The 115,343-nt window shown below is 33.6% G+C and carries 114 protein-coding genes and 1 tRNA gene (2 of these 115 cut by a window edge); 36 read left to right on the top strand and 79 right to left on the bottom strand.

The features are described 5' to 3' along the window. On the top strand, positions 1–157 hold the final stretch of the coding sequence (locus ACHRWY_RS02990; protein WP_395352351.1) for an o-succinylbenzoate synthase. 878 nt of this gene lie to the left of the window's left edge; only the last 157 of its 1,035 coding nucleotides appear in the window; its start codon lies off the left edge, out of view; its stop codon occupies positions 155–157. A gap of 170 nt (positions 158–327) precedes the next feature. Here ACHRWY_RS02990 and ACHRWY_RS02985 read toward each other — a convergent pair whose 3' ends face one another. Next, the gene (locus ACHRWY_RS02985; RefSeq protein ID WP_395352349.1) at positions 328–882 is read right to left on the bottom strand and encodes a hypothetical protein; all 555 of its coding nucleotides are present in this window, start codon (positions 880–882) and stop codon (positions 328–330) included. A gap of 20 nt (positions 883–902) precedes the next feature. After that, the gene (locus ACHRWY_RS02980; RefSeq protein WP_395352347.1) at positions 903–1,814 is read right to left on the bottom strand and encodes an OmpA family protein; all 912 of its coding nucleotides are present in this window, start codon (positions 1,812–1,814) and stop codon (positions 903–905) included. 198 nt (positions 1,815–2,012) lie between these two features. Here ACHRWY_RS02980 and ACHRWY_RS02975 point away from each other — a divergent pair, with 198 nt between their 5' ends. After that, positions 2,013–2,486, top strand: a complete 474-nt coding sequence (locus ACHRWY_RS02975; RefSeq protein WP_395352345.1) for a CYTH domain-containing protein — start codon at positions 2,013–2,015, stop codon at positions 2,484–2,486. A gap of 5 nt (positions 2,487–2,491) precedes the next feature. Beyond that, positions 2,492–3,457 carry a YpdA family putative bacillithiol disulfide reductase gene (locus ACHRWY_RS02970; RefSeq protein ID WP_395352501.1) on the top strand — a complete coding sequence of 322 codons (966 nt, stop codon included), beginning with the start codon at positions 2,492–2,494 and terminating at the stop codon, positions 3,455–3,457. Positions 3,458–3,533: 76 nt separating this feature from the next. Here the strand turns inward: ACHRWY_RS02970 and ACHRWY_RS02965 are convergent, their stop codons facing one another. Both ACHRWY_RS02965 and msrA read right to left on the bottom strand, forming a co-directional pair. Beyond that, complete coding sequence (locus tag ACHRWY_RS02965; RefSeq protein ID WP_395352344.1) at positions 3,534–5,102, bottom strand: YdiU family protein; 1,569 nt, start codon at positions 5,100–5,102, stop codon at positions 3,534–3,536. Positions 5,103–5,225: 123 nt separating this feature from the next. Then, positions 5,226–5,759, bottom strand: coding sequence for a peptide-methionine (S)-S-oxide reductase MsrA (gene msrA / locus ACHRWY_RS02960; RefSeq protein WP_395352343.1), 534 nt, complete (start codon positions 5,757–5,759; stop codon positions 5,226–5,228). A gap of 180 nt (positions 5,760–5,939) precedes the next feature. Here msrA and ACHRWY_RS02955 point away from each other — a divergent pair, with 180 nt between their 5' ends. Then, complete coding sequence (locus ACHRWY_RS02955; RefSeq protein WP_395352341.1) at positions 5,940–7,427, top strand: aminotransferase class V-fold PLP-dependent enzyme; 1,488 nt, start codon at positions 5,940–5,942, stop codon at positions 7,425–7,427. Between the two features lie 248 nt (positions 7,428–7,675). On the opposite strand, the gene ACHRWY_RS02950 is transcribed toward ACHRWY_RS02955, so the two are convergent. The 6 genes from ACHRWY_RS02950 to ACHRWY_RS02925 form a co-directional block, all read right to left on the bottom strand. Continuing rightward, complete coding sequence (locus ACHRWY_RS02950) at positions 7,676–9,418, bottom strand: APC family permease (protein WP_395352339.1); 1,743 nt, start codon at positions 9,416–9,418, stop codon at positions 7,676–7,678. Between the two features lie 142 nt (positions 9,419–9,560). Beyond that, positions 9,561–10,031 carry a nuclear transport factor 2 family protein gene (locus ACHRWY_RS02945; protein ID WP_395352337.1) on the bottom strand — a complete coding sequence of 157 codons (471 nt, stop codon included), beginning with the start codon at positions 10,029–10,031 and terminating at the stop codon, positions 9,561–9,563. A 52-nt stretch (positions 10,032–10,083) separates the two neighbouring features. Next, positions 10,084–10,608, bottom strand: a complete 525-nt coding sequence (locus tag ACHRWY_RS02940) for a hypothetical protein (protein ID WP_395352335.1) — start codon at positions 10,606–10,608, stop codon at positions 10,084–10,086. 10 nt (positions 10,609–10,618) lie between these two features. Beyond that, positions 10,619–11,095 carry a hypothetical protein gene (locus ACHRWY_RS02935; RefSeq protein WP_395352333.1) on the bottom strand — a complete coding sequence of 159 codons (477 nt, stop codon included), beginning with the start codon at positions 11,093–11,095 and terminating at the stop codon, positions 10,619–10,621. A 6-nt stretch (positions 11,096–11,101) separates the two neighbouring features. Then, positions 11,102–11,779 carry a peptidoglycan DD-metalloendopeptidase family protein gene (locus tag ACHRWY_RS02930; protein ID WP_395352332.1) on the bottom strand — a complete coding sequence of 226 codons (678 nt, stop codon included), beginning with the start codon at positions 11,777–11,779 and terminating at the stop codon, positions 11,102–11,104. 2 nt (positions 11,780–11,781) lie between these two features. Next, a complete protein-coding gene (locus ACHRWY_RS02925; RefSeq protein ID WP_395352330.1) occupies positions 11,782–12,447 on the bottom strand; it encodes a spermidine synthase in 666 nt (221 codons plus the stop codon). Between the two features lie 66 nt (positions 12,448–12,513). On the opposite strand from ACHRWY_RS02925, the gene ACHRWY_RS02920 reads away from it, so the two are divergent. Next, positions 12,514–13,065 (top strand): 1-acyl-sn-glycerol-3-phosphate acyltransferase, encoded by a 552-nt coding sequence (locus tag ACHRWY_RS02920; protein WP_395352328.1) that lies wholly within the window; start codon positions 12,514–12,516, stop codon positions 13,063–13,065. Between the two features lie 83 nt (positions 13,066–13,148). Here ACHRWY_RS02920 and ACHRWY_RS02915 read toward each other — a convergent pair whose 3' ends face one another. Beyond that, positions 13,149–13,625: a helix-turn-helix domain-containing protein gene (locus ACHRWY_RS02915; RefSeq protein WP_395352326.1), complete on the bottom strand. Its 477-nt coding sequence runs from the start codon at positions 13,623–13,625 to the stop codon at positions 13,149–13,151. A 312-nt stretch (positions 13,626–13,937) separates the two neighbouring features. On the opposite strand from ACHRWY_RS02915, the gene ACHRWY_RS02910 reads away from it, so the two are divergent. From ACHRWY_RS02910 to ACHRWY_RS02895, 4 genes are all read left to right on the top strand, one after another. Further along, positions 13,938–15,092, top strand: coding sequence for a M14 metallopeptidase family protein (locus tag ACHRWY_RS02910; RefSeq protein ID WP_395352324.1), 1,155 nt, complete (start codon positions 13,938–13,940; stop codon positions 15,090–15,092). Between the two features lie 77 nt (positions 15,093–15,169). Further along, on the top strand, positions 15,170–15,649 hold the full coding sequence (locus ACHRWY_RS02905) for an Lrp/AsnC family transcriptional regulator (protein WP_008468989.1): 480 nt from the start codon (positions 15,170–15,172) through the stop codon (positions 15,647–15,649). Between the two features lie 91 nt (positions 15,650–15,740). Next, positions 15,741–18,326 carry a phosphoenolpyruvate carboxylase gene (locus tag ACHRWY_RS02900; RefSeq protein WP_395352321.1) on the top strand — a complete coding sequence of 862 codons (2,586 nt, stop codon included), beginning with the start codon at positions 15,741–15,743 and terminating at the stop codon, positions 18,324–18,326. A gap of 44 nt (positions 18,327–18,370) precedes the next feature. Beyond that, a complete protein-coding gene (locus ACHRWY_RS02895) occupies positions 18,371–18,886 on the top strand; it encodes a DinB family protein (protein ID WP_395352319.1) in 516 nt (171 codons plus the stop codon). Between the two features lie 145 nt (positions 18,887–19,031). On the opposite strand, the gene recQ is transcribed toward ACHRWY_RS02895, so the two are convergent. The 5 genes from recQ to aroB all read right to left on the bottom strand — a co-directional run bounded on the left by recQ (position 19,032) and on the right by aroB (position 25,535). Beyond that, positions 19,032–21,140: a DNA helicase RecQ gene (gene recQ / locus ACHRWY_RS02890; protein WP_395352317.1), complete on the bottom strand. Its 2,109-nt coding sequence runs from the start codon at positions 21,138–21,140 to the stop codon at positions 19,032–19,034. 139 nt (positions 21,141–21,279) lie between these two features. Then, complete coding sequence (locus ACHRWY_RS02885; RefSeq protein ID WP_395352316.1) at positions 21,280–21,687, bottom strand: DNA primase; 408 nt, start codon at positions 21,685–21,687, stop codon at positions 21,280–21,282. 7 nt (positions 21,688–21,694) lie between these two features. Continuing rightward, a complete protein-coding gene (locus ACHRWY_RS02880) occupies positions 21,695–22,663 on the bottom strand; it encodes a deoxyhypusine synthase family protein (RefSeq protein WP_007811609.1) in 969 nt (322 codons plus the stop codon). A 105-nt stretch (positions 22,664–22,768) separates the two neighbouring features. Then, positions 22,769–24,172, bottom strand: coding sequence for an arginine decarboxylase (locus tag ACHRWY_RS02875; protein WP_395352314.1), 1,404 nt, complete (start codon positions 24,170–24,172; stop codon positions 22,769–22,771). A 295-nt stretch (positions 24,173–24,467) separates the two neighbouring features. Then, complete coding sequence (gene aroB / locus ACHRWY_RS02870) at positions 24,468–25,535, bottom strand: 3-dehydroquinate synthase (RefSeq protein ID WP_395352312.1); 1,068 nt, start codon at positions 25,533–25,535, stop codon at positions 24,468–24,470. Between the two features lie 269 nt (positions 25,536–25,804). On the opposite strand from aroB, the gene ACHRWY_RS02865 reads away from it, so the two are divergent. After that, the gene (locus ACHRWY_RS02865) at positions 25,805–26,974 is read left to right on the top strand and encodes a proline dehydrogenase family protein (RefSeq protein WP_395352311.1); all 1,170 of its coding nucleotides are present in this window, start codon (positions 25,805–25,807) and stop codon (positions 26,972–26,974) included. A gap of 74 nt (positions 26,975–27,048) precedes the next feature. Here the strand turns inward: ACHRWY_RS02865 and ACHRWY_RS02860 are convergent, their stop codons facing one another. Together ACHRWY_RS02860 and ACHRWY_RS02855 are read right to left on the bottom strand one after the other, a co-directional pair. Then, positions 27,049–28,365 carry a hypothetical protein gene (locus ACHRWY_RS02860; protein ID WP_395352309.1) on the bottom strand — a complete coding sequence of 439 codons (1,317 nt, stop codon included), beginning with the start codon at positions 28,363–28,365 and terminating at the stop codon, positions 27,049–27,051. A gap of 39 nt (positions 28,366–28,404) precedes the next feature. Beyond that, a complete protein-coding gene (locus ACHRWY_RS02855; protein ID WP_395352307.1) occupies positions 28,405–30,192 on the bottom strand; it encodes an ABC transporter ATP-binding protein in 1,788 nt (595 codons plus the stop codon). A gap of 264 nt (positions 30,193–30,456) precedes the next feature. On the opposite strand from ACHRWY_RS02855, the gene ACHRWY_RS02850 reads away from it, so the two are divergent. Next, a tRNA-Val gene (locus tag ACHRWY_RS02850) sits at positions 30,457–30,531 on the top strand. Positions 30,532–30,900: 369 nt separating this feature from the next. Here the strand turns inward: ACHRWY_RS02850 and ACHRWY_RS02845 are convergent. Then, the gene (locus tag ACHRWY_RS02845) at positions 30,901–31,308 is read right to left on the bottom strand and encodes a helix-turn-helix domain-containing protein (RefSeq protein ID WP_395352305.1); all 408 of its coding nucleotides are present in this window, start codon (positions 31,306–31,308) and stop codon (positions 30,901–30,903) included. 429 nt (positions 31,309–31,737) lie between these two features. Between ACHRWY_RS02845 and ACHRWY_RS02840 the strand changes: the two genes are divergently transcribed. Together ACHRWY_RS02840 and ACHRWY_RS02835 are read left to right on the top strand one after the other, a co-directional pair. Then, complete coding sequence (locus ACHRWY_RS02840) at positions 31,738–32,058, top strand: ArsR/SmtB family transcription factor (protein ID WP_395352499.1); 321 nt, start codon at positions 31,738–31,740, stop codon at positions 32,056–32,058. After that, complete coding sequence (locus tag ACHRWY_RS02835) at positions 32,055–32,558, top strand: SRPBCC domain-containing protein (RefSeq protein ID WP_395352303.1); 504 nt, start codon at positions 32,055–32,057, stop codon at positions 32,556–32,558. Before ACHRWY_RS02840 ends, ACHRWY_RS02835 begins: the two co-directional genes overlap by 4 nt. Positions 32,559–32,797: 239 nt before the next feature. On the opposite strand, the gene ACHRWY_RS02830 is transcribed toward ACHRWY_RS02835, so the two are convergent. Next, complete coding sequence (locus ACHRWY_RS02830; RefSeq protein ID WP_395352301.1) at positions 32,798–33,262, bottom strand: nuclear transport factor 2 family protein; 465 nt, start codon at positions 33,260–33,262, stop codon at positions 32,798–32,800. 401 nt (positions 33,263–33,663) lie between these two features. Here ACHRWY_RS02830 and ACHRWY_RS02825 point away from each other — a divergent pair, with 401 nt between their 5' ends. The 6 genes from ACHRWY_RS02825 to ACHRWY_RS02800 all read left to right on the top strand — a co-directional run bounded on the left by ACHRWY_RS02825 (position 33,664) and on the right by ACHRWY_RS02800 (position 40,742). Continuing rightward, the gene (locus ACHRWY_RS02825; RefSeq protein WP_395352299.1) at positions 33,664–35,130 is read left to right on the top strand and encodes a 2OG-Fe(II) oxygenase; all 1,467 of its coding nucleotides are present in this window, start codon (positions 33,664–33,666) and stop codon (positions 35,128–35,130) included. A 697-nt stretch (positions 35,131–35,827) separates the two neighbouring features. Beyond that, positions 35,828–36,220, top strand: coding sequence for a type VI secretion system tube protein TssD (gene tssD, locus ACHRWY_RS02820; RefSeq protein ID WP_395352297.1), 393 nt, complete (start codon positions 35,828–35,830; stop codon positions 36,218–36,220). Positions 36,221–36,260: 40 nt separating this feature from the next. After that, positions 36,261–38,096, top strand: coding sequence for a type VI secretion system Vgr family protein (locus ACHRWY_RS02815; protein WP_395352295.1), 1,836 nt, complete (start codon positions 36,261–36,263; stop codon positions 38,094–38,096). After that, entirely contained in the window at positions 38,097–38,618 is a 522-nt protein-coding gene (locus ACHRWY_RS02810; RefSeq protein ID WP_395352293.1) for a hypothetical protein, read from the top strand. A 51-nt stretch (positions 38,619–38,669) separates the two neighbouring features. Beyond that, a complete protein-coding gene (locus ACHRWY_RS02805; RefSeq protein WP_395352291.1) occupies positions 38,670–38,939 on the top strand; it encodes a hypothetical protein in 270 nt (89 codons plus the stop codon). 642 nt (positions 38,940–39,581) lie between these two features. Continuing rightward, positions 39,582–40,742: a PQQ-binding-like beta-propeller repeat protein gene (locus tag ACHRWY_RS02800; protein WP_395352289.1), complete on the top strand. Its 1,161-nt coding sequence runs from the start codon at positions 39,582–39,584 to the stop codon at positions 40,740–40,742. 127 nt (positions 40,743–40,869) lie between these two features. Here the strand turns inward: ACHRWY_RS02800 and ACHRWY_RS02795 are convergent, their stop codons facing one another. The 3 genes from ACHRWY_RS02795 to ACHRWY_RS02785 all read right to left on the bottom strand — a co-directional run bounded on the left by ACHRWY_RS02795 (position 40,870) and on the right by ACHRWY_RS02785 (position 42,735). Further along, a complete protein-coding gene (locus ACHRWY_RS02795; protein ID WP_395352288.1) occupies positions 40,870–41,127 on the bottom strand; it encodes a hypothetical protein in 258 nt (85 codons plus the stop codon). A 308-nt stretch (positions 41,128–41,435) separates the two neighbouring features. After that, entirely contained in the window at positions 41,436–42,050 is a 615-nt protein-coding gene (locus ACHRWY_RS02790) for a hypothetical protein (protein WP_395352286.1), read from the bottom strand. 118 nt (positions 42,051–42,168) lie between these two features. Then, on the bottom strand, positions 42,169–42,735 hold the full coding sequence (locus ACHRWY_RS02785; RefSeq protein ID WP_395352284.1) for an adenylate kinase family protein: 567 nt from the start codon (positions 42,733–42,735) through the stop codon (positions 42,169–42,171). Positions 42,736–43,079: 344 nt separating this feature from the next. Here ACHRWY_RS02785 and lepB point away from each other — a divergent pair, with 344 nt between their 5' ends. Beyond that, positions 43,080–44,687: a signal peptidase I gene (lepB, locus tag ACHRWY_RS02780; RefSeq protein WP_395352282.1), complete on the top strand. Its 1,608-nt coding sequence runs from the start codon at positions 43,080–43,082 to the stop codon at positions 44,685–44,687. A gap of 159 nt (positions 44,688–44,846) precedes the next feature. Here lepB and ACHRWY_RS02775 read toward each other — a convergent pair whose 3' ends face one another. The 28 genes from ACHRWY_RS02775 to ACHRWY_RS02640 form a co-directional block, all read right to left on the bottom strand. Further along, positions 44,847–46,310, bottom strand: a complete 1,464-nt coding sequence (locus ACHRWY_RS02775) for an FAD-dependent oxidoreductase (RefSeq protein WP_395352280.1) — start codon at positions 46,308–46,310, stop codon at positions 44,847–44,849. A 29-nt stretch (positions 46,311–46,339) separates the two neighbouring features. Further along, complete coding sequence (locus tag ACHRWY_RS02770; RefSeq protein ID WP_395352278.1) at positions 46,340–46,744, bottom strand: hypothetical protein; 405 nt, start codon at positions 46,742–46,744, stop codon at positions 46,340–46,342. A gap of 115 nt (positions 46,745–46,859) precedes the next feature. Next, a complete protein-coding gene (locus tag ACHRWY_RS02765) occupies positions 46,860–47,435 on the bottom strand; it encodes a hypothetical protein (protein WP_395352276.1) in 576 nt (191 codons plus the stop codon). 78 nt (positions 47,436–47,513) lie between these two features. Further along, complete coding sequence (locus ACHRWY_RS02760; protein WP_395352274.1) at positions 47,514–48,884, bottom strand: hypothetical protein; 1,371 nt, start codon at positions 48,882–48,884, stop codon at positions 47,514–47,516. A 44-nt stretch (positions 48,885–48,928) separates the two neighbouring features. After that, complete coding sequence (locus tag ACHRWY_RS02755; protein ID WP_395352272.1) at positions 48,929–49,198, bottom strand: hypothetical protein; 270 nt, start codon at positions 49,196–49,198, stop codon at positions 48,929–48,931. Between the two features lie 239 nt (positions 49,199–49,437). Then, positions 49,438–49,731 (bottom strand): hypothetical protein, encoded by a 294-nt coding sequence (locus ACHRWY_RS02750; RefSeq protein ID WP_395352271.1) that lies wholly within the window; start codon positions 49,729–49,731, stop codon positions 49,438–49,440. A 91-nt stretch (positions 49,732–49,822) separates the two neighbouring features. Then, on the bottom strand, positions 49,823–50,020 hold the full coding sequence (locus tag ACHRWY_RS02745) for a hypothetical protein (RefSeq protein ID WP_395352269.1): 198 nt from the start codon (positions 50,018–50,020) through the stop codon (positions 49,823–49,825). 109 nt (positions 50,021–50,129) lie between these two features. Beyond that, on the bottom strand, positions 50,130–51,206 hold the full coding sequence (locus ACHRWY_RS02740; protein WP_395352268.1) for a calcium:proton antiporter: 1,077 nt from the start codon (positions 51,204–51,206) through the stop codon (positions 50,130–50,132). Between the two features lie 168 nt (positions 51,207–51,374). Next, positions 51,375–52,748 (bottom strand): hypothetical protein, encoded by a 1,374-nt coding sequence (locus ACHRWY_RS02735; RefSeq protein ID WP_395352266.1) that lies wholly within the window; start codon positions 52,746–52,748, stop codon positions 51,375–51,377. A gap of 95 nt (positions 52,749–52,843) precedes the next feature. Then, positions 52,844–53,392 (bottom strand): hypothetical protein, encoded by a 549-nt coding sequence (locus ACHRWY_RS02730; protein WP_395352265.1) that lies wholly within the window; start codon positions 53,390–53,392, stop codon positions 52,844–52,846. Positions 53,393–53,456: 64 nt separating this feature from the next. Next, positions 53,457–53,861, bottom strand: coding sequence for a VOC family protein (locus ACHRWY_RS02725; RefSeq protein WP_395352263.1), 405 nt, complete (start codon positions 53,859–53,861; stop codon positions 53,457–53,459). 114 nt (positions 53,862–53,975) lie between these two features. Next, positions 53,976–54,329 carry a hypothetical protein gene (locus ACHRWY_RS02720; RefSeq protein ID WP_395352262.1) on the bottom strand — a complete coding sequence of 118 codons (354 nt, stop codon included), beginning with the start codon at positions 54,327–54,329 and terminating at the stop codon, positions 53,976–53,978. 42 nt (positions 54,330–54,371) lie between these two features. Then, on the bottom strand, positions 54,372–55,043 hold the full coding sequence (locus ACHRWY_RS02715; protein ID WP_395352260.1) for a hypothetical protein: 672 nt from the start codon (positions 55,041–55,043) through the stop codon (positions 54,372–54,374). 316 nt (positions 55,044–55,359) lie between these two features. Beyond that, positions 55,360–55,938 (bottom strand): YdeI family protein, encoded by a 579-nt coding sequence (locus tag ACHRWY_RS02710; RefSeq protein WP_395352258.1) that lies wholly within the window; start codon positions 55,936–55,938, stop codon positions 55,360–55,362. A gap of 16 nt (positions 55,939–55,954) precedes the next feature. Further along, entirely contained in the window at positions 55,955–56,521 is a 567-nt protein-coding gene (locus tag ACHRWY_RS02705; protein WP_395352256.1) for a DUF4256 domain-containing protein, read from the bottom strand. Between the two features lie 48 nt (positions 56,522–56,569). Continuing rightward, entirely contained in the window at positions 56,570–56,953 is a 384-nt protein-coding gene (locus tag ACHRWY_RS02700) for a DoxX family protein (protein ID WP_395352255.1), read from the bottom strand. 6 nt (positions 56,954–56,959) lie between these two features. After that, positions 56,960–57,427, bottom strand: a complete 468-nt coding sequence (locus ACHRWY_RS02695; RefSeq protein ID WP_395352254.1) for an SRPBCC domain-containing protein — start codon at positions 57,425–57,427, stop codon at positions 56,960–56,962. Between the two features lie 7 nt (positions 57,428–57,434). Further along, positions 57,435–57,758, bottom strand: a complete 324-nt coding sequence (locus ACHRWY_RS02690; protein ID WP_395352252.1) for an ArsR/SmtB family transcription factor — start codon at positions 57,756–57,758, stop codon at positions 57,435–57,437. A 284-nt stretch (positions 57,759–58,042) separates the two neighbouring features. Beyond that, positions 58,043–59,629: an ABC-F family ATP-binding cassette domain-containing protein gene (locus ACHRWY_RS02685; protein ID WP_395352250.1), complete on the bottom strand. Its 1,587-nt coding sequence runs from the start codon at positions 59,627–59,629 to the stop codon at positions 58,043–58,045. A gap of 204 nt (positions 59,630–59,833) precedes the next feature. Continuing rightward, on the bottom strand, positions 59,834–60,202 hold the full coding sequence (locus tag ACHRWY_RS02680; protein ID WP_395352248.1) for a hypothetical protein: 369 nt from the start codon (positions 60,200–60,202) through the stop codon (positions 59,834–59,836). A gap of 373 nt (positions 60,203–60,575) precedes the next feature. Further along, on the bottom strand, positions 60,576–61,508 hold the full coding sequence (locus ACHRWY_RS02675) for a transglutaminase (RefSeq protein WP_395352246.1): 933 nt from the start codon (positions 61,506–61,508) through the stop codon (positions 60,576–60,578). Positions 61,509–61,526: 18 nt separating this feature from the next. Next, the gene (locus tag ACHRWY_RS02670; protein WP_395352244.1) at positions 61,527–62,378 is read right to left on the bottom strand and encodes a substrate-binding domain-containing protein; all 852 of its coding nucleotides are present in this window, start codon (positions 62,376–62,378) and stop codon (positions 61,527–61,529) included. Between the two features lie 41 nt (positions 62,379–62,419). Beyond that, positions 62,420–62,893 (bottom strand): DUF4265 domain-containing protein, encoded by a 474-nt coding sequence (locus ACHRWY_RS02665; protein ID WP_395352243.1) that lies wholly within the window; start codon positions 62,891–62,893, stop codon positions 62,420–62,422. Positions 62,894–62,907: 14 nt separating this feature from the next. Further along, positions 62,908–63,300: a VOC family protein gene (locus ACHRWY_RS02660; RefSeq protein WP_395352241.1), complete on the bottom strand. Its 393-nt coding sequence runs from the start codon at positions 63,298–63,300 to the stop codon at positions 62,908–62,910. Positions 63,301–63,303: 3 nt separating this feature from the next. Next, on the bottom strand, positions 63,304–63,744 hold the full coding sequence (locus tag ACHRWY_RS02655) for a DinB family protein (RefSeq protein ID WP_395352239.1): 441 nt from the start codon (positions 63,742–63,744) through the stop codon (positions 63,304–63,306). Positions 63,745–63,779: 35 nt separating this feature from the next. Continuing rightward, the gene (locus ACHRWY_RS02650) at positions 63,780–64,649 is read right to left on the bottom strand and encodes a nucleoside phosphorylase (protein WP_395352237.1); all 870 of its coding nucleotides are present in this window, start codon (positions 64,647–64,649) and stop codon (positions 63,780–63,782) included. A gap of 82 nt (positions 64,650–64,731) precedes the next feature. Beyond that, positions 64,732–65,064, bottom strand: a complete 333-nt coding sequence (locus tag ACHRWY_RS02645) for a translation initiation factor (protein ID WP_199000842.1) — start codon at positions 65,062–65,064, stop codon at positions 64,732–64,734. A 104-nt stretch (positions 65,065–65,168) separates the two neighbouring features. After that, positions 65,169–66,119 (bottom strand): isopenicillin N synthase family dioxygenase, encoded by a 951-nt coding sequence (locus ACHRWY_RS02640; protein ID WP_395352235.1) that lies wholly within the window; start codon positions 66,117–66,119, stop codon positions 65,169–65,171. Positions 66,120–66,290: 171 nt separating this feature from the next. Here ACHRWY_RS02640 and ACHRWY_RS02635 point away from each other — a divergent pair, with 171 nt between their 5' ends. Together ACHRWY_RS02635 and ACHRWY_RS02630 are read left to right on the top strand one after the other, a co-directional pair. Then, positions 66,291–68,267, top strand: a complete 1,977-nt coding sequence (locus tag ACHRWY_RS02635; protein WP_395352233.1) for a thiamine pyrophosphate-dependent enzyme — start codon at positions 66,291–66,293, stop codon at positions 68,265–68,267. Positions 68,268–68,335: 68 nt separating this feature from the next. Continuing rightward, entirely contained in the window at positions 68,336–70,078 is a 1,743-nt protein-coding gene (locus tag ACHRWY_RS02630; protein WP_395352231.1) for a DUF885 domain-containing protein, read from the top strand. 187 nt (positions 70,079–70,265) lie between these two features. Here the strand turns inward: ACHRWY_RS02630 and ACHRWY_RS02625 are convergent, their stop codons facing one another. From ACHRWY_RS02625 to ACHRWY_RS02610, 4 genes are all read right to left on the bottom strand, one after another. Continuing rightward, positions 70,266–71,237, bottom strand: coding sequence for a zinc-binding alcohol dehydrogenase family protein (locus tag ACHRWY_RS02625; RefSeq protein ID WP_395352230.1), 972 nt, complete (start codon positions 71,235–71,237; stop codon positions 70,266–70,268). A gap of 78 nt (positions 71,238–71,315) precedes the next feature. Beyond that, positions 71,316–71,891 carry a Crp/Fnr family transcriptional regulator gene (locus ACHRWY_RS02620; protein ID WP_395352228.1) on the bottom strand — a complete coding sequence of 192 codons (576 nt, stop codon included), beginning with the start codon at positions 71,889–71,891 and terminating at the stop codon, positions 71,316–71,318. Positions 71,892–72,010: 119 nt separating this feature from the next. Then, positions 72,011–72,337: a hypothetical protein gene (locus ACHRWY_RS02615; RefSeq protein ID WP_395352227.1), complete on the bottom strand. Its 327-nt coding sequence runs from the start codon at positions 72,335–72,337 to the stop codon at positions 72,011–72,013. Between the two features lie 81 nt (positions 72,338–72,418). Continuing rightward, positions 72,419–72,826, bottom strand: coding sequence for a glyoxalase (locus ACHRWY_RS02610; RefSeq protein WP_395352225.1), 408 nt, complete (start codon positions 72,824–72,826; stop codon positions 72,419–72,421). Positions 72,827–73,032: 206 nt separating this feature from the next. Here ACHRWY_RS02610 and ACHRWY_RS02605 point away from each other — a divergent pair, with 206 nt between their 5' ends. Continuing rightward, a complete protein-coding gene (locus ACHRWY_RS02605; protein WP_395352223.1) occupies positions 73,033–73,464 on the top strand; it encodes a hypothetical protein in 432 nt (143 codons plus the stop codon). 204 nt (positions 73,465–73,668) lie between these two features. On the opposite strand, the gene ACHRWY_RS02600 is transcribed toward ACHRWY_RS02605, so the two are convergent. Both ACHRWY_RS02600 and ACHRWY_RS02595 read right to left on the bottom strand, forming a co-directional pair. After that, entirely contained in the window at positions 73,669–74,925 is a 1,257-nt protein-coding gene (locus tag ACHRWY_RS02600) for a mechanosensitive ion channel family protein (protein ID WP_395352222.1), read from the bottom strand. Beyond that, positions 74,918–75,205 carry a DUF3817 domain-containing protein gene (locus tag ACHRWY_RS02595; protein WP_395352221.1) on the bottom strand — a complete coding sequence of 96 codons (288 nt, stop codon included), beginning with the start codon at positions 75,203–75,205 and terminating at the stop codon, positions 74,918–74,920. The genes ACHRWY_RS02600 and ACHRWY_RS02595 overlap by 8 nt, the downstream gene beginning before the upstream one ends. 103 nt (positions 75,206–75,308) lie before the next feature. Here ACHRWY_RS02595 and ACHRWY_RS02590 point away from each other — a divergent pair, with 103 nt between their 5' ends. The 6 genes from ACHRWY_RS02590 (at position 75,309) to ACHRWY_RS02565 (ending at position 81,839) form a co-directional block, all read left to right on the top strand. Continuing rightward, positions 75,309–75,842: a DUF6155 family protein gene (locus ACHRWY_RS02590; RefSeq protein ID WP_395352219.1), complete on the top strand. Its 534-nt coding sequence runs from the start codon at positions 75,309–75,311 to the stop codon at positions 75,840–75,842. Positions 75,843–75,950: 108 nt separating this feature from the next. Next, positions 75,951–77,489 (top strand): DEAD/DEAH box helicase, encoded by a 1,539-nt coding sequence (locus ACHRWY_RS02585; RefSeq protein ID WP_395352218.1) that lies wholly within the window; start codon positions 75,951–75,953, stop codon positions 77,487–77,489. A gap of 219 nt (positions 77,490–77,708) precedes the next feature. Continuing rightward, positions 77,709–79,043, top strand: a complete 1,335-nt coding sequence (locus ACHRWY_RS02580; protein ID WP_395352216.1) for a DEAD/DEAH box helicase — start codon at positions 77,709–77,711, stop codon at positions 79,041–79,043. 70 nt (positions 79,044–79,113) lie between these two features. Further along, positions 79,114–79,806 carry an SMI1/KNR4 family protein gene (locus ACHRWY_RS02575; RefSeq protein WP_395352214.1) on the top strand — a complete coding sequence of 231 codons (693 nt, stop codon included), beginning with the start codon at positions 79,114–79,116 and terminating at the stop codon, positions 79,804–79,806. A 125-nt stretch (positions 79,807–79,931) separates the two neighbouring features. Next, complete coding sequence (locus tag ACHRWY_RS02570; protein ID WP_395352212.1) at positions 79,932–80,456, top strand: GNAT family N-acetyltransferase; 525 nt, start codon at positions 79,932–79,934, stop codon at positions 80,454–80,456. 123 nt (positions 80,457–80,579) lie between these two features. Continuing rightward, complete coding sequence (locus ACHRWY_RS02565) at positions 80,580–81,839, top strand: NAD(P)/FAD-dependent oxidoreductase (RefSeq protein WP_395352210.1); 1,260 nt, start codon at positions 80,580–80,582, stop codon at positions 81,837–81,839. Between the two features lie 144 nt (positions 81,840–81,983). Here ACHRWY_RS02565 and ACHRWY_RS02560 read toward each other — a convergent pair whose 3' ends face one another. After that, positions 81,984–83,213 (bottom strand): multidrug effflux MFS transporter, encoded by a 1,230-nt coding sequence (locus ACHRWY_RS02560; protein WP_395352208.1) that lies wholly within the window; start codon positions 83,211–83,213, stop codon positions 81,984–81,986. Positions 83,214–83,355: 142 nt separating this feature from the next. Between ACHRWY_RS02560 and ACHRWY_RS02555 the strand changes: the two genes are divergently transcribed. From ACHRWY_RS02555 to ACHRWY_RS02540, 4 genes are all read left to right on the top strand, one after another. Next, the gene (locus ACHRWY_RS02555) at positions 83,356–83,775 is read left to right on the top strand and encodes a hypothetical protein (protein WP_395352206.1); all 420 of its coding nucleotides are present in this window, start codon (positions 83,356–83,358) and stop codon (positions 83,773–83,775) included. 99 nt (positions 83,776–83,874) lie between these two features. Next, positions 83,875–84,258, top strand: coding sequence for a hypothetical protein (locus ACHRWY_RS02550; protein ID WP_395352205.1), 384 nt, complete (start codon positions 83,875–83,877; stop codon positions 84,256–84,258). Between the two features lie 384 nt (positions 84,259–84,642). Beyond that, positions 84,643–86,559, top strand: coding sequence for a DUF294 nucleotidyltransferase-like domain-containing protein (locus ACHRWY_RS02545; RefSeq protein ID WP_395352203.1), 1,917 nt, complete (start codon positions 84,643–84,645; stop codon positions 86,557–86,559). Position 86,560: 1 nt separating this feature from the next. Then, entirely contained in the window at positions 86,561–87,157 is a 597-nt protein-coding gene (locus ACHRWY_RS02540; protein WP_395352201.1) for a PolC-type DNA polymerase III, read from the top strand. A gap of 122 nt (positions 87,158–87,279) precedes the next feature. On the opposite strand, the gene acs is transcribed toward ACHRWY_RS02540, so the two are convergent. The 7 genes from acs to ACHRWY_RS02505 all read right to left on the bottom strand — a co-directional run bounded on the left by acs (position 87,280) and on the right by ACHRWY_RS02505 (position 98,045). Continuing rightward, positions 87,280–89,190: an acetate--CoA ligase gene (gene acs / locus ACHRWY_RS02535; protein ID WP_395352200.1), complete on the bottom strand. Its 1,911-nt coding sequence runs from the start codon at positions 89,188–89,190 to the stop codon at positions 87,280–87,282. A 492-nt stretch (positions 89,191–89,682) separates the two neighbouring features. Continuing rightward, positions 89,683–91,152, bottom strand: a complete 1,470-nt coding sequence (gene ilvC / locus ACHRWY_RS02530; RefSeq protein ID WP_395352198.1) for a ketol-acid reductoisomerase — start codon at positions 91,150–91,152, stop codon at positions 89,683–89,685. Positions 91,153–91,235: 83 nt separating this feature from the next. Next, positions 91,236–91,757 carry an acetolactate synthase small subunit gene (gene ilvN, locus ACHRWY_RS02525; RefSeq protein ID WP_395352196.1) on the bottom strand — a complete coding sequence of 174 codons (522 nt, stop codon included), beginning with the start codon at positions 91,755–91,757 and terminating at the stop codon, positions 91,236–91,238. Positions 91,758–91,843: 86 nt separating this feature from the next. Next, positions 91,844–93,532 carry a biosynthetic-type acetolactate synthase large subunit gene (gene ilvB, locus ACHRWY_RS02520; protein WP_395352194.1) on the bottom strand — a complete coding sequence of 563 codons (1,689 nt, stop codon included), beginning with the start codon at positions 93,530–93,532 and terminating at the stop codon, positions 91,844–91,846. A gap of 167 nt (positions 93,533–93,699) precedes the next feature. Next, the gene (gene ilvD / locus ACHRWY_RS02515; protein WP_395352192.1) at positions 93,700–95,373 is read right to left on the bottom strand and encodes a dihydroxy-acid dehydratase; all 1,674 of its coding nucleotides are present in this window, start codon (positions 95,371–95,373) and stop codon (positions 93,700–93,702) included. A 268-nt stretch (positions 95,374–95,641) separates the two neighbouring features. Continuing rightward, positions 95,642–96,760, bottom strand: a complete 1,119-nt coding sequence (gene leuB, locus ACHRWY_RS02510; RefSeq protein ID WP_395352190.1) for a 3-isopropylmalate dehydrogenase — start codon at positions 96,758–96,760, stop codon at positions 95,642–95,644. Between the two features lie 109 nt (positions 96,761–96,869). Then, complete coding sequence (locus ACHRWY_RS02505) at positions 96,870–98,045, bottom strand: 2-isopropylmalate synthase (protein ID WP_395352188.1); 1,176 nt, start codon at positions 98,043–98,045, stop codon at positions 96,870–96,872. 155 nt (positions 98,046–98,200) lie between these two features. On the opposite strand from ACHRWY_RS02505, the gene ACHRWY_RS02500 reads away from it, so the two are divergent. Beyond that, complete coding sequence (locus ACHRWY_RS02500) at positions 98,201–99,745, top strand: hypothetical protein (RefSeq protein ID WP_395352186.1); 1,545 nt, start codon at positions 98,201–98,203, stop codon at positions 99,743–99,745. Positions 99,746–99,821: 76 nt separating this feature from the next. On the opposite strand, the gene ACHRWY_RS02495 is transcribed toward ACHRWY_RS02500, so the two are convergent. After that, positions 99,822–101,477, bottom strand: coding sequence for a M1 family metallopeptidase (locus ACHRWY_RS02495; protein WP_395352184.1), 1,656 nt, complete (start codon positions 101,475–101,477; stop codon positions 99,822–99,824). Between the two features lie 162 nt (positions 101,478–101,639). Between ACHRWY_RS02495 and ACHRWY_RS02490 the strand changes: the two genes are divergently transcribed. Next, positions 101,640–102,038, top strand: a complete 399-nt coding sequence (locus tag ACHRWY_RS02490; RefSeq protein WP_395352182.1) for a carbohydrate-binding family 9-like protein — start codon at positions 101,640–101,642, stop codon at positions 102,036–102,038. A gap of 69 nt (positions 102,039–102,107) precedes the next feature. Here ACHRWY_RS02490 and ACHRWY_RS02485 read toward each other — a convergent pair whose 3' ends face one another. The 13 genes from ACHRWY_RS02485 to ACHRWY_RS02425 form a co-directional block, all read right to left on the bottom strand. Next, a complete protein-coding gene (locus ACHRWY_RS02485) occupies positions 102,108–102,716 on the bottom strand; it encodes a hypothetical protein (protein ID WP_395352181.1) in 609 nt (202 codons plus the stop codon). 327 nt (positions 102,717–103,043) lie between these two features. After that, positions 103,044–103,649, bottom strand: coding sequence for a bifunctional phosphoribosyl-AMP cyclohydrolase/phosphoribosyl-ATP diphosphatase HisIE (gene hisIE, locus ACHRWY_RS02480; protein ID WP_395352497.1), 606 nt, complete (start codon positions 103,647–103,649; stop codon positions 103,044–103,046). A gap of 96 nt (positions 103,650–103,745) precedes the next feature. Further along, positions 103,746–104,501 carry an imidazole glycerol phosphate synthase subunit HisF gene (hisF, locus tag ACHRWY_RS02475; protein WP_395352179.1) on the bottom strand — a complete coding sequence of 252 codons (756 nt, stop codon included), beginning with the start codon at positions 104,499–104,501 and terminating at the stop codon, positions 103,746–103,748. A gap of 109 nt (positions 104,502–104,610) precedes the next feature. Further along, entirely contained in the window at positions 104,611–104,922 is a 312-nt protein-coding gene (locus tag ACHRWY_RS02470) for an NIPSNAP family protein (protein WP_395352177.1), read from the bottom strand. A 72-nt stretch (positions 104,923–104,994) separates the two neighbouring features. After that, the gene (gene hisA, locus ACHRWY_RS02465) at positions 104,995–105,723 is read right to left on the bottom strand and encodes a 1-(5-phosphoribosyl)-5-[(5-phosphoribosylamino)methylideneamino]imidazole-4-carboxamide isomerase (RefSeq protein WP_395352175.1); all 729 of its coding nucleotides are present in this window, start codon (positions 105,721–105,723) and stop codon (positions 104,995–104,997) included. Between the two features lie 88 nt (positions 105,724–105,811). After that, positions 105,812–106,393, bottom strand: coding sequence for an imidazole glycerol phosphate synthase subunit HisH (hisH, locus tag ACHRWY_RS02460; protein WP_395352173.1), 582 nt, complete (start codon positions 106,391–106,393; stop codon positions 105,812–105,814). A gap of 73 nt (positions 106,394–106,466) precedes the next feature. Beyond that, the gene (locus tag ACHRWY_RS02455) at positions 106,467–106,817 is read right to left on the bottom strand and encodes a nuclear transport factor 2 family protein (protein WP_395352171.1); all 351 of its coding nucleotides are present in this window, start codon (positions 106,815–106,817) and stop codon (positions 106,467–106,469) included. Positions 106,818–106,922: 105 nt separating this feature from the next. After that, positions 106,923–108,059 carry a bifunctional histidinol-phosphatase/imidazoleglycerol-phosphate dehydratase HisB gene (gene hisB / locus ACHRWY_RS02450; protein WP_395352169.1) on the bottom strand — a complete coding sequence of 379 codons (1,137 nt, stop codon included), beginning with the start codon at positions 108,057–108,059 and terminating at the stop codon, positions 106,923–106,925. A 124-nt stretch (positions 108,060–108,183) separates the two neighbouring features. Further along, positions 108,184–109,230: a histidinol-phosphate transaminase gene (gene hisC / locus ACHRWY_RS02445; RefSeq protein ID WP_395352167.1), complete on the bottom strand. Its 1,047-nt coding sequence runs from the start codon at positions 109,228–109,230 to the stop codon at positions 108,184–108,186. A gap of 113 nt (positions 109,231–109,343) precedes the next feature. After that, positions 109,344–110,627 (bottom strand): histidinol dehydrogenase, encoded by a 1,284-nt coding sequence (gene hisD / locus ACHRWY_RS02440; RefSeq protein ID WP_395352165.1) that lies wholly within the window; start codon positions 110,625–110,627, stop codon positions 109,344–109,346. A gap of 90 nt (positions 110,628–110,717) precedes the next feature. Further along, positions 110,718–111,575, bottom strand: a complete 858-nt coding sequence (gene hisG, locus ACHRWY_RS02435) for an ATP phosphoribosyltransferase (protein WP_115845717.1) — start codon at positions 111,573–111,575, stop codon at positions 110,718–110,720. A 312-nt stretch (positions 111,576–111,887) separates the two neighbouring features. Next, a complete protein-coding gene (locus ACHRWY_RS02430) occupies positions 111,888–113,285 on the bottom strand; it encodes a sensor histidine kinase (protein WP_395352162.1) in 1,398 nt (465 codons plus the stop codon). Beyond that, complete coding sequence (locus tag ACHRWY_RS02425) at positions 113,286–113,951, bottom strand: response regulator transcription factor (RefSeq protein WP_395352160.1); 666 nt, start codon at positions 113,949–113,951, stop codon at positions 113,286–113,288. It lies immediately after the preceding gene. Positions 113,952–114,146: 195 nt separating this feature from the next. Here ACHRWY_RS02425 and ACHRWY_RS02420 point away from each other — a divergent pair, with 195 nt between their 5' ends. After that, positions 114,147–115,343, top strand: the 5' portion of a protein-coding gene (locus tag ACHRWY_RS02420) for an LTA synthase family protein (protein WP_395352159.1). 921 nt of this gene lie beyond the right edge of the window; only the first 1,197 of its 2,118 coding nucleotides appear in the window; the start codon lies at positions 114,147–114,149; the stop codon falls past the right edge of the window.

The raw sequence follows: 115,343 nt of genomic DNA, 5'->3' as shown, positions 1-115,343 counted from the left end.
TAACGCTATTGCACAATGGACTTTTCTGCAAGACTCAAAAATGCCTCAGGGTTTAGGAACCGGAGCACTTTACACCAATAACATCGATTGCCCACTTGAAGTTTCACAAGGACAATTATGGTACAATAAAGCTGTAAAATGGAATTCAATTTTTTAAAGGCTCAAAGTTGCAAAGGTTCAAAGTAACAAAGGTTCAAAGTTGGAAAGGTTCAAAGTTGCAAAGATTCAAAGTTGCAAAGATTGAAAATTTAAAGTGAAAAGGTACAAAGCTGCAAAGACTTTATACCTTTGCAAATTTGTACCTTCTAAAACCTTTGAATCTATTCTTTACTCTTTTCCTCCAAGTAATCCTTGTTGCCAGTCTTTCAATTCCTGCCATTTCCCCTCATAAGCCAGCAATGCTTGTTTTGCCCAGGTACTCGGATTGTGAATGGCATAATTTTCTCCTCCCGAATCCAGAATAGATTGTAATTTTTCTGTTGGAGTTTCAGATAGTGTTTTCCAGGTAGTAATTCCGGCATCATGGAACAAAGCCTCTATTTTAGGGCCGATACCTTCCACAATTTTTAAGTCATCTTCTTTTATTTTTTTACCAAAAACAGTTGCAGCCAATGCACTATCAAATAGTAAAGCGGGTGTTACATTTGATGTAAAAGATTGCGGGGCAGTTGCCTGTATTTTAGCTTTAGCAGCCAACTCAGCTTCTAATGAGGCAATCTTAGTATTTAAATTCCTCGTATTAGCTTTACAGGCATCTAAATCAGCTTGTAAAGACAAGGCAAGGGAATCGTCTCCTTTTGAATTCATTTTTCCCAGTAAGTAACCCAAAATTCCACAGATTAATCCCACTAACGCAGGTATTAAGATACAAGGTATATTCATAATAGTATATTTTTGATTAATTATTTAATTGTTATAACGGTTCTTCTATTGCTGGCCTTCCCTTCGGCAGTAGTATTTTCCCCAATTGGTTCGTCAGGACCTTTGGATTCGGTTGTAATGCGGCTGTTTTCAATACCGTTTTTAGACAAATACTTTTTAGAAAATTCTGCACGTTTTTGTCCAAGAACAAGATTAGCATCCCGGTTTCCAACATTATCACTATGCCCGACAGCCAAAATAACGGCATCTTTAACATGGTTCATATATTTAACCAAATCGGTGACTTTTTGCTTCTCGGCATCACTCAGCTGATCACTTGATTTATTGGTATTAAAATGAAGAATTAAAGGATCGCCATTGATTTTATCTTTCAAAATAACCCATTCATCTTTTACAGCCGGAGCAGCCTCTAATGCTTCAAATTTATAATCAGCCGGCCCTAAAATAGTATCGGCTTCTTTTTTCCATTTGTCGGTAACTTCGCCTTTTGTATTAAACTGAGAAGCAGATAAACCTTTAGATACTAAATATTTTTTGATCTCATCTGCCCTCGCAAGTCCCAGATTTTCAAAAGTAGAGGAATTGGTTTCATCAGAAGTCGCATAACCTGTTATGGTTACTTTTTGCTTGGGATTTGCAATTAAAAATGTTTTAAGATTTTCAACACCAATTGACACAGAATCACTAACAGGCAAAAGTACCGTAAAACTGTTTTTAAGGAACTTGATATTATCATGGGTATGATAATCAATTCCCGAACCATTAAGAATAAAAGGGACAAAAAGAGCGTCCTCAGCCACAACTACCGATACTTTTTCAGTATCAGTCACAGGCGTTTTTATAGTACAATTGCAACAAAATTTCACATACAAAAACGTACCTAAAATAATTGTTATTGCAATGCCTAAGAGATAAAGTGCTTTTTTAGACATAAGTAATGGAGTTAAGATTCTATCAAATTTAACAAAAAAATAAATACATAATGCATTAATTAGTCGTTATTTTAAAGTTATATCGTTAATTATGAGTGTGTTATAAAAGCAAGGATCCCTGTTAATGATTATCAAATTTCGATTCTCTGGCCAAATTAAATTGAGTAACTTGCATAAAAATTAAATTTAAACTTCAAAATGCTCGAAATAGAAAGAAAGTTTCTGGTAAAATCAGACGATTTTAAGAAACAAGCTTTTACCCAAAATAATATAGCTCAGGGATATCTAAGTGCTGTTCCTGAAAGAACCGTTCGGGTTAGGATCAAAGGAAAAAAAGGCTTTATAACCATAAAAGGAATAGGGCAGCAGGGCGGAATGTCGCGTTTTGAGTGGGAAAATGAAATACCGCTGGACGAAGCACAGGAACTGCTCAAATTGTGCGAAAAAGGCAAAATAGAAAAAACACGTTTTGAAATAAAATCAGGAAAGCACATTTTTGAAGTTGATGAGTTTTATGGAGAAAATGAAGGCTTAGTTATGGCTGAAATAGAATTGGAATCTGAAACAGAACCCTTTGAAAAACCCGAATGGTTAGGAGAAGAAGTAACAAATGACCCCAGATATTACAATGCCTATTTGAGCAAAAATCCTTTTAAAGAGTGGGAGAAATAAAAGATATGAAGGACTACGATTTAATAATTGTCGGGGGCGGGCCAATAGGTCTGGCTTGTGCAATTGAAGCTCAAAAGAAAAATTTAAAGTATCTTATTATAGAAAAAGGCGCTATCGTAAATAGCATTTTCAACTATCCATTGTACATGACTTTTTTCTCAACGGCCGAAAGACTTGAAATTGGGGATATTCCATTTAATTGTCTAGCTCCAAAACCGGGACGTCAGGAAGCATTAGAATACTACAGAAACATTCACCGTTATTTTAATTTCTCCATTCACCTGTTTGAAAAAGTAACACAGGTCCAGAAATTAGAAAATGCTGTTTTTAAGATTACCACTGATAAAACTGTTTATGAGTCAAAAAAGGTCATTATTGCCACAGGCTTTTATGATATTCCGATTAAGATGCATGTAAAAGGAGAAGAATTAACTAAAGTGCGCCATTATTACAAGGAAGCACACGAATATGCCTTTAGAAATGTTTTGGTGGTAGGGGCTAATAATTCATCTGTTGATGCTGCTTTGGAATGTTGGAGAAAAGGGGCAAACGTGACTATGGTTATTCGAAAAAACGAAATCAATAGCCGCGTAAAATATTGGGTAAAACCGGATATAGAAAACAGAATTGCCGAAGGAAGCATTACAGCCTATTTTGAATCGAATATTACTGAAATTCAGGAAAATGAGGTGGTTATAGAAACGCCAAATGGTAAAATAACCATCGAAAATGATTTTGTTCTCGCCTTAACAGGCTACAAACCGGACTTAACTTTTCTGGAGAAAATGGGAATTCAATTGTCTGAAGATGAGCTAAAAACGCCAACTTATAATCCGGAAACTATGGAAACAAATGTTGAAGGCTTATTTTTGGCAGGCGTTGTTTGTGGCGGAATGCAAACCCATAAATGGTTTATAGAAAATTCCCGCATTCATGCTCATATGATTGTCGATTATATTACTTCTAAGTAAAAGGGTGCCACGAATTTCATGGATTCATTATCTAAAATAACAATAACGAATTCGTGAAATTCATGGCAAAACTATATTAAGAACTACAAGAAAGCATAGAACATCCTACTTTAGATCTAGCCCAGTCAGGTCGTTTTGCAAACCATTTCTCATACTCAGGCTGTTCATCATACGGCTTTTGCAACAGGGTATGTAATTCATCGATTAAAGAATAATCTTCCTGATCTGCGGCATCTATGGCTAATTGCGCCATATAATTTCGCAACACATATTTAGGATTTACGGCGTTCATTTTCTCAGAACGATTTTCATCGGATAAACTTTCAGTATTCAGCCTTTCGAGATAGACTACAAACCATTTTTTCCAGGAATCCAGAATATCTCCTGAAATTTCTTCAGGAATATAAAATGAATCTTTTATTCTTTCTATTGCTTTTTCAACTGTATCTGACTTTTGAATTTGAGCCAAATTTCTAAAAAAGATTGTCATATCAGTTTCTGATAATGGTAAAACTGCTTCTAAAGCAGTACTTATTTTATCATCAGTTTCAGTTGAAGTAAACAAACCTAATTTACTTAAAAACATTATTTTATAATCTGCATTGAAATCTGAGATAAAAGATTCCAGTATATCTTCCAGAGGCTTAGCTTCATTAATTAAAGGATAGATTGCATTTGCCAGTTGATACAAATTCCATTGTGCAATTTGAGGCTGATTGCCAAAACGATATCGTCTGTTTTGACTGTCTGTAGTATTTGGCGTCCAGTCTGGGTCATAATTTTCCAACCATCCGTAAGGACCGTAGTCAATTGTGATTCCGTGGATCGACATATTATCAGTATTCATAACGCCATGCACAAAACCTACCCGTTGCCAATGCAAAATCATTTCGCGGGTTTTATCTGCAACGGTTTTAAAGAACGCTAAGTATTGTGCTTTTGGTTCGCCTTTAATTTCCGGAAAATAGTGTTTGATGGTATATTCTACAAATTGCTTTAAGTTTTTAAGTTCATTTCTGGCAGTCAGCATTTCAAAACTTCCAAAACGAATAAACGATGGCGCAACACGGCAAACAATCGCCCCTTTTTCGTAAGCAGGATTTCCGTTATACAAAATATCGCGTAAAACCTGATCACCGGACAACATTAAAGAAAGCGATCGGGTAGTAGGAACTCCCAAAGCATACATGGCCTCAGCGCAAAGATATTCTCTGACAGAAGAACGCAAAACAGCCAGACCATCAGCGGTTCTCGAATAAGGTGTTTTTCCCGCACCTTTTAACTGAAGTGTAAAAAAGGCATTATTGTGCTCAACTTCTGTTAGATTAATGGCGCGGCCATCACCTAATTGCCCGGCCCAATTTCCAAATTGATGTCCGGCATAACACATCGCATAAGGGCGTGTTTCCGGAAGCACTTCTTTTCCTGAAAAAGTATTCAAAAATGCTTCAGATCGAATTTCTTCTTTCGAAATTCCAACCTGTTCCGCTACTTTTTCAGAAGCATGGATCAGTTTAGGATTTGAAGGCTTTGTTGGATTTACATAAGAGAAAAGCGCATTCGAAACAGGACGAACTTCATTTAGTTCGCTGGGATCTGCAGGTAATTCAGCGGTAAATCGATTATTTATTTTTAGATTTTTCATTTGAGTTTTATTTTTTTGCCACAGATTACACAGATTGAAATGATTTTTTATAAATCCCTGCCAGATAAGAAGTAAAAGAGAAAAAATCTTTTTTAACCCTTTTAACCTGTGACAAAACTTTATTTAACCAACTAACTTATCCGCGTACATCTTTTTTAGTTTTTGCACTTTCGGATCAATTACAATCTGGCAGTAACGTGCTTCCTGATTGTTGTTGTAGTAATTTTGATGATCTTCTTCGGCTTCGTAGAACACTTCAAAAGAAGTCAGTTCAGTAACAATGGGATCATCGTAAAACGCTTTCACTTCATCAAAAACCTGTCCGGCAATTTTCTTTTGTTCTTCATCATGGTATAAAACAACAGAACGATATTGCGTGCCGCTATCGGCTCCCTGACGATTTAAAGTAGTTGGATCATGACTTGTCATGAAAATAAAGATTAGATCGTGATATGAAATTATGTCAGGATTAAAGGTAACCTGTATCACTTCAGCATGACCAGTCCTGCCGGTGCAAACCTCACGATAAGGCGGATTTTTTATAAAACCTCCGGAATATCCTGATTTTACAGATTCAATTCCTTTTAAACGCTGAATAACAGCTTCTACACACCAAAAACATCCACCACCAAAAGTGGCTACTGATAAATTTCCCATAAATGTCATCGTTAAAGTTTACATGCCCTATTAATCCTATAGAATATTATGATAATTTGCTAAAAAAAAGTCTTTTTAGTTAAATATAATAATCGGTTGTTTAAAGTTTGAAGTTTACAATTGATAAATTCGCAATTTTATAAAAAAGGAATATATTTGCAATCAAACACAGGCACACTAATGAATAGCAAAAATAATACCATCACTTTAGAAACCTATTTTCAGGATTTTAGACAGCATATTGTTGGAATTGATCAGGAATTTACCTCTCCATACGGCAAAAAACAGATTATTTATACTGATTGGACTGCCAGCGGAAGGCTATACCGGCCGATTGAAGAGAAACTTCTCAATGAATTCGGGCCTTTTGTAGCGAATACCCATACTGAAACGACTGTGTCAGGTACTGCCATGACAAAAGCGTATCATCATGCCAGAAATATCATCAAACGCCATACTAATGCAAATAATGATGATGTTTTGATTACAGATGGAACGGGAATGACAGGAGTGGTCAATAAATTTCAGCGTATTTTAGGACTTAAAATTCCTGAAAACCTAAAAGATTTTATCACGGTTCCTGCAGAAAAAAAGCCAATTGTTTTTATTTCACACATGGAACATCATTCAAATCAAACTTCCTGGTTAGAAACGATTGCTGATGTTGAAATTATTCCTTCCTGCGAAAAAGGCCTTTTTTCTCTGGATAATTTAGCCTTGTTATTAGAAAAATATGCTGACCGAACCATCAAAATAGCCTCGATAACTTCATGTTCTAATGTTACGGGGTTGAAAACGCCTTTTCATGAAGCAGCAAAATTAATGCACCAGCATCACGGCGTTTGTTTTGTGGATTTTGCCTGCTCAGGACCTTATGTAGAAATCGATATGCATCCGGAAGATCCTGAAGCGTACCTAGATGCTATTTTCTTTTCGCCTCATAAATTTCTTGGCGGGCCGGGAACTTCCGGTGTTTTGATTTTTAATAAAAAATTATACCATAATATGATTCCTGATTGTCCGGGTGGAGGAACAGTAAGCTGGACAAATCCCTGGGGAGAACATAAGTACATTGATAATATCGAGGATCGCGAAGATGGCGGAACCCCTGGTTTCCTTCAGGTTATCAAAACAGCTTTAGCGATTGAGCTAAAAGAAGAAATGGGAATTGAAAACATCCTGCAACGTGAACATGAAATTGTAGCGTATGTTTTTGATCAATTAGACCCTGTTGAAAACATTAAGATTCTGGCAGGACAACATAAGAACCGTTTGGGTGTGGTTTCGTTTTTTATCGAAAACCTTCATTTTAATTTAGGTGTAAAATTATTGAATGATAAGTTCGGAATCCAGACCAGAGGAGGATGCAGTTGCGCCGGAACGTACGGGCATTTTTTATTACACGTAGATCAGGAAACTTCGAATAAGCTGGTAGATGAAATTACGATCGGTGACCTGATCAAAAAACCGGGATGGATCAGAATGTCTATTCACCCAACCACTACAGACGAAGAGATTGCTTTTGTTTGCGATAGCATTAAAGATTTGGCTAAAAATCACCAGGACTGGGCTTTAGATTATTCTTATAATAAAAACACAAACGAGTTTATCCATAAAAATGCAAATTCATTTGAAGATGAATTGGTAGCGGGCTGGTTTAAAGCGTAATCAGCTTCACTTCTAAGTGCGCAACGTTTTAAGAAGAATACAAAAAGCTCGTTTTACATAAAATAATTTCTATATAACCCCGACAGATTTAAACACCTGTCGGGTTTGTTATTTTTTATGAAAATGTAAATTTCTTCTCTAGCCCCGATTGCAGTGATATCCTTTTATGGCAGGGTTTGCCATAAAAGATATAACGGAAAGCGGGAGTAATGGTACTGAAAAAACAACTATTTCTGCTTCTAAAAAAACTACATAATCAAACGCACTCCTCCGAGGTCAGAAACGCGATAAGAGAATTTATTTCCGGGTGAGCCTATAAACATGAAGTTTTTAGGAATTTTCCATTTTTGAGATAATTCATCGATAATTTCAGGTCCAAAAACACCTTGTATTTCAAGGTATTCAATATCGATATCGTCGTAAGCACGATCTAAAACTTCAAGATCCTTAATCAGGGCCTCATTGCTTAACGAGTCATTTTTGACGTGAACAATTTTAAGTTTTTTAGTAGTTTCATTTCCCTGAACATATTGTAAAACTTTGTTCAGAATTGCAATATCGTCGCCTTTGGTAAAAAAAACAAATTCCTGCGAATTGATCTCGACACTCATTTTTTGTAAATAGCGATTGCTAAGAATCACTAGTCGGCGTAGTGGCTGATAAAAATATTCAAGTGCTTCTATTAAAAGTTTGATCAGAATAACACGATTTAACATGATACCGATAAAAATCAAAGACGGTACCATATATTTTAAAAAGGTGTAAAAAGCATTGATATTAAGCTGCATGTTTCCTATAAAAGCAGCAATAATAAATGAAACTGCAATTACGACAGAAATACCACGTGCACGTTCCGGTCTTGGTAGTTTTCGGCGTTTGAATTTTAATAACAAATTACCAAGTCCAAAGAGCGCCATTACTGCCAAAAACGAAAAAGTATACACTCCGGCCAACGATTCTAAATGCCCTTTTGTGGCAAATAATACGGAAATACACAGAACCAGAAAACTGATCACAATACGATAATGAGAACCTCTTTTGTTTTGCTTTAAAAAGAAATTGGGCAAAATACGGTCTAATGTCATTCGGTTTAATAATCCCGAAACCCCGACAAATGAAGTTAAAACGGCTCCGCATAAAACTAAAACAGCATCAATAGAAATTAACCATGCCAGCCAGGACCCACCAGTTGTCTGACCTAAATGCGCCAGAAGAGATTCTTTATTCTCACCCACTTCGGTCAACGGAATAACGCTTATTAAAAGTATGGCAATTACAGGATTGAAGAAGCTTACAATTCCCCACATGTTTAGTAGTGTCTTGGGGAAAACGCCTTGTTCTTGCTCTTCTACAAAATTGGCAGAACTTTCAAAACCTGAGATGCCCAGCATAGCAGTAGAAAACCCGAGAAAGAGCGCTGTTTTTATATTTCCGTAAGCGATGGGAGTTTGCCAATTGACATGAAAAGTATCTAAACCATTATTGAACACAAAATACATTGATGCTAAAACAAGTAAACTTAAAGTTGCAATATGGGTAATGAAAATGATAACAGCCACAAATGCCGATTCACCGATTCCTAAAATAGCAAGTCCGGTAAATAAAACCAAAACAATTACTGTAGCGATGGTCACATTTAATCCGTCGAAGATTCCGTGTAGATAATGCATTCCTTCTGATGCCGAAATTACTGCTGTTGCCATATAAGACAAAACCGTTAATGTAGCGGCAAGAGAGGCTAAACGTTTGGTTGACGTATTTAATAAAACATTGTAAGCGCCTCCGTTTAGAGGAATCGCACCAACAACTTCGCCATAAATTTTTCTAAAAAGATACAAAACAACTGCCACAATCAATAAAGAAATCCATGCATATTGGCCCGCATATAAAATAGTCAATGCCGAAACGTACAAACAGGATGAACTAATATCATTGCCACAAATTGCTGTTGCCTGTAATTGATTTAATTTTTTGTGTATAAGTTCTTTCATAGTTATTCAAAAATTAAAACACGATTAACACAACAAAGAGCAGTAGCAAAAAAGCAAATTCTTTCAAGAAGGCAAATAGAAAAAACGAACTAAAAATATCTTTTAGTTAATGTGAAGTTTTTGAATTTCTAATTTAACCAAATTATTTGGATTCCTGAAACTTTTTAAGTGACAATAACGCCTGTTCCTGAATTTTACTTTGAAAAAAACCGGTCCAGCCTAATAAATAACCTGTTACGCCAAAAGCCTGTTTAGACCATTTCCATACATCAAAACTATCTGTATGCTTGATGATTAATCCGTCCTGAAAAGCAAATTCAGCAGAAATTCTATTGATCACATTTCTATTGGTTTTGCTAAAATTATAAGTGGCAACCCATTTAGCAGTACCAGTAAAATCATCTGCCTTAACATTTGAAAACTCGATTTTAAGTTTGCCTTTGCTTTTTAGAATCAGCATTTCCCACATTTGAGAAACCTGTTCTTCTTTAAGTAAACCAAAAGCAGGATCTATAAAATGAATTTTTGGATGATAACATTCGCTCATGGTTTTTGCATCAGCATTAGCAAAAGCGGTATAGAATTTTGTAATTAGAGCCTCGTTAGGATTCATATAATTGGAAAATTAGAGTATAAATATAAGATTTATTATACTAAACTATATATTATAAAGCGGTAATTGCAGCAGCCGTATCAAATGATTTTTTTGATTTATCGAATGCTGTCGAAAAATAAGACATTTTATTTGAGGCTGTAAAATATCCGGTCTGATCTCCAAAAGTATTAGACCCGCCTGTAATTATAAATCGAATACCTTTTATATCCGTTTTTTTAAGTTTTGCAAATTCAGCAGGAGTAAAGTAATAATATGAAGAGGTTTTGCCATCTGCAGTTTCTTTTACATTTTTATCCAGACAGGCAATTACATCCGCATTAGCCAAATCGACATAAAGTCCACCAGCAATTCTGGTTTTATCGTTTGTAGTAGCAATTGTTATTTTTAAAACACCGCCTTTATCTGTTTTTGCAATCTGAATATTTGCTTCACCTGTATAAGCATATTTTTCACAAATAAATGTATAATTCTGAGTCGCCGGAAACGGCTGAGAACCTTTTACACTCATAGTTTCCTGTGCATTTGCAAAAGTCGTTATAAACAGTAATAAAAGGAGTGGCATTTTTATTTTCATAAGTTGTACTTTATTGTTCGGTTAGTTTAGCGTCAAATTTTTCATCCCAATCCATTGATTTTATGGCAGAAATCAAATTATCCCCGTTCACAAAAATGCGCAATTCTTTATTGGCTACTTTTTTTGTATACAAGGCACGATAACGGTAAATGACTTCTTGTTTAGATTTATAAACCCCGTCTAATTTTAAATCTATAAAACTTCCGTAATATTGCCTAAATCTCTGACACGTTTTAGTCAATCGTTCTTCAGTTGTATTTTCCATAACTGAGGGCGTAACTTCTGTATCATTAAAAGGTTTAAATTTTGATGTATTACAGGTTTCTAAAACCCGTTTCCCTAATTCGTACGCTTTTTTCTGTTGACCGGCATTTACTTCGGCGCCTGAAACTTTCTTGATTTTTAAATCTTCAGTGTCTCTGCTTATGTTTTTCGATTTACATCCAATTAACAACAACAAACATATAATCAATCCTGCTTTCTTCATAACTATTTAAGTAATTTTTAATAATAAGTTGGGGTCAGGACAGTTTTCTATATAAAAGTTCAGGTCATTTGTATTGCAGACTCCGGGATAATCACCAGAATAAGATTCAATATTTTTTATAATCTGAAAATGCACATGGGGCGCATAATCTCCGTTGACAGTTGAATTTCCTAAAGCCCCAATCTTTTCACCTTTGCTAAAAAATGTCCCAACGCTAAGGTTTTCTATACTTTCTAACGATAAATGTCCGTATAAAGTATAAAAAATTTCATTTTCAATTTCATGTTCTAAAATTATTGTAGGTCCGTAATCTCCCAATCCGACATTATTTTTAAAGCTGTGCACTTTTCCGTCCAGTGGAGCCAGTACAGCAGTTTCTGCTTTTGTCCATAAATCAAGACCAATATGAATATTGCGCTCCGGAATTGAATCGTTTTTAAAAATAGTGCTTCGCTGGTACAAAGTCCTTCCTTCAATATAACCGCCATAGGCTACGTTAGCATTATTTCGTTCTAAATATACTGAAATAAATTGTTCGAATTCTGCGGCATTTTCTGGTTTAGAATTAACTAATTCCTGATTCGTAATCGATAAGTCCAAAGGAACGTACTGATCAAAATTAATACTGGAATCAATTACTTTAGCAGGTGGCAAGGCTTTTAAAATAGAGGCAAGGGGTTTCATATCTAGGCTACTTTTTCTATAATTATTAATTCGTTATGAACTTCTATGCGGGGCAGCATTTTTGAAGTAAATAAGTTTGGGTTTATTTCAGAAATATATTTTCTATTTCGAACGTTATGGGCTTCATCTAAAATCATCGTGTTGAAAAGAACAAAACCTTTATTATTTAAAAGAGAGCAAACGCGTCCGCTAAAAAAGCTTTCAAACAAAAAGTTAGGCATTTTGATATCTTCAAAAATGTCAATAATGATTAAATCGTATTTTTCTTTTGTTTTTAAAACAAATTCAAAAGCGTCATCAATAACAACTTCAAGTTGTTTTATCTGATTAAGGTTAAAATATTCATTTGCAATTTTGATCATATCCGGATCTATTTCAACACCTGTAATCTTACCTTTATATTCAATTTCATCAACCAGTGTTTTGATCACGCTTCCACCTGCAACTCCCAGTAATAAAATATGATCCATTTGAAGAATAGCCTCATAACCAATATTCCGAAGTCCGTATCTTAATATACGTTGTAAGCTTCCGTAAGAATAATTTGTGTTTTCAGAATCCAGGACTAATTCGCCATTATTCCAGGTAACTTCAATCATTTTGCTTCTTTGTGATTTTTTCTTAAATATTTTTATTGGAATAATATAACTGAATAATTTTTGAATCATTTTTAAATGCTTTTACTCAAAAATACCACTTTAAATCTTTTATTTTGCATTTAAAAATAAATTTTAATGAAGAAACAACTGTATAAATTCATCTTTTTTAAGCTAATGGGCTGGAAAATAGTAGGATTGGAGAATGCTGAAGTAAAAAAATGTATTTTAATGGTTATGCCGCATACGAGTAATCACGATTTTTACTTAGGAATTTTTACACGCGGAATTTCAGGACTGGAAATGAACTGGGTGGGTAAAAAAGAATTATTCAAATTTCCCTTTGGATATTATTTTAGAAATGTTGGCGGTGAGCCCATCGATCGTACAGGCGGATTAAATAAAGTTGATTCTATTGCAGCCATTTTTGACCGTAAAGAAGTTTTTCGTTTAGCAGTAGCCCCTGAAGGAACCCGAAAAGGAGTAAAGGAAATTAAAAGTGGTTTTTACTATATAGCACTTAAAGCAAATGTTCCAATTGTTCCCGTAGCATTTGACTGGGGCAAAAAAGAAGTCAATTTAGGAAAACCTTTTTTTCCTACCGGAAATTACGAAGCAGATCTTCAAATTTTAAAACAACACTATAAAGGTGTTTTAGGTAAAATTCCTGAAAACGGAGTTGAGTTGTAAATTTTCAATATTTTTTCAACGGCGTGAGAATCCCTTAAATCGAAATTATTTTTAAAAATTTTCAAATACGCCAATTTTTTAAATCACGGATGATATACCTTAAAGGTTCCGTTTTTGTAAAAAAAGACTATTTTTTCAATTTCCTCTTCATCGGGATTTAAATATGATTTTTTTATTTCTGCAGGATTTCTGTTTTGAGGTTTTATTTCTTCAGGATCACTAACGCTGGAAAATAAATCTACACCAATCAGATTTTCATTTGGAGAAATAGGAGTAATGGGTTTTACAAAATCTGAAACAGTATCATTTCTTTTCAGAGCCTCTTCTTTTTCGATTTTAGGAAAACTTCCCTGTCCGTTTAAAATCCAATACAAATCTACATCAGGAAAAACCTCCAAGATTTTCATGACAAAATCTAAACTTGGTTTATTTCTCCCAGAGAGCAGGTGAGACATACTTGATCTTTGAACACCAATTTTATCAGCAAAGGCAGAAGCATTTAAGCTGTAATAATCAAGTATAATTTCAAGACGTTTTACAAAATCATCGATGTTTACCATTGTAAATTATTATTTGAAAAGTGACTGTTTACAAATGTAACGAAAAGAATCTAATAAAGCAATTTTACAGTTGTAAATAGTAGAATAAAGACAAAATGTATAGTATTAAAACTTTACATGATTCAATATAAAACATTGAATAAGTATAGATTGCGTTTTTATACTTCAAGTAATAACAAATGTTAACCCGTTTAATGACAATACACCATTAAGGATCTAAAAAACTGTTTACAAAACTAAATTTATCTTTTTTTTACTTGTTTACAATTGTAAAAATAAAGATGTTTACTTTTGTAAACTAATCAAAAGACAATGAATTTAGAAGAATTATTCAGCCAGTACAAAGAACAAACCATAGAAGGTCGTTATCTTACTTTAGATCATATTCAGCCTTTATTAGACAGATTAAATACCAATAATAAGATAGAAGTTATTGGTCAGTCAGTTTTAGGAGAACCTATATATAGTTACCAAATTGGAACCGGAGGCATCCGTATTTATTTATGGTCTCAAATGCATGGAAACGAAAGCACCACCACGAAAGCCTTATTTGACTTTATAAATGTTTTAAACGTCGCATCTGATTTTGCTGAAAAAATGCTAAAAACGTTTACATTTTACTGTATCCCGATATTAAATCCTGACGGGGCAAGACTTTATACGCGGGAAAATGCCAATAAAGTGGATTTAAATCGCGATTCCCAGAATCTTACCCAACCGGAAAGCAATGTATTAAGAACTGTTTTCGAAACTTTTAAACCCCATTATTGCTTTAACCTGCACGATCAGCGTACTATATTTGGAGCCGGCGTTACCGGAAAACCCGCAACGGTTTCTTTTTTAGCACCTTCTTATAATGAAGAGCGTGAGATAAATGAGAATCGGTTAAAAGCTATTAATCTGATTGCAGGAATTAATGATGAATTGCAAAAATACATTCCGGGACAAATAGGCAGATTTGATGATTCCTTCAATTTAAACTGTATAGGAGACACTTTTCAGTTTCTGGGAGCGCCAACAATACTATTTGAAGCCGGTCATTTTCCGAATGATTATGAAAGAGAAATGACCAGAAAATTCATCTTTTTCTCACTAATTACAAGCTTTAAACTCATTAGCGAAAACGATTTAGTTGATAACAGAATTAATGATTATTTGAATATTTCACAAAATAAAGTGGTTTTTTATGATTTTATGTATAAAAATATCAAAATAAATTATGATGGTATCGAAATTATTACGAATTTTGTCGCACAATACAAAGAAGAATTGATTGAAAATAAGATTCATTTTAACGCTTATATAGTTGAAGTGGGCGAATTGGAAAATTATTTTGGACATTATGAATACGATGCAAAAGGAGCTATTTATTCTGATGACTTTAGTAATTTTCCGAAATTGAATCAAAAAGCAGATTTTTATTTAAATAAAAATGTTAAATTTGTTAACGGATTGATAAAAAGTTAATTTTTATGTGAATTTGTTGTTTTTTATATATATTTTTATACTTTGTAATAGCAATTAGTAATATTAATTAAAGAATTATGAGTAAATTTCGTTTAGATGAAGTAGATCACCAGATTTTAGATATGTTAATAGACAATACGAGAGTTCCGTTTACTGACATTGCAAAAAAACTATTGATATCTGCAGGTACAGTGCATGTTAGAGTAAAGAAAATGGAAGACGCAGGGATAATAATGGGATCTTCATTGGCTTTGGATTATGATAAATTAGGATACTCATTTATTGCATATGTGGGTGTTTTTCTTAATAACACGTCTCAAACTAAATTTGTATTAGAGCGAATCAATCAAATTCCATTCGTAACAGTAGCTTCTGTAACGACAGGAAAATTCAATATTTTTTGCAAAATCAGAGCAAAAGATACTAAGCACGCAAAAGAAGTTATTTTCATGATCGATGATATCGATGGTGTTTACAGAACAGAAACTATGATTTCATTAGAAGAAAGTATAAACGATAAGAAGCGTTTGATGCATACTATTTTTAAAAATATGTAATAACTTTCTTGAATGCTATATTTAAATATAACCTCAAGTTTATTCTTGGGGTTTTTTTATGACTAATTAACCAACCAACTACAACACGATTATGTACACGTTGCCAAAAATTGAACGTTTTAATCAGGACGTTCTCTCAAAATACCACATTTACAATAGTGTTTTTATAACATTACCATTTGATTCTATAGACAATACCGGGGTTTTACTGCCTTTGTTTACGGAAACTTGCGAAACAGGGTTTAAAAAACAGGAAACACCAAAAGAAATTTTTGATTTCTTTTCTAACCGATACTTAAATAATGCCTCTGAAACAGAGAAAATCGATCTTATGTTTCGATTTATTCAGTATATCGAACGTCAGATTGTATTGTTTGATGCGATTGAAGACGCTGCCTTTCCAGAAGTTAACAATATGGAAGGACGTGGGTCTTTACGTGATATCAAGGAAAAATCAGACGCTAAGGAGAAAGATGATGAATTAATTGAATTCCTGGAAAACTTTAATGTCAGAACAGTTCTGACAGCACATCCAACACAATTTTATCCCGGTCCCGTTTTAGGAATTATCAATGATTTGACCGAAGCAATTCGTTTGAACGATTTGCTGAAAATAAAACAATTATTGGCGCAATTAGGAAAAACTCCTTTTATCCAGAACGAAAAACCCAATCCTTATGATGAAGCGGTTTCTCTGATCTGGTATTTAGAGAATGTTTTTTATGCAACTTCAGGAGAGATTGTGCATTATTTGCAAAAGAATATTCTTCAGGGAAATGCCATTCAGAACCAATTAATAAAACTTGGATTCTGGCCAGGAGGAGACCGTGACGGAAATCCTTTTGTTACTACAGAAATTACCTTAAAAGTTGCAGACCGTTTGCGTACTTCAATTTTAAAGTGTTATTATATCGAAATGAGGGATTTAAAAAGAAAGCTAACTTTCTCAGGCGTAGATACTTTGGTGACTGATCTTGAACATAAACTTTACCGTTCGGTATTTTATTCCAAAGGAGAGATTTACATCACTTTAGACGAATTACTGACGCAATTAAATCTGATTCGCGATATTATTATTGAAAAACATCAGTCTCTTTATTTAGATGAACTTGAAGCATTCTTAGTAAAAATAAATCTTTTTGGGTTTCATTTTGCCACTTTGGATATTCGTCAGAATAGTAAAATTCATAATGCTGTTTTTAAAGACGTTGTGAATCATTACTTAAATTCCGGCTCAGGCATATTTCCGTCTAATTATTTTGATTTATCCGAGGATGAAAAACTAATAGTTTTATCTAAAGTTAAAGGAGATTTGAATCCTGCCGACTTTGATGATGAAATTACAAAATCGACATTAGAATCAGTTCAGGCTATTAAAACCATTCAGAAAGCAAATGGTGAATTTGGAGCAAATCGTTATATCATCAGTAACAACGAAAGCGCCCTGAATGTAATGGAGACTTTTGCCATGATCCGACTGAACAACTGGGAGAACCCAACAGTAGATATTATTCCGCTTTTTGAATCTGTTGATGATTTGCAAAATGCACATCAGATTATGGAGCAATTGTATACCAATCCGGAATATTCTAAACACTTGCAGGCGAGAGGAAACAAACAAACGATCATGTTAGGTTTCTCTGACGGTACTAAAGACGGCGGTTATTTAATGGCCAACTGGAGTATTTATCAGGCTAAAATTGCGCTTACAGAAATTTCAAGAAAATATGGCATAAAAGCGATTTTCTTTGATGGCCGTGGAGGTCCTCCGGCTCGTGGTGGTGGAAAAACACATAAATTTTATGCGTCCTTAGGTCCAAAAATTGAAAATAACGAAATTCAGATTACAGTTCAGGGACAAACGATTAGTTCTAATTTCGGAACTTTAGATTCCTGCCGTTATAATATCGAGAACCTGCTAAGCGCAGGTGTAACCAATCAGGTTTTTAGTAAAGGAAAGAACGAATTAAGTGATGAAGAAACTCAAATTCTGACTCAGTTAGCCGGTTTAGGATATGATAAATATTTAAGTTTTAAAAATCACCCTAAGTTTATTCCATATTTGGAAAAAATGAGCACGCTAAAATATTATTCTAAAACCAATATAGGAAGCCGTCCATCCAAAAGAAGTAAATCTGAATCATTGGATTTTGCTGATTTAAGAGCAATTCCTTTTGTGGGTTCATGGAGTCAGTTGAAACAAAATGTACCCGGGTTCTTTGGTGTGGGATCTGCCTTAAAATATTTTGAAGAAAGTGGTCAATGGGATAAAGTTCAGGATTTATATCACAATTCTTTATTCTTCAAAACACTTTTGGAAAACAGTATGATGTCACTGGCAAAATCATTTTTACCTTTAACAGCTTACATGAGAAAAGATCCTGAGTTTGGTGAATTTTGGCAAATTATCTTTGATGAGTTTTCTGAAACAAAACGCCTTTTATTGAAAATAGCAGGTCACAAAACCCTGATGGAAAATTATCCTGATGGTATAGCATCTATTCAGGTAAGAGAACGTATTGTACTGCCATTGTTGACAATACAACAATATGCTTTGTTGAAAATAAATGAATTAAACAAAGAAAACAACGGCAATGAAGAACTGATAAAAGTCTACGAAAAAATCGTGACCAGGTCTCTTTTTGGAAATACAAATGCCAGCAGAAATTCTGCTTAAAATATAGTTTTCTTATTGAAGTAAAAATAAATGTCTTAAAAAAAATGAGTACAAGTAAATTACCTGAAACAGAATATTCCGGTCCTTTTGCAAATTATGTTCAAGAGGCAGGAGAAATTAATTTAATTGAAGAACTTGAAATTTCGCTGCATGATTTTATCCGATTTGTACAGAATATTCCACTGGATAAATTTGATTATCGCTATGCGGAAGGAAAATGGACGATTAAAGATATTGTTCAGCATTTAATTGATAGCGAAAGAATCTTTGCGTACCGCGCTTTACGATTTTCAAGAAATGACAAAACGGCTTTGCCGGGTTTTGAAGAAAATGATTATGCAGACAACACAAATGCAAACGGAAGAAGTATTCAGGAATTACTTACTGAACTTTCAGCGGTAAGGCATTCTACTTTACTGTTTTTCAAAAGCCTTACCGAAGAGCAAATTAAACGAATAGGAACTGCTTCAACACACCAGCTTTCGGTTCGTGCTTTAGGTTTTGTCATCATTGGACACCAAAAACACCATCAAAAAGTTTTTCAGGAAAGATATTTGTAAAATTTCTTTTAAATATAAAAAAATCCTGTGAATTTAATTTCACAGGATTTTTTGTTTTATATAATTGTTATTACGAAGAACGATGTCATCTCATGTCTGTTTTGGTTAGTGCGGAATTTGGTGTAAACACAATTAATGAGAATTATTACTTATTTTTCTCCACAATCGCAAGGCCTAATCTAATCTTATCATAAGACATTTTTTCTTCAAAATGGTCGTAATACGGTTTTAAAGCAGTGGGGTACTCTAAGTCTACTTGCGCTTTATGCAATTGCATCACTTCTTCTTTAGAGACAAACTGACTTAAGTCAATATCATTCCCGTCTATATATAATTTGGCCAAATGCGAAATAATAGTAGGAAGCCCCAGCTTTCGTCGTTCCGCAATTTCCTGCACAGGAATACCATTTTGGAATAGCTCTAAAGTTGCTTTATACGTATTACTTTCTTTTTTGGCTTTTGTTTTTGCATTTTTAACTTTTTCAAAATAAACAATTGCATCTATAAATTCCTGTCCGTATTTTTCGAGTTTTACTTTACCAACACCATCAATAGCAAGGAATTCTTCATCACTCATAGGACGTAAAGTTTCCATTTGCCTCAATGCTGCATCACTGAAAATTACATACGCTGGAACTTCTTCATCTTTTGCAATTTCATAACGTAATTTTCGAAGTATTTCAAAGAGTGAATTTTTAGCGGCTTTGACTTTTGTTTCTTTGATTTCGTTTTTATCAATTACTTTTTTAACAACAGTATTGAGTTTTACTTTTTCACCTTCAAATAAAACTTTCTTTGCAAAAGGAGTTAAAAGAATTTTATTGTGCTGATGAAAAGCAATTTCGCAATATCCTAAATTTATTAACTGAATCAGGTACTGATTCCAATCGTACCATGAAATGTCTGCGCCAATTCCGTACGTTTTTAAGCTTTGATAATTTTTTTCGAAGATATACGCGTTTCTCGAGCCCCGCAAAAAATCTACAATTACAGCCAGAGGCTCAGATTCCTGCAAACGGCTGATAGCAGACAATGCTTTTTGCGCGAGAATCGTACCATCGAAAAATGTTGGAGGATTTTTGCAAATATCGCAATTACCGCAATTCTCCTTAACGAGTTCACCGAAATAAGAAAGCAGAATTTTTCGTCTGCAGCTTAATGCATCGGCATATTGTTTCATTCGTTCCAGTTTTGCCAGCTGAACATCTGAATTCAAACCTTCAGAAGCAAATTTCTGAAGCTGAATCACATCTGCATAACTTTCAAACAAAACCGTTTCGGCAGGTAATCCGTCGCGACCCGCGCGGCCAATTTCCTGATAATAACCTTCTATATTTTTGGGTAGGTTATAATGAATCACCCATCGTACGTTTGATTTGTCAATTCCCATTCCAAAAGCAATGGTAGCACAAACGACCTGGCAATCATCATTTATAAATTCGTCCTGGGTTTTAGCACGAAGTTTATTTTCTAAACCGGCATGATAGGCTTTTGCCTTAACACCATTTTTTTGCAGTTTCAGGGCAAGTTCTTCTGTTGTTTTTCGGCTTAAACAGTAAATAATCCCGGATTCGTTGGGTTTATCCTCTACAAAATCAATAATTTGTTTGACACGGTCCAATGCCGGACGCACTTCTAAACTCAGGTTTTTCCGGTCAAAAGAAGCTACAAAAGTTTTTGGGTTTCGAAGATTTAATTGTTTGGTAATATCGGTACGCGTTGCTTTATCAGCCGTGGCCGTCAATGCCAGAACCGGGGTAGAAGGGAAGCGGCTTTTTAAATATCCCAAATTGGTATAAGCGGGACGAAAATCATGTCCCCAGGAAGAGATACAATGTGCTTCGTCTATCGCAATCAAACTGATTGTCAGCTCATTAAAGACAACATCCAAATACGACAAACTTTCAGGGGCAATATAAACCAATTTAAAAGTATTCGATTTTAAATTGTCAATATAAAATTGCTGTTCTTCGCCGGATTGACTGCTATTAATATAACAGGCATTAATTCCGTTGGTTTTTAAACTATCGACCTGATCTTTCATCAGTGCGATTAATGGCGAAATAACTATTGTAATTCCGGGTAATACTAAAGCAGGTAACTGAAAACAAATCGATTTTCCTCCACCAGTAGGCATAATAGCTAAAGTATCCTGACCGGAAAGAATGGTATTTATAATAGTTTCCTGATTGGGTCTGAATTTTTCAAATCCAAAGTTTTCTTTTAATTTGGCGTGTAAAATTTCTGAGTTCATGTGGCTGATATTTTTAAAGCATTAAATATAATAAAAAGAATTAAATATAGTACTTTTCTTATTTTTAAATAATACTTTTTTAGTTCATAAAAAAAGGAACCCGAATTGAGTTCCTTTAGTTTATTTTAAAAGATTTTAATTAATCTTCGTCTTCGTCATCATCTTCGTCGGCGATATCATCCGGATCTCTGTCATCATCGTCATCGTCATCTCCACCATCAACATCTGGTTTATCTTGCGTATCGTCATCATCATCGTCGTCAATATCATCATCAAGATCAAGACCTTTTACTGGCTCGATTACATCAACATCTACGTCGATATCATCATCTTCATCGTAATTTTCAATTCTGTCAGCAAGTTTAGTACTAATTTTTACTAAATAAATAGTGTCTTCAGTACGAACTTCAACAGCTTCGATCAATTCGTTTTTAGCATTTCTAAAACGGATAACATCCGAATCATCATAACCATCAGGAAATTTTTCAACCAAAAGGTTCAAAATTTCATTGGTAAGTTTAGCGTAGTCTACTATAACTCTTTTCATAAATATCCTATAAATCTAATAAGTAAGCAAAAATTAACGGAGCAACAATTGTAGCATCCGACTCGATAATAAATTTAGGGGTTTTAATATCTAATTTACCCCAGGTGATTTTTTCGTTTGGAACTGCTCCGGAATACGATCCGTAACTCGTTGTTGAATCTGAAATCTGGCAGAAATAACTCCAAAACGGAATATCATGCATTTCCATATCCTGATACAACATTGGCACCACGCAAATAGGAAAATCTCCTGCAATACCACCACCAATTTGAAAAAATCCAATTCCGTTAGTGCTATTCTTTGGATACCAGTCAGCAAGGAATGTCATATATTCGATTCCTGATTTCATGGTAGAAGCTTTTAAATCTCCTTTAATTACATATGAAGCAAAGATATTTCCCATTGTACTGTCTTCCCAACCCGGCACAATAATAGGCAAATTTTTCTCAGCTGCTGCATACATCCAGCTATCTTTTAGATCAATTTCGTAATATTCTTCTAAAACGCCAGATAACAACATTTTATACATGAATTCATGAGGAAAATAACGTTCTCCTTTGTCATCTGCATCTTTCCAGATTTTGTAAATGTGTTTTTGTAAACGTCTAAATGCTTCGTGCTCAGGAATACATGTGTCAGTAACACGGTTTAATCCTCTTTCAAGCAACGCCCATTCGTCTTCTGGTGTTAAATCACGATAGTTTGGTACTCTTTCATAGTGAGAGTGCGCTACTAAATTCATGATGTCTTCTTCTAGATTGGCTCCGGTACATGAAATGATCTGTACTTTATCTTGTCTAATTATTTCGGCAAAAATTTTACCAATTTCTGCTGTACTCATAGCGCCAGCCATACTTACCATCATTTTAGCACCATTTGCCAATTGTTGTTCGTAAGCTTTTGCAGCATCAACTAAAGAAGCAGAATTAAAATGTAAATAATGTTTTTCAATAAACTGACTGATTGGTCCTTTCATTTGTTTTTGTTTTTTTGTTTTTTTTGAATTAAAAGTTTAACCTTTTAGATGGTACTGCAAATTAATAATTTTCTAGATATTAACTTTTATTTTGCAGGTTTTTTTTTATACTTTTTTTGTGTAACCTAAAATTTTCAATACATCATCAGAAGTTTGCTGCTCTGAGAAAACTTCAGTCGCTAAAATTCCGTTTTCGTCACGATCTATTAAAATATGTTTAGGCTGTGGAATCAAACAGTGGTGTAATCCTCCGTAACCTCCAATAGTTTCCTGATACGCACCAGTATTAAAGAAACCAATATAAAGTGGCTTTTCTTTGCTGTACTTTGGTAAATAAATAGCGTTCATATTTTGTTCTGAATTGTAATAATCGTCACTATCACAAGTCAGGCCACCTAATAAAACCCGCTCGTATGTATCATTCCAACGGTTAACCGCCAGCATGATAAAACGTTTGTTTATCGCCCAGGTATCCGGCAAAGTGGTGATGAATGAAGAATCAATCATATTCCATTTTTCTCTGTCATTTTGTTGTTTCTGATACAAAATCTGATAGATTGCGCCACCGCTTTCACCCACTGTAAATGATCCAAATTCTGTAAAAATGTTTGGAACATCAACTTCGGCTTCATCACATGCTATTTTAATCTGATTGATAATTTCATCAATCATATATTGATAATCATATTCAAAGGCAAGAGAGTTTTTAATGGGAAAACCTCCTCCAATGTTCAAACCGTCAAGAGTAGGGCACTCCTTTTTAAGTGCAATGTACACTTTGATACATTTTACTAACTCATTCCAGTAATACGAAGTATCGTTTATTCCGGTATTAATGAAAAAGTGAAGCATTTTTAGCTCTAATTTGTCATTCTCCTGAATTTGTTTTTTATAAAATGAAACTATGTTTTTATATCCAATACCTAATCTTGAGGTATAGAACTCAAATTTAGGCTCTTCTTCAGCTGCAATACGAATTCCAATTTTGAATTTCCCTTTAATTTCAGCCTGAAGCAAATCTAATTCTTCATAATTATCAATAATCGGAATTGTATTTTTATGTCCGCTATTGATTAATCTTGCAATATTCGTAATGTATTCGTCCCTTTTAAAACCATTGCAAATAACGTAGGTACTCTTATTGATTTTACCGTTTTCAAGCAAATTTTCCACAATATTAACATCAAAAGCTGATGATGTCTCGATGTGAATGTTATTCTTGAAAGCTTCATTCATAATATATTCAAAATGAGAGCTTTTTGTACAATAACAATAGTAATATTTTGCATCGTACTTATTTTTTTCCATCGATTTTCTGAACCAGGCTTTAGCCTTATTGATATTTTCAGAAATTTGCGGCAAATAGGTAAATTTCAGTGGCGTACCGTATTGTTCCACCAACTTCATCAAATCGATATTGTGAAATTGTAAGTTGTCTTTGTTTAATTTAAATTCCTCTTGTGGAAAATAGTACGTTTGATTAATCAGATCAGAATATTTTGTATTCATTTATTTGTAAATAGTTAAGATGCATTTTTAATTTAGTGAACTGTGCTAAATCTAAAATTCAAACCCTAATATTTGCAAATACAATTTGCAGTTTTTCATGTTCTGCTTTTGAGTACAAAAAAACATCCCAACAAAACGGACTTTTGCTGTTATAAAAACGATCCAGCATTCTTAGTAAGGAACTGTTGAGACGGTTTCTGTAAGAGTTAAAATGTCTTTGTTTGTTGTTTGTTTTCATCGTGGCAAATGTAAAAAATAATATACACCTAAAGCAAAGCTTTTTATTAAAAAAAGTTTAAGATTTATAATCTTGAAACGCGTCTAGAATCAATTTATTTTCAACGGATTGGTTAATTTTTATTTTTCCGATGCCTTCAATTAATGCAAATTGAATTAAACCGTATTCATTTTTTTTGTCATGAATCAGCAATTCCAAGATCGGATCGATGTCATTTTCTTCAATCTTTACATCATCATAGATGCCTTTAATCGCTGTTTTAATTTCTGCATATTCGGCTGCCGAAATCAGGTTTTTATGTAATGAAATATAACTTTCCAAAATCATTCCAATCGCAATCGCTTCTCCGTGCAGCAACGTTTTTTTAGTTTCGCTTTCTAAAAAGTAACCTTCTATGGCATGGCCCAAAGTATGTCCGAAATTCAAGGCTTTACGGATGTTTTTTTCTGTAGGGTCCTGTATTACGATATCATTTTTAATTTCAACAGAACGATAAATTAATTCGTCAAAATCGGCAAAATCAATTGCTTTTAAATCTAAAAACTGTTTCCAGTAGGCCGCATCGTATATTAAACCGTGTTTTAGCATTTCGGCCAATCCGGAGCGCATTTCATTTTGTGGCAATGTTTCAAGATATTGTGTATCTATTAAAACCATTTGAGGTACGTTGATTACACCGATCTGGTTTTTAAGATTTCCTAAATCAACCCCTGTTTTTCCTCCAACAGAAGCATCTACCATAGACAATAAAGTTGTTGGTATATTAATAAAATCAACTCCACGTTTGAAAGTCGAGGCAACAAATCCGCCTAAATCTGTCACAACACCGCCGCCAAGGTTAATAACAAGCGATTTTCGATCAGCACCAAGCTCTGTTAATACCTTCCAGATTTCAATACAGGTTTCTATATTTTTGTTGATTTCACCTGCTTCAAATTCAATGATTTCAATGGTTAAATCGGTTTCCAGTACAGGTAAAAACTTTGGAAGACAATACTCATTTGTTTCATTATCAACTATAATAAACAAGTTAGAGTATTTATTTTCTTTTAAATGATTATTTAGGGCTTCGTATGCATTTTGGTTAAAATGTACAAGATAATTATTCGCCTGAATTGATTGCATATTTCTGTAGTTAATTGAAAGCGCAAAATAAGGCATTTTTAGCTAAATAATATTCAAACTTTTGTTCTAATTTGTTTTAAAACGAATGATTCTAATTAAGGTTTACGCTATTTGTTTTATTTTTTTCGAATTTAAATTTAAAAAAACAGTAAAGTCTTGCTTTATTCTATAATTGTTCTCACAATGTTATTAACGATACTGAAAAATTTGGCATGTTTTAGTAAATAATATTCAAAACACTCTCTATCTTTGCACAAAAACTAAACTTAATGGAAAAAATATTCGATAACACCCAGGTTGCATTTTCGTTAAAAAGCGACACTGAACTTGACAGAGCCTATTTTCTTTTTAAAATGATTGACAGCGAGCCATTGGTACGTATTGGAACGGCTGTTACTAATTTTGCTATTAAAGCGCATCTTCCTGTTGAAGGATTGATTCGTGCAACAGTTTTTGACCATTTTTGTGGCGGAATAAACGAAAATGACTGTCTTAGTGTTGTAGATAAAATGTTTACAAAAGGGGTTTCATCTGTATTGGATTATTCTGTTGAAGGAAAAGAAGAAGAAGAGCAGTTTGATGCTGCACTGGAAATGACTTTAAGAACAGTAGATTTTGCCAAAGAGCGCCTTGCAATTCCTTTTGCGGTATTTAAACCAACCGGTTTAGGACGTTTTGAATTGTATGAAAAACTAGGAGAAAAACAAATTTTGAACCCTGCTGAACAAGCAGAATGGGACAGGGTAGTGGCACGTTTTGATAAAATATGCAGTGAAGCACACAAAAAAGATGTTGCTTTATTGATTGATGGTGAGGAAAGCTGGATGCAGGATGCTGCTGATGACCTTGTTACTGATATGATGCGTAAATACAATAAAGAGAAAGCAATTGTTTTTAATACTTTGCAAATGTATCGTTGGGATCGTTTGGACTATTTGAAAAATCTGCATGAGATCGCCAAAAAAGAAGGCTTTTTTATCGGAATGAAATTAGTTCGTGGTGCTTATATGGAAAAAGAAAACAAAAGAGCAGAAGAAAAAGGATACGTTTCTCCAATTTGTGTTTCTAAAGAAGCAACAGATATAAACTATGATAATGCCGTACATTATATGTTGGACCATCTCGAAAAGATGTCCATTTTTGCAGGAACTCACAACGAATTAAGTTCTTATAAACTAATGGACATGATGCAGGAAAAAGGAATCGCTAAAAACGACCATAAAATCTGGTTTGGACAATTGTACGGAATGAGTGACAATATCAGTTACAACCTTGCCGAAAACGGCTATAACGTGGCGAAATATTTACCATTTGGACCTGTAAAAGATGTTATGCCGTACTTAATTCGTCGTGCCGAAGAAAATACTTCTGTAGCGGGACAAACAAGTCGCGAATTGTCTATGATTAAAGCAGAACGTAAGCGTAGAAAAGGTAAATAAAATAGCCTCAGTTTAAGATTTGCACAAAAAAACTCCAACGAAAGTTGGAGTTTTTTTGTGCTTTTATATTTTGTTTAAAAAGAAACCTGGCATTGTAAAACAACCATACCCAAGCGATCAGACTGTGTATATTCTGGATTCAACACAGACTTGTCGTAAACTGCCCTGTTTTGATAATTTAAGCTAAATTTTGGGCCAAAAGTTCCTGTGGTGTAATAATTGGCTCCAATCTCATACATAGCCATTGGCGTATTCAAGGCTTCTAAATCAGCAACCTGTGCTGCTATATAGGGCTGGAAACGTCCTTTTTTTGCTACATTGTCTGAGTTTTTGAATAAATATCCCACTTGGGCATAATAGATATTTCCTGTTCCAACGCCTATAAAACCATTTCCTGAACCATTTAGCAGTGCAGGGTCTGCAATCGCAGGATTGGGTATAGCGATAAATTGTGTATAATTTTTTCCGTACTGAGCATTATTATAGGCGGCATAAGCTGTAATAGCCGAGCCATTATCACCAATTGGACTATCGTAAAAAACATCTAATCCTAAAACCTTCATATCATCATGATGCACTACACCCGAACCACTGGTATCTAAACGCCACATAGCATTGGCCTGCGTCATATAACCTAATCCCAGATTGAAAACTTTTTTAGTACCTAGATAGGTCCCTCTGTTGTAAGCTTCCAGATTCTGTTCTTTTTCCAGAAAGTGATACGTTAAGATTCCTGCAAATTGTGCCCGCGGTGTTTCCGGGCTTACAGTAGAATTAAATCCAATGTTGTTCGCTGTATTTCTGTAAGGATTGGTTACTGCGATTCTATAGCTTAAATCTCCCAGATATCCTTTGGCATAAATGCTTAGATTACGATTGCCAAAAGTAGAGGATGTATTCGCAATCTGTTGGTACATAGGAGTGTCTAAACTCAATTGGGTTGCCGAACTGTTGGATGAGTAGCGTGTTGTTCCGGATCCCCAGCTGGTTAAACCGCCGCCAATATGAAGTTTATCACTAAAATGATATTCCCCTAAAGCATCCATAACCGAAAGCGGCGCATTTGAAGGCCCGTTATTTTGGGTGAAATTGATATTGTTCTGGCCCAACTGCAAATGAAAAAAGATATTATCCGTTAACATTCCCATTGCTTGCAGCCGTAAGCGCCTGATGACAATATCATAGGCATCATTAACTTCTGTAGTGCCAATTTTGCTATTCGGATTTAATTCGGTATATCTTCCCCAAACCTGGAGATTCATTCCAAATTTAATGTATTTTGAACCGTCAGGGGTAATATTTACAACATTAAAAGGTTTGTCTTGCGCAAGAACGCTTATTGTATTTAAAATGATAAATAATAAAATCAGAACGAGTCTTAAATGTGGCATTTCTTTTTATTTAAAATTAGCTATAGGTATTTCGTTTATTTAATAGTTGCTAAACTGAAGATTGCTTAAGTTTTTATAAGTACCGTTTTCAAGATTTATCAATTCCTGATGTGTACCTTCTTCTGTTATTTTTCCATGATCTAAAACTAAAATTTTATCAGCATTTCTAATAGTCGACAGGCGGTGTGCAATAATAATACTTGTTCTTCCTTCCATCAATACCTCTAATGCTTCCTGAACTAATTTTTCACTTTCACTATCTAAAGATGAAGTCGCTTCATCTAAAATTAAAATACTTGGGTTTTTAAGTAATGCCCTGGCAATAGCAATACGCTGACGCTGGCCTCCGGATAATTTTACACCGCGTTCTCCCACGACCGTTTCGAATTTTTCAGGGAAACCTTCTACAAAATTCAGTGCATTGGCTTGTTTGGCTGCCAGCATAATTTCTTCGTCGGTTGCGTCTGGTTTTCCGTACGCAATATTTTCTTTGATTGTTCCCCCAAATAAAATAACATCTTGCGGAACAATGCTCATATTACCACGCAGGTTTTCTAAATCATAATCGTAAATGTTTTTTCCGTCAACTGTAATTTCTCCTGACTCAATATCATAAAAACGCAATAACAGAGAAGATATCGTCGACTTTCCAGCTCCACTTGGCCCTACAATAGCAATTTTTTGTCCAAATTCAGCTGTAAAATTCACATCCTTTAATACCTGAATTTCTTTTCTTGAAGGATAACTAAAAGCTACATTTTTGAAAGAAACATTTCCTTTGATTTTTTCTAACGGACCAGTATGTTGTGCGGCACTTATTTTCTCCGGAGTTTCTTCTAATAATTCAAAAACACGTTCTGTTGCTCCAATTGCTTTTTGAATTTGGGCATATAATTCGGCTATTCCTCCAAACGATGCGCCAACAAATGTAGAGTATAATACAAATGAGATCAATTGGCCAACGCTCATTTCTCCGGCAATGCTCAAACGTACGCCATACCAAACTACGGCTACGATAGCACCAAACAAACAAAAGATGATAAAAGAGGCAAAATAACCACGGTATTTACCTCCTTTGATGGCCAGTTTTACCACTTCGCTGATTTTTCCTTTATATCGCGCCACTTCGTACCATTCGTTTGCAAATGCTTTTACAATACTAATTCCCTGCATGGTTTCTTCAACAATAACCTGGCTTTCTGCAACCTGATCCTGAACCTGTTTAGAATATTTTCTAATAAAACGCCCAAAAATTACGGCTGCCACAGCTACCAAAGGAACTACAGCCAGCATTAATAAGGTCAGTTTAAAGCTTTCTGTAGCCAATAAAATAACACCACCGATAATCAGGATAAATTGACGTAAGAATTCGGCAATTGTCGATGTTAAGGTATCTTGTATCTGCGTAATATCTGCACTGATACGGCTGTTTAACTCCCCAACTCTTTTTTGAGAAAAGAATGTCATAGGCAGTTTTACTAAATTAGTGTACAAAGACAAACGTAAATTTGCCAGTGTATTTTCGGTAAAATTGACAAATAAAGACAATCTGAAAAAAGAACAGAAAGACTGAAGAAACAAAATCACGATTAAACCCAGTGCAATTTGATTGGCCTGATCGTTATTCTTGTTTTTCACGCAGTCAATCAGCATTCCCATTAATTTAGGAAAGGCTAGGGCAGTGGCCCCTGTCAGTAAAAGGAACACCAATCCAACATAAAATTTCCATTGGTGTTTTCCGGCGTATTTGAATATTATGGTTGCTTTGTTAAGTGAAGTAGCGGTAATTTTTGATTTTGGTAAATCATTTTCTTTAAATCTTGCCATTTGGATATACAATTAAGGTATGCAAATATAGGATTATAGCAAGTGACCACAAAAGAATATTATAAATTAGGTTTCTGGATTTGTATTTTTAACGAAATGCAGACTAATCGTAATTTTTATTTAGTTTTTAAAAAGCTGAAAAATAGATTAGTAAATAAAAAGGCTGAAAATTATTTCATTTTTTTTCTAAAAAGACTTGGAAATACCAAATCTAGCTGTATATTTGCACTCGCAATCACATAACGATAGCAACCTAGTAAAATAGGGCGATTAGCTCAGCTGGTTCAGAGCACCTCGTTTACACCGAGGGGGTCGGGGGTTCGAACCCCTCATCGCCCACATAGAAACAAACAAAGCCACTGTTTTCCAGTGGCTTTGTTATTTTTGTGATTTTTCTCGTTTTTTTCTTTCAATAAAGACCTAAAGTCGCCACAGTTGGATTATAACTTTTATAAAGCCTATTTCAAGTTTTCAAAAAATGTCAAAATTGGAATTAAGTGTCCGATTACAGTCACTTACACTCCACCAAGAAACTCCTTAAGAAATTAAGGAGTTTTTTGTGTTTTACTTTGCGGGCACGGATTGCAAATCCGCGCGATCAGGTTTAAAATTAAATGGCTACTTATTTTGACTATTTGCCTGTTATGGTAACAAAAAAAGAGACCTCGAAAGTCTCTTTTGTTTGAATCAATATCTTATTGATAAAGTTTATTTTCCATTTAATAATTTCTCCATAACCTTAATCTGCTCATCTTTGGCTTTCAATAGTTCTAAATTCAATCGTTTAATTTCTTCTAAAGCCTCAATCCATTTTTCTACTGGATTTATATTGAAAGTTGGATAATAATTGTACCCATTGGATTGGTCGTTAAAAGTATTTGATATGATATTTACCGCCTGCTCTTCATCAAAATTCTGAAACGCTTCAACAGGAATTCTCAATGCATTTGAGATTTGTTTAAGCAAATTATCTTCAATTACATCTTTTTGCTCCAGCATAGAAATTTTCTTTTGGTTCCATTCATTTCCCAGATCAAAAGCCAAGGCTTCTTGTTTGATACCAAGCATTTCTCTGAAGCGTTTTACGTTTCTTCCCTGATGTATTTTTTGTTCCATAATGAATCTCCATTTTTCTAAAGGCTCAAAGATAAAGCCATTTGCATTAAAAACCCTGAATTTCAAAGATAAAAAAATATCCCGTAAAACATCCTTTTTGTCAGATATTATATCCGCTTTTCGAATAGGATATCCTTTTTAAAAAATTAAAATTCGCTTGTTAATTTTAAATCTTCAAGACACTTTTTGTTTTGAAATTGTTTATTTGAACAATTTCATTCTTCCATTTATCATTAAAGTATTGTTTTAAATTAATTTACATAAGTACTTGATTTAGTTGAACATGAAGTGATAATTATACAGCCACAATCAACTAGCTTAAACTTTACATTATTTCCTTCCTGAAAAAATATTCAATTAAAAAATTGCGCAACCAAATAATTGCGCTTATATTTGCAACCATATAGTGGCAAATAAATTAAAATGGAAATAAGACGTGACATTTTTCAGGCAATTGCAGACCCTACCAGACGGGCAATTATTGGCCTTATTGCTATGCAGGCAATGACACCCAATACTATTGCGGAACATTTTGAAAACAGTCGGCAGGCCATTTCAAAACATTTACGCATACTAACAGAATGCGCATTAGTAAAGCAAGAATACAGGGGAAGAGAAATCTATTACTCTTTAGAAATAGAAAAAATGAAAGAGATTGACAAATGGCTGGAACAGTACCGAAAAATTTGGGAAATTCAATTTAATCAACTCGACAATGTATTAGCAACAATTAAAAAAAATAAAAAATGAAAAACAATTTGCTATTTGATTTTACCGTTGACAAAACAACAAAAACGGTATTTATAAACAGAGAATTTGCAGCTGAACTTCCGCTGGTTTGGGATGCCTTTACCAAACCGGAAATACTCGACAAATGGGTGGCACCAAAGCCCTGGACCTCCAAAACAAAATACATGAATTTTGAAGTTGGCGGACGAAGATTTTATGCGATGGTAAGTCCTGAAGGGCAAGAACGTTGGTCAATTCAGGAATATACTTCTATTACTCCAAAAACCAATTTTAAAATGCATAATGCTTTTGCAGACCAGGATGAAAATCCTGAATTGCCAGGCTCTGATTGGGATTATACTTTTAGCGAAGTAAACGGTATCACTAAAGTAAGCATTACCATTTATAATGAATCTCTTGCGCGATTAGAGAAGATGATTGAAATGGGCTTTAAAGAAGGCTTTACAATGTCTATTGATAACTTAGAAAAAGTACTGGAAACTTTATCGCAAAGACAATAGAAAGGAAGCGGTTTTAAACAAAAGGAAATTTAGGGCTTAACGATTCATCATTTTTTTTCTAAAAACGTCAAAAATTGACGTTAAGCAATGCCATTCCTGACATTCCATAAAAACCTCCTTAAGAAATTAAGGAGGTTTTTTTGAATCACAATTTTTAACTATCCGGAAATACAATAAACTTATAAGGACAATGAATAAAACTATTCCTTTTTTATTTTAAATTTCCAATAAAACTTTTCTTATTCCTTTGGCTTTAGAGCTGCTACTTCAACGATTTTATGAGGGGTTCTGGTTGATATTTTGTCTACAATAAACCAGCCTTTATCTGTTTTCATGAGATTGAAGTAATCTGTAAACAACAGTTTTGAAGTACTAATTTCGACTTTTGCTGTAGCTACAGCATTTGTAATATCAATAAATACAATACGACCGGACCAATTAGCAGATCTGGCATTTGGAGATTTATATCCTGAAAGATATTGGGATTTAGTTACAATATTAAATTTGTTATCAGCAATATATTTGAGTTGCCAGGAGTCATGAAATGACATCCCTATTTTAACAGAATCACCTGTAGCTTGCCCATCTAAATACAGATTAAGCGTTTTTTGAATCAAAAGCCAATCATTTGTAGCATCGTTTACCTGGGCATTTGCATTGAAAAATAAAAAACTAAGGGCAATAAACAGAAATACTTTTCTCATTTTTAAAATTTTAGATTGTTAATAATGAGTGCAAATATCCAGAAGACAGCTATTTAAAAGGTTTTAATTTATAAATTAGAACTCTTAATTTATAATATCGTACTTGTTTTTGCAGACGATTTTTGATATCCGGCAGGAGTTAAGCCTTTTATTTTTTTTAAGCAGTATAAAAGGCTGATCTGGAACTAAAATCACCATGAGAAGCAGTATTGATTTTTATTTTAATAAATAAATAAATCTAAATTTAGCCAAAAACGCCAATTGCCGTATCCTTTTTTTGTGTAGTATTGTGGAACAAATCATTTTTTGTCAATGGACAGAATATTTAAAACATACTTTTTGCAACAAGTTTGAAATGCAAACCAAAACAAACCAAACTTAAAGAAAGAAACAGAATTACTTTGACAACTACTAAAATTGAAATACAAAATATTTTACCGGATGCAAACTTTACTTGTTTTGTAATCCCGGCTTTATTTTGCAAATCTGAATGTGAGCAATTACTCCATACCGACATTAAGAACTCATTTCAAAAAGCAATTTCAAATTATCCAACCTATTACAGAAATAATGACAGGTTTGTCGTGGATAACGATGTTTTAGCAAAGCTGCTTTTTGAAAAGGTAAAACCATACTTGCCTGAGACCATAGAAATAAGTTCAGGTATTCAAGCCGAAAATGGAGTTTGGCATTTGAAGGAACTGAACAATAGAATTAGATTTTGTAAATATTCGGCTCATCAATATTTTCACAGACATCTTGATGGAATTCATTATCGAAATGAAACAACCCAATCTAAGTTGACTTTTATGATTTATCTGAATAGTGCAACAGAATTTAAAGGAGGACGAACTTTGTTTTTTAAAACAAAAGAAACCGATGAAATCTGGGCTTCCTATGTTCCCAGACAAGGCGACTTAATAGTTTTTGACCATAATGTCTGGCACGAAGGAGAAGTTTTGACACAAGGCGAAAAGTTTGTTTTAAGAAGTGATATTCTATATTCAAAAAAAGAAACCGAAACAAACAAAGAACCATTTGGCGGTCATTTGGGGTACATCTGGTCGCTGCTCAAAATTGACCACAATACCATTCTAAGTGGCGGCAGAGATAAAGAAATAAAGGTTTGGACAGCTTCCGGAGAACAAAAATATTCTTTGCAAGGCCATCAGAATTCGATTTTGTGCCTTGAGAAAATAAGTAATGCTATTTTTATTTCGGGTTCAAGAGACCAGCAAATAATTGTTTGGAAAGACTACAAAATTTTAAACAGAATAAAAATTCATTCGGCAATTGTACTTTCACTTTGCCGTATAGATGCCAATACGTTTGCTTCAGGCAGTGGTGACAACACCATTAAAATATCTAATCTTGACGGAACTGTTTTAAAAACATATAATGAGCATACAAATTGGGTCTGGCAAGTTATAAAACTGGATGACAATATTATCGCTTCAGGTTCTGAAGATGGCTCTATCAAAATTTGGAATTGCAAAATTGAAATATCAATCCATACATTTCGTACAAGTGACCCCATTATCAGTCTTGCTTTTAATAGCCAAACCAGACAACTAATCAGCGGGAGCCTGAATGGTGAAATTTCTATACGAACTTTGACAACCGATTATGTGCAACAGGAAATACAAACATTCAAAGCGCACGTTGGAATAATCAGAACCATTAAACTAATAGACAATAAACATATTGCGACTGGCGGCGAAGACAATAAAGTACGAATTTGGAATTTAGACGGACAATTGATATCAGAACTTGAACATCAAAACTTTGTACAATCTATTGAACTTTTAGACAACAGTACCATATTAAGTGCATCGTATGACGGAACAATTAAAATCTGGCCACTATAATGACCAAAAGAAGTACAGCTGACATACTTGTTTAATTTTACTTAATATTTCAAAAGGGGGCATTAAATGTCCGACCGCAGTCCCTGACACCCCATCAATAAATTCCTTAAGAAATTAGCTAATTTATTGATAGTCATTAATGCTATATAACCAATATTCTTCTGCAAATCTATCTCATTCCATTGAACCCAAAATAGGGTGATTTCTCAGTGTGACCTAACCACAGGTTAAATCGCAAAATTATTGACTTAACTTTTCCTGGATAACAATTTGAAATCAATTACGATATAAATCATTATTTCAATTCATTTTTCATATCTCCTGAGAGCAAAGCAGAAAATTTTAATCGGATTTTATGTTAAATCACAACCTTTCTTATCATATTACTTTGGTATAATGCTCTAAATGCCTTAAACCATACTTCACTTACTAATAACACTTTTTCTTACTTCCGGCTACTCAAAATAAACCTTATTGTAGTGTTTTTATGACTTATTGTGGATGTTTTATTATAATTAATGAGTTTATATTTATAGCATTAAAAAAAACTTCTTTTTGAAATTTTATGGATTTCGGGATTTAGTACCAAAATCCGGCATTGCTTTCGATTAAAATTCATACCATTTTGAGAGATTATTTTTATGTTTTACCTCACTAAAATAAAATTACACGTATCATTTATTAAAAAATAACACTTATGAGTTTTTTAGCAAAATTAGAATTAGACAATGAATCATTTAATATTTTGGAATTTGATGTCGAATTAGACCAGGGCACTGATAATAACGGAAAACCATCAAATAAAACCAAAGGAGGGCAAATAAGATTAGTTATTGAAACAACCAGTACTGATTTATTTTCGGATTGGGCGGTTTCGCATACCAGCATCAAGGACGGAAAAGTTATTTTTTACCGCAGAGACGCTATGAGCACTATGAAAAATGTAACTTTTAAGAAAGCGTACTGTATTTCTTTAAAAAAAAGATTTCGTAATGTGGGAGTTACTCCCATGACTACAGAAATTCTTATTTCATCAAATGAAATAAAAATAGGCAATACTTTATTTGAAAATAACTGGAAAAATTATTAAACCAAAACCTTGAATTAAAACAATTTAACTAATCAGAACCATGGCATTAAATACAGATACCACAATAAAAATAGGCGATATAATAATACGAAATTTTAGCCATTTGAAGATTAATCAGAAAATTCACGATCATCATACTTTTTCTATTGAAGTACGTCAGGATATATTGGCAGGTGAATCTGAAAGTGTTATGCCGATAACACAGAATCTTTCAGCAGCAAAGGTAAGTATAGAAATAAAAGCAATAGCAGATTTAGATGACCTTATGGTGGTTACAAATCCTAAAGATTATATCATGCAATTTTCCGGAATAGTGACCAGGGTTTCTATGCGAAAATCCCGCGTTCGAAATATGGAAGAAACCATTTTAATTACCGGATATGGTTCTTCTATTGTTTTAGACAATGGAAAAGAATCAAACTCATTCACAGACAAACCATTGGCCGATATTGTAAACCAAGTAAAAGCCAGTTATGATATCGATATGAAAGTTACTCCACATTATAAAGAGAATCTGCCTTATACCGTTCAGTACAACGAAAGTGATTTTGCTTTCCTGAACCGTATCGCAATGCGTTATGGACAATGGTTTTATTATAATGGAACTTCAATGGTCTTTGGGACTCCCGGAGGAATTGGCGGAGAGCCTAAACTTGTTTATGGGGTTAATATGCAGGAATTTAGCTATGATGTAAAACTGAGCCCAACATTATTTAAAGCTATAGAAAATGATAATCTAAAAGGAAATTATTATGCAGAAAGCACTTCTAAATACAAAAAAGAAGTCAATGGATTTCATCAAAATTTCATAAACAAATCCAATCAGGTTTTCAATAAAGAAACGGTAATTCAAAGCAATCAAAATGCAGTTGGCGGAAGCGGAAAAAAATCCTCTGAAGAATACGCCAAAAACAAAATGCGCTCCATTATGGGCGATATGATTCAAATAGAAGCTTCGAGCGAGGTTCCGGGTGTAACCATAGGCAGTAATGTAAGTATAAGTGGTGTTGATCCGCAATTAGAAAGTTCTTATAGGGTAATCCAAATAACCCATACCTGTGATGACGGCGGTGGTTATGAAAACCATTTTAAAGCTGTAAATCTTAACGGTGCAGTCTTCTCTCCCAAAACAAATCCCGATTTAGTCCCACGATGCGAAAGCCAAACCGCTATTGTCATTGCAAATGATGATCCCGACGGACTTGGAGATTTAAAAATACAGATGCCATGGCAGGAGGCCAAAGGAGAAACAACCCCTTTTGTCCCCATTGCACATTCGCACGGAGGCAGTGATAAAGGCATATATATCATCCCCGAAGTTGGCGAGAAAGTTTTTGTAGATTTTCAGGGTGGCAATGCCGAAATGCCAATAGTAATGGGTGCAATGTTTAACCGAAATGCAAAAAGCGGTTATGCCACACCCAATAATGATATGAAAGTAATTTGCACCCGCTCCGGCATAAAAATCGTTTACAATGATGCCGATGGAAGTCTTTTAATTGAAGACCCTAGCGGCAACAGGTATTTTATGGATGGTAAAGGGAACACTTTCGTCAAAGTACCTAAAAATATGACTTTTGACATCGGTGAAGACCTCACCTTTAATGTTGGCAAAAATATGATTACTCACGTGGGTGAAGACCAAAACACTCATGTAGGAAAAGATAAATCTACTACGGTAAACAATAAAAACAGTTTGCAGGCCCAGGAATACAAACAAAATATCGATGAAAATAAAACCGTGGAGATTGGCGGAGATCTAAACGAAACAACCTCTACCACAACTCACAAAGCGATTGGTGGAGATATATTAATTCATAGTATTGGAATTTCTAAATTATTAGGAGCTAAAGATGCTAAAGTAAATAAGGGATAAATGATAAAAAAACATCTGAAAGAATATATTGATACATGGAAATCAATTTTTGATATTAAAAAACGTACAACAAAAATAAACTTTAATGTATTTGTCTGCATAAATTTTTTGTGCGTTTTGATCATATATAATGCATCCCAATTTTCAGAAAGTCTAAATTTTATTAAGACGATCGCGATTTTATTATTTGTTTTGACATTCGTTTTTGGAGCAATAAAAAGTGGTGTTCCTAAAATAACAGGAAGAATTTTTGGCAAAATAGTATTAGCGGGTATTTTGATTGGCTTTCTAAATGTTCTTGTAGTTTGGGGATATAGAGAAATTGATAGTCAGGGTTATGGAATACTTATAATGATGTTTCTATGTATTACAGTTTATCCAATAATCGTAACAATTAGTATTTTATTTTTTAATGTTTTTAAAAAAGATAAAATTTCAGATCTGGAGTTAATCATTTATTCTGTTGTTTTTTCAGTAACAACTTTTATGATTACTGAATCAACACTTAGTAACATGAAATAATATAAAACATTAAAAGAAAGAAATTTGAAATTTAAAAATGAGTCTATTAAAATGGCAAAACTACTACAATCAATAATTTTTGGCATGCTGATAAGTTTAACAGTCTCCTGCCAAAACAAACAAGAAAAGATTATGATACAAGAACAAACCAACTTACCCAAATTCTATTGGAAGTCAAATCTTAATTGCCCTCCAGGTTATCCAGTAGAAGTATATATGGGGGGGCTCGAAGGCAATGGTTCTTACGGAAGCTTAGATTCAGGAACGTCAACTGGTCTTGGAGGTTGGGGAGATTCGGGTAGAATGGGAATATCTATGTGAGAGTTTTATGAAACATTTAAAAAGTAAATCATCGAATGTATTTCCGTACAGGTTATTTGCAGAGCGTTAATCTCCCGGTAAAATAACGTATTTATCACAGGTTAAAGAACAACTAAACGATCTAAGAATGTTTGATTCGTCAAAAGCAGTTTATTATTTAATCTCTTTTTTATGTGCTGAACCATTTTTGCATTTTACGAGATACCCGTCACAAATAAATGTCATTACGTTCTTTGTGAAGAATAATTTTCATAAATTCGTCTTTTCTTACTAAAAATATGTATTTCATAATTTGTATACGAATTGTAAGTAATCTTAAAAAAAAAGCATTCTATTGAAACCAATCTCTTTGTTATTCTTTTTTCTGTTTTTTTCAAGCGCCAGCGTAGATTACAAATCCTATCAAATTGTAAGACCGGTAAAAATTAATCCGAAAATTAATAAACGGATGATCGATGAGCCAATCTTGAATAGTAACGGATCTTATTCAACTGAAATCATTGAAAAAATGAAAAATTTTATATAAAAGCTGTAAATTCGTCCATAAAGGACTTTGTAAAGAAATACAATTGGAGTTCTAAATAGAAAGATTCATTTTATATTACTAAACAGCAATCAAATCATCAAACCCAAATTTTAAAAATGAAAAAAATAACAATTACTCTTTTATTTGCATTTACTGTTATAAATATATTTGGGCAAGCGCCAACGATTTCAAAGGCTAATGATTTAGTCACTAATAAAGTCACAAATCCGGTTAAAAAAGTTCCATTAGATAAAGCATTAATCCTAATTTATGATTACGACGGCTCTCTTTTTGCATTTGATTTAGAATCTGAATCAATTGCCTGGACTGTGAAAGCTACAGATTCGCATACTGAAATGTGTGCAAATGCAGTAACATTGCAGGATGGAGTTGTTTACGTTCCGTTTATTAATGGTGAAATTTTTGCAATTGATAATCAAACAGGTGCTGTTTTTTGGAAATCAAGGTTAGGAAATAGTACAGATCAAATTGTATTAAAAGATCAGATTCCCATTATAAATGATGGAAAACTGTATCTAACTTCTCAAAATCAGAACATTTACGCCCTTAATACAAAAGATGGCAGTTTAGTATGGAACTACAAGCTGGATTCTCCCAATAATGATATTCCGGTCCTCTTTTTTGATAACAAAATTTTTACCCAAAGTGCGAACAATTTATATAGTTTTGAAGCCCATACAGGAAAACTGGTTTACCAAAAAAGCTTTGATGAACCTCTACACGGAAAACCTGTAACAGATGGTGAAAATATATTTATAGCAAATGAAAAAAATGTAGTTTATGCCTTAAGTCCTAATAAACCAGATATTTTATGGCAATTTAAATTAGATGAAAACCAGTACAATATTAAGGAACGTATATTTTGCAAAGACAAAAAAGTATATTTTGCAGCACAAGGCGAAGCCGTTTCTTCTATATATGCTGTTGATTCAAAAACAGGAACCCAAATTTGGAAAACCGACTTTAAAGACGATAATATCGAATACATAACCGAAGAAAGTGATAATGTTTGGGGATATACCCGTAAAGCAAAACTTTTTCAATTGGACATCACAAACGGTGAAATAGCATTTGAAACAAAATTAACAACAAAACCTATTTCGAATCTTGAATTTGCGGTTGATGATTACTTGTATTATTATTCAGACGCTGCCTTAATTCAATTTGAGTTTAAAACAAAAGACGAAAACGAAATTTATTTGAGAACGTCTATTAAGGATGACGTTTATAGCGCCTTTGTGAAACTAATCCGATAAAAAAAAAGAAGCTGCCCCGAGGCAGCTTCTTTTTTTTTAATTCTTCTCAGTACCATATTCTCGGGTAAAATAAAGATTTTAAGCAGGAAGTAAAAACACCTGAATCAATTCTATATATTTAGAAAATTTAAAGGTCTCTTGATTTAATTTCTTTATTCAGCAGATTTAAATTTATCAATAAAGGAACAAAAGTCATAGGCAGGGTAAAAACAGGAATAAGGGTTGCAATAGAAACGTTTTTAAAACCTTTTGCAGTAAAAATATAGATTACGATTGCAATAGCTAAGACAAAAATAACTCCAAAACCAATTAAGACACCTTTAAATAAATCTCTCTTTTTGATTAATTTTTCATTTGTTAACTCTTCGTAAATGTTTTTCTTCATAGGATTAGGATTGGTTAATTATTATAGAAGTTTGGGTTTTTCGAACATTTTTTGGTTTAAAATTCCCGGAAATACGGGAGTAACAGACATTAGTTTCCTCTTTTACGACTAAGTGCAAAACCATAAACTAAATACATTTCAAAGCGAATATAATAAAAAAATAATTTTAAAAAATTGAATTTATCAAAGTGCTAATCGTATTTTCTATTCCTTTTGCCTGTAAAATAGTTCGTAAGTTCAAAACGAATCCAACGGATGCCAGGCTTATTACAAAACTTGTTAAGAAACCTTAATTTTGTCACAAGCTGTTAGTTGATTTTTTTTAACTTCCAATGTTTGACTATATAATAATTCCAGATCCCTTTTTGCACTATAATTTCTAATTCGTAATCTTTGGGATTGCGATTATAGTTTTCGCGATTCATTTGAGAAGTAACACTAAAAACCTCGGTCCGATTTTTAAATTTAAAACTAATATCAGGATTTTTTTTAGTGTAAAACCGGGTGACTTTACAAATTACTATTTCTGTTGGATTTTTTGCCGCTTCTTTTTGGTTGATATAGTTCCATGTTAGACCTGCAATTTGACCAAAACTTAAATATGAAACCACAATACCCTGTAACAGATAAAATCCAATGACATATATTTTGACATATACTTCTTTAAAACTTAAGTATTTTTCAATTAAAAATTTTCTTCTGTATATTCCAAAAAATAATATCCCAATAAGTATTGGCAACCAAAAGATATAAATTTGATATCTTTTATCATGCCCAATCGTTTTGTTTTCGATAAACGTTAAATTTATAAGGCAAAAAATTAAAGCAGATATTAAAAGATAATACTGTATTTTTTCTTTTTTCTTCTCCTTGTTTTTTAAAGCTCTTTTTTCTCTTATTTTCTGTTTTCGTTTATCTCTCAAAAAAATATATGTATTGTTTATTATAAATTGTCTTATCAATTTCAATAAAACTAAAAATGAAAGAATATTTGATTACAACATTCTTTCATCTTTTAGTTTTGTGTGTTAAAAATAACGCCTATAGCAAACTGGCTTTTATTCTTTCTGTAATTTCGTCAATCGTTCCGAGGCCATCAAAAGTCAATACTTTGATTTTTGATTTCATATATTCAATTGCCGGCCTGGTTGATTCTTCAAAAACATTAATGCGCTTGATATGAATTTCAGGATCTTTGTCGTCTTTTCGATTAGAAGTTTCTGCCCGTTTTTGGGCTCTGATCAATAATTCAGATTTTGGAACATCAATATTTAAAACTTTTCCAATTTTCAGGTTTTTTGAAGCAACAAGTTCAATTAAATCGTCAACCTGAGCTTTCGTTCTTGGGTAACCATCTAAAATTATTCCTGCTTTTTCCTTATTTTCATCGAGTACTTTACTAAAAAGGTCTTTCATAATGGAGTCAGGAACTAAATCTCCTTTTTCCTCGTATTGAGACATTATCTTTCCTATTTCGGTTTCATTTTGTTTTTCTTCCCTGCATTTATCTCCTGTAGAAATATGTTCAAAATTGAGCAGTTCTTTTAATACATTACATTGTGTTCCTTTTCCTGAATAAGGCGGTCCGGTTATTATTAATATTTCCATTTATGTTGATTGTTTTTATGCTTGTCTGATTTCTAAAACCTTCTTGATAGCAGCGATTCATTAATGCTTCATTTGAAAATAACTGCATCTGCCATTTCTTCATTTCCTGATGCATTACAGGCTATAACCAGCGTATAAATAACCAATTGTATTTCCTTGAAAAGTTTTAACTGAAAGCGAATATAAGAAATATATGCGCTACAATTAATTGATTTTTTTCAAAACAGGTTTAAAAGAAAGAAGGGGTGTAGTATATATTATCTAAAAATTATGTAACAAACTAAGTAAAAAACTACCTATAGAATAGCAGTAGATTTAAAAAACAACTTAAACAACTAAAAAACATGAATTTAGCAGAATGGCTCGTTTTTATTTTAATCATGCAGATTATTCATGGATTATCTACGTGGAAACTTTATTTAAAAGCGGGGAGAAACCCCATAGAAGCATTTATTCCTATTTATAATTTAATAATTTTAATGAAAATCATAAATCGTCCGCGCTGGTGGGCTATCCTGCTTTTTATTCCTATTATTAATCTTTTGATAATTCCTGTAGTCTGGGTAGAAATTATTAGAAGTTTTGGGAAAAATTCAAGACTCGATACTGCATTAGTTTTGGTAACATTAGGATTTTATATTACTTTTTTAAACTACGCTAATCAAAAGCTAACCTATATCGCAAATAGGGATTTGCAGCCCAAAACTAAAACGGGAGATACTGTCAGTTCTCTTTTGTTTGCAATTATTGTTGCTACCTTGGTACACACTTATATTGTGCAGCCCTTTACGATTCCCTCTTCATCAATGGAAAAGACATTACTAATTGGTGATTTTTTATTTGTAAGTAAACTTAATTATGGGGCAAGAACTCCTATGACTGCAGTTGCATTGCCTATGGTACATGACTCAATTCCTTTTTCAGGTACCAAATCATATCTATTCAATGACGAGGCTACAAAAAAAGAAACATCTTTGTTGAACAAGTTTCAATTGCCTTATTTTAGATTTCCATCAATAGAAAAGATTGAACGTAATGAAATCGTAGTTTTTAATCAACCTGCAGATACTTTGCGTGATATGGATAACTTTCATCCTGATCGAAATTATTACAAGCCCATTGATAAAAAAACAAATTTAGTAAAACGATGCGTTGGAATTCCGGGCGATTCTTTAGAAATTCGAGAGGGAAATGTTTATATTAATGGCAAAATACCTGAATTACCAAAAAGCGCAGAAACCCAATATAATTTTATTATAGACACACAAGGTCAGGCTATTAGTCAGGATGTTCTTGTACATAGATATGGGGCAAGGGAGGGTATGAAGTATGAAAATGGAACTTTTGCACTTACCAATACCGGACAGTATTATTTGACACTAACAGATCAGGAAGCTGCAGCAATCGCTAATAATCCGGTGGTAAAAGGAGTTAAAAAGTATTTAGCCCCAAAAGGAAAAGATGAAGGTGTATTTCCTCATATTCCTTCTTTGGGATGGAATGTAGACAATTTTGGCCCCATTTATATCCCTAAAAAAGGGGCAACTATAAAACTAGACCTAAAAACACTTCCTTTCTATAAACGAATTATAGAAGAATATGAACACAATAACTTAAAAGTTCATGGTGATGTGATTGTAATAAATGGAAAAACAAGTACTTCTTATACCTTTCAACAAGACTATTACTGGATGATGGGGGACAATCGCCAGAACTCATTAGACGCCAGATTTTGGGGGTATGTCCCTTTTGATCACGTAATTGGTAAACCGGTTTTTATCTGGTTTAGCTGGGACAAAGAGGGTAGCGGTATTAATAAGGTAAGATGGAATCGTGTTTTTTCTGTAGTAAATGGAAAAGGTGAACCTAAATCTTACCTAATTCATTTTTTAATAGTAATCGCTCTTTATATCGCAGGTAACAAAATAATAAAGAAAAAGAGAATAGAATAAATACATGAAATTTTACTTTGTTTAATAAAATTTCTTTAACTAAAAAAGCAAAGAACCTACTTAATTTCTTAAAAAGGTTCTTTGCTTTTTTTCATAATTACGGTATTTTATAATTTTATTTATCTTATTGAAGATCATAATTACTTTTTAAGCACCGTCTTATGTGTTTTTCCTTTTTAAAGACCTTCCTCGTGGTTCATCACCTTGATGAAGTACAATTTCGGAATGCAGGAACTGGGCAGCATCTGCTGAATCTTTTACTTTTGTAGCACTCCGTTCCAGCATTTCTGATTCAAATTCAGTTAGTACACTTTCTCTAATGCCGGCTTTTTGCCATTGCGATAATGGCCTGCAGCCGCGTACAATGCCACGGGCCAGCGTGAGTGCATCAAGCAGGGCCTGATTTGCTCCTTGTCCTTTAAATGGACTCATGGGGTGGGCCGCATCTCCAATTAGTGTTATTTGTTTGCTTTTAGCTAATAATTCTGAACTGAGCAATTCCCGATCATAAACGGGATATCCGGAAATTTGAGCTTCCCGGGTCGCTTCTAAGATTTGCGGAACAGGGGCGTGCCACTGCGTTCTGCGACAGGCTTCTTCTTTGAGTGCTTTTGCTCCCCGGGCGCTTAATGCTTTTGCCTCACTCTCAGGCATTGGAAAACTAAGCTGCCACATTACAGTATCTGATGTATAAGGCATTATGTATATTCGCTCATTTCCATTGGCGGTTTGAAATACGGTTGCCGAGTCTAATAAAGTACTATCAAGACCGTCAAGAGCGCTCAAAGGGCAAATTCCCAATATAACAATACAATCTAAATAACGTAAAGGCGTAATTGCATCGCCAATGAGCAGTCTGCGAACTGAACTGCGAATGCCGTCCGCACCAACTACAAGATCTGCTTTAGCGTTCGTGATTTCTCCATTTAAAAGAAAACTTAGCTGAACACCTTCATTCTCAGATGTTGTAAAATCGACTAACTGATGTCCCCAATTTACCTTATCGTGTCCGCCAAGCTGATCGAGTAGGGCCAAGCGTAAAGATTGTCTCGCAATATGTATATTGGTACGTTTGGGGGCTGTTTTCGTATTTGATTCTGACTGTACCCACTTTCGGCCCCCCCATTCGCCAATTACTTTTCCCTCAGTAGTATGAACCAGATGCCTTGTTGAAATTACCCCATCTTCTAGCGAAAAAATACCTAATCCTTCAATGGCTTTGCTGGCTTGCTGCAACGTGAGCCCGTAGCCCTGAGACCGGGCTTCGAAGTTGATATCGCGCTCGTATAGCGTAAAAGGTATTCCGCGATGCGAACATGCCACCGCCAGAGCCACTCCGCCTATACCGGCGCCAATAATAGCAATATGCGGGTAATTTTCTTTATCGACTATTACAGGACTATCTGAACGAATTAAACCAGATCCGCTGCAGTTCAAGCATAAATTTAAGTGAGATTTGGGACGTACAGGAGCGGTTCCTTCGCCATTTGAGTTTTCAAATTGCTCTAATGCTGCCTGATACTGAAGCCGGACTTTCTTACTCAGTCTTTGACTTTTTTTGCCACGTCCCTGACATTCAGGACAAATAGTCCAATATGTCTTTTTAATTTCGTCTTTTTTCACTTCTATTTTGTTTCAGCTTGCTCGTTAGGCTAATTTGTTTTTTTCTTTAATTTTAAATATAAGAATACATAAAAGATCAAATGAATTGATAATGTGCTATACATTAATAGCCTTTGTAAAGCCATATAAGCCTGAAAGTTTTGATTACCCAAACCTGGTGTTATATTGTCGTAAACTAATGATTTGCTTACAATAAAAAGTATATTGACAATAAAAAAATAGCCTAAAAAAATGTAAATGCTTACCATTCTTCGAATGCGAAAATAAAGAAATACCGGAATTATAAGGTTTTGCAAAAAGACAATCGCATAAAAACGATTATCATTTATATGCGAATTCCATCCGGGGAAAACCGAAGAGACAAAATCGAGTTTCATTAAGGCTAAAAATAGTACTAAAATCAGTCCTGTCAATACAAGTAAAAACTTTCTCATTATGCCGTTTTGAGATTTATGCCAATTGGTTTATAAAGTCATCAAATCGCATTGTTTATCAATGACCGCGTTTTATTCTGGCGAATATAAGAAAATATTAAGAGGGCAATACTATTTATTTCGAACCTGTTTCTAACAGTGCCGTATACATTTCATCCAGAAAATTTTGCTGCTCTGCATTGTCCTTAAAATAGCGTTGATAGAGTACGCTGCAACTCTGAACGTCAGAAATATTTTTGGTGTTAAAAGACCAGTCATCAATATCTTTAACAGCGATTCCTATACCGCTATCACAACTTTGCCACAGTCGGGAGAATCTGTTTTTTTTATCCTCACTTAGTTTAGTAAAATCTGCATAAACAGTAAAACCACGCATTTCTGAATTGAAAAACCGGCTAATTGAAGTTACCGGAACCCCACCCCAAATTATAGTTTGACCACTTGGAAGCCCAATATCAGTCAGGTCCCTCTCGTTCAGCATTTTATCCTGCTTTCCTTCTTTAAAAAATTGTTCTTCGTACACTAGTTTTGTTCCTGTTGGAACTGCTATTTTTTTTACTACTAATGGCTTTGTCGTAATAAAATAAGGATAATTTGGTGTCGAATTTCCACCTGTAGGATTCATGTTTCCTACACAACTTGCCAGAAGGAGTAAAGCCAACAAAGAAAAAGAAGTTTTAAAAAATTTCATAAACATTGTATTTTGAAATAATAAAATAAACAGTATTTCCTTTATAGCCTTAAGTTTAAATTGATTTTGAAACATTTCTTATGGTATCAATTTGAAAAGGGTTTCAATTGTCGATTTTTTTTGGTTTATCAGAATGAGCTGACTTTTATCGTTTAATAGAATTTTCTCTGCAAACTCTTTGTCCGGGTTGAATTTGAACTTGTTTAATTCTGCAAATTTATTTTTTATCAGTTTAAGTTTTTCGGCATTATTTTTTGAAACAATGATAATCTTGGTCAGGGGTGTTCGTTGCATTTTTTCGATGCTGCTTTCTGTAATTTGATCTTCAAATTCTGATCTCGAACGATAGCGGAACAATTGTCTTACGGTAGTGTTATCCTTTTCATTTTCACTCAATACATATCTGTAAGTCATAATATTATCGAGCTCATTGATCCAGTTTGGAAAATTTACTTCGTAAAGCCTAATATAGTGATCAATAAAACTTTTATCCATTGGTTTCTTTTGATCGATATAGCCTACAACCAAGGGATAAATTTGCTTTGCCATAAGATTGATGTATTTTTTATTATACCAATCCCCCGTGTCCGTTTTTCCATTTAATTTTCCATAAACATATCCATTGCCCAGTGCCGTTGCCAGGGCTTCATTCATAAGCTGATAGGCATAATTACTGCATTTTGATTTGTTCTCTTTGAAATATGAATCAATTTCTTTTTTTACTACGAGTGATTGCTCGTCATAAATGATATGATAGGTTTCATGTAACATTACACTAAACAAATCTTGATATGAGTTTAAGTCGGTTTGTACGGCACTGATGAAATTATTGCAAAAAGCCTGAGCCGTAAACCCTTTAGAATTAGGTAAAGGATAAAAAGCGATATTAAACGGAATAGAATTATCCCAACTTGAATTGTAAAACAATAAGCCGGTTTGAAAATAGTTTTCTATATCGTGTTCGTTTGCATATTTTGTAATTTCTGTTAGTTGTTTTTCAAATTTTTCCTTGTTTGGGTTGTAAATCAACTCATTATAAATGGGTGTGAATTCTGAAATAGATTCTGCCAAATCATTCAGCGTTTTATTAGGGATAAAACCAATAGAACGAAGTTTGAAATCCTTTAAATTTTGTGTTTCAATTAGATTTTTTTTCAAAATATCTTCTGTTTGCATCGTCTTCTTTGAACCAAATGGAAATTCTTCAAATCGATAACTATAGTCAAGTTTCAACTGCTCAAATTTTGAGATGATACTTTTATATTTCTCAATGTTATATTTTGATTGCTGAAATTCAGTCTTGAAAGAATTTTCAGGATAATTTTCAGAAAGTTCCTGTAGAAAAACAAAAACAGCCAATTGTTCAGAATATTTAATATTGAACGTTGCTTTTTGTGCAAATGCAAGAGTTGTCAAAAATAAAAATATTGGTAAGAGTCTTTTTTTCATGAGTTCTGATAAGGTTTTAGGAAAAATGTAGGGTCTGTTATATTTTAGTTTGTGGTCACTTTTGCCAGTCTTACAATTTGATAAATCGCATGGTTTTTTAAGGCTAAAGAACGCGCTATTTCAGGAATTTCCTGCATGTTTACTTCGCAAATGTATCCAAATTCTAATTCGGTTGTTATTTTGGCATGCTTTGAAATTATTTTGCTTAAAGTGTTATTGGTTTGATAAAGCTCAATATAAACCAGATATACGCCATCAGAATATTCCTTTGGAGTGCCGATGGTTTTTAACAATAAATCATCATTATTTTCCATTGATCAGGTGGTTTTTAAATTAAAAAAGCGTAATCTGATTATCTCAAAAAAAGTTTTTTATAGTCTTTATTCTGTTTTTCTGTACTTGTTCTTTCTTGCTTCCATTTCCTGACGAATGCCAGTACTTTCTCCAAATCATGTATACTTTGAAGCTGTTTGTATTGCGAAGAAGTTAAAGTGCCTGTACAAACTAATTCATTAAGCTGCCCCTTATATAACAATTCGCCTCTTTGGTATGGCTACACTAAGATTACAAATGTAGGAATAATATCTGCTTTATGATAGCAATATCCTACTTTTTTCTCTGCAGGAAAGCCAAATTTTTCTATCATTTTCTGAAAATCAACGGAAACTTTTTCCTTTCCGGAAACTAAAGTATCAATCGGATGATCCTTTTTCCGTGTTCGCCATTCGTGAAAACGACTGTTTATTTCGCTGTCTGACTGCTCTATTTCTAAAAGCTTTTTTCTAAATTCTAAGCTGAAATTATCGTTGAAAAATTTTTGATATTCGGGAAACTGATGATAAAACATTTTGTACTATTTCTGGTTTTCAAAAGATTTAAAATATTTTAAAGGAATTCCGCCTTTGGGCAAACGAATAGCAATTTGTTCCATCCAGACCTTATCTCCAGTCTTTTCTGCAACTTTTAAAAGCCATGCGCAAATCGATACCAAAAGGAAAATCAATAGTATCAAATGCAATTTTTAAGAGTTTATTGGCTTCCTTAAAATTTTCATTTGCATATTCCCTTAGCAGCCAGTTCAACTGTTTAGGATAATTTTCGTAATTGCAATTTTGAGCAAAAACAAATTGTGCCATAAATAAATCCAATAAAAATCAGAAAAATTTTTAGTCTCATTTTATTAAAAGTATCTTTAGTAAAGGTTAATTCCAGTTTTTAAAGCGAATACAGTTTTATTTCCAGAAATTAAGGATATATCATCAGAAATACAAACGCAAATAAATTAACTAAAAGTACAACCCCGTACACAATATTAGATTTTCCTTTGCTTAATGACAACATCACAGTAAAAACGGATAACGCCAGCAAAACTATAGATTTAATGTCAAGTCCCAGAATAATAGGCATATCCATAATAATACAAACTACAGCAACACTTGGAATCGTTAACCCTATACTGGCCAGAGCAGAACCCAAAGCCAAATTGATACTGGTTTGAAGCCTATTTTTTCTTGCTGCGATAATGGCAGCAATGGCTTCGGGAAGTAAAATTATGGCAGCAATCACAACGCCCACTAAAGTTTTTGGCAAATGATAACTCACAATAATGCTTTCGATAGTAGGAGAAAGGGTCTTGGCCAAGAGCACCACAATACCCAAACTTACTATTAAAAAGACAAGGCTGGTGTAGAAGGTTTTATTATCGATCGCTATTGGTTCTACTGCATCTTCGTTTTCGTCGTCGCCAACGGTAAGGAAATATTGTCGGTACCTGCTGGTTTGTGCAAACAGAAAAGAAGCATAAATTACAATACAGGCAATAGAAGCAAAAACAAGTTGCGGCATTGAATAATAAGAACCTTTAACGCTTTCGGTGAAAGTAGGGAAGACCAGTGTAAATACAATAATCGAAACCAATGAAACCAAACCAATCGTTACAGAAGAGACTGAAAAATTTTGTTCGTAATGTTTTAAACCACCAATTAGAAGACAAAGTCCAATAATACCATTTAGAATAAGCATTGTCGCAGCATACACCGTATCCCGGGCTAATGAAGCTGCTTCAGGGCCTTCGGATAACATTAAAGATACAATAATAGAAACTTCTATAACAGTTATCGATATTGCCAAAATAATGGTTCCGTAAGGTTCTCCAACTCTTTCGGCTATTATTTCGGAATGATGCACAGCCGACATCACACTTAATATAAGCAACAGGCTTGCAACAATTTGAAAAATACTGCTATTGTCTATAAGTCCGCTAAAAAAAAGTATCCAGGATAGTGCCGGAATGATAATTGACCACTGAAGTAATTGTTTCATCTTTTATTGTAAATATTCTAATTAATACTATAACGAATAGATTTAGCCTTAATACGACTTTTCTATTTCCTGTAATATAGCACTTTTTTTACTATAAAGGGCAAATAAACCTTGATATCATTACCTTTCAGCACTCCTGCATCTTAATTCTTGTACGGTTTGCTTGTTTTAATCGCCGCCGCCACAACCACCACATGAGCTGCCGCAGGAGCTGCTGCAAGAACTCGAAGAGCTGGAACAATTTGATCCGGATCCTCCGCCAGACGACTGAAAATAGTTTGTTTTCGCATATTCTGTTAATGGTATAAATGAACTTACCAGGATTATTTCACCATAGAAAAAATAATCCCACTGCCAGTCTTTTTTAATTTCTTCGGTTTGTTTCTCTTCTTTAAAAAAAGAAGGTATTGTATGACTAAAGAGATAATCTGTCATTTTATTTAGATAATAATTACTCACAGCAATAAGAATAATCAGGGCAAAAAATAAGTAGGTTACCGGTTTATCTCTCACAATTCCCGAAATGAACCTGCTAAAACCGATACTTAACAAAAAAGCTAAAATTAGCATGATAATTTTTACTACAAATAAAAACTGTTTAGACGCGGTAATCGTTTCTCTAATTTTACTAACCCCTTTTTCTATTTGTGCAAATATTGGTTTGAGTTCGGCAGTTTTATACAATTGCGGATAGGTCAGGGGATCATAATCTTTCATGATTTCAATAACACAATTTTCATATTGATTATCGGTTAGCGTTCCATCAATTAGTTCTAATCTGTTATTCAATATTTTAATTTTTTTGCTAATAATTAAATTGTTTATCACGCCCTGTACAACATATTCTAACTTGTTTTTTTTAAGAAAAACGAGTTCCAAAGGACTTAGATTTGCTAAAACTAAATTAGATTTTATTTTACGATACAATACTTTAAATGCGGTTTTTACAAATTGTGCTGCCAAGACAAGCACTACAGTAAATAACAGAAAATAATATATTAGAAAATCCGGATTTTTAATCTGAATTAAAATAGGTTTAAGGAGATAGTAAACAGGAATGATCAAAACGATAAGAGATACTATAAAGATCTTTTTAATGTTTCCTGTTTCAACTTTGCTTTTATCTAAATGTAAAGCCTCAAATTGATTCGTATATTCCCAGATTTCTTTTGGCTGATCTCCGAAATTTTGCCCGTATAATTGTTTTGTTATTTCTTTGGCCCTTTGAAATTTTTCAGTTTCAGCCCGGTTATGTGTAGAAGGAATATGTTCGATTCTTTTCTTTAAAACAACACATAAATCAGAATAAGAAGTGGTAAAAATTAAGTGTTGGTGCCAGACAATATCGACGATTTCAGACGGAGATACCATTTCAGAAGAAGTGGCTGCCAAATACATGAATTTTTTATATTCCAGAATGGCTGTTTTAGTAAAATAGGCCGTCCAGTTATTTTCAAATGCCAATCTTGTCGAAAATCCGTATTGATTTTTCGGATTGTCTAAATCAAATTTTAAAATCTCTGACCAAAGCAATGTATCCATTAAAGTTTTTTCTTTTTTGTTTGTATTTTTTTTATTATAACAGGAATTTTAATTTACTGGTAAAAAGTACTTTATAAGTGAGATTAAAAAGAGATTTATTTAAAATATTTTTCCTGATTTTCTTTATCAATACTAATTTCTAACACTTTTAATACCTTAATTCCCTCCGGATTTCTGCCGCCGGTTATAGCGAAAACCATGATGTATTTCTTTTTACCTACTTCTTTAAACATCATTTTATAAGGGTAAATATCCTGAATGTAATGTTCGTCATGCTCTAACTTTGGTTTTGGTAAATCAAGATATTCAGCAATAAAATTTAAATCGGCTAGCGAGAAACCTCTTTTTGGAGATTGAAAGGTTGATAAGTTCTTATTGATTTGCGCGGGTATAACAGACTGAACAAAAAAGTAAATTTTAATTTCTTTGTTATGGTCTTTAAATGTAATGTACGATTTCATAAAATCAGGAGCACTTGTAGATCCTAACCAATACTCGTTTCCCAATTTTAATTTTTGATTCTTTTGACAATCGAAATATTCTATGTCTGTAAATTCTTTTTCAACTTTAAACACTGCTTTATTAATTTTAGTAAAGGAGAGGCTTACCAGCACTGTAAACAAGAGTATAATTTCTTTCTTCATATTCGGAATCACTTATTTGAGGCAGCAAAGAATCCTTTTTTATTGCCATAAAGAAACAAGTCAATCAAGGTTCCCAAAGTTCTATTTTATTGCCATCTGCATCCATAATATGTACAAATTTTCCATAGTCATACGTTGCAATATCATCTAATACCGTTACGCCATTTTCTTGGAGTTTCGCTACAAGTGCTTCGATATTCTGAACACGGTAATTAATCATAAACTCTTTTTTGGAAGGTAAAAAATAGTCATCTCCTTTTTTAAAAGTACTCCATTGCAGTGCATTGACTTCGTCCGGATTATGAATATTCCTGGATTCAAAAGTTGAGCCCCAGTCATTAGTATCAAATCCTAAGTTTTTAGCATACCATTCATTTGTTTCTTTGGGATTATCTGAAAAAAAGAAAATACCGCCTATCCCTGTAACCTTTGGAGTTGAATTATCCGGTTGATTTTTTGAGTCTTCCATAGTGGTTGTTTTTTAATTATTTGGTTGCTGTTATAAAACTAATTCTATCAAATTTAGTAAATTAATTCAACTGAAAAACGACTTAACTATTTGATCACTTTGACCAAAATTTCACTAATTGTTTTCTGTTTCATTTTTGAATTGTTCTATTAATTCATAAAATAATTTTATCGATTTTAAATGCTGTTCTGCACTAATATTATATTCAAAAACTTCCTCCCAGTTTATATTTCCGGGATCAAATCCTATACTGTAGGCTAAAATCATATTGGCCCATCCTGCTGTTGATTCAAAATAGCCCAGCTTATTCGCGACCCAGTCAAAAAAGGGCTCATTTGTACTTTCTGCAACAATTTTATTCTCTGTAAGCGCCCAATAATAGCCCGCGACAAAAGTCCTGATACTTTTAAGGGTTGGGGTTGCTTCGCCAGTCCACATGAGAGGACGTTGTTCTATTTGTTTTAACAAACTATAACATTCAATGATCATATTATTGTAAGACTCTGGTTATTAATAGTAAAAGCTATTGATCCCATCCCGTTCTATTTTTTCGATTTCTTTGACCTTTTTACTTTTAATATCAACTATCGCCCGTAAAAAGCTTACCATGACCGAATCCTTGTAGATAAGGCCAGTCCATTCAACACTAACGATTTTTAAATTCTTATTAGTAGTGGGATAACATTTGTAATCGATATATCTTTTTGCATTAGTTGTTTTTGCTTTTTCCCGGATGGCATTTTTTACAGTTTCGCTATTTTCTGCTATATGAATAGCAAGTGAATCAATATGATACAAACTATCGACGCTTTTTTCAAACTTTTCCATCCAGTTTTTGCCAATACGTTTTTTTAATATGCTGTCAGTTCTGTTGTTCCGGTTGATATCTATAATTTGGTTGTTCAAATCCGTACATGTTGTTCCATTTACACTAAAACGAAAATTATACCAATTATCAACAATATATCTGTATCTGTCTTTAATATCTGGTCTTCCGCCGGCAATCATATACGTAGGATATTTATTTTCAAATTTTATTTCTGCATTTATCATGGCGGTATCTACCGGAGTTTTGTTTTTTTCTTCGGAAACCGAATGATCAAAAAAAGTAGTTTTGCCTATTACTATTCCAACAACCAGAGCCGCTGCGACAGCTAATACAAAGACTATATTTTTTTTCATGGAATATTTATGATGTTAGTTTAAGTAAACTTTTAGAAAGTATGCTCTTCATGCGATTAAAGTACTAATTATTCCTGAAATACGATTCATTTTTTTACTACGTTTTAGAACCGTATCCTCAAAATTAAATGAATTCAAAAAACTTTATTTGTAAATTCTGTATTAAACACTTTAAGGTTAACTATTATTTAGTGAATACTTTTTGGGCTTGACCCCCGCTTGTGGTCAATAAAATTATTTACCGGGAGTAATGAGCAAAAACCTACTTAAGTAACGATGGGGTGTTTTGCTCCTTTTTTATTTTTCGAAAACAGCATCAGTCATTCAGTCCTTTTCCTTCTAAAATTTGCCCCATAACTTTTTCAATTCTTGCTTCTCTCGTTTTGGATTGTTTAGGTGACGAAAAATAAAGCAAATAAGCTCTTTGCCTTCCCTGAGTTAAAGTATTGAATGCGGTTTTGAGCGCAGCATTTTCCTCTAATTTTTTTTGAAATTCTTCCGGAACTTCAAATTCTGTTGTTTTTTTCAATACTACTTTCAAACCTGCTTTTTCTATTTCGATCGCCTCGTAAATATACTTTTTCAAAATTGTCTTTTGAGCCAAAATTGCTTTGAGATCAGTAAAACGAATCTGTCTTGCAGCCTGGACGTTTTTGGACTGCTGTATTAAAATTCCATCCGCATCATTCAGTAAAGCGCCTTTAAAAAACAAAAGTGCGCAATATTCTTTGAATTCATGAATTAAAACAATATTACTATTTTGAAATGTATAGCACGGAACGCCCCATTTAAGCTCTTCGGTCAACTGGCAAGCCAAAACAATTTCCCGCAATTCTTCTTGTTCTTTCTGCCACTTTTGGGAATTATCAAAATAAAAATCAACTTTTGGATTCATGCTTTATACTTTAAAATTAAACCCGTAACGAACCGCGAAAACCTCTCGCAGCATAATATGAATCGGCACCATTATGATATACAAATACGGTATTGTAGCGAAAATCAGAAAATAAAGCACCACCAAGTTCCCGAATATTAGAAGGTGTAACAATCCAGCTGGATGTCTTAGTATCAAAATTACCTAATTTCTGAAGTTCTTTGTATTGCTCTTCTGTCAAAAGTTCAATTCCCATCTCAGTAGCCATGTCAAGTACACTGTTTTTAGGTTTATGCTCTTTTCTGGAGTCCAGTGCCTTTCGGTCATAACAAACACTTCGCCTTCCTTTTGGGCTTTCTGCGGCACAATCAAAAAAAATGAATTCTCCGGTTTTTACATCAAAACCTACCACATCTGGTTCGCCTTCCGTTTTTTCCATTTCATTGATAGACCATAGTTTTTCAGGGTTTGCTTCCAGTTTTACTTTAACAGCATTCCATTCCAAATTCTCATGTCGGTTTTTATTTTTTTCAAAACGTGTTTCTAAAATAGTAAGTATTTCTTTCTGTTGTCCGGGTGTCAATATATTTTTGTTGCTACTCATTTTTTTTCTGTTTTTTTCTCTACTAAATTAAAAAATAAAGATCAGGTTCTAATTATAAACGGTTGTGATTTTTCTTTCAATAGGCCTGTAATACCAGGACAGGATCGTTAATATTATTAATAGTACGGGACCAAAAAGGGTTATAGCATCATCTCCAGAGGCTAAATGAGAAAAGACAGCTCCGGACATGGCAAAGAAGAATCCCGCATAAGCCCATTCCTTCAATAAAGGAAATTTGGGAATAAGAATCGCAATGACCCCTAATATTTTCCAAATTCCCAATAACGTTAAAAAATAGAGCGGATATCCTAAATGATGCATCATTGTTGATTCTTCTGTCATTTTAAGGAGCTGAACCACTGCAGTTGACACCATTCCTAATGCAAGCCATAGTGTAGCAATCCAATAGATAATTTTATGTTTCTTTTTCATGATTTGTTATTTTAATTTATTTACCACTTCCTGTAATCTATTATGAGCCATGTTAAGTCCCTGGGCAAATGGCAATTTGAGCATCTGATCCCTGAGTTCAGCCGATTTATATACAATATGCATTTTTAATCTGCTGCTTTCATCTGAAACAGCTTCAAATTCCAAAAACTCCAGCTGCACAGCAAAAGGGGAGTTCTCCATTTCAAAAGTTCTGATGATTTTATGATCCGGAATAAATTCATGAATGACACCATGGGCTTTAAACACAACATTTCCTTTAGGATCTGAGGTTTCAAATTGCCAGCCGCCATGTTTCTTATTTTCGAGTTTAAGCACTTTTGTGCCCATCCATTGCGCTACAATTTCCGGTTCGGCATAGGCTCTGAAAAGCAACGCTAGCGGAAGATCAAAATCTCTGGTAATCACAAGGTCCTGTTGGCCTTCTTCGGCACTAATTTTTGTTTTTAATTCCATGATTCGTTTATTTTTTTGGTTTATAATTCTTCATTATAGCTTCTAACTTATTAAATCGATCATCCCACATTTTGCGAAAAGGCTCAATAAAGTCAGCAACTTCTTTCATCTTTTTTGCATTAGTCAAATAATAAATTTCCCTGCCATTTTGAGTTTGTTCCAGCAATTCACATTCTGTAAGTATTTGAATATGTTTTGAAATCGTTTGTCTTGAAGAATCAAAATTTTCTGCTATAACACCCGGTGTCATAGACTGAAAAGCCACCAAACTTAATATGGCCCGGCGGGTAGGGTCGGCGATAGCCTGAAAAACATCTCTACGAATTTCCATTATGCAGTTATTTGACTGCAAATATAACGCAGTTATTTGACTGCGCAAAATTTTAAACCACTTTTATTAACTTAATTTTCAATTCTTTATAATTAATCCTGAATGGAGTAAAGAAAAAAAATCTCCAAATTCATACGAATCCGCAGATTTACTATAACACTTATCAGTGTTTTTATTCTAATGCCGCAAATTTAAAAGATTCGGAATTTAAAGTTTATAAATGATTCTCCTGTATCTTTTTCATATTTAAGCATCCTTTTCATAACCCGAATCTAAAAACAACCTCAGAGCAAAATAGAGCTCTCTGTATTTATTTGTTCCAGAAAAGATTCATCATGCGAAACAACAAGCAATGTTCCCTGGTATTCATTGATTGCCGCCGTTAGTATTTCAATATTTTGAATGTCTAAATTATTAGTTGGTTCGTCTAAAATGATGATATCCGGTGATTCAGAATTGATAGTGAGGCAACAAAGCATTAAACGCATTTTTTCGCCCCCGCTTAAGGCTGCACAGGCTTTATCCCAGTACGCTCCGGAGAATAAAAGCCGGTTTAATCTCATTTTTATTTCATGTTCTTCTAAACCCGAAGTATTAAATTGCTGCGCCTGTTCATAGACTTTAAGCTGATTGTTAATTAGGGAATAATCCTGATCAATATAAACCGATTGACTTTCTGCCTTGTAAACAGTTCCTGATACAGGTAATAAATTGCCTAATATGATTTGGATCAAGGTTGTTTTTCCTGAACCGTTTAATCCTTTAATCGCAATTCGTTCACCACTAATAATTTCAATATCCAGATTGTTCTTCCATAAAAACTGATTTTTATAAGCATAATTAATAGCATTGGCTTTAAAAAGTATTTTTCCTTTATGTAAAGCGGAATGGTCAAAACCAAATTTCATCTGATCGATATCCGGTAAATTAGATCGTAAATCACGTAATTTCTGTGAAATACCCTCAATTTTTTCGATATGCACGCCTTTTAACTTTGAGGTACTATTTTCAGCATTATTACGCAAAGTGTTCATCATAATTCTGGAAACACCTGATTTTTCCTGTTTCTTTTTGCCGCGGGAATCTAGCTTTTGCTGTCGTTCTAAAGTTTCACGTTCTTTTTCTTTTGCCTTGCGCAAAGCTTTTTCCCCGCTTTGCAAATCCTGATTTAAGGCATTATTTTCGATTTGTTTTTGCTGAGTATAAAATTCATAATTTCCGCCATAAACCGAGATCCCCCGTTTGCTAAGTTCATAAACCGTATGGAGAAGGTTTAACAGTTTCCGGTCATGACTCACAATAAGCAAACTGCTTTTTGTAGAAGCAATAAAATCATATAATAATTGTCTCGCTAACGAATCCAGGTGATTGCTTGGCTCATCTAACAATACAAACTCAGGCTCATGAATAGAAATTCCGGCAAGAAAAACTTTGGTTTTTTGTCCGCCACTTAATGTTTCCATTTTTTGAGATAAATCCAAATCTGTTAGCTGCCAATATTTCAAAGCATTGTTACAACGTTCTTCAATAGTCCAGTCGTCGTCTAAAATACTTAAATTTTCTTCAGAGACTTTTCCGTCCAATATCTCTTTTAAAGCATTAAATTTTTCCTCTACACGTAAAGCTTCAGCAATGGTGAGCTGATTGTACTGACCAAAGATTTGCGGAATATAATAAGGGACAGAACTTACGCTAAGTCCACCATTTGAAGGCTGCAGTTCGCCCGCAATAATTTTAAGCAGCGTTGATTTCCCAACACCGTTGTTACCAATTAAGGCTATTTTTTCGTGATTGTTGATTGTAAAGCTAATAGCATCAAACAATAGATCACTATTGTTGTGTTTATATGAAATGTTTTGTAGAATAAGCATAATCTCTTTCTCTAAAGATGAATAAATTGAGCAACCACAAATTGCGGATCACTCTCTAAATTGCCTGAAAGAAATTATTTTTCACATAAACAGATGGGTAAATTTTATAAGGCAAAGATATTATAAAAAACAAAAACCACAATGCTTTTGGATACACTGTGGTTTTTTATTAGTATTTTGAGTTCTGTTACAGAACTGTAATGGTTATATTTTTTTAAGTGTAATTTTCATTTCTTTACTGTCCAGAATTAGCTGATCGCTCGTAATGGTACTTTCACACGGATAAGGTGTTCCCACTTCATCTTTTATTACTAAACTTTTTCCACCTTTTGTCAAAGCATAAGTACCATTGGTTATTTCTCTCGTTAAAAATCCTGTAACATGTCCGTCTTTTGTAAATGTTAGGGTCCCATCACTTAAAATGGCACTTTTTAGAGAATCTGACAGAGGCGTTTTAGCTTCGACTGCAGTAATTTTCCAGGAGTTTATTAATGTATTTCTACCCTTAGAGCATGAAACCATTACTATTGCAGCCATTGCAATTCCGAAGATAAATAATTTAGATTTTTTCATGATTTTGTGATTAAAAGTTAAACATGAAAAGTTACAAAAAAATAGCATTCAATACACATAAATTTTACATGACACAGAATTAAAGCAACTGGTTATTAAATCTTTATATTTTATTTAGTGTACTATCGCGGTTCACCAAAGAGCTTTTCAAATACTCTATGTCAAAATATTATTCAGGTTTTTCAATAGCTGAAATACAATCGGCAGCTTTAATTTCTTTCCCGAAAAGCTAAAACTTTACAGCCGTAATATCTTACTTTTTTTTGTATTTTTTAAATGGTTGTGCAAGCCCATAACAGTTTTAGGTTTCACCTAATAGATAAGCAATTCCAACGCCGCTACAATCAGATTTTGAAACAGCTACAATAAAAAATTAGTTTAGGGTAAGGGCTCCTAAAATCTCTTCATACATAAAAGGGCCGCCCGGATATTTGGCCGTATAATCTAAATTCATCCAGACCTGACCACGTTCGTCTATATGATAATGTATTTTTTTACCATAACTTTCCTTTACAAAAAGCACATTTTTGATTAAATAATTGACTTTTTCAAGATCGATTAAAGAGCCAATTAAAATCTCCGGATAAATATGTCCTTTGGTATGAATCAATCTTGGTGTTCCGCCAATCGAGCGTATTGCAGCAGCCATCAGGATAGAATGATCGTCGCAATCACCGGAAAAATATTCTAGAGATTCGCTTGCAGTAGCGATATAGTCTCCTTCTTTGGGATCGTTAACATAATTCCAGCGACCATTAATCTCCTTAAAGACAGCAAAACACTGAATAATCGTTCTGTAATCAGAATATCCTTTTATTCCCTTAAAGTGTTTGGTTGTTGCCATAATGGCAAAATTCCGAACTTTTGGGTTCTGATATTCTATTGCGTTAATGATTTTTGATTTGTTGGGAAACGGAAGCAACTTGGCCACAATAATATCTTGTGGAAACGGATTGTCAGACATGGTGTAAATCATCGAATTGTAATCTTCTGAAATTTCACTAAAACCGTAATTTCCAATCACACTCCCGTAAAATAAAACCAATAGATATACTGCAATACAAAGAATGATAATAGTTCTCAGCAACATTAAAAGAAAGAAGACAGCAGTAAAAACAAATATAAAGATAAAGACCCGATCGAGATTAAAAGGCCATTCTAAATCGATCAGGTTTTGATGGAGTATGATAAAAATAGGTATCGTAATCAAAAGACTCAACAGCATAATAATAACCCTATCCCAAGGCGATTTCACCTGTAATTTGGATTTTAATTGCGGAAAGTCAATTTTAGGAAATTTTATCATAAGAATCTAAAGCAGTTTTTACAGCGCTTTTACCGTTTCAACAAAAGTACTTTTTTTATCAATAATTCCCAGATCAAATAGTTGATTTTGAATTTTAATAAATGCTTTTTCGCTCAAATTCTTCTGAGACCATTGTGTGAGTTTTAACCATTCCTGAATATCTTCAATTTTTTGGTTGAAAAGTTCTGATAATGTTTTATCAATATTAGGGATTTGTGTAAAATCCTGAGTGGTTTTGTTGATGATTTCCAATATCTTTTCCACCACTTTTGGATTCTTTTTAAGGAATTCGTCACGAACCGTGATGACAAACGATGGCCATGGAGTAGGGCAGTCGCCAACTCGTCTGAAAACACCTTTATCAACAAGCGGTTTGGTCATGAAACGCTCCCACATAAAATAATCTGCAGTTCCGTTTGTTAAAGCCTCTACAGCGCCATCAATCGTATTTATAATTTCAAATTGAAGGTCATCAGTCTTCCATCCATTTTCGTGGGCATTTACATACGCCATGAGTTGTGATCCTGAACCAATTCTTGAAATAGCAACTTTTTTGTCTTTCAAATCTTTTACCGTTTGAAAATCTGATTTGGCCGCAACGTGAATTCCCCAGATCAAAGGCGACTGCACATAAATTTGCACAATTTTACTTGGGTTCCCGGCTACAATATCTTTTACAATACCTTCGGTTAAAATAACAGCGATATCAGCTTCTCCTTCACGAAGCATCTGACACATTTTGCCTGTACCTTCAGGAATATCTTTCCATTGCAAATCAATGTTTTCAGCTTCAAATTCACCATTTTCAATGCATAAATGCCATGGCAAATTGAAGTGTTCGGGAACACCTACAATTTTTACAGTTTTCATTTTAGTTAAGTTTAAGTTTGGTAAGCGTATTCTGGGTTTGTTTAATTTTTTAATAAATCAGTTCTGTGTTTTTCAGAAAGGCAAGGCTCTGCAAATTCTATTATGGAATTGGATTCATATTCGTTTAACAGGCTTTTTATGATTGAGTAATCTGTATTCTTTACAATTTCAACAGCAAAAAAAGTATCATTCAAAGTTTCTGATATACAATTAACGGCTTTTAATTTCTCTCTGATGATTTCTTTATCAAACCCTTCCTGTAAAACCAAAACCTGAACAATAGAGTTTCCTGAATTTTCTATTGTTTCCCTATGGATAAAGTATTTTTCATTTTCATCATATTCTGCACGAAAAATATCATCGGTTGCAATCAAAGGCCCAAAAAATGGAATATTATCTAATTTGAAATAGCCTTTCTCTAAATCTATAATTTCTGCCCACATGGTTTCTGAAACAATTTCTTCCAGATAAGTACTGTAATATTTAAATATTATTTTTTTATGCGTTTCTGCCATTTCTAATTTTGTAATTATTCTATTTCGCTTATTACGGCTTTCAAGGGAGAAATTACAATGCGATAACCATCAGGATCCTGAAACATTTTTCCGTTTTCATTCCAAAAAGGGTTCATTGCACTTACACTTGAAATATTATTTTTTAAAAATCTATTTATCAGATTATTATAATCTGAAATTGTCTTTGGATAAAGCACTATTACATCATCTTCATCAAAGCTATGTTTTGCTGCTGTTCCTGATTGTGTAAATTCAAAGTGCCAGTCTAAACCTGATTTTCCAAGAAAAACCCCATCATAATTATGATGATTCTGAAAGTCTCCTAATCGTTCAAAACCTAAAATATTGACATAAAAATCTTCAATCTTTTCAAGGTCATTAGTATGTCGTGCCACTCTTAAAAACATAATCTAAGATTTTATCTGATTGATATGATGTTCTAAATGTTCTACATAATCTGTCATAAGAAATTTTAAATCAATTTCAGCTCCGTCGCTCAAAACAATTTTATAATCTAAAGCTTCGTCTTTAACCGATTTCATAATTCTGATGATTTGATTGTTTAATACAAACCACAACTGAGTTAACTGATCAATATCCATCGTTTGATATTGATTTAAATTTACTAAATCTATTTGATTATACGGTCGGTGATGATAAGGTTTTGCGATATAATTAATTTCTGTAAAACGAACCAGATTATGAATTGCCGAATCTGTCAAATGCCCTAAAATTTCTTTTTTAGACCATTTACCTGGCTTTCTTTCTTCTAAAACTTCATGGCTTATCGTTGGAAAATAATTGACATTCTCATTCAGTAACCTTTCAAATTTAAGAATAGCATTTTGCATGAATTATCTAATTTTCTAATCAATAAATTCTCCAATTATTTCTGAGCCAGCTTATTTAAAGTATACGAAATCAACTCATCAACAGCTTTATAAGGATCCTCGCTAAAAGTTCCGGAAGCACGATTGGCAATAATAGCATTTAAAGATAATGCATTATGTCCTAAAAGTGCCGAAAGCCCATAAATTGCAGCTGTTTCCATTTCTAAATTCGTGATCCTTTCTTCATTAAAACTAAAATTATCCATTTTACTGTTCAATTCTTCATCCTGAATATTTAAACGTAAAACACGCCCTTGCGGTCCGTAAAAACCTCCGGCCGTAGCTGTAATTCCTTTGAAAATTTTATCTGATTCGATCAGTTTTTCCAGTTCTTCCGAACAGGCAATAGCATAAGGCTTGCCTTTTCTAATATCCCAATTGGTGTGGGTAACAAAAGCATCTTCTAAAGCTGCATTGGAGACTTCATCAATTAAATAGGAGCGAAGCATATTATCTAAGCCAAGACCAAATTTAGACATTACAAAACTATCCACAGGAATATCAGCCTGTAAAGAACCCGAAGTTCCGATTCTGATGATATTTAATGAGGTCAACTCTTCTTTTGGCTGACGCGTTTCCAGGTCAATATTAACCAAAGCATCCAGTTCATTGACAACAATATCAATATTGTCAGGCCCAATTCCGGTTGACATTACCGAGATTCTTTTACCTTTATAAATTCCGGTTTGGGTTTTAAACTCCCTTTTTTGAGTTGAATATTCAATAGAATCAAAAAACTGTGTGATTTTTTCGACCCTGTTTTGGTCACCAACAAAAATTATATCGTGTGCTATATGTTCAGGACGAAGGTTTAAGTGATAAACACTTCCGTCCGGATTAAGTATTAATTCTGAATTTTGTATCATTTCTTTTAAGTTACTAAGTTAAATGAGTGGCGAAGATTCTAAGTTTTTTTTGAGGTACAAGCAACCTGAAACCTGAAACTTTCTATCCTCCAACTCTTTTTGTTTTAAATCCTTTTGCTTTAAGGATTTCCATTATTTTGTCACGATAATCCCCCTGAATGATAATCGAAGCATCTTTAAAAGTACCACCAACACTAAGTTTGGTTTTAATTTCTTTGGCCAGAATTTTAAAATCTTCATCAGATCCTTCGTAGCCTTCGATTATCGTAGTGGCTTTTCCTTTTCGTTTTTCAAATTTACAAATCATAGGCTCTTTTTGAATATAAAGAACATGATCCTGCTCCTGAACTTCTTCAGGCTCATTTGATTCTACGTGATCCGGAAATAAATTTTTTAATTGATCTTGTAAGTCCATAATTACATTAAAATTCCAAATTTATAGTTTCTAAAAATTAAATTCCAAATCCCAATTTGATAAGTTTGGAATTTGGAATTTAAAAAAATTCTGGATTTAAAGTTTTATTTTTTAATTAACCCTAAATCTACTAAACGTTCGTATAAATAATCTCCCGCTGTAATATCTTCAAATTTCTTTGGGTTCTCAGCATCAATACAGTTTTCAAGACAATCCAAACGCATATCGCTTACAGGATGCATGAAAAACGGAATAGAAAAACGTGAGGTTCCCCACAATTCTCTAGGCGGATTTACCACTTGGTGAATCGTTGATTTTAGTCGGTTATTGGTATGTCTTGATAACATGTCCCCAACATTAATAACCAGCTGATCCTCTTCGGCGATAGCATCAATCCATTCGCCATCGTGATTTTGAACCTGTAAACCTTTTCCCTGAGCCCCCATTAAAAGCGTAATCAGGTTAATGTCTCCGTGAGCTGCTGCACGAATCGCATTCTCCGGCTCTGAAGTAATAGGAGGGTAGTGAATAGGTCTTAAAATAGAGTTACCTTCTTTTGCATACTGATCAAAATAAAACTCATCCAAACCAAGGTGCAAAGCCAAAGCTCTTAAGACATAAACACCTGTTTTTTCAAGCATTTGATAAGCTTCTTTACCTACAACATTAAATTTAGGTAATTCTTTAACCTCTACATTGTCCGGATATTCTGAAGCATATTTGGAATCTTTGTCAACATACTGACCAAAATGCCAAAATTCTTTCAAATCTCCTTCTTTGCGTCCTTTAGCATGTTCTTTTCCAAAAGAAACATACCCTCTTTGTCCGCCAATGCCTGGAATTTCATAATTATGCTTAGTTTCTATTGGCAAAGCGAAAAATTTTCTAATTTCGCCATAAAGCTCGTCTACTAACTGGTCGTCTAAAAAGTGACCTTTTAGGGCTACGAAGCCAATGTTTTCAAATGCACTGCCGATTTCATTTACAAATTTTTGTTTACGTTCCGGGTCGCCCGAAAGGAAATCACGTAAGTCTACACTAGGAATGTTTTGCATACTTTACATTTTTATTTAAGATAAAAGGCGTTGTAAAACCTTTCAATAACAAAGGTAGAGAATATTTTAGAATTCAATTTTAAAAGTTATATTAAAATTAAAAAATTATAACAAAAACACGTAAAATTGTTATATTTTTCTATATTTGAAACACTAAAACTTAAAACCAATATGATTTTTTACAGACAGAACCTTACGGATGCTCAATTATTAGATTTGTATAAAAAAATCCTGAAACCCCGTTTAATCGAGGAAAAGATGCTCATTTTAATTCGTCAGGGAAAAGTTTCTAAATGGTTTTCAGGAATAGGACAGGAGGCTATTGCTGTAGGCGTAACCGCTGTATTGGATGAATCTGAATATGTATTGCCCATGCATCGGAATTTAGGGGTTTTTACGACCCGAAATATTCCATTGCACCGATTATTTTCGCAATGGCAGGGAAAAGCAAATGGTTTTACAAAAGGAAGAGACCGCAGCTTTCACTTTGGTACTCAGGAATATAAAATTATAGGAATGATTTCGCACCTGGGCCCGCAATTGGGAATAGCAGACGGAATTGCCTTAGCCGATAAACTTCAACATAACAAAAAAATTACAGCCGTTTTTACAGGTGAAGGAGCTACAAGCGAAGGCGATTTTCACGAAGCCTTAAATATTGCTGCTGTCTGGAAATTGCCCGTAATGTTTATCATTGAAAACAATGGTTACGGACTTTCTACACCCACAAACGAACAATATGTATGTGAAAATTTAGCCGATAAAGGAATAGGTTACGGAATTGAAAGCTGGATTATTGACGGAAATAACATATTAGAAGTTTACAACAAATTATCCCGGTTAAAAGAAGAGATGCAGAACAATCCGCATCCGGTTTTATTGGAATTTAAAACCTTTAGGATGCGTGGACATGAAGAGGCGAGTGGGACCAAATATGTTCCGCAGGAATTAATGGACGAATGGGCTGCAAAAGATCCGGTAACGAATTACAGAAAATATCTAACCGAAATTGGTGTATTGACGGCCGAATTTGACGAACAGCTGCACCACGAAATTAAGCAGGAAATCGACGAAAATCTGGCTATTGCAAATGCTGAACCGGAAATCATTCCGACTTATAGCGGAGAATTAGATGATGTATACAAACCATATCACTTTGAAGAAGTTAATCCATCAGAAGAAATTAAGAATGTTCGCTTTATAGATGCCATTAGAAACAGCTTAGAACAATCGATGCAAAGACACCATAATCTGGTTATTATGGGACAGGATATTGCTGAATACGGAGGCGCTTTTAAAATTACAGATGGTTTTGTAGATGTCTTTGGAAAAGACCGTGTTCGTAATACGCCCATTTGTGAAAGTGCCGTAGTTTCTGCCGGAATGGGATTGTCTATTAACGGCTATAAAGCAATTGTCGAAATGCAATTTGCTGATTTTGTTTCGACAGGTTTTAACCCCATTGTCAATTTATTAGCCAAATCACATTATCGCTGGGGCGAAAAAGCCGATGTTGTAGTGCGTATGCCTTGTGGTGGCGGAACTCAGGCAGGACCGTTTCACTCTCAGACCAATGAAGCCTGGTTTACCAAAACTCCGGGTCTAAAAGTAGTTTATCCGGCTTTTCCTTATGACGCCAAAGGTTTACTGAATACTTCGATAAACGATCCAAATCCGGTTTTGTTTTTCGAGCATAAACAATTGTATCGCAGCGTCTATCAGGATGTTCCTGTCGATTATTATACGATTCCGCTAGGAAAAGCAGCTGTATTAAAAGAAGGGAAATCGGTTACTATTATCGCCTTTGGAGCTCCTGTACATTGGGCATTAGACTATTTGGCAAAAAATCCGGAAACAGAAGCTGATTTAATTGATTTAAGAACTTTACAACCTCTGGACACTGAAACTATTTTCACTTCAGTTAAAAAAACAGGAAAAGTACTTATTTATCAGGAAGATACTTTGTTTGGCGGAATAGCAAGCGATATCTCGGCTTTAATTATGGAAGAATGTTTTGAATATCTGGATGCTCCCGTAAAAAGAGTAGCGAGTTTAGATTCGCCAATTCCGTTTACAAAAGCATTAGAAGATCAGTTTTTACCCAAGAATCGTTTTGAAGAAGTTTTATCGGAATTATTGAAATATTAATTACAAATATCAAATAGTTTTACATAATGAACATTTTTTTTATCTTTAAACCATTAAAAAATTAACTTATGAAAAAACTATTTGTTTCATTTTTTGCAATTACCTTACTTTTTTCTTGCAATAAAAGCACTAAGTCTAACGGCGATAAAGCTTTAGACCAAAAATTTGATAAGTACAAAGACGGCTTTGTTACTGATTTATGGAAAATTAATCCAGGCTGGGCTTCTGGCGTAGGGTATCATAAATTAGACAGCATTTTGGTTGTTCCGGATGCGACGGAAGAAAAAAGGCAACTTAATTTTGCAAATGCACAATTAGATTCATTAAAACAATTTAATCTTGAAGACCTGTCTGACAATAACAAGACCGATTTTCAAATGATTAAAAATCAGCTGGAAAGCACGATTTTTAATATTAAAGAGGTAAAATCTTCTGAGTGGAATCCTTCTGAATATAATGTTTGCGGGGCTTTTGCAGAGATTTTAAACGGTAAATACGATTCATTAGAAGTTCGATTACGTGCTTTTAATACAAAAATGAACGCAATTCCGGCTTATTACGAAGCTGCTAAAAAGAATATTAAAAATCCAACTGTAGAACATACCGATCTTGCCATAGCGCAAAATCTGGGAGGCTCTTCTGTTTTTCAGGGAGATCTAAGTTCTGCATTAGAAAAAAGCAAATTAAGTGCCGCTGAGAAAAAGGAAATTTCAGACAAAGCAAAAGTATCAGTAAAAGCAATTGCCGATTATGCCAACTGGTTAAAAAACTTACCAAATAAAACACCACGTTCTTTTAGATTAGGAACGGCATTGTATGCCAAAAAATTCAATTTTGACATTCAATCCAGCTATACCGCTGATGAAATTTATAAAATTGCCGTTGATCATAAAAAAGACCTACACGATAAAATGTTTGTCCTGGCTGATAAACTTTGGACTAAATACAAAGGGAATGAGCCAAAACCAGCCAATAAACTGGACTTAATCAAACAAGTAATCGATAAAATATCCCTACAGCATACAACTCCTGAGAAATTTCAATCTGAAATTGAGAAGCAAATTCCGGAATTAACAGCGTATGTAAAAGCTAAGGATTTATTGTATATCGATCCTTCGAAACCACTTGTTGTTCGCAAAGAGCCTGCTTATATGGCGGGAGTGGCGGGAGCTTCAATCTCAGCACCCGGACCGTATGATAAAAACGGAAATACTTATTACAATGTAGGAAGCATAGCAGGATGGACAGCAGAAAATGCAGAAAGCTATTTACGTGAATACAATGATTACATTCTTCAGATTTTAAATATCCACGAAGCAATTCCGGGACATTATACGCAATTGGTTTACAGCAATCAATCGCCAAGTATCATTAAATCTATTTTAGGAAATGGCGCCATGGTAGAAGGATGGGCTGTGTATGCCGAGAAAATGATGCTGGAAAGTGGTTATAAAAATTCAGACGAAATGTGGTTGATGTACTATAAATGGAATTTAAGAACCACTTGCAATACGATTTTAGACATCAGCGTTCATACCAAAAACATGTTTAAAGAAGCAGCAATCGATTTACTGACTAAAGAAGCCTTCCAGCAACAAGCTGAAGCAGATGGAAAATGGAAACGTGTTACGTTATCTCAGGTTCAGTTATGTTCTTATTTTACAGGTTATACTGAGATTTACAACCTAAGAGAAGAGCTTAAAAAACAAGAAGGAGACAAATTCAACCTTAAAAAATTCCATGAGAAATTCTTAAGTTTTGGAAGCGCTCCGGTAAAATATATCAAAGAATTAATGTTGTCTAAAGAGTAAATTCTAACACTATATCTAAAAAGGTTTGACAAGATTTATTTCTTATCAAACCTTTTTTTTTATGATTCTGCCTGAATTAAAACAGAACAAACTGATTCTTCTAATGTTTTATCCCATCTAGATGAAATGTTATAGAAAATGTCAAGAAATCCGTTTTTATCAGCATTCAATTCAACAAAATTTAATTTTAAATAGTCACCACCAATCGTTTACCATCCGGAACTTCGGTATTCCACATTTCTTCGATATCAACTAAGCCAACAGTTTCTATATTAACCTTCAGTTTATTCTGAGCCGCTAAAAGAAACATTTCCGGAAGTATTTCCAGAAATAACAATTTCACTTCATCCTTGGTCCAGCTTCCTAAACCGGAGCCTGATAATTGAAGGTCAACACTTCTTAAAATTGCTGCAGATAACTGTATGGTATCGCCAGACATGGCACCAATAGAAACATATCTGACCTTATGCGTAAAATTTCCTTTTCCTTTGAGAAAAGAGAACATTAATTCTGCCGAATGTCCCCACAAATAATCCAGAATAATATCTATTGGGGTATTTTCCTGAATAGCTTTAAGCCGGGCAATAATTGCCTCGTCGTCTTGTTTTAAGGAAATAATTTCATCAGCACCTAATGCTAAAAGACTTTGAAGTGTTTTTTCGTTTCTTCCGGTTACAATTATTTTCTTTGCACCATAATGTTTTGCAACCTGAATCGCCATTTGGCCCGTAAAACCTGTTGCACCATTAATTAAAACGGTTTCTCCGGGTTGTATTTTAGCTCTAAAACGCAATGCCATTGCTGAACCTGCAACTGCATTAGGCATTCCTGCCGCTGTTACATCACTAATCCCGTCAGGCAACGGCACCATTCTGTTTTTTTCTACAAGGGCTTTTTCAGCGATTGTACCACTAATGCCGCGGGCATAAACCCTTGTTCCGTTTTCTAAAACACCCACGCCGTCACTGCCAATAACAGTTCCGTTTTGATTTTCATTTTCTGAAGAATAATGATCTCCGCTTACAATTCCTTTGTCCAGATTTGTAATCGCTACGGCTTTAACCGAAAGTAAAATTTCATTTTCGTGTTGTACAACTGGTTCTGCAAATTCTGCATATTTTGGCATTTCACCTTTTCTGTAAATAACTGCTGCTTTCATAAGTATTAAATTTTATGAAGCAAAATTACAGCGCAGATTAGGGGTAGACGATAACATTTGTTATCAAATGAAATTGCATTATTTTTTGTGAACCCATTTACTTTTTAACCGGCTTAAATGAACTGTAGTAACACCAAGATAAGAAGCAATATAATGCTGAGGAACACGCTGAATGATTTGAGGTCTTTCTTCAATTAAGTTAAGATAACGCTGAGCAGGAGAGTCTTTTATAAAAGAAACAAAATATTTCATATAATCAAATGTACGCTGAAAAAGCATATTAATTAAACGATTCCTTAGCTCCGGAATTTCCTTAATTTCTTCCAGAATTTTATCCAGGTCCTTTTTGTGAATCCACCATATAATTGAAGGTTCAATAGTTTCAACAACAACCTGACTTGGAAATTTTTTCATAAAACTTTCGATCGAAGCAACACTTTGATTTTCGAAAAAGAACTGAGTGGTCAGATCTTTTCCGTTATTGTTAAACCAAACCCTGATACAGCCTTTTTCGATAATAAAAAGCTTTTTTGAAATTTCACCTTCTTCCAATAAAACAGTTTTTGCGGGAACCTCAATGTGATTGAAACAATTAGTGTATTCAATCCATTTTGCATCGTTTAAGGGGAATTTATTTCTGAATTGGTTAAACATTAATTCTTAATCATTATTTTGTTTTTCAATCAATTTTGCAATTCTAAAAATTGCTCCTGACTTTTAAATAAATTCATCATTCATTTCAGAATTTGTCAAACATTAAATTAGTTACATTTTTATTTTTTTAAAATTATTAAATCTCCAGGAAGTAATCTCTTAGTGTGGTCGTCAAATATTTCTACCCAATCTTCCATTGCATCGCTTTCGCAATCATTAATAATTCTATACTCAGAGTAACCAGTTTTCATATCTGGCAAACTGATTATTTCTTTTATTGTTCTATTATCTAAATCATAATCTTCAGCTAAATCAATAAGGAAAAGGCATTTTTTTAATTCTTTTTTATTTGAAACATTTTGTGTAATGTCGTCAGAACTATCACTAGAAAGCTGCTGTTCAATTTTTTGTAATTCTTGCTCTATTAAATTTCTAATAAATTTCATAAATTAATTATTTTAGGAATAATTTAGTTTCATAAATTAAGTCCTACAAATGTAATATTTTAAAGAAACCAATTTTTAAATTTATTTCGAGTTGGACTCAACTTCAAACAACTGTACCTGACTTTTCAACCGGTCAATCAGTAAATTCATCATTCTTTTGTTTAAACTGGATGAGTTTTGAATATAAGCGTCATATTCTTCAATCGTAAAAAGCGCCATCACAATTCCTTTGAGGGAATTCCGGAACTTAATATCTTTTTGAATGGAATTTTCGATGGTTTGCAATTTCTTTTCGACCGTATACGAATAAAAATCAGCTTTGTTTTTATTGACATAGTTGGTAAAAACTGCTATAAACAAATCATTTTGAAGCTTCAAAATAGGTCTAATCGTCTGATTTTGAAACAACTCATCCGGAGAAGATTGATCACTAACAGTTCCTAAAGTCTCACCTCTGAATTCTCTTAAAAAAGCATCTCTATCTTCCATGTTTTTTCTTTAAATTTAGAAAAAAATCCAATGCGAAAATTAATTTTGCCCTATAAGTTAGATAAGAAATTTAAGTTGATCTAAAATGAAAATATATCTTTATACGGTTTAAAATATTCAACTCAATACTTAATTTACCATAACAAAAATTAACGTTCCTTTTAAATGAACTTAGATGGCTTATATGGTTAAAAAAACATCAATAAATGAATATAAAATCTTTATCCTTTTTTCTTTTACTTGTAATCGCAATTACGTCCTGTAATTCTAAAGACGACAAAAGCAAGTACAATCACATGGTTTATCATGCTGTAAATAATAAAGACACAGCAATTTTGGCGATAAATATTAATGACAAACGATTTTACGGACGTTATGAAGTATTCTATAATAAAATTGGTAAAGATTCCGGAGATGTAAGGGGAGATATAAAGGGAGACACCCTTAGAGGTGATTTTCATTTTATTTCTAACGGAGGAAGCTGGAAAAGAATTCCGCTGGCTTTACTAAAAAAAGAAAACAAACTATACTTAGGAAGCGGCATAATTACAACCTATTTTAATCTACCTTGTTTTATGCCCGGAACACCAATAGAATACCATAATTCGAAGTTTGTTTTTGAGGAGATAAAAAAATAGTTGCCGTTTTTTTTGTTTCAGGTTTCGAGTGTTTAACCGCAAAGAACGCCAGGATTTACGCAAGGTTCGCTAAGTATTGTATTAATAGACACAAAGCTTTGCGAACCCTGCTTTCTTTAAACATAAAATAGATTAAAATCTTTGCGTTCTTTGTGGTAAAAACTATGTTCAAAGCAAAGCAACCTGAAACAAAAAAAACTGAAACTAGTTCAAAGGTCCTATTGTTGAGGGCAATTCGAATATTTCAAGATCAAAATAAATAACAGAAGCCATAACATGATCAAAAATATCAGCCATAATATACTCGTAATTAGCCCAGCGTTTGTCGCTCGAAAAAGCATAAATTTCTAACGGAACTCCGTGCGCAGTCGACTGCAGCTGACGGCACATAATGTGCATGTCTTTATTTAAACCCGGATGAGTCACTAAATATTGCATGATATATTTTCTGAACAGTCCTAAATTGGTCATATTTCGGCCATTTAGAGAAAGAGATTTATCTACGCCACGTGATTCATTGTATTTTTCAATTTCGGCTTGTCTGGTTTCTATGTAAGAACTTATAAGCTGCACACCTTTCATATGATTGAGATCATCGTTATTCAGGAAACGAATACTGCTGCTTTTTATTAGAATATGCCTTTTGATACGTCTTCCGTCAGATTTCTGCATGCCACGCCAGTTCTGAAAAGAATCGGAACTCAAAGCATAGGTTGGAATCGTGGTTATCGTGTTATCAAAATTTCGAACTTTTACGGTTGTTAAATTAATTTCTATTACATCACCATCAGCACCAAACTTATCCATCGTAATCCAGTCGCCAATACGGACCATGTCGTTTATCGCCACCTGAACACTTGAAACAAATCCTAAAATAGTATCCCTGAAAATCAGGATAATAATAGCTGACAGCGTTCCTAAAATAGTTAATAACTCTCCTTTTTTGATACCAAATAATGTCGAAATAATCATTGCAACACCAAAAATCCAAAGCACGATCATAATAACCTGAACAAAACTGTCGATAGGCTTATCACTGTATTCCGGTTTTTGCTTCAAATAATCACGTAAAGCATTAAAAATCGTTCTGATAATCCATAAACTAATCAAAACAATATAAATACCAACGATTTTTCCAAACAGCGATTCCCAGTATTCGTATTTATCTAAAATAATAGGAACTGCTTTATATATAAAGAAAAACGGGATTAAATAAGCGGTATATTTTGTGGTTTTATTGTGAATTAAATAATCATCAAACTTGGTTTTGGTTTTTTGTGCAAAAATGGCCGTTAAGGTCACTAAAACAAATTTTGCTGCATAATATATAGCAAAAGCCAAAGCCACCATTATAGCAATATTTAAAACAAGACTGACATAAGAAGCAAAGTTGCGGCTCATTCCCCAGTCCCGAAAAAGCGGATATAAAAAGTTAAATATTTTATCCAAAAGCTTATGCATTATTTTCTAAATATTTTTTCTCAATGTAAAAAGTTCCAAAAGGAATAAGAGAAGCTATCTGAATGATTGCGAAGGTTTTTAAATCCCAATTTTGGGGCTTTCTAAGCAGGAAAGCCAGCAAAACATATCCAATAAATAAGATTCCGTGAGCCATTCCCAGCGGACGCAACAAAGTGTGGTAAAGTTCCGGATTGTTTGTTTTTATAAAAAGCATATTGGTAAATAATACTAAATAAGAGATTCCCTCTAAAATTGCAGTAACTTTGAAAATCTTGAGCATGTATATATTTTTTGAGTTTATACAAGCAAAATTAAGGATTATGGTTGGTTTTTGCGGTATGAATCAGGAAAGTAATTTACTTTTGTAATCTTAAACTTTGATAATGAGTAAACGCGATTTAAAAAAATATTTAGCCGAATTGAGCAAAGAACAACTTGAAGAGCAAATTATTGAGTTGTATGAAAAAATTAGTCCCGTAAAGGTGTATTATGACTTTGTATTTAATCCCAAAGAAGACAAACTTTTACAGGAATCGAAAGTAAAAATCTCACACGAATATTTCCCTATTAAAAAACCAAATGCAAAATGGCGCCCAAAAGCCAAAATGCGACGTTCTGTAGCTCAAAAAATCATCAAACATTTTATCATGATTGGTGTTGATTCATTTGTTATTGCAGATATAATGCTTTATAACATCGAAATTGCCCAAACTTATTCCTCCGGCAATTTTATTAAGCAGGAATTGTTTTACAAAAGTATATTCAATTCATTTGAACAAGCTGTAAATTTTTCAATTTCTAATGGAATTTTCAATGATTTCAAAGAAAGAATTATTGCGATTCAGCAACAGACTATTCAACAAAAATGGAAAAATAAGTACGATTTTGAGGCAATATTAGAAAAAACTGACTTTTAAAAGCTTTTCTTATAAAAAATCTTATTTAAAAAAAACATTTATTTTAAGTTAAAATAAGATGAATAACTGTTTTTTCGGTGTATTTTTGCAAAAATCCAAAAATAAACAATGTCTCAAAACACTTTAGAAATAGAAAGAGAAGAGAAAAAAGAACTTTATGCATACCAAAAAGGCGATATCGATGCCATTTTTGATCGCTTAGACAATGCTCCTTCGAAACATCATTTATTGTATCAATTGCCTACCGGAGGCGGAAAAACAGTGATTTTCTCTGAAATCGTTCGTCGTTATTTAGCCAATAATGATAAAAAGGTGGTGGTTCTGACACACCGTATCGAACTTTGTAAACAAACCTCAAAAATGTTAAAAGGGTTTGGTGTTTCTAATAAAATTATCAATAGTAAAGTAAAGGAATTACCGGATCAAAACGATTTTTCATGTTTTGTGGCAATGGTGGAGACTTTAAAAAACCGTATCAATGACGAAAAATTACATTTGGACAACATTGGTTTGGTCATTATTGATGAGGCACATTACAATTCTTTCAGAAAATTATTAAACTCGTTCAAAAACGCTTTTATTCTTGGAGTAACAGCAACACCATTGAGTTCGAATATAAAATTACCAATGCACCAGAGTTATGATGAGCTTATTGTGGGAGACACCATTAGTTCATTAATAGACAAAGGTTTCCTGGCGAGAGCGACTACCTATAGTTATGATGTGGGATTAACATCATTAAAAGTAGGTATCAACGGAGATTATACCGTAAAATCATCAGATGATCTTTATACCAATACCATTATGCAGGAAAAACTTTTGCATGCGTATACAGAACGTTCATTGGGTAAAAAAACCTTAATTTTCAATAACGGTATCCATACCTCTTTATATGTTTATGAAACATTCAGAGAAGCAGGTTACGATATCAGACACCTTGATAATACCAGTAGTTCTGAAGAACGTAAAGACATTTTGCAATGGTTCAAAAAAACACCGGATGCAATTTTAACTTCGGTCGGAATTTTAACAACTGGTTTTGATGAGCCAACAGTTGAAACCATTATCTTAAACAGAGCAACAAAATCGCTTACGCTGTATTACCAAATGATTGGTCGCGGATCTCGTAAGTTGCCTGGTAAAGATGAATTTACAGTTATTGACTTAGGTAATAATGCAGCACGTTTTGGTTTATGGAGTGAGCCTGTTAACTGGCAGCATATCTTTAAATCACCTGAATTTTATTTAGAAAATCTTCGTGATGATACTGAAATCGAATTGTATTTCAAATACAGCATGCCACCGGAATTACGTGCAAAATTTAGTAAAACTGCCGATGTTACCTTTGATGTTGATGAAGAGCACAAACTCATCATCAAACAAAATTTACGTTCTAAAGTCGTATTAGATAAATCACTGGAACAACATGCGGCAATGTGTGTCGATAATACTGAAACTCTGCAAGAAGCAAAATCATTAGGAAAAGAACTTGATGACGATATCGATTGCCGTATTAAACGTTATGCAAAATGTTTAAGCCAGTGTAGTAAAAACTACCGCGAATGGCTTGTCGACGATTATAAACTAAAATTAGTCTTATTAATAGGCAAAAAGTATCGTGAAAAAATCATGAACGAGCCGGATTGATCTGAAAAAGGTTAAAAAGTTTCAGGTTTCCTGTTCCAGATTGTCACTACAGAGAACCTGAAGCGTGAAACAAAAAATAATATTAAAAGGAGAAATCGTATTTAGAGTTATTTATTCTATTGCGTTTTCTCCTTTGCAAATTACTAAAAATTCATTTTTAAGTTTTAAATGTAACCTGAAACTTGAAACAAATAAAAACAAAACAAACAAAAATAAAAGATGTCTAAACAATTCTCCTCATTAGGGATTTCAGCACCAATTTTAAAAGCGTTAAGCGAACTGAACATTGTTGAACCAACAGAAATTCAACAAAAAACAATTCCGCTATTGCTATCTGAAACCCATGATGTTGTTGGTTTAGCCAAAACAGGAACCGGTAAAACAGCCGCTTTCGGATTGCCTTTATTGCAATTAATCGATACCGGATCCCCAATTGTTCAGGCTGTAATTTTGGTTCCAACAAGAGAACTTGGACAACAAATTTTCAGGAACTTAGAAGATTTTGGAAAATACATTCCAAATATATCAATAGCTTCAACTTGTGGCGGAATCCCAATAAAACCTCAAATTGAGCGTTTATCACAGCCTACACATATTGTTGTAGCAACCCCGGGACGTTTAATAGATTTGATTCAGCGTAAAGCAATCGATTTAAAACAAACTCAATATTTAGTATTAGACGAAGCCGATGAAATGGTTTCTATCCTAAAAGAAAGCCTGGATGAAATCGTAGCCGAACTTCCTAAAAAACACAGAACTTTATTGTTCTCAGCCACTTTGCCGGGAACTATCAAACAATTGATTCAGAATTACTTAAATAAAAACGTAGTTCAGGTAAGTGCCAACATGGAAACTGTTGGTAACCAAGGAATTGATCACGAATATATTGTCGTTGACCCGATCGAAAAACTCGATGTTTTAATGCACTTCCTGAATTCAAAAGACGGAGAACGCGGCATCATCTTTTGTAAAACCAAAGCCGCAGTAAACAAATTGGCGAAAAACCTGGCAATAAACCGTTTTTCTTCAGGAGCATTACACGGAAGTTTATCTCAGGGAATTCGTGACAGAATCATGGAGCAATTTCGCGAGGGACACATCAATATTCTGGTCGCAACCGACTTAGCCGCAAGAGGAATCGATGTAAAAGAGATTTCTTATGTAGTCAATTATCATTTACCGGATACCTACGAAAACTACGTTCACCGTAGCGGAAGGACTGCAAGGGCAGGAGCAAAGGGACTTTCTTTAACTGTATTACAAGAAGAGGAAACGATTGAAATTCCGGAATTTGAAAAAGAATTAGGAATTAAATTTAAGAAATTCCAAAAACCTTCAGCAACAAGTTTAGAAGAAAATAATATGCTTTTGTGGGCAAAACAAATCTTTAAGACAAAGCCCAATCATGATCTTTCAGCAGATTTAAAAACGAATGTAAAAACCGTTTTTCATCATCTTACCAAAGAAGAATTAATCGAAAAGTTAATGGCAAATTACGTTTTGCAAAACAAGGTTGAAGTAACTGAAAAACCTGTTAAAAAATTCAAAAAGTAAGATTTATTTTCGTAATTATTGTTATTATTGTACTTTTTATAATTGCTGCATTATCTAAATAGACAATAAAATGTATGAAAATTTATTTTTAGGAGCAAGTCACTTAGACCCAAACAGAGAAAAAAAAGCAAAAGGTATTAATCAGGATATTTTTGAATTATTACCAAAAGATTACATAGAGTTCCTAACCAATTTTGGTGAGGGAGAATATTCCCATGAAATAAATATACACTTTCCAGACGAAAATATCATACCTGAAACATTTAAAGATGATACAGATTTTTGGGAATATGATAAAAATTTTACTGAAAAAGACCTTTTAAATGCAATTGCAATAGCTACAAGTTTTGATGGAGATATTATTTGCGTCAGCCTCGAAAAAAAGAATAAAGTTTTTATACTGCCCAGACATGCTGATAAGATAAGTTCATACAATACTTTTCACGAAACAATAAATAAGCTAACTGAAGGATATGAGGATAAATTCTTTATGCCCTTTTTTGACCGTGAATATATACAGATAAGTTTAATAAAAGAACGTAAATTAAATGATATATATCCAATTCACGAGACATTTTTACATGAATTCAAGTTTGACTTTTGCTTTAACCAAAAGGCACAGCCTGAATATCTTATAAAAGAATTTGGTTTCAGAATCAGGTTTGATTTAATCTATAAAAATAATATTTCTATTTCCTATCAAAAACAGTTTAAATCTAAAATCAACCATATAATTACGAGGATTGAAGAACTATCAAACTAAAAATTAAGTCACCAGATAACCTGTTAAAAAATTCAAAAAGTAACATTCTGTATTTTTACTTTTCATAGTTTGTGTTGTATTTTTATAGTTTAATTTAAGCTTTAAAAAACAACGCACAGTTATCCATGGAAAATATTGAAGTAAAAAGAATATCATTACAAGAACTCGAACAATTACAAAAAATTGGCAGGCAAACTTTTCAGGAAACTTTCTCAGATTCAAATTCTGACGAAAACATGAAAAAATATCTGGACGAGAAATTTTCCGTTGAAAAACTAACGGAGGAACTTACCAATAAAGACTCAGAATTTTATTTTGCAATTCTTGACCATACTGTAATTGGTTATTTAAAGGTAAACTTCGGAGAATCTCAAACAGAGTTAAAAGACAGTAAAGCACTTGAAATTGAACGCATCTACGTTTCAAAAGAATTTCACGGAAAAAAAGTTGGCCAAGTACTTTATAAGAAGGCAATTGAAATTGCCAAACAAAAAAACAGCGACTATATATGGTTAGGTGTTTGGGAGGAAAATCTGAGAGCGATCAGTTTTTATACAAAAAATGGTTTTGTTGAATTTGACAAACACATTTTTAAATTAGGAAACGACGAGCAAACAGACATTATGATGAAACTAAAATTAGCGAATTAATTCTGCATTAAATTTAAAAGAAAACTCAAATTGGGTTTTTCTATGTGGAATTATAATGTTAAATTTATACAACTGCTAAGAACAAATAGTGGTACTCATTAATCCTATTTAACAACAATATATATGAATATAGTCATCATAGGAGGTGGTTTTGCAGGTCTGAATCTTGCAAAAGAACTTGTAAACCATCCTCAAATTCAAGTAACCCTTGTAGACAAAAACAATTATAACTTTTTTCCACCACTTATATATCAGGTTGCAACCGCTTTTTTAGAACCTTCAAGTATCAGTTATCCTTTTAGAAAATTCTTTGCCGGCAAAAAAAACCTGCAATTTCGTTTAGGCGAATTACTTTCTGTAGTTCCTGCCGAAAATAAAATAATCCTTAACAACGGAGAATTAACATACGATCACTTAGTTTTTGCTACAGGAGCCGAAACCAGCTATTTTGGTATGGAAAACGTAATGAAAAACGCCATTCCGATGAAAACCTTAAATGATGCCATCGAAATGCGCAATACACTGCTTAAAAACCTGGAAAAAGCAGCTATCACTAAAGACATTCGTAAACGCCGTAAACTATTAACGATTGTAGTTGCCGGAGGAGGACCAACAGGAGTAGAGGTTTCAGGAATGTTTGCAGAAATGCGTAAAAACATCCTGTTGAAAGAATATCCGGAGTTGGAAACATCAGCCAGTAATGTGTATTTGGTCGATGGGGGAGACGCACTACTCGCCCCTATGAGCAAAGCTTCACAAGAAGATACTTTAGACGCGATTACAAAATTGGGTGTTGTAGTAAAACTTAATAGCCGCGTTACTGATTATATAGATGATACGGTACATTTTGCAAACGGAGAAACAATTAAAACCAAAAATCTAATTTGGGCTGCCGGAGTTTCTGCTAAAATATTCGAAGGAATTCCAACTGAAAGTTACGGTCGCGGAAGACGTATGGCAACCGATCAGTATAATAAAGTAAACGGACTTATAAATATTTACGCCATTGGTGATACAGCAATTTTAGCCGGAGATAAAAATTTCCCTGACGGACATCCTCAGGTTGCCCAGGTTGCCATTCAGCAAGGATTAAATTTGGCTAAAAACTTTAAAGCTTTAGTTCAAAACAAACCTCTTAAACCTTTTGTTTACAATGACAAAGGATCTATGGCGATTATAGGAAAAAATAAAGCTGTAGTTGATTTACCAAGTCCAAAATGGCATTTCAAAGGATTTTTTGCGTGGATCATCTGGTTGTTTATTCACTTAATTTCTTTGATAACATACCGAAACAGATTAAATACTTTCTGGAATTGGATGGTTGCATATTTCGCCAGAGATCAATCCCTTAGAATGATCATCAGACCGGATAAAAGATCATAAAGAAGAAATTCTCGTTTTTTCAAATTCCAAAAATTAAACGTTTTAATTGAACATAAAAAAAGCCAGAATTTAATAATTCTGGCTTTTTTATTTCAGTTATGTTATTTGATGCAAAAGGATTCAAAAATTAGAATCTGTTTATTTTTAGTGCCCAGCTAAAACATCATCATCCTTAGAAGCTTCTACTTTTTCTTTAATAAAACGCTTACCAATATTTAGAACAATAAAAGCAATAATTGTAGTGGATGTCATGATAAACACCATAGGCGCTACAGAATCTTTAACAAAAATACCTACGGCAAATGACGCCAAAGCTCCCAAGCCTAATTGAATCGCACCCATTAAAGCCGAAGCACTTCCGGCATTTTTAGCAAATGGTGCCATAGTAAGCCCCGCTGTATTAGGATTTGAAATCCCCAAACAGCCTAAAAATAAAAATAACATTGCAATAGTTTCATATAATCCTAACAGACCATTCAATGAAAGTATCAGAAAAACGATGCTTATTATCGATTGCAAAATCAATGCTGCGAAAATCATTTGCTCACTGGAAAATTTTTTCAGTAAAACCGAATTCAACTGGCTGGAACCTATAAAACTAACCGACATAAAAGCAAAAATCCATCCATATGTTTTTGCGTCAACATGATAAATATCCATGAAAATGATAGGTGAGGCTGCTACATAAGTAAACAAACCCGAAAAAGCGATAGAACCTGTAAAAGCATACGTAAAAAATTGAGGCTCTTTAAGTACCTTTAAGAAATTAGAAATAATAGGTTTCGGTTTTAATAAAATTGAAGTGTCCGGTTTGTAACTATTAGGTAAACCAATCTGAGAAGCAATTAAAATAGCAATTCCCATGCACATTAGTATTAAAAATACCGTATGCCAGCCATAATCCTCGGTTACGTAACCACCAATTGTTGGCGCTAACATTGGCGAAAGACCCAGAACGAGCATTAAAAGAGAAAATACTTTTGGAATATCTTTTACAGGAAACAAATCACGCACCATAGCAACAGAAGCCACTGTTGCAGCGCAACTACCAATAGCCTGAATGAAACGCAATATTATAAAGGAATCAATATCGGCAACATAAACACATCCTAATGAGGCTGCTATATAAACCATTAATCCAACAAATAAAGGTTTTTTACGACCAAAACGATCCAACAATGGCCCGTAAAGCAATTGACCTGCAGAAATTCCAATAAAATAACTGGATAAACTCATCGAAACTTTTGCTGCCGTAGTATGCAAATCTTTTGCAATTCCTGAGAAACCAGGTAAATACATGTCTATTGAAAATGGTCCAAGCGCTGTTAAAGAACCTAAAATAAGAATGAGTGTAATATATTTTTTTGTTGTCATTTTATTAAAAAATTGCTTTTAATTTTCTGCAAAGGTAAATATTTAGTATCTTGTTGTAGATAATAATTACTTTTAATAAAAAAGTAGTTATTATATAAGTTTTAAAAATTGTTTTGAAACATTAACTCTTAAATTTTAAATTATGAAAAAATTCACTTTACTATTAGCTCTTATTTTTACCACAATGTCATTCGCACAGTCAATTACAACAAAAATTGAAGATGCAAGTCCGGAACAATACGCATTACTTCAAAAAGTAAATGAATATTACCCGGATATTACTTTAAACAAATCCGTTACCAATTTTTATGCTGATGGAAAAATTATTGATACACAACAAGAATTTAATTTAACGACATCAAAATTTTCAAGTTACAGGTTGGGTATTGAACCGGATAATAAAAAATTGGTTTTTGAATACGTTTCAGATGAAACCGGAAAAGTTTACGGTGATGTTCAAATCTTTAAAGGAAATGCATTAAGAACAACTTTCTCTGAAAAAAATAATGAGATAAATGTAGCTTTAAATGGAAAATCTGTTTATCTGAAAAAAATAAAATAATACACAGAATAAATAAATGAATAAAAAGCATCACAATTGTGATGCTTTTTTGCGTTATATTTGAAACCTATTCATTCAAACAAAATTTTCCAGATTATAATGAGAAAAATAATGCTATTGGTACTGTTAATTTCTTTTTCAGCACATTCACAAATAAATAAGTTTACCGGAACATGGAGCACTGAAAACTGTAAAACTTGCAGCAAAGAATATATTTTAACCATTACCATAGCGCAATCTAATGGTAAAATTTTTGGCACCGCAGAAGTTATAAGCAGCAACGCCGATTTGAAAAGTGATATTATGGAGCTTAACGGATATGTCTCAACTTTAGGCGAAAAAGCGTATATCACCTTAAAAACAAAAAACAATCTTAACGCAAATGCTGTACTGTACGCAAATGATGCCATTTTACAATTTACTAAACGAGGAGGATCTGATATCGTTCCAAAAGAAACATTTCTAACAAAGCTTTACGAATAGAATAATACTAAAAGATGCCCGAAAAGCATCTTTTTAAAATATATACTTTTGACCTATAATTTATATTATGTAAAATAGAATTTATTAGAAACTACTCCATACCGCAAATCATCGCTTTTGAAATGTAGCCAAAACAAACAGCCTTTATTTAAAATAATTAATAAATCATATCTTTATAACAGTATAACTATTTGTTCTGTATTGTCAAACATTCAGAATCGTTAATTATTACAATTTAAAGCGCCGATAAATTATTTTAAAGCCCATAAATCCATAAAACTTAACATTTGTTTAAAATAATTAGATTCTGGCAATCTTGCTTTCATTGTAAGATTTAATTTTCTTATTTTTACATTCGATACTTTAAAAAAAACTATCACATATATGAATACAATTGCTGAGCATATTGCAGATTTTTTAAAAGAATACCCGCCATTTGATAATTTAACTTTTCAGGAATTATCTGATATTGCAACAAATATTCGTGTAATTAACTTAGAAAAACACGCCATATTATTTCAAAATAATGATGTACTTCATGATAGCTTTTATGTTGTCGCTTCAGGCGTAATCAATTTAACTACCATTGCTGATGCTGAAGAAACGATTATAAATAAATGTCATGAAGGTGATATTTTTGGTTTACGCCCGTTTTTTGCCAAAAATAATTATATGATGACGGCTAAAGCCCGTGAAGAAAGCATTATTTATGCAATACCAATTGCTGTTTTCAGACCTTTTGTGGCTAATAATTCCGATGTCCTGAACTTTTTACTTGAAAATTTTGCTATAAATTCAAGACATACAAAAGACAATGTAAATTCTAACGGAAAATTAATTTCTGATACTGCTTTCTACGTAGATCAACAATCAGAAATGCAATATATACAATCACTGGTATATAATAATTCACCATTAACAACTGAGGCAAATCATATCGTAAAAGATGTCGCTATTTTAATGACCGAATCAATGGTTGATAATATTGTGATTTGCGAAAAGAACAATCCAATTGGTATTGTTACAAATGCTGATTTATCTTCAAAAATTGCAACCGGACGCTACCCTATTACTGAAACCATTGATAAGATCATGTCTTCACCGGTGGTTACCGTAATTGAAAACGTATCATTGGCCGAGGCGCAATTACTAATGTTAAAGCACAATGTTACGCATTTATGTGTTACTAAAGATGGTACAAGCAAATCTGCTGTTAAAGGAATTATTTCTGAACACGATTTAATTGTAGCTCAAGCCAGTAATCCGGGTGTTTTAATTAAAGAAATTAAGCGCTCGCAATTACCAAAAGATTTAAAACAAATACGGGATCGCTTGTCTGATTTGATTCAGAATTCTATTCAGAAAAACATACCGATCTCTCATATTAGCAATATTGCAAGTGAAATTAACCTGGCAATCATTAAACGTGCTGTCGAGTTATCAATTTTAGATCTGGGCTCACCTCCTGCCCGATTTGCATGGCTAAGTATCGGGAGCCAGGGCCGAAAAGAACAACTTTTATTAACGGACCAGGATAGTATCTTAATTTTTGAAGATGTTGCGCCCGAGAAATACAGAGAAGTAAAAGATTACTTTTTACGATTGGCAAAAAGAACCACTTCTATATTGGAAAAAGTAGGTTATGAATATTGTCCAAACGGACACATGGGAAGCAATATGTTATGGTGTAAATCATTGACAGACTGGACAAAACAATACAACAGCTGGATGAATACTCCAGGTGAAAACAGCAACGATTTAAGTAGTATTTTCTTTGATTATGAAATTGTTTTTGGAGAACCGAAAATAGAAGAAGTAATTGAAAATGTCATTTTTAAAAATGCTGTAAATAATACTTTATTTTTCGACTTCTTAGGAAATGATGCCTTAAAAAGAAATTCTCCTTTAAGTTTTTTCAAAAAATTTATTGTCGAAGAAGAAGGTCCGAATAAAACAAAATTTGATATTAAAACACGTGCCTTAATGCCATTAATTGACTCAGCCCGTTTGTTAATCTTAAATGCCAATATAAAAGGAATTAAAAACACTTATTTAAGATTCAAGCAATTAGCGATAACAGATTCTAAAAATGCCGAAATTTATTTAAGTTGTGCTGACGCTTTTTTAACGCTGTCAAAATTTAGAACTGTCGAAGGATTAAAAAATGATGATTCCGGGCAATATATAAATTTAAGAGAGATGTCTAAAACAGACAAAGAGAAGTTAAAAAATGCTTTGACACCAATGAAAGACCTTGAGGAATTAATTAAGAGCAAATTTCAACTGACACAATTCTCGTAATATGCTAGATTGGATTAAAAATATCAACAAAGAGTATCCGGATTTCTGGAAGGAATACTTAACTAAATTTGAAACCAAACCAAACAGATTCGTAGTTTTATCTACTGAAACTTCAGGATTAAACCCAAATAAGGATGTAATCTTGTCTCTTGGTGCTTTTTCTGTTATAGAAGATAGTATTGTAATAAAGGACAGCTTCGAAGCTGTTTTATTACAATACAAGTTTTTGCAGGATAACGGACTTTCAAATGAATTTATCATTGATAGTAAAATGCTTAAAATGCCGGAACCTGATGCATTAGAAGCTTTAATTAATTTTATTGGAAACGCCATTTTGGTGGGTCATCACATTAATTTTGATATAGAAATGCTAAATGCAGCTTTAGAACGCCTGGATTGCGGAAGATTAAAAAATGAAGCTTTAGATGTAGACATGATGTATCGCAAACTAATGGATATTAATGACAAACAGTATTCTTTAGATGATTTGACTGAAATATTCAAAATTCCTAAAAGTGACAGAAACTCATCTTCTGAAGATGCCTATAAAATTGCACTTTTGTTTTTGAAATTAAAATCAAGATTAGGAATAAAATAAAACCGCAGAAGTTATATATGAAAAAAGAAGATTTAAAAATCTTTAAAAAATATAAATTCAGAACAATAAAAATGCCTCTTAAATTTAATTAAGAGGCATTTTTTTCTATTAATGGTCAGGAATTAAGAAATCCTGTCTTTTTTAATTTCATCCACAATTTCAGGATTTAATAATGTTGAAGTATCTCCAAAATTAGAATAGTCTCCTTCGGCTATTTTACGTAAAATTCTACGCATGATTTTTCCGGAACGTGTTTTTGGCAAACCAGACACAAACTGAATTTTATCCAGTTTTGCAATTGGCCCAATGTGATCAGAAATATATTGGTTAATCTCTTTAGACAGATTTTCCTTATTTCTTACTTCTCCGGTTTCTTTTAGAATTACATAACCATATAAAGCATTTCCTTTGATGTCATGCGGGAATCCAACAATAGCAGATTCAGCTACTGCAGGATGTTCGTTAATTGCATCTTCAATTGGTGCAGTACCTAGATTATGACCCGAAACAATCACAACATCATCCACTCTGCCTGTGATTCTGTAATATCCAACTTCGTCTCTTAACGCTCCGTCTCCTGTGAAATATTTCCCCGGGAAAGAGGAGAAATAAGTGTCCTTGTAACGTTGGTGATCTCCCCAAATTGTTCTGGCGATTCCTGGCCACGGAAATTTGATACACAAACTACCCACAACCTGGTTTCCTTCAATTTCGTTGCGTTTTTCATCCATTAAAACAGGCTGAATTCCCGGTAATGGCAAAGTAGCATACGTTGGCTTAGTTGGCGTTACAAAAGCGATTGGAGAAATCATGATCCCACCAGTTTCAGTTTGCCACCAGGTATCAACCACAGGACATCTTTTATCTCCAACGTGGTCATTAAACCAGTGCCATGCTTCTTCGTTGATTGGCTCTCCAACTGATCCAATAACTTTTAATGATTTTAAAGGATATTTCTGAATATAATCTAAGCTTTCTTTTGCTAATGAACGAATAGCAGTTGGTGCTGTATAGAATTGTGTGATTTTATGTTTTTCGATAATATCCCAGAAACGGCTAAAGTCAGGATAAGACGGAACTCCTTCAAAAATTACAGTTGTACCTCCGTTCAACAAAGGTCCGTATAATATGTAAGAGTGACCCGTAATCCAGCCAATATCAGCAGTACACCAGAAAATATCATTTTCTTCATGGCTGAATACATTTTTAAAAGTATAAGCCGTATAAACCATATATCCGGCAGTGGTATGCACCATTCCTTTAGGTTTTCCTGTTGATCCTGAAGTATATAAAATAAATAAAGGATCTTCGGCATCCATGATTTCCGCAACGCTATTATCTAAAGCTGCATCTAATAAAGGTTGTAACCATTCATCACGGCCTTCTTTCATTTTAATTTCAGTTTTGGTTCTTTTTACAACCAGAACTTTAGAAACTGACGGACAAGTATCCAATGCCTCATCTACAATTCCTTTTAAATCAATTGTTTTGTTCCCTCTGTAACCACCATCAGAAGTAATTACCATTTTACACTCACAATCATTAATTCGTGCAGAAACTGCCGAAGCCGAAAATCCTGCAAAAATAACCGAGTGAATTGCCCCTATTCTGGCACAAGCCAAAACAGAAACTGCCAATTCAGGAATCATAGGCAAATAAATACAAACTCTATCGCCTTTACGAACACCTTGCTCACGCAAGACATTTGCCATTTTTGAAACTCTTTCGTATAATTCGTTATATGATATATGTAAAGCAGTTTCAGAAGGATCATTAGGCTCAAAAATGATAGCCGTTTTTTCTCCTCTTTTGCTTAAGTGTCTGTCAATGCAATTTTTGGTAATGTTAACTTTTGCATCCGTAAACCATTTTACTTCAGCATCAGCCATATTGAAATCTACAACTTTCTCCCATTGTTGGTACCAGGTAAAATTTTCTTCAGCTATTTTCCCCCAAAACTTCCTTGGCTCCCTTATTGACTTATTGTAATGTTTAAAATATTGTTCTAAATTTTCAATTTTATAATAACTCATAGTTTGTTGAATTTTTTTATAAATGTATTAAATATCAGCGTATTCTTAAAATTATTTAATTCATAAATTTTATCAAATAAAAACACATATTAAAAAAAATATGATCTTTTTATGCATATAACATAAAATTTTGGTTTTTTGAATAAAAATGCAAAACGCAAAAAAGGCATGATAAATAAATACCATGCCTTTTTAATTTTAACAATTTCAATAACAATTAATTTTGTAATTCTGCATTACAATGCGTTATCCTATTTTGAAAATAGCAGCAACTTTATTAATTAAAACAGAAATTTCAACTAGTACATTTATTGCTAAACATACCCTTCCTAAGGGATTAGCTTCACTTAACTTTGTGAATCACAAAAGTTAAGTGAATGCAATATGCATCTATATCCATTTTCTTAATAAGTGCTTACTAATTCAAAATATTATATAAAACAGAGATACAGTGCAAATCCCACATTCGAATGTGTGGTAATTCCCAATTTATTATCCAATTTTTTTCATTGCAGTCATCGATTCTCTCAACCATGCTCCTACTTCTTCGATAGGATGTTGGCGAATTTCTTTGTTTACTGCAATTAGGACAGCATTATCTACTCCGTTTGAAGTCGAAAATGGTTTTCCAATTATATTTGTTTCAACAGTTTTCATGAACTCTGTTAATAATGGCTTGCAGGCGTGATCAAATAAATAACAACCATATTCTGCTGTATCCGAAATAACGCGGTTCATTTCAAATAATTTTTTTCTTGCAATTGTATTTGCAATTAACGGCAACTCGTGCAATGACTCATAATAAGCAGATTCTTCAATAATTCCTGCTTCTGTCATAGTTTCAAAAGCCAATTCAACACCAGCTTTAACCATTGCGATCATTAAAACTCCATTATCAAAATATTCCTGCTCAGAAATGGCAGCATCTGTTGGCGGTGTTTTTTCGAAATTAGTTTCTCCTGTAGCAGCTCTCCATGTCAATAGATTCGCATCGTCATTAGCCCAGTCAATCATCATGGTTCTTGAGAATTCTCCGGAAATAATATCATCCTGATGTTTTTGGAATAATGGACGCATGATATCCTTTAATTCATCTGCAATTTCGTAAGCTTCAATTTTTGCAGGATTAGAAAGTCGGTCCATCATATTAGTGATTCCACCGTGCTTCAAGGCTTCTGTGATAGTTTCCCATCCGTATTGAATTAATTTTGAAGCATAAGCCGGCTCGATTCCTTTTTCGACCATTTTATCAAAACATAAAATAGAACCCGTTTGTAATAATCCGCAAAGAATAGTTTGCTCACCCATTAAATCTGATTTTACTTCAGCTACGAATGATGATTTCAAAACTCCTGCTTTATGACCTCCGGTTGCAACTGCATAAGCTTTTGCCTGATCTAAACCAAAGCCGTTTGGATCGTTCTCCGGGTGAACTGCAATAAGTGTTGGCACACCAAAGCCTCTTTTATATTCTTCACGAACCTCAGATCCGGGACATTTAGGAGCACACATAATTACTGTGATATCCTTACGAATTTGCATTCCCTCTTCAACAATATTAAAACCGTGAGAATAAGCTAAAGTTGAACCTTGTTTCATTAATGGCATAATGGCGGTTACTACAGCAGTGTGTTGTTTATCCGGTGTTAAGTTACAAACTAGATCAGCAGTTGGAATTAATTCTTCATAAGTACCTACAGTAAACCCATTTTCAGTTGCGTTTTTGTAGGAAGCCCTTTTTTCTGCAATTGCATCTGCACGCAATGCATAAGAAATGTCTAAACCAGAATCTCTCATGTTTAAACCTTGATTCAAACCTTGTGCACCACAACCTACAATGACAACCTTTTTTCCTGCTAAAGCCGAAATCCCGTCTGCAAATTCTGATTGTTCCATAAACTCGCAAACTCCTAATTGTTCTAATTGTAATCTAAGTGGTAATGTGTTGAAATAATTTGCCATTTTGTTTTAAAATATTTAATGAAATGAAATTTAATAATTAATTTATAAAGTGTTGCGATCTGAAAACCGCTGTTCAATTGTTATTATTTGAATGTTTCTAATAATGTTGAAATTTCCATTTTTTGCTTAGAAACCGATATTCTGCCGGAGCGTACAAATTGCATAATGCCATAAGGCTTAAACTTTTCATACAATTCTTCAATTTCAGATCGTCGTCCTGATTTTGAAATGACGAAGAAGTCACGAGATACCGTTACAATGGTAGACTGACTGTCTTTGATTATATTCTGAATTTGTTTCTCATCAAATAACAAACTTGAAGCAATTTTGAACAAAGCATTTTCTAAATAAATAGTCTCTTCATCTGTATGATAAAAGGCTTTGATTACTTCGATTTGTTTTTCAATTTGTCCTACGATATTTTTAACCCACTTCTCTGTTGTATCTACAACAATAATAAATCTTGAAACATTCTCTATTTCTGATTCTGAAACGTTTAAACTTAATATATTAATGTGACGCTTTAAGAATATCCCGGATATTCTGTTTAACAAGCCTACATTATTTTCTGAATATACCGATATGGTAAATGTTTTATCTTCCATTTTTTTTTTAGTTTATTTTGTTTCAGGTTTCAGGTTTCACGTTCTAAACCTGAAACTCAAAAAAACTTAAAACTTGAAACTTCTTTTTAACTTAATCTAATTTCTGAAACACAAGCCCCTGTAGGGATCATTGGAAAAACGTTGTTTTCCTTTTCTACCATAATCTCTAGGAAGTAAGAATCTTTTGAAGCCAGCATTTCAGCTACAGCTGCATCCAGATCTTCTCTTTGTGTGACTTTTTTAGATTTAATATGATATCCTTCGGCAATGGCAACAAAATTTGGATTGATCATTTTAGTTGAAGCATATCTGTTGTCAAAAAATAATTCCTGCCACTGACGTACCATTCCTAAAAATTCGTTGTTTAGGACCACAATTTTTACCGGAACCTGAGTCTGGAAAATAGTACCTAATTCCTGAATTGTCATCTGAAAACCGCCATCCCCAATAATGGCTACAACTTCGCGATCAGGCCTTCCCATTTTGGCTCCAATTGCAGCCGGCAAAGCAAATCCCATTGTTCCTAAACCTCCGGAGGTAATATTACTTTTTGTCGAATTGAATTTAGCATAACGACAAGCAAACATTTGGTGTTGGCCCACATCTGAAACAATAATAGCATCACCTTTTGAGTGTTTATTAATCATTTCCATTGCTTCACCCATTGAAATACCTTTATTGTTTGTTGGGTTTAACTCTTCATTTATAACTGTTTCTACTTCAATTTTATGCAATTCCCTGAATTCATTATGCCATAACTCATGTGATTTTGACTCAATTAAAGGCAACAATGCATTTAAAGCTTCTCTTACGTCACCTAAAACAGCGACTTCTGTTTTTACGTTTTTATCAATTTCAGCAGGATCAATTTCAAAGTGAATTACTTTGGCCTGTTTTGCATAAGTATTCAGATTCCCTGTAACACGGTCATCAAAACGCATTCCTAATGCAATTAAAACATCGCACTCATTCGTTAATAAATTCGGCCCATAGTTTCCATGCATTCCCAGCATTCCAACATTTAAAGGGTGATCTGTTGGTAAAGCTGAAAGGCCTAAAATAGTCCAGGCAGCCGGAATTCCTGATTTTTCAATCAACGCTTTTAGCTGTTCTTCGGCCTGACCCAGAATAATTCCCTGACCAAAAACAATGAATGGCTTTTTTGCACTATTGATTATAGCAGCCGCTTCAGATACTTTATCCAATTGCAATTTGGGAACTGGTACATAACTTCTAATTCCGGTGCATTTTTCGTAACTAAAATCAAACTCATCAAACTGAGCATTTTTAGTAATATCAATTAATACGGGTCCGGGACGTCCGGAACGTGCAATATAAAAGGCTCTTGCAATAATTTCAGGAATCTCTGAAGCTTCTGTTATCTGATAATTCCATTTCGTTACCGGAGTTGAAATTCCGATAATATCCGTTTCCTGAAAAGCATCAGAACCCAATAGATGTTTTCCTACCTGGCCCGTAATACAAACCATTGGAGTTGAGTCGATTTGAGCATCAGCAATTCCGGTTACTAAGTTTGTTGCCCCCGGTCCTGAAGTCGCAATGGCAACCCCAACTTTTCCTGTAGCTCTTGCATAACCCTGAGCTGCATGTGTTGCACCTTGTTCGTGACGTACCAAAACATGGTGTAATTGATCCTGAAATTTATATAATTCGTCGTAAACCGGCATTATAGCTCCACCCGGATATCCATAAACCAAATCTACTCCTTCTTCTAACAAACATCTTATAACGGCTTCTGCCCCTGATATTTTCATAGTATATTTTTTTTATCAATTTCAAATTCGAAAATCAATAACAAAATTCAACAGCAATGTCAAAAATCAATTTCTATGATATATTTTAAATTGATCTTCTTGTGTTTTATTACTTTTGAATTTTGTGATTGTTATTCATTGACATTGATTTTTGATATTATTTTTAATTAATTATCGGTAACGCAACCCGTAGAAGCGCTTGAAACCGATCTTGCGTATTTAAGCAAAACTCCTTTTGTAACTTTTAGCGGTGGCTGAACCCAAGCCGCTTTTCTGGCTGCAAATTCTTCGTCAGATATTTTCAGGTCGATTGTATTTTTTACAGCATCAATAGCAATTAAGTCACCATCTTTTACTAAAGCAATACCTCCGCCGTCATAAGCCTCTGGTGTAATGTGTCCTACGACAAAGCCATGTGAACCTCCAGAGAACCTGCCGTCTGTAATCAGCGCACAGCTGCTTCCTAATCCGGCTCCAATAATAGCAGATGTAGGTTTTAGCATTTCAGGCATCCCCGGACCACCTTTTGGTCCACAATACCTGATGACGACTACATTACCCGGTTTTATTTTTCCAGCCTCAAGACCCGGAATTACTTCAAACTCACCTTCAAATACTACAGCAGGACCTTCAAAATATTCTCCTTCTTTTCCGCTGATTTTTGCAACCGCACCTTCAGAAGCAAGATTCCCGTATAAAACCTGAATGTTTCCTGTTGGTTTTAAAGCTTTGTGAATTTCATGAATAACTTGTTGTCCGTCTTGTAAATCAGGAGTAGTAGCTAAATTCTCCGCTACTGTTTTTCCGGTTACGGTCAGACAATCTCCGTGAATCAATCCTACTTTTAGTAAATATTTCATGATAGAAGGAATACCTCCCACCTCGTGAATATCCTCCATCATGTATTTACCACTTGGCTTCATATCTGCCAATACTGGTGTTTTATCATTAATGGCCTGAAAATCATCTAAAGTAATTTCGATATCAACAGCGTGAGCCATTGCAATTAAGTGCATAACTGCATTTGTAGAACCTCCTAAAACTGCAACAATGGTAATCGCATTTTCGAAAGCTTTACGAGTCATGATATCTCTTGGCTTAATATCTTTTTCTAATAATATTTTAATAGCTTCTCCTGCAGCAAGACATTCGTCTCTTTTATCCTGACTTAAAGCAGGATTAGAAGAACTGTATGGCAAACTCATACCTAATGCTTCAATTGCTGAAGACATTGTATTTGCTGTATACATACCCCCGCAGGCACCAGCTCCCGGACATGCATTCTGAATCACGCCTTTAAAATCTTCCGGAGTAATTTCGTTTTTTACTTTTTTTCCTAAAGCTTCAAAAGCAGAAACAATATTCAAAGATTCCCCTTTCCATTTTCCTGAGTGAATTGATCCTCCATAAACCATAATCGACGGGCGATTTACTCTTCCCATCGCTATTAAAGCTCCTGGCATATTTTTATCACAACCCGGAATTGCAATAATACCATCGTACCATTGTGCTCCCACAACTGTTTCAATAGAATCTGCAATTACATCACGGGAAACCAATGAAAAGCGCATTCCCTCTGTTCCGTTAGAAATTCCGTCACTTACACCAATGGTATTAAAAATAAGTCCGACCAGATTAGCATCCCAAACACCCTTCTTCACATCTTTTGCTAAATCATTCAAGTGCATGTTGCAGGTATTACCATCGTAACCCATGCTCACAATACCTACTTGCGCTTTTTTCAAATCTTCTTCAGTTAAACCAATACCGTACAACATCGCTTGCGCCGCAGGTTGTGTTTGATCTTGAGTGATGGTTTTGCTGTACTTATTTAATTCCATTATGTATTATTTTATTTTAATTTTTATTCAAAAAAAAACCTTCCAGTATTTGGAAGGTTTGTAATATAGTTTTTCAATTATATTTATACCATTCCCGATGCAGATGTGTGAATCACATTGACAACAACGACAGAAGTAATAATAATTGAGATTTGCATCATTTATTTTTTTAGTGTGACAAAAGTATAAAAACTTTAAGAACTAAAAAAATAAAATCTCAACATTTTCAATACTTCTTGTTACTTATTTCATTATTTTAATAAAAAAATTAAACAATTGTTGACTGTCCGATATGAACATTGTCATTATTAAAATATAGCAAGTCATCTTTGCTAAAAATAAAATTTGAAACAAACTCCCCTACTTCATTTGTACCGAATTTTGAATCTGGTTTTAAGTCAACAGTAACCACTTTATATTCGATTGCTTTTTCAACAGCCTGATAAATTACATTTGCTTCTTTAAACAAACCAAAATGTTCCAACAACATTGCTGCAGATAAAATGGAAGCAATTGGGTTAGCTATATTTTTTCCTTTTGCCTGAGGATAAGAACCGTGAATAGGTTCGAAAAGCGCATTTTTTTCTCCTAAAGAGGCTGAAGCTAATAATCCTATAGAACCTGTAATTACACTTGCTTCATCTGATAAAATATCCCCAAATAAATTCTCTGTCAAAATCACATCAAATTGTCTTGGATTTAAGATTAATTGCATTGCGGCATTGTCCACAAATAAAAAATCTAAAACCACATCCGGATAGTTCGCGCTCACTTTTTGAACTACCCTTCTCCATAATCTTGAAGTCTCCAAAACATTTGCTTTGTCTACCATAGTTAACTTTTTACGTCGGTTTTGTGCCGATTTAAAAGCTAAGTGTGCTATTCTGGTAATTTCTTCTTCTGTATATTCACATAAATCGGAAGCATGTGTTCCTTCTTCATTTAATGTTTTTGCACCAAAATAAGCGCCACCTGTTAATTCTCTGAAAATAGTAAAATCAGCTCCATCGATAATTTCTCTTTTTAACGGAGAAGCATCAATTAGTGATTTATAAGGTTTTATAGGACGAATATTAGCAAACAAACCCAATTCTTTGCGTAGTTTTAATAATCCCTGCTCCGGACGAACTTTTGCATTTGGATTGTTATCATATTTCGGGTCACCAATAGCACCAAATAAAACAGCATCTGTGTTCAAACAAAGATTGAGCGTTTGTTCCGGCAATGGATTTCCTGTTTTATCAATAGCAATTGCTCCCATGAGCGCTTCTTCAAAAACAAATTCATGATTGTACACTTCACCAATAGCATATAATGCTTTTTTGGCTTGTAAAATTACTTCCGGTCCAATTCCGTCTCCTGGTAAAACTGCTATTTTCAAATTCATAACGTCTCGTTCTTTATGTATTTAAATCCTTATTTTTCTCTTTATTCTTTATTCTTTATTCTATTCTCTTTGCTCTTTGCTCTCTGTCTCTGCTCTATTCTCTTTTCAACTAGCTTCTAATCAAATCACCTTCAATTTTTGAGGCTTCGATAATTTGATGAATATCAGCATCAATCACTTCTTTTTTGATGTCGGCAAATTTCAAAAATTCAACATATACAATATCCAATTGTACTTTTGTAAGTTCATAACCTACTTTTTTAGCACGGTAAGCCAAAGCAGCTCTTCCGCTTCTGGCTGTTAAAATGATTGAAGATTCATTAACTCCAACATCAAGCGGATCCATAATTTCGTATGTTGCTCTGTTTTTGATTACACCATCCTGATGAATTCCTGAACTATGTGCAAAAGCGTTTGCGCCAACAATTGCTTTGTTTGGCTGAACAATCATTCCCATACTTTCAGAAACCAAACGGCTCATTTCGTTTAATTCTCTTGTATTAATATTGGTATCTAAATTAAGGTAAGGATGTTGTTTAAAAATCATTACAACTTCTTCAAGTGCTGTATTTCCGGCTCTCTCTCCAATACCGTTAATAGTACATTCTATTTGTCTTGCACCATTTATAGCACCTGCGATTGAGTTTGCAGTGGCCATTCCTAAATCATTATGACAGTGACATGAAAGGATCACATTTTCGATACCTTTTACGTTTTCTTTTAAATATTTGATTTTTGCTCCGTATTCTTCCGGCAAACAATATCCGGTTGTATCCGGGATATTTAATACCGTTGCACCGGATTTTATCACTTCCTCACAAACTTTTGCCAGGAAAGCGTTGTCAGTTCGGCCGGCATCTTCTGCATAAAACTCAACATCTTCTACATAAGATTTTGCATGAGATACGGCATATTTTGCTCTGGCAATAATATCTTCCGGAGTTGTATTTAATTTGTGGAGTATATGAGATTGTGAAGTTCCGATTCCTGTGTGGATTCTAGGTCTTTTAGCATGTTTTAAGGCAGCTGCAGCAACATCAATGTCGTTTTTTACGGCTCTTGTTAGTCCGCAGACTGTTGCGTTTTCTACAATTTTACAAATCTCAGAGACGGATAAAAAATCGCCCGGACTTGACACAGGAAAACCTGCTTCGATAACGTCAACTCCCATTTTATCAAGTCGTTCTGCGATCACTAATTTTTGTTTAGTATCTAACTTACATCCTGGAACTTGTTCACCGTCGCGTAAAGTGGTGTCAAAAATTTGAACTTTCTCTCTATTCATATTCATTTATTTAATGTAATTTCACATCTTGATAACAAATATATATTGTACTTCTTCAGTACGAAATTCATTTTAATGAAATTATACTGTTTATAACACAATTTATAACGTATTAAATCACTAACAACCAACTAGTTATACTATTATATTTTACAATGGCTAACCATCAAAAAGATTTCTTATTTGTATTAATAAAATCACTTTCTAAATCCGAAAAAAGGCAGTTTAAGATTTTTGCAAGCCGTTTAGAAACCAGTTCTAATACCAAATTCATCGAATTATTTAATATTTTAGATAAATCTGAAAACTATGATGAAAAACTTATTCTGAAGAGCGGAATTATTAAAAAAGTGCAGCTATCGAACTTAAAATCATACTTATACAAACAAATACTTGTTAGTATTCGTTTAAACATTCCGAGTCAGAACATAAGATATCAGTTGCGTGAACAAATAGATTTTGCCGGTATTTTATATAATAAAGGTCTATACAAACAGAGTTTAAAAATTCTGGACAAGACCAAAATTATTGCACTTGAAAATGACGAAAAATATATGGCGTATGAAATCGTTGAGTTTGAAAAACTTATCGAATCACAGTATATTACCCGAAGTATTCAGGGAAGAGCAGACGAATTGGTTATTCAGGCAAAAGAATTAAATTACAGAAATACGATTTCGAGTAAATTATCCAACCTGTCCCTTCAATTATACGGAATCATGTTGAAAACCGGTTATGTAAAAAATGATGAAGAGTACAAGTACATTGATGATTATTTCAACAAACATATCGCCAAACTAGACGAAAGCAAATTTGGTTTTCGTGAAAAATATTGGTTTTATAACGCCAACTTATGGCGTAGTTTCTTAGTTCAGGACTTTTTGGCAAGTTATAAGTTTGCTTACAAATGGGTGACTCTTTTTTATGATAATCCAAATATGATCTACCAGAATCCCGTATTCTTTCTAAAAGGAAATCATTACTTTTTAGAATCGCTGTATATGCTGAAATACAAATCAAATTTCAAGAAATATCTATCGCTTTTAGAAGAAACAATTCAGGATGACAAATTTCCGGTAAACGACAACATTGCATCACTATCATTTCTATACGTTTACAACAATAAATTAAATCTGCACATTCTGGAAGGAACTTTTGCTGAAAGCGAATATCTGATTCCGGAGATTTTAGACAAAATAAAGCAGCACAGTGAGCATCTGGATGAACATCACGAAATGTTATTTTTCTATAAGATCGCTTCTATTTATTTTGGAAATGAAAAATATAATGAATGCATCAATTATCTGGATAAAATCATCAACAACAAAAATCTCAGTATGCGGGAAGATTTAATGTGTTTTGCAAGGCTCTTGTCTTTAATTGCACATTATGAGTTAGGGAAAGATTATTATCTGGAAAACCACCTTAAAAACACTTATAAATTCCTTCTAAAAATGAATGACTTACATGAAGTTCAAAAGGAAATCATTAAGTTCTTAAGAAACCTGAATAACTTTTATCCCGCAGATATTAAAAAAGAATTCAAAAAAATGCACGCTCGTTTTGTGGAGCTTGAGAAAAATACTTACGAAAAAAGAGCTTTCTTATATTTAGATATCATTTCGTGGCTGGAAAGTAAAATTGAAAACAGGAAAATTGCTGATATTATTAAGGAAAAAGCGAAATTGAATAGTCGATAGAATTAGAAATTCCAATAAAAAATCCCAAATACCAACAATTTGGAATTTGGGATTTTTTATTGGAATTTGAAAAAGTTTATTCCACTATATTAGAACTCGTTACATAAAAGTTCTTATCTACTTCAATTTTTCTATTTTCGTTCGTCGTTTTTTCCGATTGCCATTCTGTTGTTGGTTTTAGCCAGGTTTCAACACCGTTAATTGTAACTTTTACGGGCATATCAAATTTAGCTACACAATTTGTCCAATGGTATCCAAAAGAACCATTTTTGAAGATATATTCAAAAACAGGAACTTTGGTAGTCGTTAAATACTGGGCAAAAACTCTGTTGAAATTAATTCCCGACTGTTCATTGATATATTCCTGAACCTGCTTACCTGTAACTGTCTGGTGATAAAAAGTCTTGTTTAAACCTCTCAAAATTGATTTCCATTTTGCATCGTCGTTAATAATCTGACGAATCATGTGCAGCATGTTTGCCCCTTTTGGATACATATCACCCGAACCTTCGTTGTTTACATCATAATGCCCTATAATAGGTTTGTCGTTGCTAATGTTTCTTCTGCATCCAATTATATATTCAGCTGCTGCATCTTTTCCATAATAAAATTCAAGAAACAAACTTTCTGAATAGTTGGTAAAACTCTCATGAACCCACATATCAGCAATATCTTTATAGGTAATATTATTGGCAAACCATTCATGCCCTGATTCATGAATAATAATAAAATCAAACTTTAGTCCCCAACCTGTTCCGCTCAAATCTTTTCCGCGATATCCCATTTTATAATCATTGCCATACGTCACACTACTTTGGTGCTCCATACCTAAATAAGGTGCTTCGACCAATTTATAGCTGTCTTCATAAAAAGGATAAGGCCCAAACCAGTTTTCAAATGCTTTTAGCATCTTTGGTGCATCTTTAAAATGTTCTTTAGCAATGGTCAAATTATCTCTTAAAACATAATAATTGCAATCTAAATCACCTTTTTCTCCTTTGTATTTCTCAGAGAAGTTTACATAATCGCCAATATTGATATTTACACCATAATTATTAATAGGGTTCGAAACATACCAGTTAAAAGTTTTTGTACCGTCTTTTTCTTTCTTAACGCTTTGTAATCTTCCGTTTGAAACATCGGTTAAATCTCCGGGAACATTTACGCTAATCAGCATATTCTCTACTTCGTCATACATATGGTCTTTGTTTGGCCACCATACACTGGCACCCAATCCCTGACAGGAGGAAGCAATAAAATCTTTGCCATTTTTGTCTTTCTTCCAGGTAATTCCGCCATCCCACGGCGGGTTTACGGCCTCTTTTGGTTTTCCTCCAAATGAGATTACGATTTCCTTAGTCTCCCCTACTTTTTGGGCAGCTGTCAATTGAATGAAAAACGCGTTTCCGTCTCTTTCAAATTTCAGTTCTTTACCGTCTTGTGTTACTTTGTAAATTTGCATAGGTTCCTGCAAATCGATTTGCATTTTGTTATATGCCGTCAAAACGGTGTAACGAACAGTATTTGAACCTGTAATCGTTTTATCTTTTGGATCTACTTTTACATCTAAATGATAGTATTTTAAATCCCACCAGGCTCTTTCTTTTGTAATGCTTCCGCGTAAAGTGTCCTGATGTGTAAAAACTGTTTCTGACTTGTTAAGAAGTCCTTGCGCATTGGCACTAAAACCAAGTAAAAAGGCGATAAAAGCGCCACCAAAGTATTTTTTCATACAACGTATATATTTTCATTTAATCGAAATAAATAAAACCTTTCAATTAGCTTAAAGTTTAACAAATGTAAACATTCAAATCAAGTTTTAAATAGTTTTGAAATCGCTATTCGTAAAAGTTAATGTTAAAATTCACTAATTCCCATTTTTAATACTGATGATTTGGTGGAAGTTTTTATCGATCCCGATGGCGATGGAAAAAATTATATTGAAATTGGGGTAAATGCTTTTTCTTCTGGTTATGATATGTTATTAAAACGTATTGCATCCAATTGTGGTGGCTGGAGTACTTCTATGGCTTTTGATATAGCAGGAATGGAAACTGCAGGCAAAATAACTCTGGAAGGTTTTGATACTGAGATAAAAATTCTGTTTTCGAGTCTGAAAACCATTAAAAAAGGCAATTTTACTCCACCAAAAACAGGAACTAAATGGAAAGGAAATGCTTTTAGAATCGATTACGGTAACACGACGGAATATCTTGCATTACAATATTATAAGAGTTTGAAGTATGGTTTTCATCAACCGGAAGAATTTGCTATTTTTGAGTTTATGGAGTAATTTGATTAAACGTTAAATCGTGTAATTGTTTAATCGCTAGATACTCTAAGTTTTTTCCATAATTTAATTTCAAAATAAAGACTTTGTTGGCGATTCTTTTATATCATAATATTGAAGTTCGTCATCAACGAGATATTTAAAAAACTTATTCGTTTCTTTTAATTTATAAATTTCAAAAATAGATTTATTTGATTGAAAATATACGTTTTGCAAAAATCTATCATTCAAATTTCCATGAACTTTATAAGTATCAATAAACATTTTAATACCACTTTTTATAACGGTTGCATTTGGAAATTTTTCTAACATATACATAGATGGTGACGGTGAATTGTCCTTTTCTATAAATAATTCTCCTGTACTTTCATTAATTGGATAATAACTATTATCTGAAGTCTTTTCTAAAAAAAGAAGTAATCTTTGTCCTTTCTTCAAATCTCCCGCTCGACCATCACACATCCATTCTTCCCAAATTGTAACATTGATTTTTGCATTAGATTTTCCTTTAAGAAATTGACTAATGGTGAATTCATATTTACCCTTTGAAACACCTGAAATTGTACCATCAACAATTAAATCCGCTTTTGAAATAACAATTGAATAGGATAAGATATTTTTCTTGAAATCAAAATTTAATGTTGGAGTCAGAAACAGAAAAAGACAAATAAATAATTTCATAAGAATGTTATTTATTACTAAAGTAATCAATTTTATGAAAGTTTAAAGTATGGTTTTCATCAACCGCAAGAATTTGCGGTTTTTGAGTTTATGGAGTAATGTTGAAATGGCACGCAGATGACACGGATTCGCTTGCGCGAAAGCACGGATTTAGGCGGATTTTTCAGTTTGATTTTCCTCTCAATGTTCTTTACACAATCTTGTCATCCCAAGGAACGAGGGATCTCCACAAGAAACTAACACAAAGTATTTCTACATTGTCGAGCTACTAAAGAAGATCCCTCGTTCCTCGGGATGACAAAACTGGGTGAAAAATTTGATATTTTATTACTTCTGACGTTTTTTCAAAACATCTACAACATCATTCAGCTGAAACCCTTTTGCCTGTAATAAAATCAAATAATGAAACAATAAATCAGCACTTTCGCTTAAGAATAAATCATCGTTATCGTCTTTGGCTTCAATGACTACTTCTACAGCTTCTTCGCCTACTTTTTGAGCAATTTTATTGATTCCTTTTTCGAATAAAGAAGCCACATAACTCTTTTCGGAATCGGCATTTTCTCTTCTGGTTTTGATGGTGTTTTCTAATTGAGAAATAAAACCATAATTTTCTTTGTTTTCTTCCTGCCAGCAAGTGTCTGCGCCCGTGTGACACGTTGGCCCAACCGGTTTTGCCTGGATTAAAAGTGTATCGCCATCGCAATCATTCTTGATGTCTACCAGATTCAAAAAGTTACCACTCTCCTCGCCTTTTGTCCAGAGTCTTTGTTTGGATCGGCTAAAGAAAGTAACTTTTTGAGTTTCTATTGTTTTTTGAAGCGATTCTTCGTTCATATATCCCAGCATCAGAACATTTTTTGTTTCTGAATCCTGAATGATTGCGGGAATCAATCCGTGTGCGCTTTTTGTGAAATCTACTTTCATTGTAATTTTAGATTTTAGAGCTCAGTGTTTAGATTTCTGAATTCTGTATTTTTATTTTCTTTATTTCTTTTCTCGATTATCCCAGATTCCTGACCCTGTTTTCTAAAGCCTTACTTCAATATTATTTTTTCTTAATTCTTCTTTTAAAGCTTTAATTTCTATTTCCTTAAAGTGAAAAACACTTGCTGCCAAAGCTGCATCGGCTTTTCCCTCTTTAAATGAATCTATAAAATGCTGAATATTTCCAGCACCTCCGGAAGCAATAATCGGGATATTAACCAATTGAGACAACTTAGCCAGGGCCTCGTTTGCAAAACCATTCTTAGTTCCGTCGTTATCCATTGAGGTAAATAAAATTTCTCCGGCGCCACGCTGGGCAACTTCAACTGCCCAATCGAATAAATTGAGCGCTGTAGGTACTTTTCCACCTACCAAATGTACGATCCATTGTCCGTGAATTTGTTTGGCATCAATCGCAACTACAACACACTGGCTTCCGAATTTCTGAGCCAAATCATTGATTAATTGTGGATTTTTTACCGCTGATGAATTTATTGAAACTTTATCTGCTCCATTATTCAACAGAATTTCAACATCTTCAACAGACGAAATTCCGCCACCTACTGTAAATGGAATATTGATTTTTTCTGCCACACTTCGTACCATATTCACCAGCGTTTTGCGACGTTCCTCAGTAGCTGAAATATCCAGAAAAACCAATTCATCAGCACCTTCAGCCGAATAAATTTCTGCCAGTTCCACCGGATCTCCTGCATCACGCAAGTCAACAAAGTTAACGCCTTTTACGGTCCTTCCGTTTTTTATATCTAAGCAGGGTATGATTCTTTTTGCTAACATTTTTTTAGTTGTTTCACAGAGATTCACGAAGATTTCGCAGAGCTACGCAAAATTTTGTGAATCTTTGCGTTTTACTTTGTGCATCTTTGCGAAATACTCTAATTTTAATTTATTCAAATACAGGACTCAAAAACGTTCTTTCGTAACTTATGATGCACCTGGTGTCTTCTGCAATTTTAAAAGCTTCTACACACTCGTGATCATCCTTTGAAAACATTTGTTTTCGGTAATTTTCATAGGCTGTTAAACCTGGAAAAGAAAACAATGCATAAGCAATATTATTAGCTCCTTCCGAAGGCATAAAATAACCATGATGCTGACCGCCTAAACGATTTACGATTTTAATCCATCTCTTACCATAATCCTCAAATGCCTCTAATTGATAAGGATCTATAACATATTTTAAATGACAAGTTATCATATTTTAATGTTTTAATTGTTAGATGTGAAATGTTATCTGTAAACGTCAAACTATCATTTTACAATTCACATTTTACATTTTACCAATAATATAATTCTCGAGTTGTTTCAACGTGATTCTACCTTCATAAATTGCTTTTCCTATGATTGTGCCTTCACAACCTAATTCAGCTAATTTTGGTAATTCATCGAATGTTGAAATTCCTCCCGACGCGATTAGCTTTACTCCGATAGCTTCTTTTAATATTTTTTCATACAAATCAAAACTTGGGCCTTCTAACATTCCGTCTTTTGCAATATCGGTACAGATAACGTACTGAATTCCCTTGGTTTGATATTGTTGGATAAACGGAATTAAATCTTCATTTGAGTCTTCTAACCAGCCTGAAACAGCTATTTTTTCGTTTTTAGCATCAGCTCCCAGAATAATTTTATCTGAACCGTATTCTGAAATCCATTTTTCGAAAATAGCGCTGTTTTTTACCGCAATACTACCGCCTGTTATTTGATTCGCACCACTATCAAAAGCAATTTTCAAATCTTCGTCTGATTTCAAACCGCCTCCAAAATCAATTTTCAAACCCGTTTGTGTGGCAATTTGTTCTAATATTTTATAATTGACAATTTTACTTGACTTTGCCCCGTCTAAATCTACTAAATGCAAATATTCTATTCCGTGTGCTTCGAATGATTTTGCAACTTCCAGTGGATTTTCGTTGTAAATTATCTTAGTATCATAATCTCCTTTGGACAAGCGCACACACTTTCCGTCAATGATATCTATAGCTGGTATTATTCTCATTTATTTAAGTCTTAAAGTTTGAAAGTCTAAAGGCACTAAGTCTTTGCTTTAGAGATCCAAATTGATTGAAATTGATTTTTAAAATTCTTTATATTTTTAAAAAGTTTTCTAATATTTTCTCCCCGACAGCTCCACTTTTCTCCGGATGAAACTGAGTTCCGTAAAAGTTGTTTTTTTGTAAAGCCGATGCGTATTCTAAGTCGTAATTTGTTGTAGCAATGGCTTCATCGCAATTTGGAGCGTAAAAACTATGCACCAAGTACATAAATTCATTTTCGTCAATATCTTTAAACAAATCTGATTTTAAATTATAAATCTGATTCCATCCCATTTGTGGAACTTTTACTTTTGAAGTAAATTTAATGACATCAGTATCAAAAATCCCCAAACCTTTTGTATTTCCTTCTTCGGATGATTTGCACATCAACTGCATTCCAAGACAAATACCTAAAACAGGTTGTTTTAAATTTGGAATCAAACTATCCAAACCGCTTTCTTTTAGTTTTGCCATTGCTGAGCTCGCTTCGCCAACACCAGGAAAAATTACTTTATCAGCAGCCTGGATTTCTTCGGGATTATTACTTAAAACAGCTTTAAAACCAAGTCTTTCAATAGCAAACATAATACTTTGAATGTTTCCTGCTCCGTAATTTATAATTACTATTTTCATTTGTTATTTTGTTTGTTTTGTTTCAGGTTTAAAGTTTCATCCTGTGCTCCTAAAAATGAAACCCGAAACATTTTTACAGATCCGTATAATGAGCGATCATTTTATTTACCAAACCGTTTTCATTAAAAAACATGACTTCAACTGCCCTTTTATTCATAACTGACTTATAATAAAGCGCCACCGAATTTACTCCTGAAGTTACTTCGATTAATTCAAAATGTAAATCAGGAATTTTTATTAACGCTTTTTGCCAATAAGCTTTTACCTGTTCTTTTCCCTGAAGTGAACCGCTTTCTATTCCTCCCGCCAGTTTTATCATTGGTGTTGTAATTTCAAGATCATCTGAATAATGTTTCATGATATCTTCTAAATCATGGGAGTTCCATGATTCAATCCATTCGTTGGCAAATTTTTCAGCATTCATGTGTTTTTGTTGTTTCAGGTTTCAGGTTTCAGGTTTCAGGTTTCAGGTTTCAGGTTTCAGGTTTCAGATTGCGTATAGAACCTTAAACTGAAACGATTATAACTTTTATAACATTCCTTTCGTTGAAGGCAGGATCATTTTTTCAGTATCTCTTTTCACTGCAACTTTTATGGCTTTTGCAAATGCTTTAAAAATAGCTTCAATTTTATGATGTTCGTTTGTTCCTTCGGCTTTTATGTTGATATTGGCTTTTGCGCCATCAGAAAACGATTTAAAGAAGTGATAAAACATTTCAGTTGGCATTTTACCTACCATCTCACGTTTGAATTCGGTTTCCCAAACCAACCAGTTTCTTCCGCCAAAATCAATTGCTACTTGTGCCAGACAATCGTCCATTGGCAAACAGAATCCGTAACGTTCAATTCCTAATTTATTTCCAAGCGCTTTTGCAAAAACCTCGCCCAACGCAATTGCAGTATCTTCTATAGTGTGGTGTTCGTCGACTTCTAAATCTCCTTTTACCAGGATTTCCAAATCCATCTGACCGTGACGTGAAATCTGATCTAACATGTGGTCAAAAAAGGCTATTCCGGTTTCGATTTTACTTTTTCCGGTTCCGTCAAGGTTCAGGTCAATAAAAATATCTGTTTCGTTGGTTTTACGTGTAATCGAAGCCGAACGCGCTTCTAGTTTCAAAAACTCATAAATCTCCTTCCAGCTCATCGTTTGAAGAATAATAGTATCGTCTAATTCCTCGCGCTTCGATGAAATTTCGTTGCTTCCAATTCCGTCATTATCATTTATAAAAATAGCTTTTGCGCCTAAGTTTTTTGCCAATTCCACATCCGTTAAACGATCTCCTAAAACAAATGAATTTGCTAAATCGTAATCGGGATTATCAATATATTTTGTCAACATTCCGGTTCTTGGCTTGCGCGTTGGCGCATTGTCTTCCGGAAATGACCTGTCTATAAAAATATCATCAAATAAAACGCCTTCATTTTCAAAAGCTCTTAAAATAAAATTCTGAGTTGGCCAAAACGTATCTTCCGGAAAACTGTCCGTTCCCAAACCATCCTGATTGGTCACCATCGCCAATTCGTAATCTAATTCACTGGCAATTTTAGCCAAATATTGAAAAGCTTTTGGATAAAATTCTACTTTCTCCAAAGCATCTAACTGATAATTTTCAGGTTCTAAAACAATCGTTCCGTCACGATCGATAAAAAGTACTTTTTTCATAGTTTATTTTTTGAGAATAAAGAAGATAGAGTAAAGAGCATAGACTTTTGATTCTACATCTAAAGTTCCTACATTTTTTTCTTTACTTTATATTCTTTGTTCTATATTCTTTATTCTATTTTTTCTATTTCAACAACTTCAATTCTTTAATTAAAACTGCATTTTCCTCTGGTATTCCAATCGTAAAACGCAGACAATTTTCGCATAAAGGCTGAGTTGTTCTGTTACGAATTACAATTCCTTTTTCAATTAACTGATCATATCTCTTATTGGCATCATCTACTTTTACCAAAACAAAATTAGCTTCAGTTGGATAAACTTTCTCTACAAAACCAACTTCAAGTAAAACCTTAAGTAATTCTTCTCTTTGTTCAATAATAGAGATGATTTCTTTTTTTATTTTATCTGAATCATTTAAACGAACAATTGCTCTTTGCTGTGTTAATTCGTTTACATTATAAGGAGGCTTTATTTTGTTTAAAACTGAAATCACAACTTCTGAAGCATAACAAATCCCTAAACGGATTCCGGCTAAACCATACGCTTTAGATAACGTTTGTGTAATGACCAAATTAGGATATTCATCGATTTCTGTCAGCCAGCTTTCCTTATCCGAAAAGTCAATATAAGCTTCATCAATTACTACTAAACCTTTAAAATTCCGAAGCAATTTTACCACGCTTTCGTCCGAAAAAGAATTACCGGTTGGATTGTTTGGCGAGCATAAAAAGATAATTTTTGTATGATCATCAACAACATCTAAAATTTTATCAACATCTGGCTGAAAATCAGCAAAAAGCAAAACTTCTCTGTTTTCAACCGCATTAATATTTGCCAGAACACCATACATTCCGTAAGTGGGCGGCAACGAAATAATATTATCTGTTTTGGGCTCACAGAAAGCTCTGAAAAGCAAATCCAAAACTTCATCACTCCCGTTCCCTAATAAAATCTGGCTTGATTTTACGTTATTATTTTTAGCCAAAATCGTTTTAACCGAATTTTGTTGCGGATCCGGATAACGATTCACACCGTTTTGAAACGGATTTTCATTGGCATCCAAAAAAATCATTTTGGCGGTATCAAAATCTTCAAACTCATCACGTGCAGATGAGTACGGTTTTAATGTTTTTACGTTTTCACGTGTTATGTTGTTTATATCGAATTCCATATTTATCTAATTTTGAAAGAGTAAAGAAAATAGAGAATAGACTTAACTCTTTTCTAAAAATCTCTTTACTGATTTTCTATAATCTTTAATCTCTTTTCTATATTCTATTTTCTTTATTCTAGACTAGCCAATCTCAGCGTGACAGCATTCTTATGTGCTTGCAAACCTTCGGCTTCGGCCATAATTTCAATCGCTTTTCCTATGTTTTGAATTCCTTTTTCGGTTATTTGCTGAAATGTCATGGATTTCATAAAACTATCCAGATTTACTCCGCTGTAATTCTTTGCATATCCATTTGTTGGCAATGTATGATTAGTTCCTGAAGCATAATCTCCAGCACTTTCAGGCGTATAATTTCCAATAAAAACAGAACCTGCATTTACAATTCCGTTGCAATAGAAATCATCATATTCAGAGCAGATAATAAAATGTTCCGGTCCGTATTCATTGATTAACTCCAATGCAATCTGATCATTTTCAACATAAATTAATTTTGAATTTTCAATCGCTTTTTTGGCAATTTCTTTTCTTGGAAGTTCTTCTATTTGTGTTTGAATTTCCTTTTCTACAGCGCCAATCAGTTTTTTAGAAGTCGAAACTAAAATTACCTGACTGTCTGTTCCGTGTTCTGCCTGAGACAATAAGTCCGAAGCTACAAAAGCCGGAATAGCAGTATCATCAGCCACAACCAATAATTCCGAAGGCCCTGCAGGCATATCGATCGCTACTCCAAACTGCGTTGCCAATTGTTTTGCCACAGTTACAAACTGATTTCCGGGTCCGAAAATCTTATAGACTTTTGGGATAGATTTTGTTCCGAATGTCATTCCTGCAATTGCCTGGATTCCGCCTACTTTTAAGATTTTTGTTACACCACACAGATTAGCAGCATATAAGATAGCCGGATTAATTTTGCCCTTTTTATCAGGAGGAGAACATAAAACAATTTCTTTACAACCTGCAATTTCAGCGGGAACAGCCAACATTAAAACTGTTGAAAACAAAGGCGCCGTTCCGCCCGGAATGTACAAACCAATTTTTTGAATTGGCCTTTTTTCCTGCCAGCAATTTACACCTTCAGTAGTTTCAATTGAAATTTTATCCGTTTTCTGAGCACTGTGAAACTTATAAATGTTTTCTTTTGCTAACTGAACAGCGTCTTTTAATTCATTTGAAATTGAATTAATTGCTTCCTGAATCTCCTCTGGTGAAACTTCATAGTTCTCTAAGGCAATTCCATCAAAAATTGAAGTGTATTTTGCAACGGCTTCATCTCCTTTTTTCTGTACTTCCTTGAAAATTTCTTTTACCGTAACTTCGATATCATCGATTGTCTTGGTTGGTCTTTTTAATATATCGGACCAGGTATCTGGTTTTGGATTGTCTATTTTATTCATTTTTTTTATGCTTTAAGCTTTAAGCTGCAGGCTTTAAGCTTTATTAACTTTATATTTTTTCGGCTTAAAGCCTAAAGCGAGCGAAACCTCTTAAAGAACCATTTTCTCGATTGGACAAACTAATATCCCTTCGGCCCCGGCCTCTTTTAATTTATCGATCACATCCCAAAAGGTATCTTTATCAATTACGGAGTGTACACTACTCCAGCCTTCCTGTGCCAATGGTAAAACGGTCAGACTTCTTAGAACTGGTAAAATTTTCCCAATTTCATCTATTTTATCATTGGGTACATTCATCAAAATGTATTTTGAATTTCGTGCTCTTAATACTGACTGAATCCTGAATTTTAAAGTATCGATATGTTTTTGAATTTCCGGGGAAACTTTTGGAGAAACTGCTAAAACTGCTTCACTTTTAAGAATAACTTCTACTTCTCTCAGGTTATTCTTGAATAAAGTACTTCCGCTGGAAACAATATCTACAATGGCATCTGCGAGACCAATATTGGGTGCAATTTCTACAGAACCTGAAATTTGGTGAATATCAACTGATAATCCAAAAGAGCTAAAATATTCATTCACTGTATTGGGATACGAAGTTGCAATACGTAAACCTGCCAAGTCCTGAATAGAATTATATTCGAACGTTTTAGGGACCGCAACAGAAACCTTACATTTCGAAAATCCTAATTTTTGAATCACTTCAATATGTTTTCCTTTTTCTACTAATAGATTATCTCCTACAATAGCAAGGTCTACCACTCCATCAATTAAATATTGAGGAATATCCGAATTTCTAAGGTATAAAACTTCTAAAGGAAAATTAGAAGCTTCTGCTTTTAGCTGATCGTTTCCGTTGTTGATCGAAATACCGCAATCTTTTAGGATTTGAATGCTGTCTTCGTTTAAACGACCTGATTTTTGAATTGCAATTTTTAACGTACTCATTTTTTTAGTTTTTATTGAATTAATAGTTTGAGTACAAAGAATTGGTATAAAAAAACCCGTTTGATGTACTCAAACGGGTTTTAAAATATGATGATTTACATGCATACCATTAACACATCGCCTGAGAGCAATAATGAAAATGATGATGATGTAATTGAATAGAAATCATGACTTGGTTTGTTTTATAATTCTTTGATTCGGTTGCAAATATACTAGTTAATTTCATAAAAAAGCAATTTTTAATTTAACTTAACGATAGTTTATTGTTAAAAAAAAGCCTGAGCCCTTTTTTTATTCGCTTTTTTAATTTTACTATAACGATTTCATATTTTCGCTGAACGTTAAGGTAACTGTTGTTCCTGCTCCTATTTCACTATCAATTTTAAACTTAATATGAAGTAATTCTGTAATTCGTTTTACAATAGACAAGCCTAATCCAGTGCCTTTGATTTCAGGATGTTCTGTTGAATTTGATCTAAAGAAAGGGATCATAATGGCTTCTAAATCCTGTTTTGCGATTCCAATTCCGTTATCTGAAATTTTACAAATTGTTTTTTCATTTTCTCTGGATAATAAAATAGTAACCTGTCCGCCTTCATTTGTATATTTAATGGCATTCGAAATAATATTTCGTACAATTGTAATCAATAAAAAATTATCTGACTCAATGTAGTAGTCTTTTTCGGCATCAAATTTTATGTTGATTTTTCGGTTGTTTATTTTTTCAGAATTCAATCTGAGGACGTCCAAAATCAATGCATTTAAATAAACAGATTCTGTGTTTATATTTTTTCTTTGATTCTCAAATCGGGCCATTAATAAAAGCTGATCCACTAAAGTGTTTAAATGATCTACTTCGTTAATGCAATAGTTTATTTTATCTTCATATTCCTTGTTATCACGAGGCTTACGGATTAAAACTTCAAGTGTTCCTTTAATAACTGTTAATGGCGTTCTTAACTCGTGCGAAGCATCAGATGTAAACTGTTTTTCGCGCTCAATTGCATCTTCAATACGGTTTAACAGATTGTTAATGGTCTTAGAAAGTATGTATAATTCGTCCCGCGTTTTGGGCAACGGGATTCGTGTTTTTAAATTATCTTTTGTGATAATTTTAGACGTATTGATAATGGAATTTATGGGCTTTATACTTCGTCCTGCAAAAAATCTGGCGATAAAAAATAACAAAATTAAAATTCCCAAAAAAGACAAACTCATAATATCAAACAAATTATTCAATACCATTTTTGAATCTGCCAGAGACATGGCTACAATAACATACCCAATTTTCTTTTCTCTTAGATGAAGCGGAACCTGAATTTGCCGAATTGCGTGATCCCCCATTTTGGTATCAAATAATTCAAAGTCTTCCACGGAATCATTAAACTGAAGTATTTCTGTTTTGAGGTTGGGTGCTTTTTCAATAATTTTTTTATTCAGGTCCAAAAATTCTACAAAAACAGGGTTTACATCTACTGTATTATGTTCTCGTTCTTTCCATTCTTCCTCGTCGATAAGTATTATTTTGCCTCCGACTTCTTTAATTTCATCAAGGTGATTTTGTATTTCAACCTTAATATTTTCATCAATATGACTATAAACCGTATGTTTTACAATAGAGTAAATAACCGAAAAAACTACTAAAATAAGTAATCCGGTAGTGATGATATAATTTAAGGCTATTCTGTTTTTAAAGGATAATTGCAACATTTATAAATCGTTAGCGATATAACCGATACCGCGAATTGTTTTTATATAATCTTCTTCAATTTTTAAATTGAGTTTTTTTCGAATGGCATTCATAAAAACGTCGATTACACCGGTATCATATTCAAAATTAATTTCCCAGACATCTTTTAAAATTTGGTTTCTGGTGCAAACTTTCCCTTTATTCCGGACTAGATAGGTTAACAATTCAAACTCGCGCTGAGTAAGCGCAATTTCCTCATCGTTTTTAAGAATAATGTGCTTTGACAAATCAATTTTAATTGTTCCTAAAGTTAAGGTTTCAGATCCTTTTTGATTTCTAAAATGAATTTTAATACGTTCGACCAATTCTTCAAAACTAAAAGGTTTTTTGATATAGTCATTTGCCCCGGCTTTTAAGCCTTCTATAGTTTCCTGAACCGTATCTTTTGCCGTTAAAAAAATAATGGGTGTTTTTTGGTCTTTAATCCGGATTGCTTTACACAAGTCTAAACCATTAATCTTAGGAAGCATCCAATCGAGTAAAATCAAATCAAAGTGATGCTCCTGAATCAATTCAAAACCTTTGGAACCATCACTTGCAGTGGTAATCTGATATCCTTCTTCCTGAAGTCCCTGTTGCAGGAACTGAACGATACCTAACTCATCTTCAACTATTAAAATGTGCATTTGCTTATTTAATTTAAGATTTAAATTTATTCGCTCAAAGATAAAAATTTTGAGCCCATAAAATCTTCAAATTTGTAAGAATAAAGTAAAAAATGCTATCTTAAGCCAATATTAAGATAAAGTTAAGTAAGGTAAAAGTATAACTTAATCGGGAACTAATCTATAGCTGTTAATTTTGCATTAAAAATAAACCCCATGAATTTTTATAAGAAACTGTCTCCATTTTTCAATCTTGCATTATTCTACTTCTTCGTAAGTTTTATATTACGAATAGTTTTATTTTTTCATCCTATCACTCAAACGTCTTTTACTTTTTTTGAAAGTCTGAGAATCTTTGCTTTAGGACTTTTTTCTGATTTTTTTGTTTTCATAATTGCCAGCATTTTTCTGTGGCTGTATCTTATTTTTATCTCAAATTCCAAATACAATAAACCATCGGGTTATATTATTCTTGGTGTCTTTTTGGTGCTGTTTTTATATGTAGCTTCCGGAAAAAGTATCTTTGATGAATATGGAGGCGCTTTACCTGAAATTGTTTTAATTTTTATTGGAATCAAAACAGCTCTTTTTGCCCTTTTACTTTTTCTTCCAAAACTAAGGGCTAAAATCAGATATTGGCTGTTCGTTTTTGTAATTTTCCTATATGTTTTACTAATTCTGCAAAACGGATTAAGCGAGTATTTCTTTTGGAATGAATTTGGTGTAAAATATAACTTTATAGCTGTAAATTATCTTATTTATACTAATGAAGTTATTGGGAATATTATGCAATCCTATCCCGTTATTCCTTTGTTTTCTGCTTTATTCCTGGTAACGGGGATTGTCACATATTTTATAGTAAAAAGATCCAGAAATTACATTGATAACCTCCCTGCTTTTACTGAAAAATTAAAGATCAGTGCCATTTACATTGCCTTATTTCTAATCTCACTAATTGCTATTCCGGCCTTAGCCAAAACAGAGGACTCTAAAAATGTGTTTGTTAACGAATTACAAGCAAATGGTTTATACAAGTTCTATCTTGCTTTTCAAAATAGTAAACTGGATTATTTTACATTTTACAGAACACTTCTAAATGAAGAAGCTTTTTCTTTATTAAAAAAACAATTTCCGGACATTTCAGGAGAAAACACTAAGCGAACCATAACAAGTGATTCTCTTGAAAATCACAAAAACGTGGTTTTAATTACGATTGAAAGTTATAGCGCCGAATTCATGAAGATGTACGGGAATGAGCAAAATATCACTCCTTTCCTGGATAGTTTAGCACAGAAGAGTTTACAGTTTACAAATTTATATGCAGCCGGTAATCGTACTGTTCGCGGACTTGAAGCCGTTACTTTATGTTTGCCTCCAACGGCTGGTGAAAGTGTAGTAAAAAGAGAAGATAAT

It is taken from the genome of Flavobacterium sp. FlaQc-48 (assembly GCF_044007335.1).
Classification (GTDB): Bacteria; Bacteroidota; Bacteroidia; order Flavobacteriales; family Flavobacteriaceae; genus Flavobacterium.
This window is presented reverse-complemented; position numbering and strand designations above follow the sequence as displayed.

Excerpts from the sequence above, each read along its gene's own strand:
- ACHRWY_RS02985 (WP_395352349.1), bottom strand. The coding sequence starts at position 882 with ATGAATATACCTTGTATCTTAATACCTGCGTTAGTGGGATTAATCTGT.
- ACHRWY_RS02980 (WP_395352347.1), bottom strand. The coding sequence starts at position 1,814 with ATGTCTAAAAAAGCACTTTATCTCTTAGGCATTGCAATAACAATTATT.
- ACHRWY_RS02975 (WP_395352345.1), top strand. The coding sequence starts at position 2,013 with ATGCTCGAAATAGAAAGAAAGTTTCTGGTAAAATCAGACGATTTTAAG.
- ACHRWY_RS02970 (WP_395352501.1), top strand. The coding sequence starts at position 2,492 with ATGAAGGACTACGATTTAATAATTGTCGGGGGCGGGCCAATAGGTCTG.
- ACHRWY_RS02965 (WP_395352344.1), bottom strand. The coding sequence starts at position 5,102 with ATGAAAAATCTAAAAATAAATAATCGATTTACCGCTGAATTACCTGCA.
- msrA (WP_395352343.1), bottom strand. The coding sequence starts at position 5,759 with ATGGGAAATTTATCAGTAGCCACTTTTGGTGGTGGATGTTTTTGGTGT.
- ACHRWY_RS02955 (WP_395352341.1), top strand. The coding sequence starts at position 5,940 with ATGAATAGCAAAAATAATACCATCACTTTAGAAACCTATTTTCAGGAT.
- ACHRWY_RS02950 (WP_395352339.1), bottom strand. The coding sequence starts at position 9,418 with ATGAAAGAACTTATACACAAAAAATTAAATCAATTACAGGCAACAGCA.
- ACHRWY_RS02945 (WP_395352337.1), bottom strand. The coding sequence starts at position 10,031 with ATGAATCCTAACGAGGCTCTAATTACAAAATTCTATACCGCTTTTGCT.
- ACHRWY_RS02940 (WP_395352335.1), bottom strand. The coding sequence starts at position 10,608 with ATGAAAATAAAAATGCCACTCCTTTTATTACTGTTTATAACGACTTTT.
- ACHRWY_RS02935 (WP_395352333.1), bottom strand. The coding sequence starts at position 11,095 with ATGAAGAAAGCAGGATTGATTATATGTTTGTTGTTGTTAATTGGATGT.
- ACHRWY_RS02930 (WP_395352332.1), bottom strand. The coding sequence starts at position 11,779 with ATGAAACCCCTTGCCTCTATTTTAAAAGCCTTGCCACCTGCTAAAGTA.
- ACHRWY_RS02925 (WP_395352330.1), bottom strand. The coding sequence starts at position 12,447 with ATGATTCAAAAATTATTCAGTTATATTATTCCAATAAAAATATTTAAG.
- ACHRWY_RS02920 (WP_395352328.1), top strand. The coding sequence starts at position 12,514 with ATGAAGAAACAACTGTATAAATTCATCTTTTTTAAGCTAATGGGCTGG.
- ACHRWY_RS02915 (WP_395352326.1), bottom strand. The coding sequence starts at position 13,625 with ATGGTAAACATCGATGATTTTGTAAAACGTCTTGAAATTATACTTGAT.
- ACHRWY_RS02910 (WP_395352324.1), top strand. The coding sequence starts at position 13,938 with ATGAATTTAGAAGAATTATTCAGCCAGTACAAAGAACAAACCATAGAA.
- ACHRWY_RS02905 (WP_008468989.1), top strand. The coding sequence starts at position 15,170 with ATGAGTAAATTTCGTTTAGATGAAGTAGATCACCAGATTTTAGATATG.
- ACHRWY_RS02900 (WP_395352321.1), top strand. The coding sequence starts at position 15,741 with ATGTACACGTTGCCAAAAATTGAACGTTTTAATCAGGACGTTCTCTCA.
- ACHRWY_RS02895 (WP_395352319.1), top strand. The coding sequence starts at position 18,371 with ATGAGTACAAGTAAATTACCTGAAACAGAATATTCCGGTCCTTTTGCA.
- recQ (WP_395352317.1), bottom strand. The coding sequence starts at position 21,140 with ATGAACTCAGAAATTTTACACGCCAAATTAAAAGAAAACTTTGGATTT.
- ACHRWY_RS02885 (WP_395352316.1), bottom strand. The coding sequence starts at position 21,687 with ATGAAAAGAGTTATAGTAGACTACGCTAAACTTACCAATGAAATTTTG.
- ACHRWY_RS02880 (WP_007811609.1), bottom strand. The coding sequence starts at position 22,663 with ATGAAAGGACCAATCAGTCAGTTTATTGAAAAACATTATTTACATTTT.
- ACHRWY_RS02875 (WP_395352314.1), bottom strand. The coding sequence starts at position 24,172 with ATGAATACAAAATATTCTGATCTGATTAATCAAACGTACTATTTTCCA.
- aroB (WP_395352312.1), bottom strand. The coding sequence starts at position 25,535 with ATGCAATCAATTCAGGCGAATAATTATCTTGTACATTTTAACCAAAAT.
- ACHRWY_RS02865 (WP_395352311.1), top strand. The coding sequence starts at position 25,805 with ATGGAAAAAATATTCGATAACACCCAGGTTGCATTTTCGTTAAAAAGC.
- ACHRWY_RS02860 (WP_395352309.1), bottom strand. The coding sequence starts at position 28,365 with ATGCCACATTTAAGACTCGTTCTGATTTTATTATTTATCATTTTAAAT.
- ACHRWY_RS02855 (WP_395352307.1), bottom strand. The coding sequence starts at position 30,192 with ATGGCAAGATTTAAAGAAAATGATTTACCAAAATCAAAAATTACCGCT.
- ACHRWY_RS02845 (WP_395352305.1), bottom strand. The coding sequence starts at position 31,308 with ATGGAACAAAAAATACATCAGGGAAGAAACGTAAAACGCTTCAGAGAA.
- ACHRWY_RS02835 (WP_395352303.1), top strand. The coding sequence starts at position 32,055 with ATGAAAAACAATTTGCTATTTGATTTTACCGTTGACAAAACAACAAAA.
- ACHRWY_RS02830 (WP_395352301.1), bottom strand. The coding sequence starts at position 33,262 with ATGAGAAAAGTATTTCTGTTTATTGCCCTTAGTTTTTTATTTTTCAAT.
- tssD (WP_395352297.1), top strand. The coding sequence starts at position 35,828 with ATGAGTTTTTTAGCAAAATTAGAATTAGACAATGAATCATTTAATATT.
- ACHRWY_RS02815 (WP_395352295.1), top strand. The coding sequence starts at position 36,261 with ATGGCATTAAATACAGATACCACAATAAAAATAGGCGATATAATAATA.
- ACHRWY_RS02810 (WP_395352293.1), top strand. The coding sequence starts at position 38,097 with ATGATAAAAAAACATCTGAAAGAATATATTGATACATGGAAATCAATT.
- ACHRWY_RS02805 (WP_395352291.1), top strand. The coding sequence starts at position 38,670 with ATGGCAAAACTACTACAATCAATAATTTTTGGCATGCTGATAAGTTTA.
- ACHRWY_RS02800 (WP_395352289.1), top strand. The coding sequence starts at position 39,582 with ATGAAAAAAATAACAATTACTCTTTTATTTGCATTTACTGTTATAAAT.
- ACHRWY_RS02795 (WP_395352288.1), bottom strand. The coding sequence starts at position 41,127 with ATGAAGAAAAACATTTACGAAGAGTTAACAAATGAAAAATTAATCAAA.
- ACHRWY_RS02785 (WP_395352284.1), bottom strand. The coding sequence starts at position 42,735 with ATGGAAATATTAATAATAACCGGACCGCCTTATTCAGGAAAAGGAACA.
- lepB (WP_395352282.1), top strand. The coding sequence starts at position 43,080 with ATGAATTTAGCAGAATGGCTCGTTTTTATTTTAATCATGCAGATTATT.
- ACHRWY_RS02770 (WP_395352278.1), bottom strand. The coding sequence starts at position 46,744 with ATGAGAAAGTTTTTACTTGTATTGACAGGACTGATTTTAGTACTATTT.
- ACHRWY_RS02765 (WP_395352276.1), bottom strand. The coding sequence starts at position 47,435 with ATGAAATTTTTTAAAACTTCTTTTTCTTTGTTGGCTTTACTCCTTCTG.
- ACHRWY_RS02760 (WP_395352274.1), bottom strand. The coding sequence starts at position 48,884 with ATGAAAAAAAGACTCTTACCAATATTTTTATTTTTGACAACTCTTGCA.
- ACHRWY_RS02755 (WP_395352272.1), bottom strand. The coding sequence starts at position 49,198 with ATGGAAAATAATGATGATTTATTGTTAAAAACCATCGGCACTCCAAAG.
- ACHRWY_RS02750 (WP_395352271.1), bottom strand. The coding sequence starts at position 49,731 with ATGTTTTATCATCAGTTTCCCGAATATCAAAAATTTTTCAACGATAAT.
- ACHRWY_RS02745 (WP_395352269.1), bottom strand. The coding sequence starts at position 50,020 with ATGGCACAATTTGTTTTTGCTCAAAATTGCAATTACGAAAATTATCCT.
- ACHRWY_RS02740 (WP_395352268.1), bottom strand. The coding sequence starts at position 51,206 with ATGAAACAATTACTTCAGTGGTCAATTATCATTCCGGCACTATCCTGG.
- ACHRWY_RS02735 (WP_395352266.1), bottom strand. The coding sequence starts at position 52,748 with ATGGATACATTGCTTTGGTCAGAGATTTTAAAATTTGATTTAGACAAT.
- ACHRWY_RS02730 (WP_395352265.1), bottom strand. The coding sequence starts at position 53,392 with ATGAAGAAAGAAATTATACTCTTGTTTACAGTGCTGGTAAGCCTCTCC.
- ACHRWY_RS02725 (WP_395352263.1), bottom strand. The coding sequence starts at position 53,861 with ATGGAAGACTCAAAAAATCAACCGGATAATTCAACTCCAAAGGTTACA.
- ACHRWY_RS02715 (WP_395352260.1), bottom strand. The coding sequence starts at position 55,043 with ATGAAAAAAAATATAGTCTTTGTATTAGCTGTCGCAGCGGCTCTGGTT.
- ACHRWY_RS02710 (WP_395352258.1), bottom strand. The coding sequence starts at position 55,938 with ATGAATCCAAAAGTTGATTTTTATTTTGATAATTCCCAAAAGTGGCAG.
- ACHRWY_RS02705 (WP_395352256.1), bottom strand. The coding sequence starts at position 56,521 with ATGAGTAGCAACAAAAATATATTGACACCCGGACAACAGAAAGAAATA.
- ACHRWY_RS02700 (WP_395352255.1), bottom strand. The coding sequence starts at position 56,953 with ATGAAAAAGAAACATAAAATTATCTATTGGATTGCTACACTATGGCTT.
- ACHRWY_RS02695 (WP_395352254.1), bottom strand. The coding sequence starts at position 57,427 with ATGGAATTAAAAACAAAAATTAGTGCCGAAGAAGGCCAACAGGACCTT.
- ACHRWY_RS02690 (WP_395352252.1), bottom strand. The coding sequence starts at position 57,758 with ATGGAAATTCGTAGAGATGTTTTTCAGGCTATCGCCGACCCTACCCGC.
- ACHRWY_RS02685 (WP_395352250.1), bottom strand. The coding sequence starts at position 59,629 with ATGCTTATTCTACAAAACATTTCATATAAACACAACAATAGTGATCTA.
- ACHRWY_RS02680 (WP_395352248.1), bottom strand. The coding sequence starts at position 60,202 with ATGAAAAAATCTAAATTATTTATCTTCGGAATTGCAATGGCTGCAATA.
- ACHRWY_RS02675 (WP_395352246.1), bottom strand. The coding sequence starts at position 61,508 with ATGATAAAATTTCCTAAAATTGACTTTCCGCAATTAAAATCCAAATTA.
- ACHRWY_RS02670 (WP_395352244.1), bottom strand. The coding sequence starts at position 62,378 with ATGAAAACTGTAAAAATTGTAGGTGTTCCCGAACACTTCAATTTGCCA.
- ACHRWY_RS02665 (WP_395352243.1), bottom strand. The coding sequence starts at position 62,893 with ATGGCAGAAACGCATAAAAAAATAATATTTAAATATTACAGTACTTAT.
- ACHRWY_RS02660 (WP_395352241.1), bottom strand. The coding sequence starts at position 63,300 with ATGTTTTTAAGAGTGGCACGACATACTAATGACCTTGAAAAGATTGAA.
- ACHRWY_RS02655 (WP_395352239.1), bottom strand. The coding sequence starts at position 63,744 with ATGCAAAATGCTATTCTTAAATTTGAAAGGTTACTGAATGAGAATGTC.
- ACHRWY_RS02650 (WP_395352237.1), bottom strand. The coding sequence starts at position 64,649 with ATGATACAAAATTCAGAATTAATACTTAATCCGGACGGAAGTGTTTAT.
- ACHRWY_RS02645 (WP_199000842.1), bottom strand. The coding sequence starts at position 65,064 with ATGGACTTACAAGATCAATTAAAAAATTTATTTCCGGATCACGTAGAA.
- ACHRWY_RS02640 (WP_395352235.1), bottom strand. The coding sequence starts at position 66,119 with ATGCAAAACATTCCTAGTGTAGACTTACGTGATTTCCTTTCGGGCGAC.
- ACHRWY_RS02635 (WP_395352233.1), top strand. The coding sequence starts at position 66,291 with ATGATTTTTTACAGACAGAACCTTACGGATGCTCAATTATTAGATTTG.
- ACHRWY_RS02630 (WP_395352231.1), top strand. The coding sequence starts at position 68,336 with ATGAAAAAACTATTTGTTTCATTTTTTGCAATTACCTTACTTTTTTCT.
- ACHRWY_RS02625 (WP_395352230.1), bottom strand. The coding sequence starts at position 71,237 with ATGAAAGCAGCAGTTATTTACAGAAAAGGTGAAATGCCAAAATATGCA.
- ACHRWY_RS02620 (WP_395352228.1), bottom strand. The coding sequence starts at position 71,891 with ATGTTTAACCAATTCAGAAATAAATTCCCCTTAAACGATGCAAAATGG.
- ACHRWY_RS02615 (WP_395352227.1), bottom strand. The coding sequence starts at position 72,337 with ATGAAATTTATTAGAAATTTAATAGAGCAAGAATTACAAAAAATTGAA.
- ACHRWY_RS02610 (WP_395352225.1), bottom strand. The coding sequence starts at position 72,826 with ATGGAAGATAGAGATGCTTTTTTAAGAGAATTCAGAGGTGAGACTTTA.
- ACHRWY_RS02605 (WP_395352223.1), top strand. The coding sequence starts at position 73,033 with ATGAATATAAAATCTTTATCCTTTTTTCTTTTACTTGTAATCGCAATT.
- ACHRWY_RS02600 (WP_395352222.1), bottom strand. The coding sequence starts at position 74,925 with ATGCATAAGCTTTTGGATAAAATATTTAACTTTTTATATCCGCTTTTT.
- ACHRWY_RS02595 (WP_395352221.1), bottom strand. The coding sequence starts at position 75,205 with ATGCTCAAGATTTTCAAAGTTACTGCAATTTTAGAGGGAATCTCTTAT.
- ACHRWY_RS02590 (WP_395352219.1), top strand. The coding sequence starts at position 75,309 with ATGAGTAAACGCGATTTAAAAAAATATTTAGCCGAATTGAGCAAAGAA.
- ACHRWY_RS02585 (WP_395352218.1), top strand. The coding sequence starts at position 75,951 with ATGTCTCAAAACACTTTAGAAATAGAAAGAGAAGAGAAAAAAGAACTT.
- ACHRWY_RS02580 (WP_395352216.1), top strand. The coding sequence starts at position 77,709 with ATGTCTAAACAATTCTCCTCATTAGGGATTTCAGCACCAATTTTAAAA.
- ACHRWY_RS02575 (WP_395352214.1), top strand. The coding sequence starts at position 79,114 with ATGTATGAAAATTTATTTTTAGGAGCAAGTCACTTAGACCCAAACAGA.
- ACHRWY_RS02570 (WP_395352212.1), top strand. The coding sequence starts at position 79,932 with ATGGAAAATATTGAAGTAAAAAGAATATCATTACAAGAACTCGAACAA.
- ACHRWY_RS02565 (WP_395352210.1), top strand. The coding sequence starts at position 80,580 with ATGAATATAGTCATCATAGGAGGTGGTTTTGCAGGTCTGAATCTTGCA.
- ACHRWY_RS02560 (WP_395352208.1), bottom strand. The coding sequence starts at position 83,213 with ATGACAACAAAAAAATATATTACACTCATTCTTATTTTAGGTTCTTTA.
- ACHRWY_RS02555 (WP_395352206.1), top strand. The coding sequence starts at position 83,356 with ATGAAAAAATTCACTTTACTATTAGCTCTTATTTTTACCACAATGTCA.
- ACHRWY_RS02550 (WP_395352205.1), top strand. The coding sequence starts at position 83,875 with ATGAGAAAAATAATGCTATTGGTACTGTTAATTTCTTTTTCAGCACAT.
- ACHRWY_RS02545 (WP_395352203.1), top strand. The coding sequence starts at position 84,643 with ATGAATACAATTGCTGAGCATATTGCAGATTTTTTAAAAGAATACCCG.
- ACHRWY_RS02540 (WP_395352201.1), top strand. The coding sequence starts at position 86,561 with ATGCTAGATTGGATTAAAAATATCAACAAAGAGTATCCGGATTTCTGG.
- acs (WP_395352200.1), bottom strand. The coding sequence starts at position 89,190 with ATGAGTTATTATAAAATTGAAAATTTAGAACAATATTTTAAACATTAC.
- ilvC (WP_395352198.1), bottom strand. The coding sequence starts at position 91,152 with ATGGCAAATTATTTCAACACATTACCACTTAGATTACAATTAGAACAA.
- ilvN (WP_395352196.1), bottom strand. The coding sequence starts at position 91,757 with ATGGAAGATAAAACATTTACCATATCGGTATATTCAGAAAATAATGTA.
- ilvB (WP_395352194.1), bottom strand. The coding sequence starts at position 93,532 with ATGAAAATATCAGGGGCAGAAGCCGTTATAAGATGTTTGTTAGAAGAA.
- ilvD (WP_395352192.1), bottom strand. The coding sequence starts at position 95,373 with ATGGAATTAAATAAGTACAGCAAAACCATCACTCAAGATCAAACACAA.
- leuB (WP_395352190.1), bottom strand. The coding sequence starts at position 96,760 with ATGAATTTGAAAATAGCAGTTTTACCAGGAGACGGAATTGGACCGGAA.
- ACHRWY_RS02505 (WP_395352188.1), bottom strand. The coding sequence starts at position 98,045 with ATGAATAGAGAGAAAGTTCAAATTTTTGACACCACTTTACGCGACGGT.
- ACHRWY_RS02500 (WP_395352186.1), top strand. The coding sequence starts at position 98,201 with ATGGCTAACCATCAAAAAGATTTCTTATTTGTATTAATAAAATCACTT.
- ACHRWY_RS02495 (WP_395352184.1), bottom strand. The coding sequence starts at position 101,477 with ATGAAAAAATACTTTGGTGGCGCTTTTATCGCCTTTTTACTTGGTTTT.
- ACHRWY_RS02485 (WP_395352181.1), bottom strand. The coding sequence starts at position 102,716 with ATGAAATTATTTATTTGTCTTTTTCTGTTTCTGACTCCAACATTAAAT.
- hisF (WP_395352179.1), bottom strand. The coding sequence starts at position 104,501 with ATGTTAGCAAAAAGAATCATACCCTGCTTAGATATAAAAAACGGAAGG.
- ACHRWY_RS02470 (WP_395352177.1), bottom strand. The coding sequence starts at position 104,922 with ATGATAACTTGTCATTTAAAATATGTTATAGATCCTTATCAATTAGAG.
- hisA (WP_395352175.1), bottom strand. The coding sequence starts at position 105,723 with ATGAGAATAATACCAGCTATAGATATCATTGACGGAAAGTGTGTGCGC.
- hisH (WP_395352173.1), bottom strand. The coding sequence starts at position 106,393 with ATGAAAATAGTAATTATAAATTACGGAGCAGGAAACATTCAAAGTATT.
- ACHRWY_RS02455 (WP_395352171.1), bottom strand. The coding sequence starts at position 106,817 with ATGAATGCTGAAAAATTTGCCAACGAATGGATTGAATCATGGAACTCC.
- hisB (WP_395352169.1), bottom strand. The coding sequence starts at position 108,059 with ATGAAAAAAGTACTTTTTATCGATCGTGACGGAACGATTGTTTTAGAA.
- hisC (WP_395352167.1), bottom strand. The coding sequence starts at position 109,230 with ATGGAATTCGATATAAACAACATAACACGTGAAAACGTAAAAACATTA.
- hisD (WP_395352165.1), bottom strand. The coding sequence starts at position 110,627 with ATGAATAAAATAGACAATCCAAAACCAGATACCTGGTCCGATATATTA.
- hisG (WP_115845717.1), bottom strand. The coding sequence starts at position 111,575 with ATGAGTACGTTAAAAATTGCAATTCAAAAATCAGGTCGTTTAAACGAA.
- ACHRWY_RS02430 (WP_395352162.1), bottom strand. The coding sequence starts at position 113,285 with ATGTTGCAATTATCCTTTAAAAACAGAATAGCCTTAAATTATATCATC.
- ACHRWY_RS02425 (WP_395352160.1), bottom strand. The coding sequence starts at position 113,951 with ATGCACATTTTAATAGTTGAAGATGAGTTAGGTATCGTTCAGTTCCTG.